70 protein-coding genes, 1 other RNA gene and 2 pseudogenes are annotated in these 96,550 nt (G+C 71.7%); 48 read left to right on the top strand and 25 right to left on the bottom strand.

The genetic code is table 11. The annotated features are described in order from the left end of the window. Nucleotides 1-101: 101 nt before the first annotated feature. The 5 genes from R2S09_RS28620 to R2S09_RS28600 are packed head-to-tail and all read right to left on the bottom strand — an operon-like array spanning nucleotide 102 to nucleotide 5,775. Nucleotides 102-1,412, bottom strand: a complete 1,311-nt coding sequence (locus R2S09_RS28620) for a DUF58 domain-containing protein (protein ID WP_316744164.1) — start codon at nucleotides 1,410-1,412, stop codon at nucleotides 102-104. Beyond that, nucleotides 1,412-2,401 (bottom strand): MoxR family ATPase, encoded by a 990-nt coding sequence (locus R2S09_RS28615; RefSeq protein WP_306189346.1) that lies wholly within the window; start codon nucleotides 2,399-2,401, stop codon nucleotides 1,412-1,414. The genes R2S09_RS28620 and R2S09_RS28615 overlap by 1 nt, the downstream gene beginning before the upstream one ends. Then, complete coding sequence (locus R2S09_RS28610) at nucleotides 2,401-3,609, bottom strand: DUF4350 domain-containing protein (RefSeq protein ID WP_316744163.1); 1,209 nt, start codon at nucleotides 3,607-3,609, stop codon at nucleotides 2,401-2,403. Before R2S09_RS28610 ends, R2S09_RS28615 begins: the two co-directional genes overlap by 1 nt. Next, nucleotides 3,606-4,388, bottom strand: coding sequence for a DUF4129 domain-containing protein (locus R2S09_RS28605; protein WP_316744161.1), 783 nt, complete (start codon nucleotides 4,386-4,388; stop codon nucleotides 3,606-3,608). Before R2S09_RS28605 ends, R2S09_RS28610 begins: the two co-directional genes overlap by 4 nt. A 4-nt stretch (nucleotides 4,389-4,392) precedes the next feature. After that, nucleotides 4,393-5,775 (bottom strand): glycerophosphoryl diester phosphodiesterase membrane domain-containing protein, encoded by a 1,383-nt coding sequence (locus tag R2S09_RS28600; RefSeq protein ID WP_316744159.1) that lies wholly within the window; start codon nucleotides 5,773-5,775, stop codon nucleotides 4,393-4,395. A gap of 140 nt (nucleotides 5,776-5,915) precedes the next feature. Here R2S09_RS28600 and mtnA point away from each other — a divergent pair, with 140 nt between their 5' ends. The 7 genes from mtnA to R2S09_RS28565 all read left to right on the top strand — a co-directional run bounded on the left by mtnA (nucleotide 5,916) and on the right by R2S09_RS28565 (nucleotide 14,907). Further along, nucleotides 5,916-7,058 (top strand): S-methyl-5-thioribose-1-phosphate isomerase, encoded by a 1,143-nt coding sequence (mtnA, locus tag R2S09_RS28595; RefSeq protein WP_306189350.1) that lies wholly within the window; start codon nucleotides 5,916-5,918, stop codon nucleotides 7,056-7,058. Between the two features lie 125 nt (nucleotides 7,059-7,183). Continuing rightward, entirely contained in the window at nucleotides 7,184-7,873 is a 690-nt protein-coding gene (mtrA, locus tag R2S09_RS28590; RefSeq protein ID WP_003975799.1) for a two-component system response regulator MtrA, read from the top strand. Nucleotide 7,874: 1 nt separating this feature from the next. Next, entirely contained in the window at nucleotides 7,875-9,998 is a 2,124-nt protein-coding gene (gene mtrB, locus R2S09_RS28585) for an MtrAB system histidine kinase MtrB (protein WP_316744155.1), read from the top strand. After that, complete coding sequence (locus tag R2S09_RS28580; RefSeq protein ID WP_316744154.1) at nucleotides 9,988-11,829, top strand: LpqB family beta-propeller domain-containing protein; 1,842 nt, start codon at nucleotides 9,988-9,990, stop codon at nucleotides 11,827-11,829. Before mtrB ends, R2S09_RS28580 begins: the two co-directional genes overlap by 11 nt. A gap of 192 nt (nucleotides 11,830-12,021) precedes the next feature. Then, nucleotides 12,022-12,918 carry a ComF family protein gene (locus R2S09_RS28575; RefSeq protein WP_316744151.1) on the top strand — a complete coding sequence of 299 codons (897 nt, stop codon included), beginning with the start codon at nucleotides 12,022-12,024 and terminating at the stop codon, nucleotides 12,916-12,918. Between the two features lie 338 nt (nucleotides 12,919-13,256). After that, nucleotides 13,257-13,949: a ribosome hibernation-promoting factor, HPF/YfiA family gene (hpf, locus tag R2S09_RS28570; RefSeq protein ID WP_306189354.1), complete on the top strand. Its 693-nt coding sequence runs from the start codon at nucleotides 13,257-13,259 to the stop codon at nucleotides 13,947-13,949. A gap of 211 nt (nucleotides 13,950-14,160) precedes the next feature. Continuing rightward, complete coding sequence (locus R2S09_RS28565) at nucleotides 14,161-14,907, top strand: response regulator transcription factor (protein ID WP_306189355.1); 747 nt, start codon at nucleotides 14,161-14,163, stop codon at nucleotides 14,905-14,907. 19 nt (nucleotides 14,908-14,926) lie between these two features. Here the strand turns inward: R2S09_RS28565 and R2S09_RS28560 are convergent, their stop codons facing one another. Together R2S09_RS28560 and R2S09_RS28555 are read right to left on the bottom strand one after the other, a co-directional pair. Beyond that, nucleotides 14,927-16,102, bottom strand: a complete 1,176-nt coding sequence (locus tag R2S09_RS28560; protein WP_316744148.1) for a DNA glycosylase AlkZ-like family protein — start codon at nucleotides 16,100-16,102, stop codon at nucleotides 14,927-14,929. A 45-nt stretch (nucleotides 16,103-16,147) separates the two neighbouring features. Then, the gene (locus R2S09_RS28555) at nucleotides 16,148-16,735 is read right to left on the bottom strand and encodes a GNAT family N-acetyltransferase (RefSeq protein ID WP_306189357.1); all 588 of its coding nucleotides are present in this window, start codon (nucleotides 16,733-16,735) and stop codon (nucleotides 16,148-16,150) included. 295 nt (nucleotides 16,736-17,030) lie between these two features. On the opposite strand from R2S09_RS28555, the gene secA reads away from it, so the two are divergent. Continuing rightward, nucleotides 17,031-19,847, top strand: a complete 2,817-nt coding sequence (gene secA, locus R2S09_RS28550) for a preprotein translocase subunit SecA (RefSeq protein WP_306189358.1) — start codon at nucleotides 17,031-17,033, stop codon at nucleotides 19,845-19,847. 137 nt (nucleotides 19,848-19,984) lie between these two features. On the opposite strand, the gene R2S09_RS28545 is transcribed toward secA, so the two are convergent. Next, a complete protein-coding gene (locus tag R2S09_RS28545) occupies nucleotides 19,985-20,641 on the bottom strand; it encodes an Rv3235 family protein (RefSeq protein WP_316744146.1) in 657 nt (218 codons plus the stop codon). Between the two features lie 313 nt (nucleotides 20,642-20,954). Between R2S09_RS28545 and R2S09_RS28540 the strand changes: the two genes are divergently transcribed. The 4 genes from R2S09_RS28540 (at nucleotide 20,955) to R2S09_RS28525 (ending at nucleotide 30,002) form a co-directional block, all read left to right on the top strand. Further along, nucleotides 20,955-21,476 carry a DUF6912 family protein gene (locus R2S09_RS28540; RefSeq protein WP_316744144.1) on the top strand — a complete coding sequence of 174 codons (522 nt, stop codon included), beginning with the start codon at nucleotides 20,955-20,957 and terminating at the stop codon, nucleotides 21,474-21,476. A gap of 30 nt (nucleotides 21,477-21,506) precedes the next feature. Then, nucleotides 21,507-22,175: an HAD family hydrolase gene (locus R2S09_RS28535; protein ID WP_316744143.1), complete on the top strand. Its 669-nt coding sequence runs from the start codon at nucleotides 21,507-21,509 to the stop codon at nucleotides 22,173-22,175. A gap of 1,171 nt (nucleotides 22,176-23,346) precedes the next feature. Then, nucleotides 23,347-28,278, top strand: coding sequence for an NAD-glutamate dehydrogenase (locus R2S09_RS28530; protein ID WP_316744141.1), 4,932 nt, complete (start codon nucleotides 23,347-23,349; stop codon nucleotides 28,276-28,278). Nucleotides 28,279-28,487: 209 nt separating this feature from the next. Then, nucleotides 28,488-30,002: a hypothetical protein gene (locus R2S09_RS28525; RefSeq protein ID WP_316744140.1), complete on the top strand. Its 1,515-nt coding sequence runs from the start codon at nucleotides 28,488-28,490 to the stop codon at nucleotides 30,000-30,002. Nucleotides 30,003-30,052: 50 nt separating this feature from the next. Here the strand turns inward: R2S09_RS28525 and R2S09_RS28520 are convergent, their stop codons facing one another. Both R2S09_RS28520 and R2S09_RS28515 read right to left on the bottom strand, forming a co-directional pair. Then, nucleotides 30,053-30,844, bottom strand: coding sequence for an ABC transporter ATP-binding protein (locus R2S09_RS28520; RefSeq protein ID WP_306189364.1), 792 nt, complete (start codon nucleotides 30,842-30,844; stop codon nucleotides 30,053-30,055). Beyond that, complete coding sequence (locus R2S09_RS28515) at nucleotides 30,837-31,751, bottom strand: ABC transporter permease (protein ID WP_306189365.1); 915 nt, start codon at nucleotides 31,749-31,751, stop codon at nucleotides 30,837-30,839. Before R2S09_RS28515 ends, R2S09_RS28520 begins: the two co-directional genes overlap by 8 nt. A 170-nt stretch (nucleotides 31,752-31,921) precedes the next feature. Here R2S09_RS28515 and R2S09_RS28510 point away from each other — a divergent pair, with 170 nt between their 5' ends. After that, nucleotides 31,922-32,560 carry a TetR/AcrR family transcriptional regulator gene (locus R2S09_RS28510; protein ID WP_316744138.1) on the top strand — a complete coding sequence of 213 codons (639 nt, stop codon included), beginning with the start codon at nucleotides 31,922-31,924 and terminating at the stop codon, nucleotides 32,558-32,560. 192 nt (nucleotides 32,561-32,752) lie between these two features. Here R2S09_RS28510 and galE read toward each other — a convergent pair whose 3' ends face one another. The 4 genes from galE to R2S09_RS28490 form a co-directional block, all read right to left on the bottom strand. Continuing rightward, entirely contained in the window at nucleotides 32,753-33,733 is a 981-nt protein-coding gene (galE, locus tag R2S09_RS28505; protein ID WP_316744135.1) for a UDP-glucose 4-epimerase GalE, read from the bottom strand. A 97-nt stretch (nucleotides 33,734-33,830) separates the two neighbouring features. Beyond that, nucleotides 33,831-35,456: a glycosyltransferase family 2 protein gene (locus R2S09_RS28500; RefSeq protein ID WP_316744169.1), complete on the bottom strand. Its 1,626-nt coding sequence runs from the start codon at nucleotides 35,454-35,456 to the stop codon at nucleotides 33,831-33,833. 45 nt (nucleotides 35,457-35,501) lie between these two features. Then, entirely contained in the window at nucleotides 35,502-36,788 is a 1,287-nt protein-coding gene (locus R2S09_RS28495; RefSeq protein ID WP_316744134.1) for a glycosyltransferase family 87 protein, read from the bottom strand. A 143-nt stretch (nucleotides 36,789-36,931) separates the two neighbouring features. Next, nucleotides 36,932-37,447, bottom strand: coding sequence for a MarR family transcriptional regulator (locus R2S09_RS28490; RefSeq protein WP_316744132.1), 516 nt, complete (start codon nucleotides 37,445-37,447; stop codon nucleotides 36,932-36,934). A 142-nt stretch (nucleotides 37,448-37,589) separates the two neighbouring features. Between R2S09_RS28490 and R2S09_RS28485 the strand changes: the two genes are divergently transcribed. Beyond that, nucleotides 37,590-38,003, top strand: a complete 414-nt coding sequence (locus R2S09_RS28485) for an organic hydroperoxide resistance protein (RefSeq protein WP_306189370.1) — start codon at nucleotides 37,590-37,592, stop codon at nucleotides 38,001-38,003. 40 nt (nucleotides 38,004-38,043) lie between these two features. Here R2S09_RS28485 and R2S09_RS28480 read toward each other — a convergent pair whose 3' ends face one another. Continuing rightward, a complete protein-coding gene (locus R2S09_RS28480) occupies nucleotides 38,044-39,603 on the bottom strand; it encodes a hypothetical protein (RefSeq protein WP_316744130.1) in 1,560 nt (519 codons plus the stop codon). Nucleotides 39,604-40,066: 463 nt separating this feature from the next. After that, a pseudogene (locus R2S09_RS28475) lies at nucleotides 40,067-41,011 on the bottom strand (glycosyltransferase family 2 protein); the annotation flags it as partial. 338 nt (nucleotides 41,012-41,349) lie between these two features. Between R2S09_RS28475 and R2S09_RS28470 the strand changes: the two are divergent. Further along, nucleotides 41,350-42,570 (top strand): RNA-guided endonuclease TnpB family protein, encoded by a 1,221-nt coding sequence (locus R2S09_RS28470; protein WP_316744128.1) that lies wholly within the window; start codon nucleotides 41,350-41,352, stop codon nucleotides 42,568-42,570. A gap of 57 nt (nucleotides 42,571-42,627) precedes the next feature. Here R2S09_RS28470 and R2S09_RS28465 read toward each other — a convergent pair whose 3' ends face one another. The 4 genes from R2S09_RS28465 to R2S09_RS28450 form a co-directional block, all read right to left on the bottom strand. After that, nucleotides 42,628-43,533 (bottom strand): carbohydrate ABC transporter permease, encoded by a 906-nt coding sequence (locus R2S09_RS28465; RefSeq protein ID WP_306189373.1) that lies wholly within the window; start codon nucleotides 43,531-43,533, stop codon nucleotides 42,628-42,630. Continuing rightward, nucleotides 43,530-44,882 (bottom strand): carbohydrate ABC transporter permease, encoded by a 1,353-nt coding sequence (locus tag R2S09_RS28460; RefSeq protein WP_306189374.1) that lies wholly within the window; start codon nucleotides 44,880-44,882, stop codon nucleotides 43,530-43,532. The genes R2S09_RS28465 and R2S09_RS28460 overlap by 4 nt, the downstream gene beginning before the upstream one ends. Nucleotides 44,883-44,924: 42 nt before the next feature. After that, the gene (locus R2S09_RS28455; RefSeq protein ID WP_316744126.1) at nucleotides 44,925-46,343 is read right to left on the bottom strand and encodes an ABC transporter substrate-binding protein; all 1,419 of its coding nucleotides are present in this window, start codon (nucleotides 46,341-46,343) and stop codon (nucleotides 44,925-44,927) included. A 163-nt stretch (nucleotides 46,344-46,506) separates the two neighbouring features. After that, nucleotides 46,507-50,061, bottom strand: coding sequence for an FHA domain-containing protein (locus R2S09_RS28450; protein ID WP_316744167.1), 3,555 nt, complete (start codon nucleotides 50,059-50,061; stop codon nucleotides 46,507-46,509). Nucleotides 50,062-50,487: 426 nt separating this feature from the next. On the opposite strand from R2S09_RS28450, the gene R2S09_RS28445 reads away from it, so the two are divergent. From R2S09_RS28445 to R2S09_RS28430, 4 genes are all read left to right on the top strand, one after another. Next, a complete protein-coding gene (locus R2S09_RS28445; protein WP_316744125.1) occupies nucleotides 50,488-52,182 on the top strand; it encodes a serine/threonine-protein kinase in 1,695 nt (564 codons plus the stop codon). 140 nt (nucleotides 52,183-52,322) lie between these two features. Continuing rightward, a complete protein-coding gene (locus R2S09_RS28440) occupies nucleotides 52,323-53,570 on the top strand; it encodes a serine/threonine-protein kinase (RefSeq protein ID WP_306189378.1) in 1,248 nt (415 codons plus the stop codon). Nucleotides 53,571-53,622: 52 nt separating this feature from the next. Continuing rightward, on the top strand, nucleotides 53,623-54,738 hold the full coding sequence (gene prfB / locus R2S09_RS28435; protein WP_306189379.1) for a peptide chain release factor 2: 1,116 nt from the start codon (nucleotides 53,623-53,625) through the stop codon (nucleotides 54,736-54,738). Between the two features lie 291 nt (nucleotides 54,739-55,029). Then, nucleotides 55,030-55,899, top strand: a complete 870-nt coding sequence (locus R2S09_RS28430) for a hypothetical protein (protein WP_316744124.1) — start codon at nucleotides 55,030-55,032, stop codon at nucleotides 55,897-55,899. A gap of 100 nt (nucleotides 55,900-55,999) precedes the next feature. Here R2S09_RS28430 and R2S09_RS28425 read toward each other — a convergent pair whose 3' ends face one another. Further along, complete coding sequence (locus tag R2S09_RS28425; protein ID WP_016438128.1) at nucleotides 56,000-56,191, bottom strand: hypothetical protein; 192 nt, start codon at nucleotides 56,189-56,191, stop codon at nucleotides 56,000-56,002. Nucleotides 56,192-56,440: 249 nt separating this feature from the next. Between R2S09_RS28425 and ftsE the strand changes: the two genes are divergently transcribed. The 5 genes from ftsE to ssrA all read left to right on the top strand — a co-directional run bounded on the left by ftsE (nucleotide 56,441) and on the right by ssrA (nucleotide 60,508). Then, entirely contained in the window at nucleotides 56,441-57,130 is a 690-nt protein-coding gene (gene ftsE, locus R2S09_RS28420) for a cell division ATP-binding protein FtsE (RefSeq protein ID WP_086726378.1), read from the top strand. 33 nt (nucleotides 57,131-57,163) lie between these two features. Next, entirely contained in the window at nucleotides 57,164-58,081 is a 918-nt protein-coding gene (gene ftsX, locus R2S09_RS28415) for a permease-like cell division protein FtsX (RefSeq protein ID WP_306189380.1), read from the top strand. Nucleotides 58,082-58,149: 68 nt separating this feature from the next. Further along, nucleotides 58,150-59,343, top strand: a complete 1,194-nt coding sequence (locus R2S09_RS28410) for a S41 family peptidase (RefSeq protein ID WP_316744121.1) — start codon at nucleotides 58,150-58,152, stop codon at nucleotides 59,341-59,343. Between the two features lie 96 nt (nucleotides 59,344-59,439). Beyond that, a complete protein-coding gene (smpB, locus tag R2S09_RS28405) occupies nucleotides 59,440-59,919 on the top strand; it encodes an SsrA-binding protein SmpB (protein ID WP_306189382.1) in 480 nt (159 codons plus the stop codon). A 189-nt stretch (nucleotides 59,920-60,108) separates the two neighbouring features. Next, nucleotides 60,109-60,508: a transfer-messenger RNA gene (ssrA, locus tag R2S09_RS28400) on the top strand. 124 nt (nucleotides 60,509-60,632) lie between these two features. On the opposite strand, the gene R2S09_RS28395 is transcribed toward ssrA, so the two are convergent. Next, nucleotides 60,633-61,895, bottom strand: a complete 1,263-nt coding sequence (locus tag R2S09_RS28395; RefSeq protein WP_316744119.1) for an MFS transporter — start codon at nucleotides 61,893-61,895, stop codon at nucleotides 60,633-60,635. An 84-nt stretch (nucleotides 61,896-61,979) separates the two neighbouring features. Between R2S09_RS28395 and R2S09_RS28390 the strand changes: the two genes are divergently transcribed. From R2S09_RS28390 to R2S09_RS28365, 6 genes are all read left to right on the top strand, one after another. Next, entirely contained in the window at nucleotides 61,980-62,987 is a 1,008-nt protein-coding gene (locus R2S09_RS28390; RefSeq protein ID WP_306189384.1) for a LysR family transcriptional regulator, read from the top strand. Nucleotides 62,988-63,124: 137 nt separating this feature from the next. Beyond that, a complete protein-coding gene (locus R2S09_RS28385; RefSeq protein ID WP_316744117.1) occupies nucleotides 63,125-64,198 on the top strand; it encodes a translation initiation factor IF-2 in 1,074 nt (357 codons plus the stop codon). Nucleotides 64,199-64,383: 185 nt separating this feature from the next. After that, the gene (locus R2S09_RS28380) at nucleotides 64,384-66,543 is read left to right on the top strand and encodes a glycosyltransferase (protein WP_316744166.1); all 2,160 of its coding nucleotides are present in this window, start codon (nucleotides 64,384-64,386) and stop codon (nucleotides 66,541-66,543) included. Next, nucleotides 66,540-67,748 (top strand): acyltransferase, encoded by a 1,209-nt coding sequence (locus tag R2S09_RS28375; protein WP_306189386.1) that lies wholly within the window; start codon nucleotides 66,540-66,542, stop codon nucleotides 67,746-67,748. The genes R2S09_RS28380 and R2S09_RS28375 overlap by 4 nt, the downstream gene beginning before the upstream one ends. 110 nt (nucleotides 67,749-67,858) lie before the next feature. After that, a complete protein-coding gene (locus R2S09_RS28370; RefSeq protein ID WP_316744115.1) occupies nucleotides 67,859-69,226 on the top strand; it encodes a nitrate/nitrite transporter in 1,368 nt (455 codons plus the stop codon). A gap of 92 nt (nucleotides 69,227-69,318) precedes the next feature. Continuing rightward, entirely contained in the window at nucleotides 69,319-70,479 is a 1,161-nt protein-coding gene (locus tag R2S09_RS28365; protein ID WP_316744113.1) for a uroporphyrinogen-III synthase, read from the top strand. Nucleotides 70,480-70,501: 22 nt separating this feature from the next. On the opposite strand, the gene R2S09_RS28360 is transcribed toward R2S09_RS28365, so the two are convergent. Continuing rightward, entirely contained in the window at nucleotides 70,502-70,996 is a 495-nt protein-coding gene (locus R2S09_RS28360; protein ID WP_316744112.1) for an ATP-binding protein, read from the bottom strand. Nucleotides 70,997-71,221: 225 nt separating this feature from the next. Between R2S09_RS28360 and R2S09_RS28355 the strand changes: the two genes are divergently transcribed. Genes R2S09_RS28355 through R2S09_RS28345 form a run of 3 tightly spaced genes read left to right on the top strand, consistent with a single transcriptional unit; the run spans nucleotide 71,222 to nucleotide 72,918 of the window. Then, nucleotides 71,222-72,082, top strand: coding sequence for a helix-turn-helix transcriptional regulator (locus R2S09_RS28355; RefSeq protein ID WP_316744111.1), 861 nt, complete (start codon nucleotides 71,222-71,224; stop codon nucleotides 72,080-72,082). Between the two features lie 2 nt (nucleotides 72,083-72,084). Continuing rightward, nucleotides 72,085-72,294: a DUF397 domain-containing protein gene (locus R2S09_RS28350; RefSeq protein WP_316744110.1), complete on the top strand. Its 210-nt coding sequence runs from the start codon at nucleotides 72,085-72,087 to the stop codon at nucleotides 72,292-72,294. A gap of 30 nt (nucleotides 72,295-72,324) precedes the next feature. Further along, the gene (locus R2S09_RS28345; protein WP_316744109.1) at nucleotides 72,325-72,918 is read left to right on the top strand and encodes an ABATE domain-containing protein; all 594 of its coding nucleotides are present in this window, start codon (nucleotides 72,325-72,327) and stop codon (nucleotides 72,916-72,918) included. A gap of 118 nt (nucleotides 72,919-73,036) precedes the next feature. On the opposite strand, the gene R2S09_RS28340 is transcribed toward R2S09_RS28345, so the two are convergent. Continuing rightward, nucleotides 73,037-73,309, bottom strand: a complete 273-nt coding sequence (locus R2S09_RS28340) for a hypothetical protein (protein ID WP_316744108.1) — start codon at nucleotides 73,307-73,309, stop codon at nucleotides 73,037-73,039. 294 nt (nucleotides 73,310-73,603) lie between these two features. Between R2S09_RS28340 and R2S09_RS28335 the strand changes: the two genes are divergently transcribed. The 5 genes from R2S09_RS28335 (at nucleotide 73,604) to R2S09_RS28315 (ending at nucleotide 80,083) form a co-directional block, all read left to right on the top strand. Continuing rightward, nucleotides 73,604-74,188: a sigma-70 family RNA polymerase sigma factor gene (locus R2S09_RS28335; RefSeq protein ID WP_030167252.1), complete on the top strand. Its 585-nt coding sequence runs from the start codon at nucleotides 73,604-73,606 to the stop codon at nucleotides 74,186-74,188. After that, nucleotides 74,188-75,006, top strand: coding sequence for a zf-HC2 domain-containing protein (locus R2S09_RS28330; protein ID WP_316744104.1), 819 nt, complete (start codon nucleotides 74,188-74,190; stop codon nucleotides 75,004-75,006). The genes R2S09_RS28335 and R2S09_RS28330 overlap by 1 nt, the downstream gene beginning before the upstream one ends. A 99-nt stretch (nucleotides 75,007-75,105) precedes the next feature. Beyond that, a complete protein-coding gene (locus R2S09_RS28325) occupies nucleotides 75,106-77,547 on the top strand; it encodes a UvrD-helicase domain-containing protein (protein ID WP_316744102.1) in 2,442 nt (813 codons plus the stop codon). A gap of 383 nt (nucleotides 77,548-77,930) precedes the next feature. Continuing rightward, nucleotides 77,931-79,373: an NAD-dependent malic enzyme gene (locus R2S09_RS28320; protein WP_306189394.1), complete on the top strand. Its 1,443-nt coding sequence runs from the start codon at nucleotides 77,931-77,933 to the stop codon at nucleotides 79,371-79,373. Nucleotides 79,374-79,801: 428 nt separating this feature from the next. Then, a complete protein-coding gene (locus R2S09_RS28315) occupies nucleotides 79,802-80,083 on the top strand; it encodes an HU family DNA-binding protein (protein WP_003990598.1) in 282 nt (93 codons plus the stop codon). 127 nt (nucleotides 80,084-80,210) lie between these two features. Here the strand turns inward: R2S09_RS28315 and murA are convergent, their stop codons facing one another. Beyond that, nucleotides 80,211-81,551 (bottom strand): UDP-N-acetylglucosamine 1-carboxyvinyltransferase, encoded by a 1,341-nt coding sequence (murA, locus tag R2S09_RS28310; RefSeq protein ID WP_306189396.1) that lies wholly within the window; start codon nucleotides 81,549-81,551, stop codon nucleotides 80,211-80,213. A 286-nt stretch (nucleotides 81,552-81,837) separates the two neighbouring features. Between murA and R2S09_RS28305 the strand changes: the two genes are divergently transcribed. The 10 genes and pseudogenes from R2S09_RS28305 (at nucleotide 81,838) to R2S09_RS28260 (ending at nucleotide 96,429) form a co-directional block, all read left to right on the top strand. Further along, a complete protein-coding gene (locus R2S09_RS28305) occupies nucleotides 81,838-82,410 on the top strand; it encodes a YqgE/AlgH family protein (RefSeq protein WP_306189397.1) in 573 nt (190 codons plus the stop codon). A 28-nt stretch (nucleotides 82,411-82,438) separates the two neighbouring features. Further along, nucleotides 82,439-82,729 (top strand): DUF3039 domain-containing protein, encoded by a 291-nt coding sequence (locus R2S09_RS28300; protein WP_306189398.1) that lies wholly within the window; start codon nucleotides 82,439-82,441, stop codon nucleotides 82,727-82,729. 73 nt (nucleotides 82,730-82,802) lie between these two features. After that, nucleotides 82,803-84,542 carry a beta-N-acetylhexosaminidase gene (locus R2S09_RS28295; RefSeq protein ID WP_316744078.1) on the top strand — a complete coding sequence of 580 codons (1,740 nt, stop codon included), beginning with the start codon at nucleotides 82,803-82,805 and terminating at the stop codon, nucleotides 84,540-84,542. 574 nt (nucleotides 84,543-85,116) lie between these two features. Beyond that, nucleotides 85,117-86,010 (top strand): FAD binding domain-containing protein, encoded by an 894-nt coding sequence (locus tag R2S09_RS28290; protein ID WP_316744076.1) that lies wholly within the window; start codon nucleotides 85,117-85,119, stop codon nucleotides 86,008-86,010. Next, the gene (locus R2S09_RS28285; RefSeq protein WP_316744074.1) at nucleotides 86,007-87,887 is read left to right on the top strand and encodes a 2Fe-2S iron-sulfur cluster-binding protein; all 1,881 of its coding nucleotides are present in this window, start codon (nucleotides 86,007-86,009) and stop codon (nucleotides 87,885-87,887) included. The genes R2S09_RS28290 and R2S09_RS28285 overlap by 4 nt, the downstream gene beginning before the upstream one ends. Next, complete coding sequence (locus R2S09_RS28280) at nucleotides 87,884-90,190, top strand: xanthine dehydrogenase family protein molybdopterin-binding subunit (RefSeq protein ID WP_306189402.1); 2,307 nt, start codon at nucleotides 87,884-87,886, stop codon at nucleotides 90,188-90,190. Before R2S09_RS28285 ends, R2S09_RS28280 begins: the two co-directional genes overlap by 4 nt. 179 nt (nucleotides 90,191-90,369) lie before the next feature. Next, nucleotides 90,370-90,846, top strand: a pseudogene (locus R2S09_RS28275) (SUKH-4 family immunity protein); the annotation flags it as partial. Nucleotides 90,847-91,159: 313 nt separating this feature from the next. Then, the gene (locus R2S09_RS28270; protein WP_316744071.1) at nucleotides 91,160-94,126 is read left to right on the top strand and encodes an ATP-dependent DNA helicase; all 2,967 of its coding nucleotides are present in this window, start codon (nucleotides 91,160-91,162) and stop codon (nucleotides 94,124-94,126) included. 319 nt (nucleotides 94,127-94,445) lie between these two features. After that, on the top strand, nucleotides 94,446-95,249 hold the full coding sequence (locus R2S09_RS28265) for a TRADD-N-associated membrane domain-containing protein (protein WP_316744070.1): 804 nt from the start codon (nucleotides 94,446-94,448) through the stop codon (nucleotides 95,247-95,249). Between the two features lie 121 nt (nucleotides 95,250-95,370). Continuing rightward, nucleotides 95,371-96,429, top strand: coding sequence for a hypothetical protein (locus R2S09_RS28260; protein ID WP_316744069.1), 1,059 nt, complete (start codon nucleotides 95,371-95,373; stop codon nucleotides 96,427-96,429). Nucleotides 96,430-96,550 lie beyond the last annotated feature (121 nt).

The following is a 96,550-nucleotide window of genomic DNA, read 5'->3' as shown; positions in this document are numbered from 1 at the left end:
TTCTTGAGAAAGCCCCCGTGCCGACTGGCACGGGGGCTTTCTGCGTTCAGGGGGAAAGGGAGTACGGGGGCTTATGCCCCCGAGTATCACTGACGGCTCGCTCACAAGCGGCCCGCCGCCTTCAGTGCCAGATATGCGTCCGCCAGCGCCGGCGGCAGATCCTCCGGTGTCGCGTCGACGACCGTGACGCCCTGACGGCGGAGCTGTTCCGCCGTGCGGTGACGCTCCGTCCGGGACTGGGCGGCTGCCGCGGCCGCGTAGACCGCCTCCGTGTTCCCTCGGGCCGCGGCCATGCGGGTGACATGCGGATCCGCCACCGAGGCCACCAGGACCGTGTGGCGCTGGGTGAGCTGTGGGAGCACCGGCAGCAGACCCTCCTCGACGGGCGCCGCGTCCAGACTGGTGAGCAGAACGAGCAACGAGCGGCGCGGAGCCGTACGGAGGGCCGTTGCGGCAAGGCCCCGGGCGTCCGTCTCGACCAGCTCCGGTTCCAGGGTGGCCATGGCATTGACCAGGGACGGCAGGAGATGGCCTGCGGTGCGGCCCTGGACGAGGGCGCGGACCCGGCGGTCGTAGGCGAGCAGGTCGACTCGGTCCCCGGCGCGGGAGGCGAGAGCCGACAGGAGCAGGGCCGCGTCCATGGCGGCGTCCAGACGCGGTGCGTCGCCCACGCGGCCCGCGGAGGTGCGGCCCGTGTCGAGGACGATCAGGATGTGCCGGTCGCGTTCGGGGCGCCAGGTGCGTACGGCGACCATGGACTGGCGGGCTGTGGCGCGCCAGTCGATGGACCGGGTGTCGTCGCCGGGGACGTACTCGCGCAGGCTGTCGAATTCCGTGCCCTCGCCGCGGGTGAGCACGCTGGTGCGGCCGTCGAGTTCACGTAGCCGGGCGAGCTTCGACGGAAGGTGCTTCCGGCTGGTGAACGGGGGCAGGACCCGCACCGTCCAGGGGACCTTGTGGCTGCCCTGGCGGGAGAACAGACCGAGCGGGCCGTAGGAGCGGATGGTGACGCGGTCGGCCTGACGGTCGCCGCGGCGGGTGGGCCGCTGGCGCGTCGTGACGCGGCGGCGTTCACCGGCCGGCACCGTCAGACGGTGGCGGGACGCCGTCGTCTCCGTGCCGGGCTGCCAGCTGCTGGGCGGCCAGGCATCGCGCAGCCGAGCGCGCAGCAGGCGCCGGGAGGGGTTGCTGACGGTGAGGGTGACGTCGGCGGTTTCGCCCAGGCGTACCGAGGTGTCGCCGGAGCGGGTCAGGCCGAGGCGGCGTACCGGTGCGGCGAGGGCGTAGTCGCAGGCGCAGGCGACGGCCAGAGGGGCGTTGACGGCGAGGAGGCCCGTCCAGCCGGCGTCCCAGACGCCGACAGGGAGGGAGCCGAGGGCCGCGAGGAGGGCGGCGCGTCCGGTGAGGGCCATCAGCGGGGGACCGGGACGTGGGTGAGGATCGCGTTGATCACCGAGTCGGCGGTCACGCCTTCCATCTCGGCCTCCGGACGCAGCTGCACACGGTGGCGCAGTGTGGGCAGGGCGAGGGCCTTGACGTCGTCGGGGATGACGTAGTCGCGGCCGGTGAGCCAGGCCCAGGCGCGGGAGGTCGACAGCAGGGCTGTCGCACCGCGCGGGGAGACACCGAGGGTGAGGGACGGCGATTCGCGGGTGGCGCGGCAGAGGTCGACGACGTAGGCGGCGATCTCGGGGGACACGGTGGTCTTGGCGATCGCGGCGCGGGCGGCGCCGAGGTCGGCGGAGCCGGCGACGGGGCGTACGCCGGCGGCGCGCAGGTCGCGTGGGTCGAAGCCGGCGGCGTGGCGGGTGAGGACGTCGATCTCGTCCTGGCGGGAGGGCAGGGGGATGGTCAGTTTGAGGAGGAAGCGGTCCAGTTGGGCCTCGGGGAGGGGGTAGGTGCCCTCGTACTCGACGGGGTTCTGGGTGGCGATGACCAGGAAGGGTTCGGGGAGCGGGCGCGGGGTGCCGTCGACGGTGACCTGGCGTTCCTCCATGGCCTCCAGCAGCGACGACTGGGTCTTGGGCGGGGTGCGGTTGATCTCGTCGGCGAGGAGGAGGTTGGTGAAGACCGGCCCGGGCTGGAAGGAGAACTGGGCGGTGCGGGTGTCGTAGACCAGGGAGCCGGTGACGTCGCTGGGCATGAGGTCGGGGGTGAACTGCACGCGTTTGGTGCCCAGGTCGAGGGCGGCGGCGAGGGTGCGGACCAGGAGGGTCTTGGCGACTCCGGGGACGCCTTCGAGCAGGACGTGGCCGCGGCAGAGCAGGGCGACGACGAGGCCGGTCACGGCGGGGTCCTGGCCGACCACGGCCTTGGCGATCTCGGCGCGCAGGGCTTCCAGGGAGGAGCGGGCGCCGGCCGCGTCCCCGGTGTGCCCGGCGTTGTCAGTGGTCGGGTCCATCATGGACGGCGTACCTCTCTTTCGAGGGCGTCGAGTCGGTCGGCGAGGGAGACGAGGGCCGCGTCGTCGCCGGGCGGCGGGCCGAAGAGGAGGTCGTGCAGGGCCTGTCCGTCGGTGTCGAGCCGGCCGGACAGGGCGGGGAGCAGGGTCTCGGGCGTGTGTGCCTGGGTGACGGGGATGCCTACCAGGGGGGCGAGGCGGGTGCGCGTGGTGGAGCGAAGAGCGGCGGCGGCGCGGTCGCGGGCGTTGACCTTGCGGTAGAGGCGGGCGCGGCCTTCGGTGGTTTCGGAGGCGCGGATCGCGACGGGGAGTTTCTCGGGCACCAGGGGGCCGAACCGGCGTGCCCGCCACAGGGCGGCCAGGGCGGCGGCGATGAAGAGTTGCAGGGTGCCCCACAGCCAGCCGGAGGGCAGCAGGTCGAAGAAGCCGCGTTCGCCGGTGTCCTGGGTGGAGTCGTCGGTCAGTGAGGGGAGGTACCAGACCAGATGGGGGCGGGAGCCGAGGAGTTGGAGGGCGAGCGAGGCGTTGCCCTGCTTGTCGAGGCGGTCGTTGTAGAGGATGCCGGGCGCGCCGAGGAGGACGGTGTCGCCGCCGTGTGCGGTGTGCGGGATGCGCAGCAGGGTGGGCAGGCCGTCGCTGGGGTAGCAGGAGTCGGCGTTCTGGATGGTGGTCGAGTACCGGACGCCGTCGCCGGTCTCCGCGGTGCCCGCGCGGCGGGCTGCGGGCAGGGAGCAGTCGGGGGCGAGGGTGGTGTCGAAGCCGGGTGCGGGGTCGGCGGTGACGCCGGGGGCGAGTTCGCCGACGGAGGGGGTGTCGGGACCGACGAGGACGGTGCGTCCGCCGGAGGCGGTGGTCGCGGTGCGAAGCTGGGACTGCTGGTGGTGCGTCAGCAGGTCGGGGACGGCGACGAGCAGCGTGGTGTCGGGGCCGGTCGCGGCGCGTGCCTGGTCGAGGGTGGTGACCACGCGGGTGGACACGCCGTGGTCGGCGAGGAGGGCGGCGACGGCGCGGCTGCCGTAGGGGTCGGCGGAGCGCGGGTCGAGACGTCCGTGCCGGTCGCCGGAGCGGAGCGCGGCGAGGGTGATGCCCGCGACGAGGAGGACCACGAGCGCGAGCAGGATGCCGCGCCCTCGGGTCCACACCTGGCGGGCGGTGGGGGAGACCGAGGTGGACGGGGGCGGGGCCGTGGTGGTGGCCTCGGGGGTCATCCGGCGGCTCCCTGGTGGGTGGTGGGGGCCGTGCTCTGGTCGCTGCTGGTGTGCTGCGGCCTGGTGCGTTCCAGGTCGCGGTCGAGTTCGGCGATGCGGTGGTACGACTGCTCGGTGGCCCGGCGGCCGCCGTATGTGACGTCGTCGAAGTCCCGTGCGGCGGCGCGGAGGCGGTCGGTGTGCGCCGGCAGGGTGCGGCCGGCCTCGGCGGCGGCCTCGTCGGCGGTGCGGCCGGGGCGTACGTCGAGCAGGGCGCGTTCCTCCAGGGAGCGAACGACGGCACGCATGCGTTCCTGTACGGCCTGGTTCCAGTGGCCCTGGGCGGCGTGTGCCTCGGCGGCCGCGCGGTGTTCGGCGGCGCTGCGGGGGCGGTCGTCGAACAGTGCGGGAGCGGAGGCGGGGGTGCGGTGCGGGGTGCCCAGCCGCCACCACAGGGCGCCGAGCACCGCGAGGACGGCCACGATGACGACGACGAGGCCGACGGTCCCGCCGGGGCTCGCGGCCGAGGCGGAGTCGAACAGTTTGCCGACCCAGTTCCAGAAGTGGTCGAGGGCGCGTTGCAGCACGCCGGGGTCGTTCTCGTGGTACATGCGTTTGGACAGCTCGCGGCGGGCCGCCTCCCGAGCGGGGTCGCGCGGGATGGTCACGGGTGGTTCGCCGGGGCCAGGCTGCGCTTGGGCGGCGGATCTGCCGCCCGTGTGCAGCAGCGTTCGTACGGCTGTGTGTGCCGCGCGTGGCAGCGCGGGCAGTGCTGTGAGAACTCCCCCCGGCAGACTCACTGCATCAGCTCCCCGAGGCCGGTGTACCGGAGCCGGGGCCCTGGATCCCGGCGGCGCGGGCCAGTTCGAGGTCGAGGGCTTCGCGGCGGATGCGCTGGTCGATGTAGAGGAGCACGGTGACACCGGCCGAGATCGGGAACTTGATAAGGGAGCCGATCACCGATCCGATCCCGCTGATGATGAGGTACGTCCAGCCGAGATCGGTGGAGCCGTCGAGCAGGCCGGAGAGGCCGCCGTCGCTGAAGGCCGCGGCGATGAGGCCGAAGGGGATCACGATGATCGCCGAGATGATGCCCACGATGAGTGCGGCCAGCAGCTGGATGCCGAAGACCCGCCACCAGGAGCCGCGGACCAGCTTGGCCGAGCGGGTCATGGCCTTCTTGATGCCCTGCTTCTCGAGCATGAGTGCGGGCGAGGCCAGGGAGAAGCGGACGGCCAGCCATACGGCGACCACTCCGCCGGCCAGGGCGCCGAGGACGGCGAGCGCGGTGCCGCCGACGGGCGATCCGGACGTGGCGACGAGGATGCCGGGCAGCATGCCCACGGCGAGGACGCCGATGCCGATGAGCAGCAGCAGGAGGATCAGTCCGGCCAGCCTCAGCACCTGGGGGCGGGCGTCGCGCCAGGCCTCGCGGACGGTGACCTGCCGGCCGAGCACCGCGCGGCTGGTGACCGTCGTGAGCAGAGCCGTGGCCAGGACGGTGCCGACCAGGGAGACGACGAAGAGGACGCCGGAGCCCAGCAGGGCGTTGCCCATGGCACGGAACAGTTCGCGGGGAGCGGCGTTCGGGTCGTCGAGTGCGTCGCTGTCGACGGTGTTCTGCAGCGCCAGGCGCTGCACCAGGATCGTCATGATCTCGGTGATGACCGCGACGACGAGGGAGATGCCCAGCACGGTGCGCCAGTGGGTGCGCATCATGGAGACCGCGCCGTCGAGGATCTCGCCCACGCCGAGCGGGCGCAGCGGGATCACGCCGGGCTTGGCGGCGGGCGGCGGGCCGCCCCATCCGCCACCCCAGGCGCCGTAGCCGCCGGGGCCGCCGTATCCGGGAGCGCCGTGTCCCGGGCCGCCCCATCCGCCGCCCCCTGGACCGCCGTAGCCGCCGGGCGGCGGCGCGGTGCCCCAGCCGGGGCCCGGCGGCGGTGGCGGTGGCGGGGCCTGGCCCGGGGCCGGTGCGCCGGTGGGCGCGGACCACTGGCCCGGTGGCGGCTGCTCCTTGGACCACTTCACGCCGGGGCTCTGCGGCTGGGTGCCCGGCTGGTCCGCGGGCTGTGCCGGCTGCGCGGGGTCGGGTCGGCCGGCGGCGTCGGCAGGGCCGGACGCGCCGGTCTCCTGCCCGTCGGACGGGGCGGATCCGGGCGAGGCCCAGCCCGGAGTGTCTTTCATCGTCGCTCCTTCACGGTGCCCGTCCGCGGTTGCGGCTGCAGGTTGGCAGCCATCGTGCCATGGGGTGGTGTTCGGGTGACCTGCCACAGTAGGGGCTGCGTGCCTTCCATTCTCCCCGCGATACGGGGAACACTGGCGGCATGGCTGATCAGTACGCGCAGACCCGTGGTGACAACCGGCCGGCGGGGATCCCGGTCATCCGCTGGGAGGAGCCGCCGGAGGGGCCGGTCGTGGTCCTCCTCGACCAGACGCGGCTGCCCGCCGAGGAGATGGAGCTGGTGTGCACGGACGCGCCCGCGCTGGTGGAGGCCATCCGGTCGCTGGCCGTGCGCGGGGCACCGCTGCTCGGCATCGCCGGGGCGTACGGCGTCGCGCTCGCCGCCGCACGCGGCTTCGACGTGGACGAGGCGTCGACCGCGCTGGCGGGGGCCCGGCCCACCGCGGTGAACCTGTCGGTCGGGGTGCAGCGGGCGCGGTCCGCCTACCGGGCCGCGCTCACCAGGACCGGTGATCCCCGGCAGGCCGCGTCGGCGGCGCTGGCCGCGGCGCGGCAGCTGCACCAGGAGGACGCCCGGGCCAGCGAGCGGATGGCCGAGCACGGGCTGGCGCTGCTGGACGAGCTGCTGCCCGGTGGCGGGCACCGGGTCCTGACCCACTGCAACAGCGGGTCGCTGGTGTCGGGCGGGGAGGGTACGGCGTTCGCGGTGGCGCTCGCCGCGCACCGGACGGGACGGCTGCGGCGGCTGTGGGTGGACGAGACGAGGCCGCTGTTCCAGGGGGCCCGGCTGACGGCGTACGAGGCGGCCCGCAACGACCTGGCGTACACCCTGCTCACCGACAACGCGGCGGGTTCGCTGTTCGCGGCGGGCGAGGTGGACGCGGTGCTGATCGGCGCGGACCGGATCGCGGCGGACGGATCGGTGGCGAACAAGGTGGGCAGCTATCCGCTCGCGGTGCTCGCCCGCTACCACCACGTGCCGTTCATCGTGGTGGCCCCGGTGACGACGGTGGACCTGGAGACCCCGGACGGGGCCGCCATCGAGGTCGAGCAGCGGCCGAGCTACGAGGTGACCGAGCTCGTCGCACCGCAGGTTCCGGTCATGGGAGCGGGCGGCGGCATCCCGGTCGCGCCTCTCGGCACCCCGGCCTACAACCCGGCGTTCGACGTGACCCCGCCCGAGCTGGTGACCGCGATCGTCACCGAGGAGGGCGCGGTGTCCCCGGTGACCGCCAAGGGCCTGGCCGAACTGTGCGCACGCTCGCGGCAGGCGACGGTCGGCTAGGGACTCGTTACCCTTCCCGTTCACTGTCCGAGGCGGCAGAGGCAGACAGTGACGGCTCGGTACGACTATCGTCACAGGCCAGTGAGCTGCCTCACCTGGATCTTCGCCACCGTTACGAGAATGGGATGATGTCGTTTATGAAGGGACGAGTCCTTGTCGTCGACGACGACACCGCACTGGCCGAGATGCTCGGGATCGTGCTGCGTGGCGAGGGTTTCGAGCCGTCTTTCGTGGCCGACGGCGACAAGGCGCTGGCGGCCTTCCGGGAGACCAAGCCCGACCTGGTGCTGCTGGACCTGATGCTGCCCGGGCGGGACGGCATCGAGGTGTGCCGGCTGATCCGGGCCGAGTCCGGGGTGCCGATCGTGATGCTGACGGCCAAGAGCGACACCGTCGACGTCGTCGTGGGCCTGGAGTCCGGCGCCGACGACTACATCGTGAAGCCGTTCAAGCCGAAGGAGCTCGTGGCCCGTATCCGGGCGCGGCTGCGCCGGTCGGAGGAGCCCGCGCCGGAGCAGCTGGCCATCGGTGACCTCGTCATCGACGTGGCCGGGCACTCCGTGAAACGGGACGGGCAGTCGATCGCGCTGACCCCGCTGGAGTTCGACCTGCTGGTCGCCCTCGCCCGCAAGCCCTGGCAGGTGTTCACCCGCGAGGTGCTGCTCGAGCAGGTGTGGGGCTACCGCCACGCGGCCGACACGCGTCTGGTGAACGTGCATGTGCAGCGGCTGCGCTCCAAGGTGGAGAAGGATCCGGAGAAGCCGGAGATCGTGGTGACCGTCCGAGGTGTCGGCTACAAGGCCGGGCCGAGCTGACGTGTCCGGGGACAGTGCCGCTTCGGCACCCGGACGGCCCGGGGCCCGCGCGGGGCGGCCTGTCGGCCGGAAGAGCGCGGGCTCTCGTTGGGGACGTTTTCTTGAGGGTGGACTGCTGAGCGGCGGAGTGCAGGGCAGCCCGGTGCTGCGCCTGCTGCTGCGCTGGGTGCGCCGGCCGCTGCTGCCCGTGATGCGGCTGTGGCGGCGCAACATCCAGCTGAAGGTCGTGGCTACCACGCTGCTGATGTCGCTGGGCGTGGTGCTGCTGCTGGGCTTCGTCGTCATCGGGCAGGTGCGCAACGGCCTGCTCGAGGCGAAGGTGAAGGCGTCGCAGAGCCAGGCCACCGGCGGTTTCGCCGTGGCCAAGCAGAAGGCCGACGAGGCGGCGACCGGCACCGGCGACGACGGCGGCAGCTCCGTGGACGGCCACTCCTCCCAGAACGTCATCTCGTGGATGAGCGAGCTGGTGCTGTCGCTCTCCAGCGGCGGCCAGGGCGCCTTCGACGTCGTCACGCTGCCCGCGGACGACAACGGCGGCGGCGGGCGGGGCCCGCGCGCCTCCGGTGGCGTGGACCCGACGGTGAGCATCCCCGAGGACCTGCGGGCGCGGATCAACAGCAGCATGACCGCCGCGCAGAGCTACACCCGCATCATCTACAAGGACACCGACAAGAAGCCCCAGCCCGCCCTCGTCATCGGCAAGCAGGTCAACGACCCCAACGGCGACCCGTACGAGCTGTACTACCTCTTCCCGCTGAGCCAGGAGGAGAAGTCGCTGAGCCTGGTCAAGGGCACCCTGGCGACGGCCGGTCTGTTCGTCGTCGTGCTGCTCGGGGCGATCGCCTGGCTGGTGGTGCGGCAGGTGGTCACGCCGGTGCGGATGGCCGCCGGGATCGCCGAGCGGCTGTCGGCCGGGCGGCTTCAGGAGCGGATGAAGGTCACCGGCGAGGACGACATCGCCCGCCTGGGCGAGGCCTTCAACAAGATGGCGCAGAACCTCCAGCTGAAGATCAACCAGCTGGAGGACCTGTCACGGATGCAGCGCCGCTTCGTCTCCGACGTCTCGCACGAGCTGCGCACCCCGCTGACGACCGTACGGATGGCCGCCGACGTCATCCACGAGGCCCGCGAGGACTTCGACCCGGTCACCGCGCGGTCGGCGGAACTGCTAGCCGACCAGCTGGACCGGTTCGAGTCGCTGCTGGCGGACCTGCTGGAGATCAGCCGGTTCGACGCGGGCGCGGCGGCCCTGGAGGCCGAGCCGATCGATCTGCGTGACGTCGTACGGCGCGTGGTCAGCGGTGCCGAGCCGCTCGCGGAGCGCAAGGGCACGCGGATTCGTGTCGTCGGTGACCAGCAGCCCGTGGTCGCCGAGGCCGACGCGCGGCGCGTGGAGCGTGTGCTGCGCAACCTCGTCGTCAACGCCGTCGAGCACGGCGAGGGCCGGGACGTCGTCGTCAGGCTCGCCGCGGCGGGCGGCGCGGTCGCCGTCGCCGTGCGTGACTACGGGGTCGGGCTCAAGCCGGGCGAGGCGACCCGCGTCTTCAGCCGTTTCTGGCGGGCCGATCCGGCACGCGCGCGTACCACCGGTGGTACGGGCCTGGGGCTGTCGATCGCCCTGGAGGACGCCCGGCTGCACGGCGGCTGGCTGCAGGCGTGGGGCGAGCCGGGCGGCGGGTCGCAGTTCCGGCTGACCCTGCCGAGGACCGCCGACGAGCCGCTGCGGGGCTCGCCGATACCCCTGGAACCCAAGGACTCGCGCCGCAACCGGGGACTCGACGACGCCGGCCTGCCGCGCGGCGGCGGCAAACTGGCCACCGTGCCCGCGCAGGCCGGGGACCGGACGGCGCTGCCGGGCCGCGACGGCCGGGACCCGATAGCCGCCCGGCAGACCACCGTGACCCCCACGGCCGACCCGACGGCGCTGCCCGGCAGCGGCGCACGCGTGGTGCCCCGGCCCGCCTCGGGCACGCGCCGGCCGGAGGCCACGTCCACGTCCGCACCCGCGCGGGCGAGCGCGCCCGCCGGGGATCCGGCGGGTGATGAGACCGCGAGCTCCGCGGCCCCGGAGGGAGTCGGGGCAGGGGAGCCGAAGCAGCAAGGGGAGGCATTTCGTGGGCGCTGACCGCGAGGGGGGCGCGCGGCGTCGGCGGTTGCGCGCGGTGGCGTACGCCGTCTGTGGGGTCGTCCTGCTGGCCGGCTGTGCCTCGATGCCCGACAGCGGCGATCTGCGGGACGTGGAGTCCACCCCACGGCAGGACACAGAGGTACGGGTGTTCGCCATGCCGCCCCGGGACAACGCCCCGCCGGCGGAGATCCTGCAGGGCTTCCTGGAGGCGCTGACCAGCGACGACCCGCAGTACGCGACGGCGCGCCAGTATCTGACCGGCGACGCCGCGCGGAACTGGAGGCCGGAGAACTCCACCACGGTGCTGGCCAACGGGCCGGACATCCAGGTCGACCGCACCTCGGGACACGACGACACCGACAGCTTCGCGTTCACGCTGACCGGCAGCAAGGTGGCGCGGGTGGACGGCCAGCAGTCGTACGCGCCCCTCGGCGGCCAGTACAGCCAGCCGGTGCATCTGACGCGGAACAAGAAGAACGGCCAGTGGCGCATCGACGTGGTGCCGCAGGGCGTCGTCATGGGGCAGTCCGACTTCCAGCGCAACTACGTGTCCGTCAACAAGTACTACTTCGCCTCCAACACCGGAGCCGAGACGGCGGGGACGCCGGTGGCGGCCGTCGCCGACCCCGTCTACGTGCGGCGGCGGGTGGACGCGATGACGCAGATGGTGCGCTCCGTCCTCAAGGGACCCACGCATTGGCTCGAGCAGGTGGTCAGGTCGAGCTTCCCGACCGGTACGGCGCTGCGCGACGGCGTCACCGCGCTGACCCCCGACGACCAGAACAAGCTGACGGTGCCGCTCAACGAGAAGGCGTCCCGGGCCGGACGGCACCAGTGCGGGGAGATGGCGACCCAGCTGCTGTTCACGGTGCGGAACCTCACGCCCACCGTGGACGCGGTGACGTTGCAGCGGGCCGACGGCAGCACGCTGTGCACGCTCGACGAGGAGGGGGCGGAGGACGTCGCCACGCGCGGCTCGATGAAGCGGCCCGAGTACCTGTACTTCCTCGACGACAGGCAGCGGCTGGTGCGGATCGCCGGAGGCAGCTCCGGCACGCAGGCGGACCCGGTGCCGGGCGCGCTGGGCGAGGGCCTGCAGAAGTTCAGGTCGGCCGCGGTGTCATGGGACGAGCACACCGCCGCCGCGGTCGGTTACGACCGGAGGTCGCTGTTCGTCAGCTCGCTGGTGTCCGGCGGCGCACTCGGCGACCCCGTGGTGCAGAGCCGGGGGAAGACCGAGAAGGACCGGCTGACGCCGCCCAGCTGGGACGCGCGCGGTGACCTCTGGGTCGCCGACCGCGACCCGGCCGGGCCGCGGCTGATGGTGCTGGAGCACGGCACGGGCGCGCCGCTCGAGGTGCGGGTCCCCGGGCTGGACGGGCGCATCGACGCGGTGCGGGTGGCCGCCGACGGGGTGCGGATCGCGCTGGTCGTGGAGCACAAGGACGGCAGGAAGTCGCTGCTCATCGGGCGGATCGAACGGGACGACAGGAGTGGGGACCGGCCGGTGGTGTCGGTGCTCGAACTACGTTCCGCAGCGCCCGAGCTGGAGGACGTGACGACCATGTCGTGGGCCGGCGACAGCCGGCTCGTGGTGGCCGGGCGTGAACAGGGGGGCGTGCAGACGATGCGGTACGTCCAGGTCGACGGATCCACGCCGGAGGGCCCCGCGCCCGCCGCGCTCACGGGCGTACAGTCGATCGCCGCGTCCGAGGACGAGCAGCTGCCGCTGGTGGCGTACTCGGAGGACGGGATCGTCCGGATGCCGGCCGGGGCCCAGTGGCAGAAGGTGGTCAAGGACGGGTCGGCGCCTGTCTATCCCGGGTGACGGCGTCACCCGGTGACCGGGTGACCGGGGGCCGGGTCGTGATCCCGGGGACGGGCGGACTCTGCGCTCCGGCGCCTTGTCTCACGCGTGTGAGCGAAGCGTCGGAGGCCGTGGGCCGAGTTGTCCACAGGCGGCCGCCCTGCGTTGTCCACAGGGGTGGCCAGGGCCGTGCGTCGCGGGCACAGTGGAGTCATGCGCGGGTGGTGGCAGGACCTTGCCGACCTGGTACTTCCGGCCGAGTGCGCAGGCTGTGGCAGGCCGCGCGCGGTGCTCTGTCCCGAGTGCCGTGCCGCCCTCGACGGATCCGCGCCGTGCCGGGTGCGACCGGTGCCGGAGCCGCCCGGCCTGCCTGTCGTGTACGCGGCGGCCGCATACGCGGACGCGGTGAGGGCGGCCCTTCTCGCCCACAAGGAACGGGGCGCCCTGACCCTCGCGGCCCCGCTGGGTGCGGCACTGGCGGGTGCGGTGCGGGCGGGGCTGAACAACAGCGCCTCCGGTGGGTACCCGGCCGGACCCGGAGGCCGTGGGCCCGTGTCGCGGGGCGGTCGGTCGGTCGGGGGCGATGAGCCCGGACGGTTCCGTGGGCCCGTGCTACTCGTGCCCGTGCCGTCCGCGCGCGGTGCGGTGCGGGCACGCGGGCACGATCCGGCCCGTCGGATCGCGCTCGCGGCAGCGGGTGCGCTGCGCCGGGCCGGGACGCCGGCCCGGGTGGTCGCCGTGCTGCGGCAGCGGCGCGCCGTGGCCGACCAGTCGGGGCTGGGATCCCGGCAGCGGCTGGAGAACCTCGCCGGCGCGCTGGAGGTGGTCGCCGGCGGCGCCCGGCTGCTGCGGGACGGCCCGGTGGCGCTGGTCGACGACCTGATGACGACGGGCGCCTCGCTGAGCGAGGCGGCGCGGGCGGTGACATCGGCTGTGTACGGGGCGCGGGCCCGGGAAGAGATGGGAGAACGGAACGCGGCATCACCACGGAAGGAGGGGAACCCGGTGTATGAGGCATCGGAATTGGCGGGTGTGTACGGCGCCGGTCACGTGCTCTGCGCGGCCGTCGTCGCGGCCTCACCGGAATCCTTCGAATTGCGCCGGAACTGACCTCTGACTTCCGTCGTTGCGGGTAATGAAAGAGTCAATTCACCTGAACGGAGGTACGCCGCGGTAGAGGGTGACGCCATCGAGCCGGGCGAGATATGTTCGGGTGTGAGGGAAAGGCGCAGGCCGTTCCCGTCATGGCCCAATGCCGTGCCGCGGGTTCGCGGTTTGCGGGTGCGCGGGTTTCCCGAGAATCACCCGACCGGCAGGGTGGAGATCTCGCCCACGGGGGAGGAGGAGGTGGACGTCACCGAGTCCGAGGTTCCGGGCGTCACCGGAACCGGGTGCGAAAGGGAGATGCTCCGCCGAGGCAGCGGAGCGATCCGGGAACGGAGTTCTGCGTGGACATCGTCGTCAAGGGCCGCAAGACCGAGGTGCCCGAGCGGTTCCGCAAGCACGTGGCCGAGAAGCTGAACCTGGAGAAGATCCAGAAGCTCGATGCCAAGGTGATCAGCCTCGACGTCGAGGTGTCCAAGGAGCCCAACCCCCGACAGGCCGACCGTTGCGACCGGGTGGAGATCACGCTCCGCTCCCGCGGTCCGGTGATCCGGGCGGAGGCAGCGGCCAGCGATCCGTACGCGGCGCTCGACCTGGCGGCGGAGAAGCTGGGGACCCGACTGCGCAAGCAGCACGACAAGCGTTTCTCGCGCCGTGGCGCGCGCCGGATCCCGGCGGCGGAGGTCGCCGAGCACGTCCCGGGCGCGGCGGTGCTGAACGGCAGCGGACTGACCGCCGCGGCGGAGGAAGCGGGCCAGGTGCCCACCAAGAAGGTCGGCTCGCTGGAGGTGCAGGGGGAGGGACCCCTCATCGTCCGGGAGAAGACCCACGTCGCCGCTCCTATGACCCTCGACCAGGCGCTCTACGAGATGGAGCTGGTCGGACACGACTTCTATCTGTTCGTCGACTCCGAGACCAAGGAACCCAGCGTCGTCTACCGGCGGCACGCCTACGACTACGGCGTGATCCACCTCAGGACGGACACGATGATCGCTCAGGAGAACTCTCCCGAGGCGGGCGGCACACTCGGCGGCTGACCCACCCGGCCGACAGCTGAGCCGGTGCCCCTGGAGCGCGCGCGGGTGCGCCCCCAGGGGCACCGGCGTGCGACCCCTTCACGCACCGCTTGGTCACCGCAGTGTCGGCCGGACATGGAATCATGGCCGCAACGGCTCAACCGATGGGCCGTTGCCTTGGGTTGGCCACGGCACCGCACACCAGGCCACAGCCTCAGGGGGAGGAACAACGATGACGGACAGCTTCGGACCGATCCGGGACGAGGATGGCGACGGCGGTGTCGTCGGCATGCGCCCGGAGGTGGGCGCGTCCCGCAAGGAGCCGATCAGAGTCCTTGTCGTGGACGATCACGCCCTCTTCCGCCGCGGCCTGGAGATCGTGCTCGCCGCCGAGGAGGACATCCAGGTCGTCGGTGAGGCGGGCGACGGCGCCGAGGCCGTCGACAAGGCGGCCGACCTGCTGCCCGACATCGTGCTGATGGACGTGCGGATGCCCAAGCGGGGCGGGATCGAGGCGTGCACCTCCATCAAGGAGGTGGCCCCCAGCGCGAAGATCATCATGCTGACGATCAGCGACGAGGAGGCGGACCTCTACGAAGCCATCAAGGCGGGCGCGACCGGCTACCTCCTCAAGGAGATCTCCACGGACGAGGTGGCCACCGCCATCCGCGCGGTGGCCGACGGCCAGTCGCAGATCAGCCCGTCCATGGCCTCCAAGCTGCTCACCGAGTTCAAGTCGATGATCCAGCGCACCGACGAGCGCCGCCTGGTGCCCGCGCCCCGGCTGACCGACCGGGAGCTGGAGGTCCTCAAGCTGGTGGCCACCGGGATGAACAACCGGGACATCGCCAAGGAGCTGTTCATCTCCGAGAACACCGTGAAGAACCACGTCCGCAACATCCTGGAGAAGCTCCAGCTGCACTCCAGGATGGAGGCGGTGGTGTACGCGATGCGGGAGAAGATCCTGGAGATCCGCTGACGCTTCGGGCCAGGGCCACTCAGGCCAGGGCGCGGGCCAGTTCCCGGGCGAGGGGCTCGCGCAGCTCGGGAGCGTCCACCCGTTCGACCCGTACGTCGGTGCAGTCCACCCAGCTCGCCGCCTCGACGAGCGCCTGGGCGACAGCGGGCACGGACCTGGCGTCCTCCAGGGTGACCTGTCTGGCCACGAGGGTGCAGCCCTCACGGGCGGGATCCACCCGGCCGACGAGCCGGCCCCCGGCGAGCACCGGCATCGCGAAGTAGCCGTGCACCCGCTTGTGCCTGGGGACGTACGCCTCCAGGCGGTGGCTGAAGCCGAAGATCCGCTCCGTGCGCGCCCGCTCCCAGATCAGGGAGTCGAAGGGGGACAGCAGCGTGGTGCGATGGCGGCCGCGCGGCGGTGCCGCGAGCGCCGCCGGGTCCGCCCAGGCCGGCTTGCCCCAGCCCTCCACCGTGACCGGGACCAGGCCCGACTCCGCTATCACCGCCTCGACCTGCTCGCCCTTGAGACGGTGGTAGTCGGCGATGTCCGCGCGCGTGCCCACGCCCAGGGACTTCCCCGCCAGCCCGACCAGGCGGCGCAGACACTCGGTGTCGTCGAGCTCGTCGTGGAGCAGGTCCGCGGGGACGGCGCGCTCGGCGAGGTCGTACACCCGCTTCCAGCCGCGGCGCTCGACACAGACCACCTCGCCGTACATCAGGGCGCGCTCGACGGCGACCTTGGAACCGGACCAGTCCCACCACTCGCTGGTCCGCTTGGCCCCGCCCAGCTCGGTGGCCGTCAGCGGCCCCTCGGTGGTCAGCTGCTTGATGACCTGGTCGTAGGCGCCGTCGGGCAGCTCGTGGTTCCAGTGCGGGCGGTTGCGGTAGGCGCGGCGGCGGAAGGCGAAGTGGGGCCATTCCTCGATGGGGAGGAGGCACGCGGCGTGCGACCAGTACTCGAAGGCCCGGGTGCCCTTCCAGTAGGCGTTCTCGACCGTCTTGCGGCCTGTGGCGCCGAGGCGGGCGTAGGGGATGAGTTCGTGGGAGCGGGCGAGCACGGAGATGGTGTCCAGCTGGACTGCGCCCAGCCGGCGCAGCACGCCGCGGACCCCGGCTCTGCGGTCGGGGGCGCCGAGGAGGCCTTGGGCGCGCAGGGCGATGCGGCGGGCTTCGTCCGCGGAGAGGTCGAGGGCGGGACGCGGGGCGGTCGTCATGGTCGGCACGATAGAACCCGCCACTGACAGTGGGCGCCGGCCTGCTCATTCACCGTGCGGCCGGCGGGCGGGAAGGTAGGGCGCGGTCGAGGCCAGCCCCAGGTCCGACGGCAGCAGGGAACCCACCCAGCAGTCCCGCCGCACTCCCTTGTTGTTGATCGCCGAGCGCAGGACCCCTTCCACGGTGAAACCCGCCCGCTCGGCCACCGCGCGGGAGGCGTGGTTGCCGACCTCGGCACGCCACTCCAGCCGGTCCACGGCGATCTCGGTGAAGGCCCAGCGGGCGGCGGCGCGGACGGCCTCGGTGACGTAGCCGCGGCCGCGGTGCTCCTTGGTGCCCCAGTAGCCGATCTCTGCCTCGCCCAGCGAGCGCCTGGTGATGCCGAGCATGCCGGCCAGGTCCCCGCCGGGGCCGGGGAGGAAGAGGCCGAAGGTGAACATCGAGCCGTCGGCCCAGCCGTCGGGGACCATCTGCTCGGTGAAGCCCTGTGCGTGCTCGGGAAGGTAGGGGGAGGGGATCGTGGTCCAGCGCTGGATGTCGGTATCCTGCGCGGCGGCGTACACGGCGTCGGTGTCCCGGCGGCCGACGGTGCGCAGGACGAGGCGGTCCGTGGTGAGCGTGACGGGTTCCATCGGCCGATTCTGCTCGGGGGCGCGGGGGGACGCCATTGTTTTCCCGGCGCGTGAGCGGCCGATCACGATTCGCGCCATTCGTGGCGGCGAATCGGCACCATCCGCGCCTCCTGGCCGTTGTCCCCTGTGAAGGCGATTCTGAACACGAGCGTGGAGCCGAAGCGAAGCAGCGGACGGGTGCCCTCGCGGCAGGCCCTCCCGGCTTGGCGGGGTCCTCGCATACGATGGCCGTTGCTCAGTCAAGTCAAATGGAAACCGACCGTCCCAGGCCCGACCGGCAAGGAGACCAACCCCCGTGTCCGTCCTCTCGAAGATCATGCGTGCAGGCGAAGGCAAGATCCTGCGCAGGCTGCACCGCATCGCGGACCAGGTCAACTCCATCGAAGAGGACTTCGTCGACCTCTCCGACGCCGAGCTGCGGGCCCTCACCGATGAGTACAAGCAGCGCTACGCCGACGGCGAGACCCTGGACGACCTGCTGCCCGAGGCGTTCGCCACGGTGCGCGAGGCCGCCAAGCGCGTCCTCGGCCAGCGTCACTACGACGTGCAGATGATGGGCGGCGCCGCCCTGCACATGGGCTATGTCGCCGAGATGAAGACCGGTGAGGGCAAGACGCTCGTCGGCACCCTGCCCGCTTACCTGAACGCACTCTCCGGAGACGGTGTCCACATCGTCACGGTCAACGACTACCTGGCCGAGCGCGACTCCGAGATGATGGGCCGCGTCCACAAGTTCCTGGGCCTCACGGTCGGCTGCATCCTCGCCAACATGACGCCGGCCCAGCGCCGCGAGCAGTACGGGTGCGACATCACCTACGGCACGAACAACGAGTTCGGCTTCGACTACCTGCGCGACAACATGGCGTGGTCGAAGGACGAGCTCGTCCAGCGCGGTCACAACTTCGCGATCGTCGACGAGGTCGACTCCATCCTGGTCGACGAGGCCCGTACGCCGCTGATCATCTCCGGCCCGGCCGACCAGGCCACCAAGTGGTACGGAGACTTCGCCAAGCTGGTCCTGCGCCTGAAGAAGGGCGAGGCGGGCAACCCCCTCAAGGGCGTCGAGGAGACCGGCGACTACGACGTCGACGAGAAGAAGCGCACGGTCGCCATCCACGAGTCCGGCGTCACCAAGGTCGAGGACTGGCTGGGCATCGACAACCTCTACGAGTCGGTGAACACCCCGCTGGTGGGCTACCTGAACAACGCCATCAAGGCCAAGGAGCTCTTCAAGCGCGACAAGGACTACGTCGTCATCGACGGCGAGGTCATGATCGTCGACGAGCACACCGGCCGTATCCTCGCCGGCCGCCGCTACAACGAGGGCATGCACCAGGCGATCGAGGCGAAGGAAGGGGTGGACATCAAGGACGAGAACCAGACGCTCGCCACGATCACCCTGCAGAACTTCTTCCGCCTCTACAACAAGCTCTCCGGCATGACCGGTACGGCGATGACCGAGGCCGCCGAGTTCCACCAGATCTACAAGCTCGGCGTGGTCCCGATCCCGACCAACAAGCCGATGATCCGCAAGGACCAGTCGGACCTGATCTACCGCACCGAGGTCGCCAAGTTCGAGGCGGTCGTCGACGACATCGCCGAGAAGCACGAGAAGGGCCAGCCGATCCTCGTCGGCACGACCTCCGTCGAGAAGTCGGAGTACCTGTCGCAGCAGCTGAGCAAGCGCGGCATCCAGCACGAGGTGCTCAACGCCAAGCACCACGAGCGCGAGGCCCAGATCGTCGCCCAGGCCGGCCGCAAGGGCGCCGTGACGGTCGCGACCAACATGGCCGGCCGTGGTACGGACATCAAGCTCGGCGGCAACCCCGAGGACCTCGCCGAGGCGGAGCTGCGCCAGCGCGGCCTCGACCCCGAGGAGCACATCGAGGAGTGGGCCGCGGCCCTGCCCGCCGCCCTGGAGAAGGCCGAGCAGGCGGTCAAGGCGGAGTTCGAGGAGGTCAAGGACCTCGGCGGGCTCTACGTCCTCGGCACCGAGCGGCACGAGTCGCGCCGGATCGACAACCAGCTGCGCGGCCGCTCCGGCCGTCAGGGCGACCCGGGCGAGTCCCGCTTCTACCTCTCCCTCGGCGACGACCTGATGCGCCTGTTCAAGGCGCAGATGGTCGAGCGCGTGATGTCGATGGCGAACGTCCCGGACGACGTGCCGATCGAGAACAAGATGGTCACGCGCGCGATCGCCTCCGCCCAGTCGCAGGTCGAGCAGCAGAACTTCGAGACCCGCAAGAACGTCCTGAAGTACGACGAGGTCCTCAACCGCCAGCGCGAGGTCATCTACGGCGAGCGGCGCCGCGTCCTGGAGGGCGAGGACCTGCACGAGCAGGTGCAGCACTTCATGGACGACACCATCGACGCCTACGTCCAGGCGGAGACCGCCGAGGGCTTCCCGGAGGACTGGGACCTGGACCGGCTCTGGGGCGCCTTCAAGCAGCTGTACCCGGTGAAGGTCACCGTCGAGGAGCTGGAGGAGGCGGCCGGCGACCGGGCCGGTCTGACGGCCGAGTTCATCTCCGAGTCCATCAAGGACGACATCCACGAGCAGTACGAGACGCGTGAGACCCAGCTCGGCTCCGAGATCATGCGTGAGCTGGAGCGCCGGGTCGTGCTGTCGGTCCTGGACCGCAAGTGGCGCGAGCACCTCTACGAGATGGACTACCTCCAGGAGGGCATCGGCCTGCGCGCGATGGCGCAGAAGGACCCGCTGGTCGAGTACCAGCGCGAGGGCTTCGACATGTTCTCCGCGATGATGGACGGCATCAAGGAGGAGTCCGTCGGCTACCTGTTCAACCTGGAGGTCCAGGTCGAGCAGCAGGTCGAGGAGGTCCCGGTCGAGGACGCCGTGCCGTCGCTGGAGAAGGAGCCCCAGGACGTGGTGCCGGCGCAGGCGGGCGCGCGTCCGGAGATCCGGGCCAAGGGTCTGGACGCGCCGCAGCGGCGTGACCTGCACTTCTCCGCGCCGACGGTGGACGGAGAGGGCGGCATCGTGGAGGGCGAGTTCGCCAGCGACGACGAGCCGGTCCGCTCCGAGGCCGACGGCCTCACGCGCGCGGAGCGCCGCAAGCAGGCCAAGGGCGGCCGCCGCCGCAAGAAGTGACGGCCGCTGCCGTTGCCGTGCTGAGCGGCGGCGCAGCCGAGGCCGTGAGCGGCGAACCGAGGCCGTGAGCGGCGGACCGAGGACCGAGCAGTGACAGGGGAAGGGCCGGGCATCCCGAGGGTGCCCGGCCCTTCGCGTCATCCGGCGGCCGTGCGCGGAACGCCGCGACGGCCCAGCTCCACCGCCGTGCAGCGCCAGCGGCGGTCGCGGCCTCGTTCCAGGCGGAAGGCCATCGCGCGCAGCTGCTCGCCGGCGCCGATCCGGGCGAAGGCCTCGACGGCGCCCGGACGGGGCTCGTAGTAGCCGATGTCCCGCACCACCGGGCGGGTGCCGCGGGCACGCAGGGGGCCGTGCTCGGCGAGCCGGGCCAGGTCGTCGTAGGCACGGCCCGCGGTGTGCCGGAGCATCCAGTGCACGGGCCGCTGCCCGCTGAGAACGGCGAGGAGCCGGTCGGCGAAGACGTCGGCGGCGAGAGGGACGGCGGCGGAAGCGGTGGGGACGATGGGGGCCGCCGGGATGCTCGACGTACTCGACGTACTCGACGTACTCGACGTACTCGAGGTGTTTGAGGTGTTTGAGGTGACGGCGGGGGCGGTCGGCGGGCGGTTGTCGGCGGGAGCGGTGCGAACGCGGCTCGTGCCGCGCGGCGATCCCGGTGGGCGTCCTCCGTTCGTCGTGCGGGCCGGGCTGCCGCCCGGGGTGCGGGGCGGGGCGCCGCCCGGGCGGCGTGCGTCGTGACGGCCCGGCGGGCGGGTACCGGGGCGGCGCTGCGCCCTGGTCATGACCTTGTTCATGAGTCCCCGTTTCTGTGATGCGGTGCGCTGTTCTACCAAGCGGTAACTTCCTGTAGGGGATCTTGTACGGGACCCGGTTCGGCACGGGCAAGGACCGCGAAGCCCGTGGCGGCCGGCCGGCAGATTCACTCATCCGAGTGGTGGAGGGCACCGGAACACCCGGGAGAACGGGGGCGTGCCGGGTGAGACGCGGGGCATGGGGTGGACGCGTCGGAGGGTGCGGCCGTGGGCACGAAAGAGGGGCCCCGCACGTATCCTGAAGGCCGTCTCCCGGAGCCCTGCGGAGCCCTCCGACACGAGAAAGCGGCCAGCCATGCGCGTCTACGTCCCCCTGACCCTCCCCGGCCTCGCCGAGGCGTACAAGACGGGGGAGCTGGGGGCCGGGCCGCTCGTCGCCTACGCCGTCACGCCCGCACTGCGCGAGTGGTACCTCTCCGACGACATGGAGGAGCTGGAGTACGCCGCGCTGAGCCAGGCCGCGCTGGCCTCCCTGCGGCTGCTGGCCGCGGACCCGGACACGCCGCGCCGCCGGGTCGTGGTCGCCGTGGACGTACCCGGCGGCACCGCGGCCGCCGACCCCGACCGGGGGCTCGACCCCGCGGCGGTCGGCGAGGTGCGGGTGACGGGGACGGTGCGGCTGGCCAAGGCCGCCGCCGTGCACGTCGACCTGGACGACGCCGAGGCGGACGTGAGCGCCGCGGCCGAGGCGCTGCCGGCGGCGGACGCCGGGGACGACGACGCGCAGTTCGTCGTGGACGGGGCCGAGGACCACGAGCTGCTCTGGTACGCCACGCAGGAGATCCCGAACCTGGTCGGGTTCGGCGAGGGGTCCTGAGTGTCAGTGGCGGCGGGTACGTTTTCCGGCATGGGGATGCAGTCAGGGGCGCACATCGTCTGGGACTGGAACGGCACGTTGTTCCACGACAACGACGCGATCATCGGCGCGACGAACGCGGCGTTCGCCGAACTCGGCCTGGAGCCGATCACGCTGGAGCAGTACCGGGCGCTGTACTGCGTGCCGGTGCCGAAGTTCTACGAGCGGCTGCTGGGCCGGCTGCCCACCGGTGCCGAGTGGGAGCTCATGGACGAGGTCTTCCACCGGTACTACGCCGAGCACCGGAGCCGCTGCCGGCTGACCGAGGGGGCGGTGGAGCTGCTCGCGGGGTGGACGTCGGCCGGGCACAGCCAGTCGATCCTGAGCATGTACGGGCACGAGGAGCTGGTCCCGCTGGTGCGGGGCTTCGGGATCGAGACGCACTTCATACGGGTCGACGGGCGGACCGGACCGTCCGGCGGCAGCAAGGCGGAGCACATGGTGCGGCACCTGGGCGCGCTGGGCGCGAAGGTGAACCCCGCGCGCACGGTGGTGATCGGGGACGCCGCCGACGACGCGGTGGCGGCACGGCACGCGGGGGCACGGGCGGTGCTGTACACGGGCGGCTCGCACAGCCGCGCCAGCCTCGAGGAGGCCGGCGTGCCGGTGGTGGACACCCTCCGGGAGGCGGTCACCGAGGCCCAACGCCTCGCGGCGTAACCCGCCGGCCCGTGTCCTGAGGCGACTTGGGGCCGCTGGTGCGTGGGTGGTGCCATGAGGGCCGCGGCTCACCAGACCCGTGGTTCCCGGGCCGGTGCGGCTCACCAAGCCCGTGCGGCCCCATGCGGGCGGCGTCCTGAGTGTGCCGGGCCTCCGCCCGAACTCCGGCGCGGGCCGCGTCCGGCTCGGTGCGAACCGTGCCCTGGCTGCCCTGGCTGCGCCCGGACCCTCTTCCGGCCTGCGTCCGGGTCGTGCCCGAGCCGCGCCTGGCTCCCCTCCGAGGTCCGTGCCGGCCGCGTCACAGCCGTTCCCTGGCTCCTTGCGGGCCCGTGCCGTCCGCGTTCGGGCCGTTCCCGCCGGGCCTGGACCCGACCCCTCCGGCCCCGAAGGGTCCGTATCCGGGACCCGTCAGGGCGCGCGCGGGCGGGCGTCCGGCCCCCGCCCCCGCACCGGTGCAGACCATGCCCCGGCCTGCGCCCCGGCTCCGTGCCGGCCGTGTCCGGACCGCTCGGGGCCCGGGCCCGGGCGCGAACCCCGGGCCCGGGCGCGAACCCCGAGCCCGAGCGCGAACCGTGTCCGGCCACGGTCCGGCACCCCCTGCGGGCCGTCCGGCTCCGTGCGGTGGCCCCGTGCGGACCGTTCCCGGCTGTGCGCGGGCCCCTTCCGAGCCGCTGCGCCCCGCTTGGCCTGGCCGCCACCGGGCGTCGGTCAGGGCGGGCGTACGTCGTTTTTGTCACCGGCACCCCTGTGCAGAACGTCAAAGTTCCACCCCGGGTTTTGTACACATACGGCTCATGACGGGTTACCCGTGAAGAGCGATAGCCTTGTGGCGTGATCAGCGCGATAGGTCGCGGGGGCACCCCAGTCTCCGCTCTGCGCCCGGTGTGCACGGACGACAGCCGTGACCGGGCGGCGGTCGCTGGTCCTCGCGGGCGGGACGGGGCCTCGACGGCCCCCAGGACGCCGCGTCAACCCCGACCGGCGGCGCCGCCGAGAGCAGCGTCACATCCGTCGGGCGCGTCGAAGATGGCCGATAACCCCCCGCTCATCTCACCCCGCGGCATAGCGTCGGAAGGGACCGGACACCCCGGACCGGGACGTTACGCCCAAGGGGAAGAGACCGTACTTCCTTCAACGTCACGCAACGGCGCGCGACAGGAGCCAGAGGACAATGCAGACCAAGCTGGACGAAGCCAAGGCCGAGTTGCTCGAGAGGGCCGCTCGGGTAGCTGAGAACAGTCCGGCCGGGGGGCACCTCCCGACCGGGACGACGGACGAGGGTGCCCCGGACCGGGACTCCGTACTCTCGTTCCTCCAGCGCTACTACCTGCACACCGCCCCCGAGGACCTCGCCGACCGCGACCCGGTCGACGTCTTCGGAGCCGCTTTCTCCCACTACCGTCTGGCCGAGGCCCGCCCGCAGGGCACGGCCAACGTGCGGGTGCACACTCCGACCGTCGAGGAGAACGGCTGGACCTGCAGCCACTCCGTGGTGGAGGTCGTCACCGACGACATGCCCTTCCTCGTCGACTCGGTCACCAACGAGCTGACCCGGCAGGGACGCGGCATCCACGTCGTCGTCCACCCGCAGTTCGTCGTCCGCCGCGACCTGACCGGCAAGCTCCTCGAGGTGCTGCCCAGCGCGCCCGCCGGCGAGCCGCTGCCGCACGACGCGCACTTCGAGTCCTGGATCCACGTCGAGATCGACCGCGAGACCGACCGCTCCGACCTCAAGCAGATCACCGCCGATCTGCTGCGCGTGCTCTCCGACGTCCGCGAGGCCGTCGAGGACTGGGAGAAGATGCGCGACGCGGCGACCCGGATCGCCGAGGGGCTGCCCGACGAGACCCTGCCCACCGACCTGCCCGGGCAGCAGGTCGAGGAGGCCCGCGAGCTGCTGCACTGGCTGGCCGCCGACCACTTCACCTTCCTCGGCTACCGCGAGTACCAGCTGCGCGAGGACGACTCCCTGGCCGCCGTGCCCGGCACCGGGCTGGGGATACTGCGTTCGGACCCGCACCACGCCGGTGAGGACAAGCACCCGGTCAGCCCGTCCTTCGAGCGGCTGCCCGCCGACGCCCGCGCCAAGGCCCGCGAGCACAACCTGCTCGTGCTCACCAAGGCCAACAGCCGGGCCACCGTGCACCGGCCGTCCTACCTGGACTACATCGGCGTCAAGAAGTTCGACGACAAGGGCGAGGTGATCGGCGAGCGCCGCTTCCTCGGACTGTTCTCCTCCGCCGCGTACACCGAGTCGGTGCGCCGGGTCCCGGTCATCCGCCGCAAGGTCGAGGAGGTCCTGGGCCTCGCCGGGTTCTCGCCCAACAGCCACGACGGGCGCGACCTGCTCCAGATCATGGAGACCTACCCGCGCGACGAGCTGTTCCAGACCCCGGCCGCCGAGCTGGAGCCGATCGTCACCTCCGTCCTCTACCTGCAGGAGCGCCGCCGGCTGCGGCTGTACCTGCGCCAGGACGAGTACGGGCGCTACTACTCCGCCCTCGTCTACCTCCCGCGCGACCGCTACACCACGGGCGTGCGCCTGCGGATCATCGACATCCTCAAGGAGGAGCTCGGCGGCACCAGCGTCGACTTCACCGCCTGGAACACCGAGTCGATCCTGTCCCGGCTGCACTTCGTCGTCCGCATCCCGCAGGGCACCGAGCTGCCGCAGCTGTCCGACAGCGACAAGGAGCGCATCGAGGCCCGTCTGGTGGAGGCCGCCCGCTCCTGGGCCGACGCCTTCGCCGAGGCGCTGACCGCCGAACTCGGCGAGGAGCGCGCCGCCGAGCTGCTGCGCCGCTACAACCACGCCTTCCCCGAGGGCTACAAGGCCGACCACACCCCGCGCGCCGCGGTGGCCGACCTGGTCAACCTGGAGCAGCTCAGTGAGGACAAGACGTTCGCGCTGAGCCTGTACGAGCCGGTGGGCGCCGCCCCCGAGGAGCGCCGCTTCAAGATCTACCAGAAGGGCGGCTCGGTCTCCCTCTCGCAGGTCCTGCCGGTGCTCAGCCAGCTCGGCGTGGAGGTCACCGACGAGCGGCCGTACGAGCTGCGTTGCGTAGACCGTACGACGGCGTGGATCTACGACTTCGGTCTGCGCGTTCCCCAGGCGGCCACCGGCGGCGACTACCTCGCCGACGACGCCCGTGAGCGCTTCCAGGACGCCTTCGCCGCCGCCTGGACCGGCAAGGCGGAGAACGACGGGTTCAACGCGCTGGTGCTGAGCGCCGGGCTGAGCTGGCGCCAGGCGATGGTGCTGCGCGCCTACGCCAAGTACCTGCGCCAGGCGGGCTCCACCTTCAGCCAGGACTACATGGAGGACACCCTCCGCAACAACGTCCACACCACCCGTCTGCTCGTCTCCCTGTTCGAGGCGCGGATGGCGCCCGAGCGGCAGCGCGCCGGCCACGAGCTGGTCGACGCCCTGCTCGAAGAGGTCGACGCGGCCCTGGACCAGGTGGCCTCCCTCGACGAGGACCGGATCCTCAGGTCCTTCCTGACGGTCATCAAGGCGACCCTGCGGACCAACTTCTTCCAGAAGAACGGCTCGGGCGCGCCGCACGACTACGTCTCCATGAAGTTCGACCCGCAGGCCATCCCGGACCTCCCGGCGCCGCGGCCGGCGTACGAGATCTGGGTGTACTCGCCGCGGGTGGAGGGCGTGCACCTGCGCTTCGGCAAGGTCGCCCGCGGTGGTCTGCGCTGGTCCGACCGGCGCGAGGACTTCCGCACCGAGATCCTGGGCCTGGTCAAGGCGCAGATGGTGAAGAACACCGTCATCGTGCCGGTGGGCGCCAAGGGCGGCTTCGTCGCCAAGCAGCTGCCCGACCCGAGCGTGGACCGGGACGCCTGGCTGGCCGAGGGCATCGCCAGCTACAAGACGTTCATCTCGGCGCTGCTCGACATCACCGACAACATGGTCGCGGGCGTGGTGGTGCCGCCGAAGGACGTGGTCCGGCACGACGGCGACGACACCTACCTGGTGGTCGCGGCCGACAAGGGCACGGCGACGTTCTCGGACATCGCCAACGAGGTGGCCGAGTCCTACGACTTCTGGCTCGGCGACGCCTTCGCCTCCGGCGGCTCCGCGGGCTACGACCACAAGGGCATGGGCATCACCGCCCGCGGCGCCTGGGAGTCGGTCAAGCGGCACTTCCGGGAGCTGGGCGTGGACACCCAGTCCCAGGACTTCACGGTCGTCGGCATCGGCGACATGTCCGGTGACGTGTTCGGCAACGGCATGCTGCTGAGCGAGCACATCCGCCTGGTCGCCGCCTTCGACCACCGGCACATCTTCCTCGACCCGAACCCGGACGCGGCCACCGGCTACGCCGAGCGCCGCCGCCTGTTCGACCTGCCGCGCTCCAGCTGGGCCGACTACAACACCGACCTGCTGTCGGCCGGCGGCGGGATCTTCCCGCGCAGCGCCAAGTCGATCCCGGTCAACGCGCACATCCGCGAGGCCCTCGGCATCGAGGACAAGGTCGCCAAGATGACCCCGGCCGACCTCATGCGGGCGATCCTCAAGGCCCCGGTGGACCTGCTGTGGAACGGCGGCATCGGTACGTACGTCAAGGCGGCGGCCGAGTCCAACGCCGATGTCGGCGACAAGGCCAACGACGCCATCCGCGTCGACGGCAGGGACCTCAGGGTCCGCGTCGTCGGCGAGGGCGGCAACCTGGGCTGCACCCAGCTGGGCCGGATCGAGTTCGCGCAGACCGGCGGCAAGGTCAACACCGACGCCATCGACAACAGCGCGGGCGTGGACACCTCCGACCACGAGGTGAACATCAAGATCCTGCTCAACGGCCTGGTCACGGACGGCGACATGACCGTCAAGCAGCGCAACAAGCTGCTCGCCCAGATGACCGACGAGGTCGGCTCCCTGGTGCTGCGCAACAACTACGCGCAGAACACGGCGATCGCCAACGCGCTCGCCCAGTCCAAGGACATGCTCCACGCCCAGCAGCGCTTCATGAAGCACCTGGTGCGCGAGGGCCATCTGAACCGGGCACTGGAGTTCCTGCCCACCGACCGCCAGATCCGTGAGCGGCTGACCGCCGGACACGGTCTGACCGGCCCGGAGACGGCCGTGCTGCTGGCGTACACGAAGATCACGGTGTGCGAGGAGCTGCTGCACACCTCGCTGCCGGACGACCCCTACCTGCGCGGCCTGCTGCACACCTACTTCCCGACCCAGCTGCGTGAGCAGTTCGCCGAGCAGATCGACAACCACCCGCTGCACCGCGAGATCACCACGACCGTGCTGGTCAATGACACGGTGAACACCGGCGGTACGACGTATCTGCACCGGCTGCGCGAGGAGACCGGCGCGTCGCTGGAGGAGATCGTCCGGGCGCAGACCGCGGCCCGCGCGATCTTCCGCTCGGCGCCGGTGTGGGACGCGGTGGAGGCGCTGGACAACAAGGTCGAGGCCGACGTCCAGACCCGGATCCGGCTCCACTCGCGCCGTCTGGTCGAGCGCGGCACGCGCTGGCTGCTGAACAACCGGCCGCAGCCGCTCCAGCTGACCGAGACGGTGGAGTTCTTCTCCGACCGGGTGGAGCAGGTGTGGGCCGAGCTGCCCAAGCTGCTGCGCGGCGCGGACCTGGACTGGTACCAGCAGGTCTACGACGAGCTGTCCGGCGCCGGTGTCCCGGACGAGCTGGCCACCCGGGTGGCCGGGTTCTCCTCCGCCTTCCCGGCGCTGGACATCGTCTCGGTGGCCGACCGCATGGGCAAGGATCCGATGGACGTCGCCGAGGTGTACTACGACGTCGCCGACCGGCTCAGCATCACCCAGCTGATGGACCGCATCATCGAGCTGCCGCGCGCCGACCGCTGGCAGTCCATGGCCCGCGCGGCGATCCGCGAGGACCTGTACGCGGCGCAGGCGGCCCTGACGGCGGACGTGCTGGCCGTCGGCAACGGCACCTCGACGCCGGAGCAGCGGTTCAAGGTGTGGGAGCAGAAGAACGCGCCGATCCTGTCGCGGGCCCGCACCACGCTGGAGGAGATCCACGGCTCGGACGCGTTCGACCTGGCCAACCTGTCGGTGGCGATGAGGACGATGCGCACGCTGCTGCGGACGCACTCGTAGCGCATACGGCACCGACCGAGGGCGCCCCGGGCCGCGACGGCCCGGGGCGCCCTCATGCCCTCTTCTTTCCGCTCTCTTTCCGCCGTCTGGCACACGACGCACGGTAAATTTACCTTTTCCTGTTAAACGGGATAATTCGGATAAAGTGGCGCGCGTGATGCGCATGACAGTGAACCTCAGGGAGAGCCGTCCGGCCGCTCAGGCCCCCGATGCGCGCCGCGCCGCCTGAGGCGCGCCCCGCCGGCAGAGCCGCGCGGCGGCCGCCGGCCGCCGCGAGATGTTCCCTCGCCCCCCGCGCCGCCGCCGCGCTCCTGCTCGCACTGCTGCTCCCGGTGATCGTCCGGCTGCCGTGGGCCGGTGACCTCGGCATGCACGCGGCCACCATCGAACGCCTGCGCCACAGCCTGCTGCACCCCGGCAACCCGCTCGTCGCCGCCGACTCCCCGAGCCCGTACTACTCCCCGTGGATGCTGCTGCTCGGCTGCCTCGCACGGGTGAGCGACTGGTCGGTCTTCGTGGTTCTGCGGCTGGCCGCGCTCACCGGGCTGGCGCTGCTGGTGACGGGCGTGTGGCGGTATGCGCGGGCTCTGAGCGCGCACCGGGCCGCGCCCGCCCTGGCCGTCCTGAGCCTGGTCCTGCTGTGGGGCACCGTCCTGATCAACTGGAGCGGCTTCATCGCCCTGAACTCCCTCGCGCTGACGGTGTCGTACCCCAGCGTGTTCGCCCTCGGTCTCGCCTTCCACCAGTGGGCGTGGCTCACCCGGGCGCTGCGCGCGCCGAGCGGATGGGGGGTGTGGCTCGGGCTCGGGGCGCTGTGGGCGGTGATCCTGCTCTGCCACCAGTTCACCGGGGTCGTCGCGACGCTGGGCGCCCTCGCCACGGTGATCGCCGCCCGGCCCTCACGCAGGCTGTGGCCCCGGCTCGCCGCCGGCGCGGCACTGGGCCTGCTGGTGCTGTGGCTGTGGCCGTACTACGACTTCTTCGCCCTGTTCTCGGCCGGCGGGGACCTGGAGAAGGTGCACCGCGCGCTCTACGAGCACTTCGCGGGCCGCTACTGGCTGGTGCTGCTCGGTGTGGCCGCGCTGGCCGCGCGGTGGCGCCGCGACCACCGGGACCCGCTGGTGGTCTTCTTCCTGCTGGGCGCGCTGGTGTGCGCGGCGGGCTTCGTCAGCGGCCACTACGCCTGGGGACGAGCGCTGCCCGCCGCGCTGATCCCCGCCCAGCTGGCCGCCGCGCTGGCCGTGGTCCAGGGAGGCCGGCGCGCGGTGCGGATCCGCTGGGCCTGGGCGCTGGCCGCCGCGTTCGCCGTGGGCGCCTGGACCCAGGCCGGAATGCTCGGATACGTCATCGGCCGCGCCGCGCTGCCCGAGGCGCTGGCAGCCCGCTACACACAGCCATGGGCCGGGTACCATTGGATCACCCCGTACGTGAGGTACGGCGACGTCGTCATGGCCCGCGACTTCGCAGCCCAGCTGATCCCCGCCTACGGCGCCTACACCGTCGCCCCCGGCTACCCGGAGTTCTTCCTGCCGGACGCCGCCCGGCGCGAAGAGGCCGTCCAGCGCTACTACACCCGCACCACACCGCCCTCCGTCCGCGGGGACATCCTGCGCACGTACGACGTGCGCTGGGTGCTGGACGGCAGCAGGCCGATGCGGTCCCGGGGGCTGCGTCCGGTGGCCCACGGTCCGGGCGGCGAGGTGCTGTACGCGGTGGCCCCCTGACTCGGGAGCCGGGCCGCCGGACCCGGGGCCCGGCCGCCGGACCGGCTCTCCTAGGACTTGCCGCCGGTGAAGGCCTCGTAGGCCGCCAGGACCTCCTCGGTCGGGCCGTCCATGCGCAGCACACCGCGCTCCAGCCACAGCACGCGCTCGCAGGTGTCGCGGATGGAGTTGTTGTTGTGGCTGACCAGGAACACCGTGCCGGCCTGCTTGCGCAGCTCGCGGATGCGTTCCTCCGAGCGCTTCTGGAAGGCGCGGTCGCCGGTGGCCAGGGCCTCGTCGATGAGGAGGACGTCGTGGTCCTTGGCGGCGGCGATGGAGAACCGCAGCCGGGCCGCCATGCCGGAGGAGTACGTCCGCATCGGCAGGGTGATGAAGTCGCCCTTGTCGTTGATGCCGGAGAAGTCGACGATCTCCTGGTAGCGCTCCCTGATCTGCTCCCGGGACATGCCCATGGCCAGCCCGCCCAGGTGGACGTTGCGCTCGCCGGTCAGGTCGTTCATCAGCGCCGCGTTGACGCCGAGGAGCGAGGGCTGGCCGTCGGTGTAGATCTTGCCGTTCTCCACCGGCAGCAGGCCCGCGACCGCCTTGAGCAGCGTGGACTTGCCGGAGCCGTTGGTACCGATCAGGCCGATGGCCTCGCCCTTGTAGGCGACGAACGACACCTTCTTCACCGCGTGCACCCGGCGCACGCCCGCCGCCTTCTCGGCCTTGCCCGGACGCAGGATGCGGTTGAGGGCGGCGGTCGCGGAGCCGCGTCCGGCGCCGGTGCCGTGCACCCGGTAGACGATGTCGACCTTGTCGGCGATGACGGTGGGGATCTTCCCGGTGCTGCGCTCAGCCACGGCCGTACCTCTCCTCAGCCTTCCAGAAGTAGACGAAGCCGCCGACCCCGGCGACCAGCGCCCAGCCCAGCGCGAAGGCCCACACATGGTGCGGGAGCTGATGGGCGTGGAAGCTGTCGATCAGCGCGAAGCGCATCAGGTCGATGTAGACGGCGGCCGGGTTGGCCTCCAGCAGCACCTTCACCACATGCGGCAGGTTGCTCTTGCTCAGCGTGGCGTCGATGCTGAACATCACGCCCGAGACGTACATCCAGGTGCGCAGGATGAACGGCATCAGCTGTGCGATGTCCGGCGTCTTGGCGCCCATCCGGGCCATGATCATCGAGACGCCGGCGTTGAAGACGAACTGCAGGAACAGCACCGGGACGGTCAGCACCCAGGAGATGCCGACCGGGATGCCGAAGCAGAACAGGATCACCACCAGCGCGGCCATGGAGAACAGCAGCTGCTGGAGCTGCTGCAGCGCGAAGGAGATGGGCAGCGCGGCGCGCGGGAAGTGCAGGGCCCGCACCAGGCCGAGGTTGCCGGAGATGGCCCGGGTGCCCGCCATGATCGAGCTCTGCGTGAACGTCCAGACGAACACGCCCGTGACCAGGAACGGGATGTAGTCCTTCACGCCGTGCTTGGTGCCGAGCAGCACGCCGAAGATGAAGTAGTAGACCGCCGCGTTCAGCAGCGGGGTGGCCACCTGCCAGACCTGGCCGAGCTTCGCCTGGCTGTACTGGGCGGTCAGCTTGGCGGTGGCGAAGGCGGTGATGAAGTGGCGCCGCGCCCACAGCTGGCGGACGTAGGCCGGCAGGGAGGGGCGGGCGCCGCTGACGGACAGGCCGTGGCGGGCGGCGAGCGCCGCGAGGTCGTCCTCGGCCTCGGCCGGGCGCGGGGGCGGTGTGTGGAGGACCTGGCTCACATCCGCTGCTTTCGTCGGGGGGAGGGGCTGCGGACGTCCGGTTCCGCGTCGGCCGTTCGTTTCCTTACGGTTCTCTTCACGTTCACTTACGTCGAGACGGGACCGTATCGTCGCAACGCGAGCGTACGGCCAAGTGACGTCGGGACGCAACCGTTTCGTCGTAACGCCCTATGCTGGACGGCATGACGACGAACGCCGGCGAATCCCAGACGCGTCCGCGCCGCCGTGCCCCCGCGGGGGCGGCCGTACTCCGTGCGGACGTGACGGAGGCGATCCGGGCCGCCGCCTTCGCGGAACTGGCGTCCGTCGGCTACGCGCGGATGTCCATCGAGGGCATCGCGCGGCGCGCGGGGGTCGGCAAGACGGCCGTGTACCGCCGCTGGCGCTCCAAGCTGCACCTGGTGCTCGACGTCGTCTCCGCGCTCGCGGTCCAGGGCCTGCCCGCACCCGACACCGGCTCCCTGGAGTCCGATCTCCGGCTGCTCTACGAGGTGACCTCGCGCGCCCTGCGCCACCCCGTGGCCTCGCAGGTCATCCCCGACCTCCAGGCCGAGGCGGCCCGCAACCCCGACATCGCCGAGGCCATGCAGAAGGCCCTGCGCGACGGCCAGGAGAGCGTCGCCAGCAGCATCCTCGCCGCGGCCGGACAGCGCGGCGAGATCCGCCCCGGGCTCGACCGCGACCTCGCCCTCGACCTGATCTCGGGCCCCCTGTACTGGCGCGCGGTCGTCATCCGCTCCCCGAAGCTCCCCAAGGGCTACCTGGACGCCCTGGCCCGGGGCACCGCGGAGGCGCTCAAGGCGCTGTGAGCCGCACGACCGCCTTCCGGAACCCTTCCGGAACCCTCCCGGAACCCTCCCGGAACGCGACCGGGCCCGCCGAAGCGGGCCCGGGGAGGGCATGAGCGGGTGACCGGGAAGGCCTGAGACCGGTGACCGGGAAGACGTGAGGCGGCTGAGCCGGCTGAGCCGGCTCAGCCGGCCGGACCGAGACGCGTCCGGTCAGTCGCGGGCCGCCTGCGGGTGGTGGCGGAGCCAGCCCTGCCAGGCCGAGGCGATCATGTCGTGGATGTCGTGGCGGGCCTTCCAGCCGAGCTCGGTGGCGATGCGGTCGGCGGAGGCGACGACGCGAGCCGGGTCGCCGGGACGGCGGGGGGTGACCGTCGGGGCGCGGTGGTGGCCGGTGACGGCGCTGATGGTGTCGATCATCTCGCGCACCGACACGCCCTCGCCGCGGCCGATGTTCAGGGTCAGGTCCAGGCCGGGGGAGGACTGGAGCGCGCGGGCCGTGGCCACATGCGCCTCCGCGAGGTCCACCACGTGGATGTAGTCGCGGATGCAGGTGCCGTCGGGCGTGGGGTAGCCGTCGCCGAAGATGCGCGGGGCCGCGTTCTCCGTCAGCTTCTCGAAGACCATCGGGACGAGGTTGAACACGCCGGTGTCCGCCAGCTCCGGGCTCGCCGCGCCCGCCACGTTGAAGTAGCGCAGGGACGCCGTGGACAGGCCCGTGGCCCGGCCGGTCGCGCGGACCAGCCACTCGCCCACCAGCTTCGTCTCGCCGTACGGGCTCATGGGCACGCACGGCGTCTCCTCCGTGACCAGGGCCACGTCCGGCATCCCGTACACGGCGGCCGAGGACGAGAAGACGAACGCCGAGACATCCGCCGCCGTCACCGCCTCCAGCAGCACACGCAGGCCTTCGACGTTCTCCCGGTAGTAGCGCAGCGGCTGGTCCACGGACTCGCCCACCTGTTTCTTCGCCGCCAGGTGGACGACACCGGTGACGTCGTGCTCGGCGAGGACCCGCGCCAGGCGGTCACCGTCCAGCGTGGAGCCCACCACGAGCGGGATCCCGTCCGGGACGCGGGCGGCGTCGCCGGTGGACAGGTCGTCGTACACCACGGCCCGCTCGCCCGCTCGGGTCATCGCGCGGACGACGTGCGCTCCGATGTAGCCGGCGCCGCCGGTGATCAGCCAGGTCATGTCGGGCGTCTCCTCGTCAGTCGGAGTCAGTGGTGCGAGTCGGGATCGGCCGGAGCCGGCCGGGCCGGGGCGTGTGCGGTGAAGAACGGCCGGCGGCTCAGGGCAGCAGGCGGCGCAGTCTGCCGCGGAGCACCGTTGCGGCGCCGCGCGGCCCGGTCGCCACGCGCACGGCGAGCGCGCCGGAGTGCGTGGCGTAGGGCTGGGCCAGCAGGATGCCGAACCTCAGGCTCGGCACGACGCTGCGGCGCAGCAGCCCGGTGCCCGAGACGGCGTGCGCCGTCATCTGCCGGGAGGTGCCGTCGGCGAAGCGCAGCCGCAGGCGCAGGTCCCATGTTCCGGCGCCGAGCGCCGCCAGGTCCACGGTCGTCTCGGCGGACCAGCCGTCACCGGAGGAGTGTGTGAGGGGGACGGTGGTGCGCCGGGCGGGCCGGTCCGTCTCCCGGTGCCGCCACTCCACCTCCAGCTCACGGGGCCCCGCGGCGGCCACCCGGCCGTACATCTCGTGCAGGCGCAGCCGCAGCACGGAGGCACGCGCGCGGGGGCGCAGTGCCGCGTCCACGCAGAGCGGGAGGAGGTGCGCCGGCCGGGTCTGGCACGGCTCCAGGGTGACCTGGGGCAGATCGTCCGACCAGACGGGCGTGGAGTGCTGGTCCCGCGCGTACGGCGGGCACAGCCGGGCCGGGCGGGCGGCGAGCTCCTTCAGCCGGGTCAGGTCGCGCGGCTCGGGCGAGGCCAGAATCACCCGTGCGAGGAGCCGTCCGGGCGCCGACGGGTTGACGGTCCAGTCGGCAGCGTCGTACTCCGCCAGGTACTCCCGCGTGTTCCTCCACCACGCGCGCCGGTACTCCGCGTCGCGCAGGTGCAGCTCACGGGCGTACATGCGCAGCTCGTGGTCGAGGAACTTGGTGCGTGCCGCCCGCGCGAGCTCCTTGCGCCCGGCGCCCAGCAGGATCTCGTACGCCTGCCGGCTGGCCTCGATGCGCGCCCGCCAGTTGTCGACGTGCGCGCGGTCCAGCGAGATGGACAGCCGGTCGGCGGAGCGCCGCACGTGCCACAGGTAGACCCGGTCGGGAACGAGGGCCATCCGCGGCCCGGCGGCCAGCAGCCGCGCGGTGAACACGAAGTCCTCGTAGGGAAAGCGGCCGTCGGGGAAGCGGATGCCGTGCCCGCGCAGGAAGTCGGTGCGGTACAGCTTGTTGACGCAGAGGGTGTCGTGGACCAGGGCGGGCAGCCGCTCGGGGCGCGTCAGCACGGCGCTCCGCTCGTACAGCGCCGCCTGCCAGGGCACCTCGCGCCCCGAGGGAAGCTCCCGGCGCACGCACAGGCCGGCCGCGACGTCCGCGCGCTCCTGTTCGGCGGCCGTCAGCAGCGCCTGGACCGCGCCCGCCGGCAGCTCGTCGTCGCTGTCCAGGAACATCACGTACGGCGAGGTCACGGCCTCGATGCCGGTGTTGCGCGGGCTGCCGCAGCCGCCGCTGTTGGTCTCCCGCCGGATCACCCGCAGTCTCGGCTCGGTGGCGGCGAGGCCGGTCAGAAGCTCGTGACTGCCGTCCGTCGAGCAGTCGTCGACGGCGACGACCTCGCGGACGGCGGGGCCCTGCGCGAGCGCCGAGCGCACCGCGTGGGCGATGTGGGCGGCGTCGTTGTATCCGATGACGACGACGCCGACGTGGGGTGTCGGATGCGGAGTCTGGTCGGGGCTCTGGCTCTGGTGGGGGTGCATGGAGTCCACGGGCAGGGAATCGTAGGTACGGACGGTAATCTCCCGTTAAGAGCGACTTGGCGTCCGGTGCGGAAGACGGTATGTGTCCGGCTCGGGTTGCCTTGCGGGTACCACCGGTTTTGTCGAGCGCCACAGCCGGACGAACGAGATTATCGCCGCCGAGGCGAGCAGACCGTTGCGTACGAGCATCAGGGCGCACCCCGTCCAGGTGCAGCCCGCCACCTGGGAATAGAACATCGGGTAGGCGATCACGCTGACCAGGCTCGCCGCAGCGATGAGCGCCGCCGCCGGGCGCTGCGCGGTATGCCGTGACGTCAGACACACCGCGGCCAGCCCGAGCAGCCAGACCATGTACTGCGGGCTGATCACCCTGCTGGTCACGGTGAACAGCAGTACGGCGCTCAGCGCCGCGTCGTACGGCGTCGCCGGAGTCCGGTGCCGGGACCGGACCCGCCACAGCAGCAGCAGCGCGAAGGCCACCGCGGACAGCGCCAGCGCCAGGCGCGCCACGGCGGTCACGTGCGGCCCGGTGAACTCAAGCGCCCCGTACCGGTACCGCACCGTCCCCGGCCAGCCGGCGTGCGTCGCGAGGGCCAGCGCCGTCCCGCCGAACGACTCGATCTGCACGCCCCGGTCGCCCTGCTGGCGCGCGAAGGCCAGCGGGTTGCGGAACGCACCGGCGAGCAGCAGGCCGACGACGGCCCCGGTGGCGGCCGCCCACGTCCACGCCGAGCGGGTCGTACGGCCCGGGGGCGTGCCCAGCAGCACCAGCGCCGGCCACACCTTCACCAGGGCGCCCAGCGCGGCGAAGGCGCCGCACGCGCGCGGGGAGCGCCCCAGCGCCAGCAGGGCGAGCACGGCGATGGCGGTGACCTGGACGTCGTAGCGGGCCAGCGGGACGTGCATCAGCAGCGGCAGGCCCAGCGTCCAGCAGCCGGCCCCGCGCAGGCTGCGGCCGGGGCGGGTGCCCGCACGGGCCAGCGCCAGCGTGATCAGGGCGTCGGCGGCCAGGGTGAGTGCCACGAACGCCTGGAAGTACGTCAGGCCCGGCAGCAGCGCGGGCGACAGCAGCACCACCCCGGCGCCCGGCGGGTACTGCCACAGCGTGTCGTGCGCCGGGAAGGCGCCGTGGGAGAGGACGGCGTACCAGTGCCGGTACAGATGCCACACCTCGTGTGCCACCGCGCCCCGGCCCAGCAGGGGCAGCGAGTCGTGCACGAGCAGCCACAGCATCAGGGCCCGGGTGAGCAGCCAGGTGGCCGTCAGGGCGAGGAGGCGGCGTCTGGCCGCCGTACGCGTGAGAGCACGCGGCACGCTCCGGAAGGCACTCATCACGGCGGATCGTAGACCGTGTGAATGTCGCGTTCGCGCCGATACGCCGTCAACCACATGAAGAGAGGGTCAACGGCACCACACCGGCCACGCGTCACGCCGGTCGCGCGTCGCGCCGGCCGTGCATCACGCCGGTCACGCGGTCACCCGCAGTCCGCTGCCTCCTCCAGCGCCGCCGCGTCGAGCGCGCCGGTGAGCCGGTCGAGCCGGGAGCGCAGGTCGGCGATCTCCTCGAGGGTGAAGCCGGTCGCCGCCATCGTCCGGCGCGGCACCAGCTTGGCGCGCTCGCGCAGCGCCACGCCCTGGCCGGTCGGCAGCACCTCGACCGACCGCTCGTCCCGCGTGCTGCGCTCCCGGCGCACCAGGCCGGCCGCCTCCAGCCGCTTGAGCAGCGGGGAGAGGGTTCCGGAGTCGAGGCGCAGATGCTCGCCGAGCGTCTTCACGGGCGTCCGGCCGTGCTCCCACAGCACCAGCATCACCAGGTACTGGGGATAGGTGAGCCCGAGCTCCTTCAGGAGCACGCGGTAGACGCCGGTGAAGGCGCGCGAGGCGGCGTGCAGCGAGAAGCAGATCTGGTGCTCCAGGCGCAGCCAGTCCTCCTCCGGCACGGCGTCGGGTGCGGTGTCCGGCGGGGCACTGGGCGGAACCTCGGTCGTCATGCTTTCAGGATAGCCGGGCGTCATTAAGTTGTGCACAACTGAATTGCGTGCTCTACTTGTCTCCGGACGCGAGGACACCCGGTCCACGAACGTCCGCAGACGTCCGCAGACGTCCGCACACTTTTCGAGAGGGATGGTTTCCATGGACGCGCTCTACACCGCCGTCGCCACCGCCACCCACGGCCGCGACGGCCGCGCCTACACCTCCGACGGCAAGCTGGACGTGCAGCTGGCCCCGCCGGTGGAGCTCGGCGGCAACGGGCAGGGCACCAACCCCGAGCAGCTGTTCGCCGCCGGCTACGCCGCCTGCTTCGCCAGCGCCCTCGCCCTCGTCGGCCGCCAGGCCAAGGTGGACGTGAGCGACGCCGCGGTCACCGGCGAGGTCGGCCTCGGCAAGCAGGGCGAGGGCTTCGCGCTCGCCGTCACCCTGCGCGTCGAGCTGCCCGAAACCGTGGACCAGGCCACCGGACGCAAGCTGGTCGAGCAGGCCCACCAGGTCTGCCCGTACTCCAACGCCACCCGCGGCAACATCCCGGTCGAACTCGTCGTCGAGTAGCCCCTGGGCTGCACGGGCGCTCCCCGCCCCAGGGCCCCGCTCACCCCCCGACCCGCGCCAGCGCCTCCCCGGTCCGCCGGCTCCACGCCACCACCACCGCCTCCCGCGGCGCCGCACGCCACCGCGGCAGCAGCAGCCAGCGCACGTGGTAGCGGCGGACGACGGCGGCACGGCCGGCGCGGGTCGTCGCCGGGTCGAGGTAGGCGCGGACGGCGGCGGCCCGCCGCTGCCGCTCCCGTTCGTCGAGCGCGATGTCCGGCCAGAGGGGCGCGACCAGGTTCACGCCGTACCCGGCGACGGCGTGCCGGGCGTAGTAGCCGTCGGCGAGCACCACGTCGCCGCGCCGCATCCACCGCGCCGCCCAGTCGTAGGACGGCCAGCGCGGCGGCTGGCCGAAGCCGACCGGATCCAGGGAGCGCGGCACCACCGCCCCCGCCTGCACGCTCAGGAACCCCACGCAGGCGCCGGCGGCGGCGAGCATGCCCAGCAGACGGCGCCAGGGCGCCCAGGGCCGGGGCGCCGAGAGCTCCACGGCGAGCGCGAGCTGCGGCCCCAGCAGCGCCGGGCCGAGGATCCGGCCGTAGGTGAAGTGGCCGCTGAACCACCCGTACGCCACGACGAGGCAGTCCAGCAGGAACATCAGTACCAGCGGGTCCCGCCCCCGCGACCGGCGCGCCCGCAGCCACAGCGCCGGCACACCGAGCAGGGCCAGCCAGAAGCGGCCGCCGAGGTCGTCGTAGAGCACTCGGTGCAGCCCGTCCAGCCGGTCGTCCCCGACCAGCGCGAACACGTCGAAGTACGGCCAGCTCCCGGCGAGTGCGAGGGACACGGCCGCCGCCAGGAGCCAGCGGCCCGCCACCCGGACCCGCCACCCGCGCTGCCAGGCCGCCACGCACGCCAGGGCCCCCACCGAGGCGGCCACGGACGTGATCGGATGCACCAGCAGGACCAGCCCGTACAGCGCGCCCAGCCCCGCGTACCCGCCGAGGCCGCGCAGCCCGCTCGGCCCCACGAACCGCACCCGCTCCGCATCCCGCGCCCGTGTCGCCGTCAGAGCCCACGCCCACAGCGTCAGGCCGAGCGCGAACGCCGACGGATAGCCGAGGTTCCCCGTCATCGACATCAGCCCGAGATAGCCGCTCCACGAGGCCGGCTCAGTGCCCCACAGCAGGGTCACCGCGCCCAGCGCGAGCACCGGCGCCCAGGGCCGCGGGGTCAGCGCCCGCGCGAACCGCCCGAGCCCGGTCAGCAGCACCAGCAGGTTCAGCGGCCCGGCGAGCCGCAGCACGTCCCAGCCGGACAGCCCGGTCCACCGGGCGAACACGCCCTCCGCGAGGGCGTACGGCGAGTAGTACGGGCTGCCCGCGCCCGGCACGTCCGCCATCGGGTGGCGGGGATGCAGCAGATCCGCCCTGAGGCGTTCGATCACCGCCGCGTGCTGGCCGGCGTCGCAGCACAGCGGCAGGCGCCAGTACGCCAGCGTCATCACCAGCCAGAACAGGGCGCCGCACACCTGGTACGGGCTCGGGCGCCGGGAGCGGCCGCCCCGCGCGGCCGCCCCGCGCGCGGAGCGCCGTCGGACGAGGACTCCGCCGCTCACCGGACCGGGGCGGGAGAGGGGGTCGCCACCTGGACAGGGGCGGAGACCGCTACCAGGACCGGAGCAGGGACGGACGGGGATCTACGGGGCATTAGCCGTATATTCCCAATATCTTCCGCTGGGTCGGCGACTCCGTCCCGGGTCACCTCATCGGGTGAGCGGGTTCCCCATGACGGCGGCCTGCTGTCTCCCGCTCGCCCTCGCCGCGCAGGCTCATGACGGTGCGGGCCGGTCGTGGCCGCAGGACTGGGCGGGCAGCTGCGCGGTGACCGCCCGAGCACCACGTGCCGCACCACCCGCTCGGCGGCGCGCCCGGCGCCGTACGGGCAGAAGCGCTCGCCGAACACGGCCCGCGGCCGGGCGGAACGGCAGCCGCGCACATGCCCGCCGGTGAGGATGGGGCGGGCCGGCGCCGGCCGGCGGGCGGGGTGTCCGGGGCCGGCCGGCGGCACCGTGGGGTGGTGTGTGCGGAGAACACCGTGCGGTCCGCGCGCGGCGGCAGGGACAGCTGGATCCGGTGGTGCGCCTGGAGCAGGACGGCCCGCAGCGCCCGCAGCGACTTCAGGACGACCTTGGCCGTACGGCGGCGCAGGGCCATCGCCATCCGCAGCGCCCGGAAGGCGTGGTGCAGGCCGAGGCGGACCAGGGCGGGCCGCGGCCGGGGACGCAGCGGGAGCCGGAGGCCCGGGGTGCGGTGGCGGCGGTAGTACGTGCGGGCCCGGCGCAGGAACTTCGCGCGGCAGCCGTGCGGCAGCCGGCCCGGGCGGGAGAACACCCGGTCGTGCCGCTCGAGGACGTCGAGGTCCCGGCGACCGGTGGTGCCCGGGACGCCTTCCTGCCGGCGCTGCCGGTGGTGCACGCACACCCGGTCCAGGGTGGCGATCGACGTCGCGGCCGGCAGCACCGGGTACGTCCACGGGGCGTCCTCGTGGCAGCCGGCCGGGAAGGTGAGGCCCTCACGCTCACGCTCCACGAAGTCCCGACGGCAGGTCCTCAGGGGCGCGGTGACGTCGCCGTGGAGCGCCCTGCCGGTCCAGTCCGTGTGCGCGAAGCCGTAGACCAGGACGTCCGGTTCGGCGGTCTCCTTCAGCCGCGTCTCGATCGACCAGAGCGCGTCCGGGGTGAGCGTGTCGCCACCGACCAGAAGGACCAGGTAGTCGCCCGCGGCCTGGTCCAGTCCCGCGTCGCGGGCCCGGGCCGGTCCCTGGTGCTCCGCCAGGTGTACGGCCCTGACGCGCGGGTCGCGCGCCGCGAACTCGTCGACGATCGCACCGCACGCGTCCGGCGAGCAGTCGTCGACGGCGATCAGCTCCAGGTCCATGAACGACTGGGACAGCACCGATTCCAGGCACTCGTGCAGATGCGCCTGGACCTGGTACACGGGGACGATCACACTGAACCGGGGCACGGAGGACATCCAAGGGTCGGCGCGGGCGGTCGGCCCGTCGTGCCGCTTCCGTCACTACCGGGCTGTGCCCGGGAACGGCCGATGGAGTGAATCGGTCACGTTCCGCTACGGCAACCGGGGGACGGTGGTGAACGCGAAGGGGCGGGCCGTTCCATCGGCCCGCCCCTGATGCGTCTGCTCTCGCCGCTACGGGGATTCATTCGCAGTGCACCGGCGTTCACGCCGGTGGTCAAGCGAATCCGGTGGTTGCGACGCGGAACGTCGTCGGATCCTTACGGCGGGGCCGGATTCGGCTGATCCGCCCCGGAGTGTCGGTGACTGCTGCTAGCGTCCGGATCATGCAGCTTCGTTATGCCTTCCGTCTCTACCCGACGCCCGGTCAGCGCATCGCGCTGGCCCGGGCGTTCGGGTGTGCGCGGGTGGTGTACAACGACGCGATCGCGGTGCGGGAGCGGGCCCGGTCGGCGGGGGAGGCGTTCCCCACTGCGGCCGTGCTGTCCAGGACGCTGGTCACCGAGGCGAAGAAGACCCGCGAGCGGCACTGGCTGGGCGAGGTGTCGGCGGTGGTGCTGCAGCAGGCGCTGCGGGACGCGGAGAGCGCCTACCGGAATTTCTTCGCCTCCCTCAAGGGCGAGCGCAGAGGCCCGACGTCGGGGGCGCCGCGGTTCAAGTCGCGCAAGGACCGCCGGCAGGCGGTCCGGTTCACCGCGAACGCCCGCTGGAAGATCACCGAGGCCGGCCGGCTGAGCCTGCCGAAGATCGGCGAGGTGCGGGTCAGATGGTCACGCCCTCTGCCGTCCGTGCCGTCCAGTGTCACCGTGGTCAAGGACGCGGCGGGCCGGTACTTCGCCTCCTTCGTTATCGACACCGACCCGGCCGCCGACGCAGCCCGCATGCCCGACACCGACCAGGCCGTGGGCATCGACCTGGGGCTGACCCACTTCGCGGTGCTGTCCGACGGCACGAAGATCGACTCCCCGCGGTTTCTGCGCCGCGCGGAGAAGAAGCTCAAACGGGCCCAGCGGGAGCTGTCCCGCAAGCAGAAGGGTTCCAGGAACCGGGAGAAGGCCCGGCTGAAGGTCGCCCGCGCGCACGCGCGGGTGGCCGACGCGCGCCGCGAGTTCCATCACCAGCTCTCCACACAGCTGATCCGTGAAAACCAAACGGTCGCAGTGGAGGATCTGGCGGTAGGCGGGCTGGCGCGCACCCGGCTGGCCAAGAGCGTGCACGATGCGGGCTGGTCCCAGTTCGTGGGCATGCTCGTCTATAAGGCCGCCCGGTACGGGCGCACCCTCGTCAAGGTCGGGAGGTTCGAGCCCACCAGCCAGGTGTGCTCGGCCTGCGGCCATCCAGGCGGTCCCAAACCGCTGCAGGTGCGGGAGTGGACCTGCCCGGCCTGCGGCACGGTCCACGACCGGGACCACAATGCCGCGAAGAACATCAAGGCCGCCGGACTGGCGGTGACAGCCTGTGGAGCGCAGGTAAGACCGGGACCTGTTCCGGCACAGCGCGGTGAAGCAGGAAGCCACGGAATCCGAACCGGAGCCCGTGCCGCGTAGCGGCACAGGCTCCGGAGTGGAAGACCAGAATCCTCGGGCTTCAGCCCGGGGAGCAAGTCATTTGACCGCGCCCGCCATCACACCGGACACGAACTGCCGCTGGAACGCGAAGAACACGGCCAGCGGGATCACCATCGAGATGAACGCGCCGGGCGCCAGGACGTCGATGTTGTTGCCGAACTGGCGTACCTGTGTCTGCAGGGCGACCGTGATCGGCTGCGTACCGGACTTGGTGAACACCAGCGCGACCAGCATGTCGTTCCACACCCACAGGAACTGGAAGATGCCGAGACTGGCGATCGCCGGCCCCCCGAGCGGCATCACGACCCGGGCGAACAGGCGCAGTTCACCGGCGCCGTCGAGCCGGGCCGCCTCCAGCAGCTCGCGGGGGATCTCCGCGAAGAAGTTCCGCAGCAGGAACACCGCGAACGGCAGGCCGTACCCGGTGTGGAACAGCACCACTCCGAAGATCGTGCCGAACAGGCCGATCTTGCCGAAGAGTTCGGCGATCGGGATCAGCGCCACCTGCACGGGCACGACGAGCAGACCGACCACGGCCAGGAACCACCAGTCGCGGCCCGGGAACTCCATCCACGCGAACGCGTACCCCGCCAGCGAGCCGACCACGACCACCAGGACCGTCGCCGGAACGGTGATCAGGACGGTGTTGAGGAGGGAGTTGGTGATGTCGCTGTTCTCCAGCAGCTTCTGGTAGCTGTCGAACGTCAGCTGCGAGGGCTCGGTGAAGACGGTCCACCAGCCGCTGGCGCTCATGTCCTCCGGGGAGCGCAGCGACGACAGCAGCAGACCGATCGTCGGGACCAGCCAGAACAGGCCCACCACGATCAGCACCACGCGGACCGCACCACCGCTGACGGCTTCGGCGAGCCGGGAGCCGACCGACCGCTTGGCTCTGACGGGCTGGGCAGCGGGGACCGCCTTCGTGACGGCATCGGTCGTCATCGCCGCACCTCCCGCCGCAAGCGCCGCATGTTGAACAGCATCACCGGGATCACCAGCACCAGCAGGAACACCGCGATCGCGCTGGCGACGCCCGGCCGGCCCTCCGAGAAGCCCTTGCGGTACAGCTCCAGAGCCAGCACGTTGGCGTCGTCCTGGGAGGAACCGGGGGCGATGATGAAGACCAGGTCGAAGATCTTCAGCACATTGATCATCAGGGTGACGGCGACGACCGCGAGCACCGGCGCCAGCAGCGGCACGGTGACCCGGCGGAACACCTGCCACTCGTTCGCGCCGTCCACCCGGGCGGCCTCCAGCAGTTCACGCGGCACGCCCGCGAGCCCGGCCGCGATCAGCACCATCGCGAACCCGGCCCACATCCACACGTACGCCCCGATGATGGCCGGTGTGACCAGGGACGGGCCCAGCCAGTCCACCCCGTTGTACGGCTCCTTGAAGTTGCCCGCCGGAAGCCTCAGCAGGGCGCCGTCGGCCTTCGCGGGCAGCGTGAAGGTGCCGTCTGCGGCGGCCTTCGCCGTCGCCACCACCTTGCCGTCCTTGACGGCCTCGATCCGCATGCCCGAGTAGCCCAGTTCGGACGGGTCGACCGCGCCGAGCTTCCCGACCCCCTTGCCGCGGGTGAAGTCCTGCCACGTGGTGCCGGTGATCTTCCCCGGCTCGACGGCGGCCTGTACGGCCTTCTTCGCGCTGTCGGGCATCTGCTCGGGGGCGACGCCCACCAGCGGCAGGGCGACCGACTGGCCCGTGTGCACCGGGCTGGTGGTGAGGAAGCCGCCGTGGTCGGGTTTCAGCGGCGAGTTGCGGCCCGGGTGCGCCTTCGGGAACGCCGACGACTGCGCGAAGGTGTCGTGGACCCCCACCCACACCGCGTTGGCGACACCCTTGTCCGGGTCCTGGTCGTACACCAGCCGGAAGATGATCCCGGCCGCCAGCATCGAGATCGCCATCGGCATGAAGACGACCAGCTTGAACGCCGTTCCCCAGCGCACCCGTTCGGTCAGCACCGCGAAGATCAGGCCGAGCGCGGTGGCGACCGCCGGGGCGAACACCACCCAGATGATGTTGTTCTTCAGCGCGGTGCGGATGCCGTCGTCGGTGAACAGGGCCCGGTAGTTGTCGATTCCGGCGAAGTGGTCGCCGGAGGAGTCGTAGAAGCTGCGGACGATCGAGTACCCGATCGGGTAGACCACGAGCGCGCCGAGCAGCACCAGGGCGGGCAGCAGGAAGAGGGCCGCCACGGTCCTCCGGGTGCCGGTCACGCTCTTGCGACCACGGGGGGCGGAGGGCGTCGCCGACGTCTTGGCGACGCCCTCCCCGGCTGCCGACGTCATCGCCGGCCCCGTCCTCGGTGGGTGCGAGCGGTCATCGGCCCATCAGCTCCCGCTGCCGTACGCCGCCGCCGCGTCCTTCTCCAGCTTCGCCTGGGTGCCCGCGACGTCCGAGGGGTTCATCAGGAAGTCCTGGAGGTCCTTCCACTCGCCCTTGCCGGGAGTGCCGCCGAACGCCTGCGGGGCCTGGTCCGACATGTCGAAGCGGAAGTCGTCGCCGGACGCGATCAGCGCCTGGGCGATCTTGCGCTGCACCTCGTTCGGGTACGCGGAGTTCGGCACGTTCTTGTTCGGGGACAGGTAACCGCCGAGCTTCGCCTGGATCGTGGCCGCGTCGGACGAGGCCAGGAACGTCACCAGCGCCTGCGCCGCCTTGGAGTCCTTCAGGATCACCGCCGCGTCACCGCCGGAGACGACGGGCGCGCTGGAACCCACCGCCGGGAACGGGAACACCTTGGCGTCCGTGCCCACCTTCGCCTTGGTCTCACCGATGTTGACCTGTGCGAAGTCGCCCTCGAAGACCATGCCGGCCTTCGGCTGGTCGCCGTCGGTGAAGGTCTGGGTGACGGAGACCGGGAACTCCGTCTGGAGCGCGCCCTTCGCGCCGCCCGCGATGTAGTCCTTCTTGGACCAGATCTGCGCGAGGGTGGTCAGGGCCTGCTTGACCGACGGATCCGTCCACTTGATCTTGTGCTGGGCCAGCTGGTCGTACTTCTCCGGGCCCGCCTGGGAGAGGTAGACGTTCTCGAACCAGTCGGTGAGGGTCCAGCCGTCGGCGCCGCCCACGGAGAAGGGGGTGACACCGGAGTCGTAGACCGTCTGCGCGGTGGTCAGCAGGTCCTTCCAGGTCTTGGGCTCGCTCGCGCCCGCGTTCTCGAAGACCTTGGCGTTGTACCAGATCAACGACTTGTTGGCGGCCTTGTAGTAGGCGCCGTACTGCTTCCCGCCGACCTTGCCGATGTCCTGCCAGCCCTGCGAGTAGTTCTTGGCGATCTGCGCCTGCGCCTCCGGGCCGAGCGGCTTGGCCCAGCCCTTGTCCACGGCCTGCTTGATGGCGCCCGGCTGCGGCAGCAGCGCCACGTCCGGCGGCTGCCCGCCCGCGATCTTCGAACCGAGGAAGTTGATGATCGGGTCCTGGGCGGGGACGAAGGTGACCTTGGCGCCCGTGCGCTTGGTGAACTCCGCGAGCACCTTCTTGAAGTTCTTCTGCTCCCCGCCGGTCCAGACGGCGGCGACCTCCAGGGTCTGGCCGTCCAGCTTCGGGAGGGTGACGGCGGTGCCGCCGCCCGTGCCGCCGGTGGCGCCGCCGCTGTGGTCGTCGCCGCTCTTCTTGTCGTTGTCCGAGCCGCCGCACGCGGCGAGGGAGAGAGCCAGTGCTCCCGCGGCGAGAGCCGCCGCGACCCTGGTCGCCCTGGTGGTACCGGCGGCTCCGTGTGTCCGGATGGTGCTGCTCGTGCTGCGCATCACTGCCCCGTTCTTCGTCCTCGTCGAACGTCCCAGCGCTGTCCTGTCCCGTGCGCTCTGGTCTACGCCGGGGCCCGGGAGTCGGCAAGAGCGCCCACAGTGTCAAGCGGAAGATCGTGACCTCGTCGTGACGGTAAGTCAGGCGGTACGGCAGGGGCGTGGGTCAGAGCAGGGACGGGACCTCGGCGGCCGACACCTCCCGCGCGGCCCGCTCCAGCGCGCTGGCCAGCAGGGCCAGGTCCGTCGGCCCGTTGCCCAGCTCCCGGACCGAGCGGCGGGTGGGCGGATCGCCCATGCGCTGCCACTCCAGGGGGACGACCGTGGGCCGCTGGGTCGCCGTCCGGGGGATACGGCCCGTGACCCGGCCGCCCTGGAACGGGGTCACCCGGCCGTCCGCACCCGTCAACCGGCCGCGCCCCGGCGCCGGTTCGTCCGGGCCCGAGGCCGGGGCGTCCAGCGTGACCCGCAGCGCGGCCCGGCGGGCCGGCTCCGTCTGTGCCGTACGGCCGCCGGGCGCGGTCGCCGCCACCAGGTGCACGCCGAGCCGCTCGCCCTCCCGCGCCACCGCCTCCAGCGCGCGGATCACGGACCCGGCCGCGGGCCGCCCGGGCGACCCCAGCGCGGGGGAGACCAGGGCGTCCAGGTCGTCGACGACCACGACCAGCCGGGGCAGCGGCGGCGGCGCCGTCTCGCCGCGCGCCCGTGCCGCCGCGGGCCGCAGTCGCAGGGTGGAGCTGGGCGGGGTGTCCAGATCGGCGGCCCCCGTGCCGGTCGTCCCCGTGCCGGTCGCCGCCGGGTCGGCCGCCGCGGTGCGGCCCGGCCCCGTGCGCTGGGCGACGATCCGGCCGGACACCTCGCGCCTGGTGTGCCACTCGGTGAAGTCGGCCAGCCCCAGCAGCTCGGCCCGCCGCTTCAGCTCCGCGCTCAGCGACTGGGCGAACTCCCGCATGCGCACGGGATCGCTGGCGGTCAGGTGGGTGGTGACATGCGGCACGTCCGTACAGACCCGCAGACCCTCGCCGTGCCCGTGGCTCGCGCCGGCGTCGTCCCGGCCGTCCAGCAGGACGATGCCGAGGCGGTCCGGGCGCTCGGCGGCGGCCAGCGAGGCCACGGCGGACCGCAGCAGCTCCGTACGGCCGCTGCCCGCCGGTCCCTCGACCAGCAGATGCGGCCCGTCGGTGACGAGGTCCGCGCAGACCGGGCCGCGCGGACCTGCGCCGAGTATCACCCAGGCCCGCCCGCCGAGGGACTTGGCGTCGTCGGCCGCGTCCGCCCAGCGCGCCTGGAGCGACGCCGGGGTGGCCCGGGCCAGCCCCAGCTCGTCCAGCAGCCGCGCCGACAGCGGCAACGGCACCGACAGCCGCGCCGGCCGGTCGCCAGCGGCGCCGTCCGCCGCCGTCCTCAGCGGCGCCAGCGCCCGCGCGAACCGCTCGGCCCACGGCAGGGACACCGCGTCGACCCCGGCGACGGTGCCTGGACCCACGGGCCCCTGCCCGCCGGAGCGCGCGACACGCATCAGCCGCAGCGCCGTCGCCACGTCGCCGCTGAGCAGCGCCACGGCCCCGCACTCGCCGAACACCGGCGAGACCGCACGGGCCGCCTCGTACGTCTCCGTCACCGGCGACGCGGGCGAGGCGGGCGCCGTCTCGGCGAGGCACACGACGTGGATCCCCGCCCGGGAACCCTCGTGCGCCAGCCGCGCCACCGCCTCCCGCACCGCGGCACCGCCCGGGTCGCCGTCCACGACGACCACGGTGTACGGCCCCGGAAAGCCGCGCCCGTCCGGCCCGTCGTCGTCCCGGGCCCAGGAGGGCCGCCGGCCGGCACCGCGCGCGGGTGCGGCCGGGACCGGGCCCGAAGCCGGGTCCGAAGGGGGCGGGGCTCCCGTGGTTCCCGGGGCTCCTGCGGTTCCCGGGGCATATGTGGGCCCCGCTGTGGATCCGGTGGGTTCCCGGCTCTCGGTGAGGTGGTCCTCCAGGCGGCGCAGGAGCTCGTCCGTGCGGGCCGTGGCCTGGTCGCGGTCGTAGGCCAGGAGCAGTCGGCAGTCCTGGCCGTGGCCCGGCCGCACATGGGGGAGCCAGCCGAGCCAGGACCACTCCGCGGTGCGCTCCTGGAGCGGGCGGGCGCGGTCCGTGCTGATCAGGACGATCTCGAGGGTGTCGGGGGAGTGCAGCGCGGCCAGCTGGGCCAGTACCGCGCGGGCCAGCCCGGACAGGCGCTCGCGCGGTCCGGCCAGCCCCAGCGCCCCCACCTCGCGCAGGCCGGCCGTCACCGGCACCGCGGACAGCAGCCGGCCCGAGTCGTCGGGGTCGGGGCGGTCGGCGGTGCCGAGCCGGACCGTGAGCGCCTCCGGGTGCCCCGGTCCGCGCTCCCACAGCCGTGGGCCCGGCCCCAGGGCCGTCAGCAGCAGCGCCGCCGGGTCCGGCCAGGTCTCCGGCAGACGCGGTGCGTACGCCGCGGGCGTGTGCCGCGCGGACGCGTGGGCCGCCGTGCCCTCGTCGTACGCCCCGCCGCGGGCCGCCGCCGTCTCGCCGCGTCCACCGGCCAGGCGCCGCGCCCACGCGCCGATCCCGCCGCGCCTGCGGACGCCCTGCGGTACGTCGGTGCCCCGCACGGGGGTCCCTTTGCGGCCGCCCCGCTCGAAGGCGCCGTAGAGGTCCGCGGCGAACCCTTCCGCGTGGGTCGGCCCGCCGCCGTGGCTCTCGATCCGCGGGGTGCGACCCTGCGCGGGGACGAGGGGCTCGACCGGCTCGTGCTCGCGTGCCTCCTGGGCCTCCGGGTCCGCGCCGACGCCCACACCCGAGGCCGTACCGGTGCCGTAGGCGGTGTCCGCACCCGCGCCTGTGCCGTAGGCCGTGCCCGTACCGAAGCCCGTTGCCGTTGCCGTGGGCGTGCCCGTACCGGTTCCGGCGTCGGGCACGCGCGCGTGCCCCGCAGTACCACCCTCGCCCGCCTCAGCCGGCGCGCCGCCCTCGGCGCCGGGAACCCGCACATGCCCTTCGCCGTCCGGTGTCGTCGCCACGCGCGCGGACGGGCCGGCGGCCGGGGTCAGGCGCAGGGCCGATTCGCCGATGCGCAGCAGGGCGCCCGGGGTGAAGCGGACCGGGCGGGAGCCCACGGGCCTGCCGTCCAGCACCGTGCCGTTGGTGGAGGCCAGGTCGGCGACCGAGACGCGGCCGTCGGCGGAGACCGACACCGCGCAGTGCAGCCGGGAGACGTCGGGGTCGTCGAGCGGGACGTCGGCGTCGGCGGAGCGGCCGACGACGATCTGCCCGCCGTGCAGCAGATGGACGCCGCCCGCGTCCGGCCCCGCGACCACGTGCAGCTGGGTCGGGGCCTCGTCGAGCTCGGGGTGCGGCTCCGGCTCGGCGGGGGCGCCCAGGGAGAGCAGCGCGCCGTCGAGCAGCGGCGGCTCGCCGAGCGTGCAGCGCTGGGTGTCGAGCCGCTCCACTCCGGCGTAGAGCACCACGGGCCCGGTACCGGGCTCCCGGCCGGACCGCTCCGGCCCGCCACGGTCGCGCCCGGCCGCACCGCGCTCCGGGCCGGACCGCTCGGACGCCGCCCCGCCGTCCCCGGCGACCGCGGCGGCCAGTGCCGACGCCACCGCGGCCAGGGCGGTCCCGGCGGGCGCCGTGACCAGCACGTCGCGGCTCGCGGCGCGGCCCCCGGCCGCCGCGGGCGGGCCCAGCGGGTCTACGACGGTCAGCCGGATCTGCATCGGCGTCAGCGGTCCCTTCTGCGCGGGCGCGGACTCCCCCCACCCCGCACGAGCACGTCGGCCAGTCACTGGAGGCATCCTCGCACCTGCCACCGGCAACACGCCCGCCGTCCCACGGCAAGTGATCTTGATTGGTCGGCTCTGCCCCCAAAAGTGCCTGGCCGGTGCCCTGTGAATGACCGCTTCGGGCCCGCTTGAGATCGGTCACGTCCGTGCGCGGGCAACCAACCGACCCGAGTCGAGCGTCTTACCGTCGAACATGTACGGCACCCCCTGCGTATGTCGCCGCGTACGTCGCTCGGGAACAGCCGGGAGGAAGGCGAGGAGCGGCACTAGAGTGGGTCGGAACACCCGCGACGGGCCCTGGGCCCTGTCGTCCCAGAGGGCGCGGGGGACCAGGCAAGCAAGCAGCAGGGAGCGCATGACGTGCGGCCGGTAGGCAGCAAGTACCTCCTGGAGGAGCCGCTCGGACGCGGTGCCACCGGGACCGTCTGGCGAGCCCGCCAGCGTGAGGCCGCGGGCGCCGAGGCGGCCGTGCCCGGTCAGCCCGGCGAGACCGTGGCGATCAAGGTCCTCAAGGAAGAGCTCGCCAACGACGCCGACGTCGTCATGCGCTTCCTGCGGGAGCGCTCCGTGCTGCTCCGGCTCACCCACCCGAACATCGTCCGGGTCCGCGACCTGGTGGTCGAGGGCGATCTGCTGGCGCTGGTCATGGACCTCGTCGACGGTCCCGACCTGCACCGCTACCTGCGCGAGAACGGCCCCTTCACCCCGGTCGCCGCCGCGCTGCTCACCGCCCAGATCGCCGACGCGCTCGCCGCCAGCCACGCCGACGGGGTGGTCCACCGCGACCTGAAGCCGGCGAACGTCCTGCTCAAGCAGGACGGCGGCGAGATGCACCCGATGCTCACCGACTTCGGCATCGCCCGACTGGCGGACTCGCCCGGGCTGACCCGCACCCATGAGTTCGTCGGCACCCCCGCCTACGTGGCGCCCGAATCCGCCGAGGGCCGCCCGCAGACCTCCGCCGTGGACGTCTACGGCGCCGGCATCCTGCTGTACGAGCTGGTGACGGGCCGCCCGCCGTTCGCCGGCGGCTCCGCGCTGGAGGTCCTGCACCAGCACCTGAGCGCCGAGCCGCGCCGCCCGTCCACGGTCCCCGACCCGCTGTGGACGGTCATAGAACGCTGCCTGCGCAAGAACCCCGACGAGCGGCCCAGCGCCGTGAACCTCGCCCACGGCCTGCGGGTCGTCGCCGAGGGCGTGGGCGTGCACGCGAACGTCGCGCAGATCGCCGCCGCCGAGGGCGTCGGTGCCCTGCTGGCCCCCGACCCGGCGCCCGCGACCGTGCCCGCCGCGGACACCCCCGGTGTGCCCGGCGCGGCCGACCCGACCCAGGTGCTGCCGCACGGTGCGCAGGGCATGCCGGGCGTGCCGGCGTACGACCCGAACGGCGCCACCAGCGTCCTGCCGCACACCGGCGGCCCGGCCGGCGCCGCCGACCCCACCCGCGTGATGCCGCCGATGCCGCAGGGGCAGCAGGCGCAACAAGGACAGCAGGGGCAGCAGGGGCAGCAGCCCGGGCAGCCGCACCCCTGGCAGTCCCAGCTGCGCGCGGCCCGCGACCGCAACGAGCAGACGCAGATCCAGTACCTCGACCCGGGCGAGGACCCGCTGCGCCGCCGCCCCCAGCGGCAGGTCGCCCGGCCGCAGCAGCAGCCGCGCCCCCAGCCGCAGCCCCAGCCCGGCTACGGCCATCCGCAGCAGCAGCCCCGCTACGCCCAGCCGCAGCCCCAGCAGTACGCCCCGGCGCCGCAGCGCCGGCAGGCCCAGCAGCCCCAGCGGTACGCGCCGCCGCCCGCCCCGGAGCCCCAGCGCCCGGCGCGCGAGCCGCGCGCCCCGCGGCAGCGCAGCGCGAACCCCATGAAGATCCCCGGGCTCGGCTGCCTCAAGGGGTGCCTGTTCACGATCCTCATCCTGTTCGTCGCGAGCTGGCTGGTCTGGGAGCTGAGCCCGTTGCAGGAGTGGATCGGCACCGGCAAGGGCTACTGGGACCAGCTGAGCTCCTGGGTCGGCGAGGCGGCCGGCTGGATCAAGGACCTGGGCGGCAGCGGCAGCTGACCGGCGAGCCTCCGGATCGACGCTCTGGCGCATGAGTCTGGAGATTTGTCGACACCTGGCGGGTGATTTCCGTCTCCGCGGTGAAGGTTGGCTCCACGGACGCGTAGTTTTGGCGGCAACACGCGTCTGTAGGAGCAGTCTTGGCACGGAAGATCGGCAGCCGGTACACCGCGAACCAGATCCTGGGGCGGGGCAGCGCCGGCACGGTGTGGCTCGGCGAGGGGCCGGACGGGCCCGTCGCGATCAAGCTGCTGCGCGAGGATCTGGCGTCCGACCAGGAGCTCGTGGGCCGCTTCGTGCAGGAGCGGACCGCGCTGCTGGGCCTGGAGCACCCGAACGTCGTCTCCGTACGGGACCTGGTCGTCGACGGCAACGACCTCGCCCTGGTCATGGACCTGGTCCGCGGCACGGACCTGCGCACCCGCCTGGAGCGGGAGCGGCGGCTGGCGCCCGAGGCGGCGGTGGCCATCGTGGCCGACGTGGCGGACGGGCTGGCCGCGGCACACGCGGCCGGGGTCGTGCACCGGGACGTCAAGCCGGAGAACGTACTGCTGGACATGCAGGGCCCGCTCGGCCCCGGCGGGTCCCACCCGGCGCTGCTGACGGACTTCGGTGTGGCCAAACTCATCGACTCGCCGAAGCGGAGCCGCGCCACGAAGATCATCGGCACCCCGGACTATCTGGCCCCGGAGATCGTGGAGGGCCTGCCCCCGCGGGCGGCGGTGGACATCTACGCCCTGGCCACCGTGCTGTACGAGCTGCTGGCCGGGTTCACCCCGTTCGGCGGCGGGCACCCCGGCGCGGTGCTGCGCCGGCATGTCACGGAGACGGTGGTCCCGCTGCCCGGCATCCCCGACGAGCTGTGGCAGCTGATCGTGCAGTGCCTGGCCAAGGCACCGGCGTCCCGGCTGCGGGCCTCCGAGCTGGCGGCGCGGCTGAGGGAGCTGCTTCCGATGCTCACCGGCATCCCGCCCCTGGACGTGGACGAACCGGACGACGCCGACCCGGCCCAGGAGCCGCGGGAGGAGGTGCCCGAGCGAACCCCGGCGCCCGGCGGGGACGGCGCGCCACGCCGGGGAGCGGTCCCCCTGGTGCCCGGCGCCAGGCCGGACTCCAACCGGGACACGCACACCTCGATGCGGGTCCCCGCCCCGGACGAGCTGGCCGGCGGCGCGCACGGCACGGCCCGCGCCCCTCGCACACCCGGCGCGCCCCGCCCCGGCTCCGCCCGCAACCGCTCCGCGGCCCGCCGGCGGCGGATCACACTGAGCGTGGCGGGTCTGGTGCTCGTCGCGGCCGTCGGCGCCGGTGCCTGGTGGGCCACGTCCGGCGACGTCCCGGCGAGCGGGCCTCAGGACACGCGGCACTCGGCGCCCTCCACGCCGTGACGGCGGTCACCGCCCGGCCATCCACGCTTGGCGGAGCCGTTACGCTGGATGCGTGGCAGTCGTCGATGTATCCGAAGAGCTCAAGTCCCTCTCCTCGACCATGGAGTCGATCGAGGCCGTTCTGGACCTCGACAAGATGAGGGCAGACATCGCCGTGCTCGAGGAGCAGGCGGCCGCGCCGTCCCTGTGGGACAACCCGGACGAGGCGCAGAAGATCACCAGCAAGCTCTCCCACCTCCAGGCCGAGGTCAGGAAGGCGGAGGCGCTGCGCGGACGGATCGATGATCTCGCCGTGCTGTTCGAGCTGGCCGAGGCCGAGGACGACCCGGACACCCGTGCCGAGGCCGAGACCGAGCTGACCGAGGTCAGGAAGGCGCTGGACGAGATGGAGGTCCGCACCCTCCTCTCCGGCGAGTACGACGCGCGCGAGGCCCTGGTCAACATCCGCGCCGAGGCCGGTGGCGTGGACGCCGCCGACTTCGCCGAGCGGCTGCAGCGCATGTACCTGCGCTGGGCCGAGCAGCACGGCTACAAGACCGAGGTCTACGAGACGTCGTACGCGGAGGAGGCCGGCATCAAGTCGACCACCTTCGCCGTGCAGGTGCCCTATGCCTACGGCACCCTCTCCGTCGAGCAGGGCACCCACCGGCTCGTCCGCATCTCCCCCTTCGACAACCAGGGGCGGCGGCAGACCTCCTTCGCCGGTGTGGAGATCCTCCCGGTCGTCGAGAAGTCCGACCACGTCGAGATCGACGAGTCCGAGCTGCGCATCGACGTCTACCGGTCCTCGGGCCCCGGCGGCCAGGGCGTGAACACGACCGACTCCGCGGTCCGCATCACCCACCTTCCGACCGGCATCGTCGTCTCCTGTCAGAACGAGCGCTCCCAGATCCAGAACAAGGCCACGGCGATGAACGTCCTCCAGGCCAAGCTGCTGGAGCGGCGCCGGCAGGAGGAGCAGGCCAAGATGGACGCCCTCAAGGGAGACGGCGGAAACTCCTGGGGCAACCAGATGCGCTCCTACGTCCTGCACCCGTACCAGATGGTCAAGGACCTGCGCACCGAGTTCGAGGTCGGCAACCCGGAGGCCGTGTTCAACGGCGAGATCGACGGGTTCCTGGAGGCCGGAATTCGCTGGCGCAAGCAGCAGGAGCAGGCTGCGAAGTAACTTTGTCGACAAGGCAACTGCCGCCTCCGGGGCGGCAGTTGCCTTTTTCGTTGCCGGAAGTCCGGGTTTTGCATCACGCTCACATCGCTCTACGTCCCGCAAAGAGCGCGTACCAGGGCATCTCGTACGCAACGGCCTTGACGTTGCTTTGAATTATGGGAAGGGTGAAGCGTGGCATGCGCATCTCTGGGGCGCATGTGAACCGGGGGGCTTCATCGTTCAGCGACCTCCGTCGATCACTGCCCCGAGCGCGGCCTCACAGACGATTCGGTTACTGGGGGTAGCAACCATATGACGAAGAAGACGCGGATCCGGGTCGCGCGGATAGCCGCCGGCGCCGTGATCGCGGCCGGCGCCTCGCTGACCGCCGCGGGCGTGGCGTCCGCTGCGGGGGGTATCGAGCTCGGGGTGAACACGGACGACGGCACCGTCTCCGCCAAGGTCAACCTCGACGGCGACGACCCCACCTGCGGCATCGCCACCAACCCGGAATGCCCGACCGACCCGGGCGACGGTGACCCGGGCAACCCCGGTGACCCTGGTGACCCCGGTGACCCGGGCAACCCCGGTGACCCGGGCAACCCGGGTGACCCGGGCGACCCGGGTGACCCGGGCAACCCTGGCGATCCTGGTGACCCGGGGAACCCCGGTGACCCCGGTGACCCGGGCGATCCTGGTGACCCGGGGAACCCCGGTGACCCGGGCAACCCGGGTGACCCGGGCGATCCTGGTGACCCGGGCAACCCTGGCGACCCCGGGAACCCGGGCAACCCCGGTGATCCGGGTGATGGTGGCAGCACCCCCAGTAACCCGGGCGGCAACGGCGGTTCCGGCGACAACGGCGGCTCGGACAACAACGGTGGCGGTTCCGGCGACAACGGCGGCCCGGACGACAACGGTGGCGGTTCCGGCGGCGACACCGGCACCACCCCCGACGGCAACACCCCCGCCCCGCAGGACCAGGGCTCCTCGGCCCTGACCGACACCGGTTCCACCACCCCGGCCAACACCGCGCCGCAGGGCAACGGCAAGGAGCTCGCCGAGACGGGTGCCGGGCAGACCGCGTTCCTGCTGATCGGCGCCGCGACGATGATCGCCGGAGGCGTCGGCTTCCGCGTCCTGCCGCGCCTGGTGTCGGGCCGCGGCGGAACCGCCGCCTGAGCGTAGCCGCACCCCCACGGGGCGTACCCGGCATATGACGCCGAAGGGCCCGGAGCGTCGCTCCGGGCCCTTCGCGTGGTCCGATACGCCTCGCGGCCGGCTAAGCCGTCTGGTGCGCCAGCAGCGCCACCGCGGCGATCAGCACCGCCAGCAGCGCGATCAGCGCCATCGGGTTCAGCCCCGCGAAGAAGTTCTCCTGCTGCAGCCGCTCGCGGTTCGCTCGGCACACGGGGCACCGGCCCTCGCTCACGGGCGCCGCGCAGTTCGCGCACACCAGCCGGTCGTACGTCATGCGCTCGCCCTCCTTGCACCGGTTACCTCTACAACGCCCGCGGACACGCGAACGTTCCCCTCCCCACAATGCCAGGTTCCCCGGATTTCAGCTCGGGCTCCCCTCAGGTCCTCCTGAAGCGCCGCTCCTGCCCCGCCGAAGCACAGACAAAACGCACAACTGACCCGCAACCCAGACCGGTGACTGCGCTCGCACACCCGACTCGCGTATGGTCACGCTCATCTACCCCCGGCGACCCGTGGTGCATCCGTGATCCGATTCGACAATGTCTCCAAGGTCTACCCCAAGCAGACCCGCCCCGCCCTCAGGGATGTCTCCCTGGAGGTCGAGAAGGGCGAGTTCGTGTTCCTCGTGGGGTCCTCCGGCTCCGGAAAGTCCACCTTTCTGCGGCTGATCCTCCGCGAGGAGCGGTGCAGTCACGGCCAGGTGCACGTCCTCGGCAAGGACCTCGCGCGCGTCTCCAACTGGAAGGTGCCGCAGATCCGCCGCCAGTTGGGCACGGTGTTCCAGGACTTCCGCCTGCTGCCGAACAAGACGGTCGCCGAGAACGTGGCCTTCGCGCAGGAGGTGATCGGCAAGTCGCGCGGTGAGATCCGCAAGTCGGTGCCGCAGGTGCTCGACCTCGTCGGGCTCGGCGGCAAGGAGGACCGTAGGCCGGGCGAGCTCTCCGGTGGTGAGCAGCAGCGCGTGGCCATCGCGCGGGCCTTCGTCAACCGGCCCAAGCTGCTCATCTGCGACGAGCCCACCGGCAACCTCGACCCGCAGACCTCCGTCGGCATCATGAAGCTGCTCGACCGCATCAACCGGACGGGCACGACCGTGGTGATGGCGACCCACGACCAGAACATCGTGGACCAGATGCGCAAGCGCGTCATCGAGCTGGAGAAGGGCCGCCTCGTCCGCGACCAGGCGCGCGGCGTCTACGGCTACCAGCACTGAAGAGTCCACGTCGGAAAGGCTTGACCAGACGCCATGCGCGCCCAGTTCGTCCTGTCGGAGATCGGTGTCGGTCTCCGCCGCAACCTGACGATGACCTTCGCGGTCGTCGTCTCCGTCGCCCTGTCGCTCGCCCTGTTCGGCGGGTCGCTCCTGATGAGCGACCAGGTCACCAAGATGAAGGGCTACTGGTACGACAAGGTCAACGTCTCGATCTTCCTCTGCAACAAGAGCGACGCCGAGAACGACCCCAACTGCGCCAAGGGCGCCGTCACCGAGGACCAGAAGAAGGCGATCCTCGCCGACCTGAAGAAGATGTCGGTGGTCGAGACGGTCACCTACGAGTCCCAGGACGAGGCGTACAAGCACTACAAGGAGCAGTTCGGCGACTCCCCGCTGGCCAGCTCCCTCACGCCGGACCAGATGCAGGAGTCGTACCGGATCAAGCTGAAGAACCCCGAGCAGTACAAGGTCATCGCCAGCGCCTTCAACGGACGCGACGGCGTCCAGTCGGTCCAGGACCAGAAGGGCATCCTGGACAACCTCTTCGGGCTGCTGAACGGCATGAACTGGGCCGCGCGCGCGGTGATGGCGATGATGCTGGTGGTGGCCCTGATGCTGATCGTGAACACGGTGCGGGTCTCGGCGTTCAGCCGGCGCCGGGAGACCGGGATCATGCGGCTCGTGGGCGCCTCCGGCTTCTACATCCAGGCGCCGTTCATCATGGAGGCCGCCGTCGCCGGACTGATCGGCGGCACGGTGGCGTGCGGATTCCTGGTGACCGCGCGGTACTTCATCATCGACCACGGTCTCGACCTGGCGCACAAGCTCACGCTGATCAACTTCATCGGCTGGGACGCCGTGCTGACCAAGCTGCCGCTCATCCTCGCGACGAGCCTGCTGATGCCCGCGCTCGCCGCGTTCTTCGCGCTGCGCAAGTATCTGAAGGTGTGACACACGCCAAAAGGGCCGTACGGCCAAGCGGACGTACGGCTGTGAGGCGTTGTCCTAGACTCACCGCCATGTCAGGTCGTGACCCGTTCTGTCAGCCCCGCCGCAACCGCGCCGGGGCCACCCTGACACTGGTCTTCGCGGGTGTGCTCGTGGCCGGCGCGGCGACCGGCTCCCTGCCCGGCTCGGTGCCGGACGGCGCCGGACGGAAGTCCTCCGCGCAGGCGGCCGGTTCGACCGAGCTCGAGCCCGCCGGCCACCACGAACAGGTGACGAAGGCGGCCGAGGAGGCCATGGCCGCCGGAAAGTCCCCCATGCAGGCCGCCGAACGGGCCGTCAGCCGCAGCGGCGACCGCTGGGGCGCCGTCTACTCCCAGGGCGACTACGAGGAGTTCCAGGAGGCCCTGGACGGCCAGTACACCGGCGTCGGCCTGTGGGCGCGGCGCGAACGGGACGGCCGTATCGACGTCTCCAAGGTGCAGGCCGGCTCGCCCGCGGCCGAAGCCGGGATCCACCAGGGCGACCGGCTGCGCAGCGTGGACGGCGAGAAGGTGGACGGGCTGCCCGTCACGCAGGTCGTCTCCTTACTGCGCGGCGACGCCGACGACGCGCCCGCGGGCACGGCCGTCACCCTCGGCCTCCAGCGCGGCACGCGCGCGTGGACGCAGACCGTCCGCCGCGCCCGCCTGTCGACGGACCCGGTCACCGAGCGGCGCCTGGCCGACGGGGTGACCGTCATCAAGATCACCGCGTTCGCGAAGGGTGTGGGCGAGAAGGTCCGTACGGCGGTACGCCGGTCGCCCTCGGGCACCGGGATCATCCTGGACCTGCGGGGCAACTCCGGCGGCCTGGTCACCGAGGCCGTCGCTGCCGCCTCCGCCTTCCTCGACGGCGGCCTGGTCGCCACCTACGACGTCGACGGCACGCAGCACGCCCTGCACGCCGGCCTCGGCGGCGACACCGGAAGACCCCTGGTCGCGCTCGTCGACGGCGGCACGATGAGCGCGGCGGAGCTGCTCACCGGCGCCCTTCAGGACCGCGGCCGCGCGGTCGTGGTGGGCTCCCGCACCTTCGGCAAGGGCTCCGTGCAGATGCCGAGCCGGCTGCCCGACGGCTCCGTCGCAGAACTCACGGTCGGGCACTACCGCACGCCTTCGGGCCGCAGCGTGGACGGCCACGGCATCACCCCGGACCTGGACGCGGCCGGCGACGCGCTGGGACGGGCGCGTACGGTCCTCGCGGGCCTGGGCGACGACCCCTCGTGACCGCGCGGACGCCGACCGTATGCGCGGTGCCGGCTGACGCACGCCCCCGATAATCTTTCCCCGCGACCCCTCCGTAGTGCGAAAATGGTGAGCACTATGGCTAAGGAAAAAGGGCGCAAGCTGATCGCGCAGAACAAGAAGGCGCGGCACGACTACCACATCCTCGACACCTACGAGGCCGGCCTGGTCCTCACCGGTACCGAGGTGAAGTCGCTGCGCCAGGGGCGGGCCTCGCTGGTCGACGGCTTCGTGCAACTGGACGCCCACGAAGCGTGGCTGCACAACGTGCACGTGCCCGAGTACAGCCAGGGCACCTGGACCAACCACAGCGCCCGCCGCAAGCGGAAGCTGCTGCTGCACCGGGTGGAGATCGAGAAGCTGGAGTCGAAGTCCCAGGAGACGGGTCACACGATCGTGCCCCTCGCCCTGTACTTCAAGGACGGCCGCGCCAAGATCGAGATCGCGCTGGCTAGAGGCAAGAAGGAGTACGACAAGCGCCAGACCCTGCGCGAGAAGCAGGACCGGCGCGAGGCCGACCGCGCGATGGCGGCGGTGCGCCGCAGGCAGCGCGGCTGAGCCGGGACCGAGCCGGGATCCGGATCGGGCGCCGGGTCGGGAATGTTCCGCTGCCGGGTCGCGTTGTACGTGGTACGAACGCCGTACGACGGCCGGGTGACCGGCGGGAATACGGTGGCGTCGGCGGGCGTTGTTCCGTACGATGGCACCCGCACCTCACGGCAGGTGCGCGCCTTGAAAAATCAACATGGGGATGATCGGTTTCGACAGCGGCTGTCGAAGCAGGGGAAGCGTGTCGAGGAAGCGGCCATGATCTCGTAAACCACAGGCCGAAAAAAATAATCGCCAACACCAAGCGCGATTCCTCCCAGCAGGCCTTCGCCCTCGCTGCCTGATCTCAGGTAGCAGAGCGAGCCTCCTACTAAGGGAGTGTCAGCCCGGGGCTGTTCCCGACCCGGATCCTGGCATCAGCTAGGGGACTAAACCTTGATCCCGGTCACGGGGTGAAGAGGGAAACCACACAGTGACTGAGCCCGTCGGAGACTTGTCCGCGTGATCTCCGGGGCCGAGAAAAGCGAAGCGGACTGCACACGGAGAAGCCCTGGTTCCGCACCGTTGGACGCGGGTTCGATTCCCGCCATCTCCACCAGCTGGAGCTGGGGGCCCGGCCCCCAGACCCCGCACCCCATGTGGGCAAGGCCCCGTCGCTTCCGAGCGACGGGGCCTTCGTCATGCCCACGACGGAGGTGCGGGCGACCGCGTGACCGCCGGGGTCACCCGGTCCGTCGGGTGAGGGAGATCAGCAACGCCACCGCCGCCGCGGCCACCGGCACCCCGTAAGCCGCCGTCGGGGACAGGTGCTCCACCGCCCAGCCGCCGGTCGCGCTGCCGCAGCCGATGCCGCCGAGGAGGCCCGTCACCGCCAGGGTCATGCCCTCGTTGAGGTGGCCCTCGGGGGTGCGCTGCTGGACCAGGGTCATGTTGGTGACCATGGTGGGCGCCGTCGCCGTACCGGCGACGAGCAGGGCACCCGACAGCAGCAGGAGGGAGCCGGTCAGGGCGGCGGCCAGCAGGGGCAGCGTCATGAGAGCCGTCATCGCCGCCACACACCACCGCAGCCGCCGCCCGGCCGGTCCCGCCGGCCGCAGCAGCCCGTACACCAGACCCGCCACGCACGACCCGGCCGCCTGGAGCCCGAGCGCCACGCCCGCCACCGACCGGTGCCCCTGGGCGTCCGCGAACGCCACCGTGACCACCTCCATGGCCCCGAACACCGCCCCCATGGCGAGACACACCGCGAGCTGCGCCGGCATGCCCGGGGCGCGCAGGGGTGCCTTCGCCCGGGACGACAGCGGCCGGGGCGGCGGCTCCGTCGAGCGCTGGGCGGCGAACAGCAGCACGCCGGTGAGCAGCAGCGCCGCGCCGGTCAGCGTCCCGGCCTCCGGGAAGACCGTGCCGCACAGGAAGGCCGCGAGGACCGGTCCGAGCATGAAGCACAGCTCGTCGGCCGCCTGCTCGAAGGAGTTCGCGGTGTGCAGGGCCTCGGGGTCGCCCTTGAGCAGGTGGGCCCAGCGGGCGCGGGACATCCCGCCGGTGTTGGGGGTGGTCGCGGTGGCGGCGTAGGCGGCGAAGAGGGTCCAGTCCGGGGCGTCGTAGTGCACGCACAGCACCAGGGCCAGGCTGCCCAGCACCGCGCAGACGGTGGCGGGCACGGCGGTGCGTGCCTGGCCGTGGCGGTCGACCAGCCGCGCGATCCAGGGCGCGGTCACCGCGGTCGCCGCCAGGCCGGTGGCGGTCACGGCACCGGCGAGGGCGTACGAGCCGCGGGCCCCGGCGATCATGACGACCGCGCTCACGCCGAACATGCCCGAGGGCAGCCGGGCTATGAGGTTCCCGGCGGTGAAGGCGCGGGCGCCGGGGAGGGCGAAGAGACGGCGGTAGGGATTGCCCGACGCCGGAGCGGTCGCGGCGGGCACGGCTCGTTCGGTCGTTCCGGTGGGCGGCCCGGGGGTCGCTTCGGTGTTCGTCGCTGGCATGTCCCCCACCGTCGCGCGCGGTGGATCACCTGGTCCAACACCTTGTCGGTGCCGATTCACGCACTCACGTTGTAAGTTCACCGCATGCCCGACCTGCCCGGCCGCCGCCCCCTGGATCTCCGCCTGCTGCGCGCCTTCCTCGCCGTCGCCGAGGAGCTGCACTTCACCCGCGCCGCCGCCCGGCTGTACGTGGCCCAGCAGGCACTCAGCCGCGATGTACGGCGGCTGGAGCGGGAGTTGGGTGCCGAGCTGTTCGTGCGGACGACCCGGCTGGTGACCCTGACCGCCGACGGCGAGCGGCTGCTGCCGTACGCGCGCCGGGTGCTGGACGCCCAGGACGAGTTGCTGGCCGCCTTCGGGCAGGCCCGCCCGCTGCTCGTCGACCTGAACTCGCCGGGCCTGGCCACCGGCCGCCGCGTGCTCCAGCGGGCCCGTGAACTCGCCCCGGAGCACGAGATCATGGCCCGTTTCGAGAGCGGCCTGACGGGCGCGGCGGCCGAGCTGCTGGCGGGCCGCCTGGACGCCTCCTTCGGCCGGTACGCGGGCCTGGACCCGGCGCTGCGGTCCCTGCTGGACCATCAGTTCGTGCGGTACGAGCCGATGGCGGTCGTCCTGCCCGAGGACCACCCGCTGGCCCCGCTGCCCCAGGTGCCGCTGGCCGCGCTGGAGGGCGAGACCGTGTACGCGGGCGCCGGGAACCCGCGCACCCCGGAGTGGACCGATCTCGCGCACCGCCTGTTCGACGGCCGGGGCATCGCGGTCGCGCCGCCGGCTCCGCTGGCCGTCGGGGTCGAGGAGTTCGAGCGGCTGATGGCCAAGACCGGCCACCCGGTGCTCGCGGTGGTCGGCTTCCCGCCCCTGCCCCGGACCGTCGTACGGCCGCTCGTCGACCCGGTTCCGCTGTCACCGGTGTCACTCGTGTGGCGCAGGGGACTGGTGCATCCCGCGTTCGACGCCCTGCGACGCGCGGCGGCGGAACTGGCGGCACGTGAAGGATGGTTCCGGCGACCCGAAACAGGATGGATTCCAGCCATTGACGAATCAGCGGCGAATCGGTCAATTCCGTTCACCATTGATCTTCACGATTCCTGACGACCTCCGCGGGCGTACGTTCGTGACCGCCGAGCACGGTGGGACAACGGGGGCGCTCGGGCAGGTGGGGGCCTGTTCCGGCGACGTGGGGCTCGGAGTCGAACGCGCACCCGGAAGACTCCCGTGGGGGAAGCTACGTGCGCGTGAACAAGGGGCCGGAAGAGGCCCAACCCGAATGGCCCGCGGCCGCGTCCGCGACCGGAGCGGTGCCCGCCGCCGAAGACGACGGCGGCGGTGACGCCGGTGAGGACGCCCAGACGTTCCCGGAGACCGGCACCGGCCGTGCGCTGCGGGTCGAGGACCCGTGGGAGGAGCCCGGACACGACGGCTCCGACCCGGGCGAGCTGACCGTCCGCCTCGACCGTGTCGAGGGCAGTCCGGACGACACGGGCACCTCCCGCGACCCGGACGGCCGCGAGGGCGGCGGCTCCGAGGGACCCGTCTTCGTCGACGCGTCGGGCCGCCGCAGCCGGCGGTTCCGCCGGTTCGGCATGGCGGTGGGGCTCGCCTGCGCGGTCTACGCCGTCGTCATCGTCGTCACCCTCCTCTCGGGCAACTCCGACGCCCCCTGGTTGCCGGTGCCCGGACAGGCCGACGACCGGCCGGCCGGCAAGGTCGACACCTCCCCGGTGCCCTCGGAACCGGTACGACCGCCCGGCACGGGAGGCGGCGTCGCCGTACCAGGAGTGCCGGGCGTATCGGGGGTGCCGAACGTGCCGGGGATCTCCGCGTCGGCCTCCGGCTCCGGCAAGCCGTCCGCGGGCCCCGGTGCCACGGCGCCCCAGTCCTCCGCCGGTCCGCTCCGGCCGGGAGCCTCGGCCTCTCCCGGGCCGAGCGGCACGGCGAGCGGCGGGCCCAAGCCGCCCGGTGCCGGCGGTTCGACCGGACCCGTCGTCGGTCCGACCCCGCCGTCGGCCTCCACCTCACCCGACCCGACACCCAGCGGCAGCGGTGGCGCGTCCTCGTCCGACCCGTCGCCGTCCTCCGGCGGAGGCGGCGGCGGGAGCACGAGCGGCTCCGGACCTGGTTCCGGAACGGTCGCGGAGGGGCCGGGCTCCCCGGTGCCCGTGACGAGCGAGCCGGCACCGGGAACCAGCGGGGGACCGGGCCCGACGACGGCACCCGGACCCACCTCCGCGCCGGGTCCCGCCGGGACCTCCGGCGCCTCCGGCGATGCGTCGGCCCCGGCGTCCACGGGGAACCTCGCCTGATGGCGGCCCGCATCCGTCGCGGCGACGCACGCCGCCCCGCCGACCACCGCCCCGCCGACCGCCCCGCCGACCGCCGGGCCGCTGCCGGGCGCCGTCCTGCCGCCCGCCGTCCCGCGGCGCGCAACCGTCCTGCCGCGCGCCTGCCCCTGCGCCACCTGCTGCCCACGCTCGTGCTGGCCGCGCTGATGGCGATGCTGATGCTGCGCGGCTATGTGCACAGCGAGATCCTGGCCGACCACCGCATCCGCCCCGAGGCCGCCACCGACAAGGTGCCGGAGAAGATCCTCGACGGCGGCCCGGTCATCGACACCCGCGGCGGACGGGCGACCAGCCTGCGCGTGCCCGACCACCGCCTGGTCCTCACCTTCGACGACGGCCCCGACCCGGCCTGGACGCCGAAGGTGCTGGACGTGCTCAAGAAGCACCACGCCCACGCGGTCTTCTTCGTCACCGGCACCATGACCTCCCGCTACCCGGACCTGGTCAGGCGCATGGTGGCCGAGGGCCACGAGGTGGGCCTGCACACCTTCAACCACCCCGACCTCTCCTACCAGTCCTACAAGCGCATCGACTGGGAGCTGTCGCAGAACCAGCTGGCCATCACCGGCGCGGCCGGCGTGCGGACCTCGCTGTTCCGGCCGCCGTACTCCTCCTTCGCCGACGCCATGGACAACCGGTCCTGGCCGGTGACCGAGTACATCGGCAGCCGCGGCTACATCACCGTGGTCAACACCGTCGACAGCGAGGACTGGCAGAAGCCGGGCGTCGACGAGATCATCCGGCGGGCCGCCCCGAAGGGCGGCAAGGGCGCGATCGTGCTGATGCACGACTCCGGTGGCGACCGCCACCAGACCGTGCAGGCACTGGACCGCTACCTGCCCGAACTCCAGGCGCGCGGCTACCGGTTCGACAACCTCACCGAGGCACTCGGCGCGCCCAGCGCGCTCACCCCGGTCACCGGACCCGACCTGTGGAAGGGCAAGGCCTGGATCTTCCTGGTCCAGGCCGCCGACGGCATCACCGGCGGCCTGGGCATCTGCCTGGCGCTGGTCGGCGGGCTGGTCATCGCACGCTTCGCCCTGATGCTTCTGCTCTCCGGCGCGCACGCCCGCCGGGTGCGCCGCCCCGGCTTCCGCTGGGGAGAGCCGGTGACCGAACCGGTGTCGGTGCTGGTGCCGGCGTACAACGAGGCCAAGTGCATCGAGAACACGGTCCGTTCCCTGATGGCGAGCGAGCACCCGGTCGAGGTCGTGGTGGTGGACGACGGCTCGGTCGACGGCACCGCGGACATCGTCGAGGCCATGAACCTGCCCGGCGTACGGGTCGTGCGCCAGCCCAACGCGGGCAAGCCGGCCGCCCTCAACCGCGGTATCGCGCACGCCTCGCACGACCTGATCGTGATGATGGACGGCGACACCGTCTTCGAACCGTCCACCGTCCGCGAGCTCGTCCAGCCCTTCGGCGACCCACGGGTCGGCGCGGTGGCCGGCAACGCCAAGGTCGGCAACCGGAACTCGCTGATCGGCGCCTGGCAGCACATCGAGTACGTGATGGGCTTCAACCTCGACCGCCGCATGTACGACACCCTGCGCTGCATGCCGACGATCCCGGGCGCGGTCGGGGCGTTCCGGCGGTCCGCCCTGAAGCAGGTCGGCGGCATGAGCGACGACACGCTCGCCGAGGACACCGACATCACCATGGCGCTGCACCGCGCCGGCTGGCGGGTGGTGTACGCCGAGAACGCCCGCGCCTGGACCGAGGCACCCGAGTCGGTCCAGCAGCTGTGGTCCCAGCGCTACCGCTGGTCCTACGGCACCATGCAGGCGATCTGGAAACACCGCCGCGCCCTGCTGGACCGCGGGCCGTCCGGCCGCTTCGGCCGCGTGGGCCTGCCGCTGGTGTCCGTGTTCATGGTGGTGGCCCCGCTGCTCGCACCCCTGATCGACATCTTCCTGCTGTACGGCGTGGTCTTCGGCCCGACGCAGAAGACGATCCTGGCCTGGCTGGGCGTCCTGACCATCCAGGCGACCTGCGCGGCGTACGCCTTCCGCCTGGACCGCGAACGCATGACCCACCTGATCTCCCTGCCGCTCCAGCAGATCCTCTACCGCCAGCTGATGTACGTCGTCCTGCTCCAGTCCTGGATCACCGCACTGACCGGCGGCCGGCTGCGCTGGCAGAAGCTGCGCCGCACGGGCGTGGTGGAGGCACCCGGCGGACCGGCATCGCGCGAGCGCGTGAGGGCGACCACCGAGCTGTCCGAGGCGACCCGCACCTTCGAGGCGACGGAGACCTTCGAGACGACCGGGACCTTCGAGACGACCGATCGGAGGCCGGTGGCATGACGCAGGCCCTCGCCCCGGAGAACGCGGCCGGCCGCAAACCGGCCGGCGGCCGGGACCGCTACCTGGACCTCCTGCGCGCCCTCGCCCTGCTCCGGGTGGTCCTCTACCACGTCTTCGGCTGGGCCTGGCTGACGGTGCTGTTCCCGTCGATGGGCGTGATGTTCGCGCTGGCGGGCTCCCTGATGGCACGCTCGCTGGACCGCCCGGCGGCAAGCGTGATCAAGGGCAGGCTCAGAAGGCTCCTGCCGCCGCTGTGGGCGTTCGGCGCGATCCTCCTGCCCCTGATGCTGGCGGCCGGCTGGAACCCGGTGAAGGACCCCGACATCGGCGGCGCGGCCGGCCTGGTGAAGCTCCTGACCTACGTCGTCCCGGTGGGCGCCCCGCCGTACCCCGAGCACCTGGGCTCCGACTCCGGCCTGCTGGACGCGACCTGGGCGGACGACGCGGCGGGTCCGCTGTGGTACCTGCGGGCGTATCTGTGGTTCGTCGTGGCGTCACCCCTGCTGCTGCGGGCGTTCCGCCGCGCCCCGTGGCCGACCCTGCTCGCCCCGCTCGCCCTGACCGCGGTGGTCGGCACCGGCCTGGTGACGATCCCCGGCGAGACGGGTGACGCGGTGACGGACTTCGCGGTCTACGGCGGCTGCTGGATCCTGGGCATCGCCCACCACGAGGGACTGCTGCGGAGGATCCCCCGCTATGCGGCGGTCTCGTTCTCATCCGTGCTGATGGCCTTCGCGCTGTGGTGGGCGTCCGGCCACCAGGGCCCCGACGGCTGGGACCTGAACGACATCCCGCTCGCCCAGGCGACCTGGTCCTTCGCGGTCGTCGTGATCCTGCTCCAGTACTCCCCGTCCTGGCAGCGGTTCCCCGCCCGGCTGCGCCGCTGGGAGCCGCTGATCACCCTCGCCAACAACCGTGCGGTCACGATCTACCTCTGGCACAACCTGCTCATCGCCCTCACCGTCCCCCTCCTCGACCAGGCCTACAATCTGCCCTTCCTGCGGGGCGACCGCGCGTCGGCGTTCCTGGACTCGACCTACGGCCTGTGGATGTTCGTCCTGGTGTGGCCGCTGATCGCCGCCGCGATCCTCGCCTTCGGCTGGATCGAGGACCTGGCGGCGAAACGGAGGCCACGGCTGTGGCCGAGCGGGAGGGGGGCCGCCCGTCCCCGGCACCACCTCTCATCCCCGCCCGCCCCGCGGTGAGAGCAACGTTCCCTGTCGGTCACCCACAGCCACAGCGCGGAAACGCCGTCTTCCTACCTTCGGGAGGCAGCCACTGAACGCATCCCAGCGCACCGCACCGTGGAGGACTCATGACAGCCAGCCGCAGTCCCAGCCGCAGCCGTTGGATCGAGGCCTGGGATCCGGAGGACGAGGTCTTCTGGGAGGAGAAGGGCGCCGGGATCGCCAACCGGAACCTGTTCTTCTCCGTGCTCTCCGAGCACATCGGGTTCTCGGTGTGGACGCTGTGGTCCGTGCTGGTGCTGTTCATGGGGCCCGAGTACGGGCTGAGCCCCGCCGACAAGTTCCTGCTCACCTCCATGGTGACGCTGGTGGGGGCCGTGGTCCGGGTGCCGTACACCTTCGCGGTGGCCGTCTTCGGCGGACGGAACTGGACGATCATCTCGGCCGGTCTGCTGCTCGTGCCGACCGTGGCAGCCTTCACGGTCATGGAGCCCGGCACCTCCTTCTCCACCTTCCTCTGGGTGGGGCTGCTCGCCGGCATCGGCGGGGGCAACTTCGCCTCCTCCATGACCAACATCAACGCCTTCTTCCCGATGCGCAGGAAAGGGTGGGCGCTCGGGCTGAACGCCGGGGGCGGCAACGTAGGCGTGGCGACGATCCAGCTGGTGGCCCTGGCCGTCATCGGGGCGAGCGGCGGGCCGCGTGTGCTGCTCGGGATCTACATTCCGCTGATCGTCGTCGCCGCCGTGCTCGCCGCGCTGTTCATGGACAACCTCGCCACCGTGAAGAACGACACCGGTGCCGCCGTGGACGCCGCCAAGGACGCCCACACCTGGATCATGTCGTTCCTCTACATCGGGACGTTCGGGTCCTTCATCGGCTACAGCTTCGCCTTCGGGCAGGTGCTGACGAACCAGTTCGGGCGCACGCCGCTGCAGGCCACGTACCTCACCTTCATCGGGCCGCTGCTCGGCTCCCTGATCCGGCCCGTCGGCGGCCGGCTCGCCGACCGCTACGGCGGGGCGAGGATCACCCTGTGGAACTACGTCGTCATGGCCGCCGCCACCATGGTCCTCGTCGTCGCGAGCATGCAGAAGTCGCTGTCGCTGTTCGTCGCCGCGTTCGTCGTGCTGTTCTCGCTCACCGGGATCGGCAACGGGTCGACCTACAAGATGATCCCCGGGATCTTCCAGACCAAGGCCCTGGCCGAGGGGCTGGAGGGTGAGGCGGCCGTGGCGTACGGGCGGCGGCTGTCCGGGGCCTCCATGGGCCTCATCGGAGCCATGGGAGCGCTCGGCGGCGTCGGCATCAACCTCGCCTTCCGGCAGTCGTTCCTCTCCTACGGCTCCGGAACCGGCGCCTTCGTCGCCTTCCTCGTCTTCTACGGTGTGGCCTTCGCCGTCACCTGGGCCGTATACCTTCGCCGCCCGGCGGGGCAGGCTGTGTCTACGGTGGCAGCGGAGACGAAGCCGCAGCTCAGCTACGCCGAGGTGTGACGTAACACCGGTGCAATGAAGCCGAACCGAGCCCGTCATGCGCCGTTGACAGGCTCGGTGGCGGCGTGCCGGTCAGCTAGGAGAGCGAGCACATGTACGACGAAGAGCACCAGGCCGAACGGTCCGAGCACGGGCCGCTCGCCGGATTCACCGTGGGCGTGACCGCCGCGCGCCGGGCCGACGAGCTGGGCGCCCTCCTCCAGCGGCGCGGTGCCACCGTCCTGCACGCGCCCGCCCTGCGCATCGTTCCGCTCGCCGACGACGGGGAGCTCCTCGCCGCCACCAAGGAGATCATCGACCAGGTGCCCGGCGTGGTGGTCGCCACCACCGCGATCGGCTTCCGCGGCTGGGTGGAGGCGGCCGAGGGGTGGGGACTCGGCGAGGCGTTGCTGGCCCGGCTGCGCCAGACCGAGCTGCTGGCACGCGGGCCCAAGGTGAAGGGCGCGATCCGGGCGGCCGGGCTGAGCGAGGAGTGGTCGCCCTCCTCGGAGTCCATGGCCGAGGTGCTCGACCGGCTGCTGGAGCAGGGTGTGGACGGGCGCCGGGTGGCCGTGCAGCTGCACGGCGAACCACTGCCGGGGTTCGTGGAGGCGCTGCGCGCCGGGGGAGCGGAGGTGGTCCCGGTACCGGTGTACCGCTGGCTGCCCCCGGAGGACCCCGGTCCGCTGGACCGCCTGCTGGACGCCGCCGTCTCCCGTGGCCTGGACGCGCTCACCTTCACCAGCGCACCGGCCGCCGCGTCCCTGCTGGCGCGGGCCGAGGTGCGGGGGCTGCTGCCCGAGCTGCTGACCGCGCTCGGCCACGACGTGCTGCCGGCGTGCGTCGGCCCCGTCACCGCGGTGCCGTTGCAGGCGCACGGCATCGACACCGTGCAGCCGGAACGGTTCCGGCTGGGGCCGCTGGTGCAGTTGTTGTGCCACGAACTGCCGGGACGGGCACGGGCGTTGCCGATCGCCGGGCACCGGGTGGAGATCCGGGGCCACGCGGTGCTGGTGGACGAGGACCTGAAGCCGGTGCCGCCGGCCGGCATGGCGCTGCTGCGGGCGCTCGCCCGGCGGCCGGGCTGGGTCGTCTCCCGAGCCGACCTCCTGCGCGCGCTGCCGGGTACGGGCCGGGACGAGCACGCGGTGGAGACCGCGATGGCCCGCCTGCGCACGGCGCTCGGCACCCCGAAACTGATCCAGACGGTGGTCAAGCGCGGCTACCGGCTGGCCCTGGACCCGGCGACCGAGGAGAAGTACGCACAGGCGTAGGGGCTCAGCCGCGGGCTCCCGCTCATGGGTACGTCCCCTGGTGGCACGCCACGGACAACGGCGTGGCGTCCCGGCGCCCGCCCACCTCGAACCACAGCAGCTTCCCGGCGCCCCGGTCCAGCGGGCTGTCGCGGAGCGACCAGCTGCCCCAGGAGTCGGCGTACTCCTGCACCAGACCCAGCCCCCGCCCGCCTTCGGCTTCCGCCGGGGCGGGCGTGACCCGATCCCAGGGCGGCTCCCCGAAGGGCGCGGGGATACGCGGATGGCTGTCCCACACCCCGACCCGCAACCGGCCGTCCGCGAGGGCGGTCAGCCGCAGGGAGGCGGGGCCCTTCGTGTGCCGATAGGCGTTGGTGACCAGCTCGGAGGCCAACAGCTCCACGGGGTCGAGGAGTTCTTGTCTGCCGTGGCTGCTGAGAGCCGCCCGTACGGTCATACGTGCGACGCGTGCCGCGCGGGGATCATGCGGCAGGCGAAGGGCGTACACCCAGGTGTCGGACGGGGATACGGTGCCCATGGAAACCTCCAGCGAGAGAAGGGACTCGGGCTCGCTCAACCACTCCGCCCGGCGGTGGCTCTGCCTGGGGAGGTGCGCTTCCGGCTTACAGGTTCGTGGAGTTGAGCGGGACGCGATTACCGTAGGGCAGCTGGTTAGATGCATCTAACGGAATGCGTAGGATCCGTCCATTCTTCACTCGTGTGAGGGAGCGTTGCGCCGCGTCGCGGCCAGGAAGGAGACGCCGTGCCGCCCACCAACAGCCCGACGCTTCGGCAGCGACGGCTGGGCACAGAGCTGCGCAAGCTCCGGGAACGAGCGGGGCTCACCGCCACCAGCGCCGCCGAGCTGCTGGGCGTCAACCAGGCGCGCGTCAGCATGATCGAGACCGGCCGCACGCCCATCAGCGCCGATCGGGTGCGCTCCATGGCGCACCTCTACGACTGCTCGGACGGGGCGCTCATCGACGCCCTTGCCGCGATGACGGGAAAACGCACCCGCGGCTGGTGGGAGGAGTACCGCGAGCACGTGCCGGTCGCACTGATCGATCTCGCCGAGCTGGAGCATCACGCCTCCGCGCTGCGAGTGGCACTGATGATCCACATCCCGGCGCTGCTGCAGACCACCGACCATGCCCGTGCCATCTTCCGGTCGGCAGCGCCGCCGATGCGGCAGTACGAGATCGAGTACCGTCTCACGCATCGCATGAAGCGGCAGGGCGTTCTGCACAGGTCGGATCCGCCCCCGTACGCGGCGATCATCCACGAAGCGGCGCTCCGCATGAACTTCGGCGGCTCCGCCGTAGCGCGCGGCCAGCTCAAGCACCTGCTGGGCATGAGTGAATTGCCGCACGTCACCGTGCGCGTGATCCCTTTCGGTGCGGACCATTTCCCGACCACCGGCCAACCCTTCGACTACGTCGAGGGCCCTGTCCCGCAGCTCGACACCATCCAGTTGGACTCACACCACGGCGCCTGCGAATTCATCGACGCCGAAGCCCAGTTGAACAAGTACCGGGCGGTGCTGAACCGTATGGAGGCTTGCGCGCTCAACCCCGCCGTGACGCGCGACTTCATCCACCAACGCATCCAGGACCTGAAGGAGTAACCATGCCGACCCTCTGCTGGCAGAAGTCCACCTACAGCCCCGACGGCTCGAACTGCGTCGAGATAGCCACCACGCCCACCACCATCCACATCCGAGACTCCAAGACCCCCACCGCGCCCCACCTCACCGTCACCCCCTCCGCATGGGCGGACTTCCTCTCGCCGGTACGGGGGGTTCCGGACGCGGGAGCGGGCAGGCACTGTGGGAGGTGAAGGTTCCCTGTCCTAGGCGGTGGCAGGCACATGACACTGGGTACGGCCACGGTCCCGTACGAGCTGCGCTTCGACGCCGGGCGGATCTGCCTGGATCTCCTCGCCACCACCCATCCCGGCGAACGCCTGGACTCCCCGCCCGCGCTGTGTGCCTGGATCACCGGCTCGGGACTGGTGCCGCCGGGTACGGCGCTGACGCACACCGACGCCTCCTGGGCACCCCGCTTCCACGGACTGAGGGACGACGTGGGGAAGTTGGTGCGCGCGCACCTCGCGGGGGACGCCCGTCCCCACGATCTCGCGCTCGCCCGCCTCAACGACCTCGCCCGCCCCGCACCGCCCGCTCCCCGCGCCGTACGCGACACGGACGGGACGCTGGTGCGCGCGCTGGCCGGCCCGCCCGAGTGCGCCGCGCTGCTCGCGGCCGTCGCCAGGGACGCCCTGGACCTGCTCACGGACCCCGTGGCCCGGGCGGCCCTGCGCCAGTGCGCGGGCGACAACTGCCCGATCGTGTACCTGGACACCTCTCGTGGCCGCAGGAGGCGCTGGTGCTCCAGCGAGGTCTGCGGCAACCGCGAACGAGTGGCCCGCCACCGCCGCCGCGCGGCCCTCGCCCGCGCCTGAGAGGCCCTCCGCGCCCCAGAGACGCGCCGGCCGCGCTGGTTGCGTGCGCTGTGCGTCGCCGCCGTGGGGCGAGGGCCGACCCATCGCAGTCCGGCTTCCGCGACGCCGGCCCGGCCTGCTAGGGAGCCACCGCCACGCTCGGTCCTGGGCAAGCCGGAAGTTCCGGCTTGCCCAGGTGATCCCGGCCGGTGACCTCGCCGCCGTCACCGGCGTCGAACTCCGCGAGCCGTCGCGGCCCGGTGGTCCGCTCGCGGCCGAGATGGCGGGGCTGCTGTGGAAGTGCCGGCGTCTGACCGCGGCTCAGGTGGGGCGTGTGGGCGACGAAGCCGAATCGATGCTCGTAGCCGTGCCCGACGATGCCCCCGTCGAAGACTGGAATCGCGTCCGTCACCGCCGCGGGAGATGGTGGGGTGCGCCGAGGCGGTGAGGGGCAGCCCGCCTCGGTGGTCGTGCCCAGCCGCGTGTGATTTGGGCAACACATCGTTTGGGTGCCGGGGTGAGCGGGCAGCACGGCTCGCCTCATCGGTGTGGCGGAAACGTAAAGGACGGGTGGGGGGAATGTGCCCTCATGTCCTCCCTCGTCAGGTCGCCCGGAAGAAAACCGTGGGCTCGCTTTGAACGCGGGGCGTTCCGTATCCGTACCCGTGCACGAGCGACCGACTGGGGGAACCCCCGGACACCGGAGGTGGGCGTGCGCAAGGATGCGGCCGTGGCCAATGAACGTGGATCGAGGGCCCGACATCGCATGTCCTCACAGCCCTCGGAACCTGACGAGGAGCTGATGCGCGCGCTGTACCGCGAGCACGCCGGACCCTTGCTCGCGTACGTCCTCAGGCTGGTCGCCGGAGACCGGCAGCGTGCCGAGGACGTGGTGCAGGAGACGCTCATCCGTGCCTGGAAGAACGCCGGCCAGCTCAATCGAGCGACCGGTTCGGTACGCCCCTGGCTGGTGACGGTCGCCCGGCGCATCGTCATCGACGGCCACCGCAGCCGGCAGGCCCGGCCGCAGGAGGTCGATCCGTCGCCGCTGGAGGTCATCCCCGCGGAGGACGAGATCGACAAGGCGCTGTGGCTCATGACGCTGTCGGACGCGCTCGACGACCTGACGCCGGCCCACCGGGAGGTCCTCGTCGAGACGTACTTCAAAGGGCGTACCGTCAACGAGGCGGCCGAGACGCTGGGCATCCCCAGCGGCACCGTCCGCTCCCGGGTGTTCTACGCCCTGCGTTCGATGAAGCTGGCTCTGGAGGAGCGGGGGGTGACGGCGTGATGAGCATCTACGGGGGAAACCAGGGATTCGGCCCGGGTGGTTCGGGTATGTCAGGGTCCATGCAGGGATCACCGGCCCCGAACGAGCACGAGACCGTCGGCGCCTACGCCCTCGGAATCCTCGGCGACGCCGAGGCAACCGCTTTTGAGGCACACCTCGCCACCTGCGAGTGGTGCGCCCAGCAGCTCGACGAGCTGGCCGGGATGGAGCCGATGCTGGCCGCGCTCGCGGACCTGCCGGGCGCCGGCAGCCCCGCGATCGGCGAGTCCCTGTCGGCGAAGCCCAGTCCGCGGCTGGTGGAGAAACTGGTCGACGAGGTCTCCGAGCACCGCGCCCGGAAGCGCCGCAAGGGCTTCTACCTGGTCGCGGCGGCCGCGGCACTGATCATCGGCGGCCCGCTGACGGTGTACGCGGTCAGCGGTTCGGACGGCGGCTCCACGCCCACGGTCGCCGCGAGCCCCGTGAAGGCCGCCTTCGACACCATGTCCGACAAGGTGACGGCCACCGATCCGGCCACGCACGTCACCGCGACCGTTGCCCTGGAGAAGAAGGACTGGGGGACCAACGCGGTCCTGCAGCTGAAGAACGTGACCGGCCCCGAGCGCTGCTCGCTCATCGCCGTCGGCAAGAACGGCGAGCGGGAGACCATCACGTCCTGGTCCGTTCCCGGCTGGGGCTACGGCGTTCCGAACGCCAAGACCGAGGAGGCCAAGAACCCCCTCTACATCCGCGGTGGCGCGGCCTTCCAGCCGAACCAGATCGATCACTTCGAGGTCATGACCTTCGACGGCAAGCGACTGGTCCAGGTGGACGCCTAGCGAACAGCCCAAGAGGTGCCCGGGCCGCCGCCCGGCTTCCGCCGACGGGTCCCCTTCGCGTACGGTTGACGGCTGCCCAGCACGTCAGAAGGGGGCCCGGTGGCCGCTCAGGCTCAACAGGATTCCGCGGTCGAATCGGTTCACGGCGCAGCGCGGGACGCCGCGCGGGACGCCGCGCACGACTCCATGCGCGAGCGGGAGATCCGCGGCGAACAGGAACACCTGGACCGGGTGTACCGCCGGCTCGAGGAGAAGATCCACGAGGCGGAGTTCCTCATGCACGACGCGGCCAAGCGCGGCCAGGTCGGCACCCCCGGCGCGCTCGCCGAGCGTGACGCGCAGGTCTTCCGCGCGGGCATCCACCTCAACCGGCTGAACAACGAGTTCGAGGACTTCCTCTTCGGCCGTATCGACCTGCTCCCCGGCAAGGACGGCAAGAAGGGGCCCGACGGCGCGTACACCGCCGTGGAGCCCGCCGAGGGCGCGGTGCGCGAGGACAACACCGCCGACATCGCCGAGACGCTGCACATCGGCCGGATCGGCGTCCTCGACGAGGACTACTCCCCGCTCGTCATCGACTGGCGGGCGCCGGCCGCCGCCCCCTTCTACCGCTCCACCCCGGTCGACCCCGGCCGGGTCGTGCGCCGCCGAGTGATCCGCTCCAAGGGGCGGCGCGTGCTCGGCGTCGAGGACGACCTGATGCGGCCCGAGCTGACGGCCTTCCTGGACAGCCGCGAGCTGCCCGTGATCGGCGACGGCGCGCTGATGGCCGCGCTCGGCCGCGCCCGCACCCACACCATGCGGGACATCGTCGCCTCCATCCAGGCGGAGCAGGACCTGGTCATCCGCGCGCCCGCCGCCTCGGTGACGTACGTCGAGGGCGGCCCGGGCACGGGCAAGACGGCGGTCGCCCTGCACCGGGCGGCCTACCTGCTCTACCAGGACCGGCGCCGGTACGCGGGCGGCATCCTGATCGTCTCGCCGACCCCGCTCCTCGTGGCGTACACCGAGGGCGTGCTGCCCTCCCTCGGCGAGGAGGGCCAGGTCGCCATCCGTGCGATCGGCTCGCTGGTCGAGGGCGCCGAGGCCACGCTGTACGACTCGCCGTCCGTGGCGCGGGCCAAGGGCTCGTACCGGATGCTGAAGGTGCTGCGGAAGGCGGCGCGCGGCGCGCTGGAGCTGGGCCCCGGATCGGGCGCGGCGGCCGGTCCGGTGGCGGCCGCGGCCGCCCCGGCGGGGCAGCTCGCCCTCGGTGACGACACGGACGGCGCTGCCGCCCCGCAGACCCCCGCCGGACCGCCCACCCGGCTGCGGGTGGTGGCCTTCGGGCGCCGGCTGGAGCTGGAGGGCGAGGAGCTGGACCGCATCCGGCGCACCGCCCTCGGCGGCACCGCGCCGGTCAACCTGCTGCGCCCGCGCGCCCGCAAGCTGCTGCTGGACGCCCTGTGGGAGCGGTCCGGCGCCGGCGCCCGGCACACCGATCCCGAGCTGGCCGCCGAGCTGCGCTCCTCCTTCGACGAGGACGTGACGAGCGAGGACTCCTTCACCGCCTTCCTCGACGCCTGGTGGCCCGAGCTGACCCCACGCGCCGTGCTCGCCGCCATGGCCGACGAGCGGCGGCTGGGCCGCTGGGCGCGCCGGGTCCTCAACCCCGGCGAGGTCCGCAGGGTCGCCCGTGCGCTGAAGCGGGACGGGCATTCGGTGCACGACATCGCGATGCTCGACGAGCTCCGGGCGATCCTGGGCACCCCGGCCCGCCCGAGGAAGAAGCGCGAGCTGGACCCGCTGGACCAGCTCACCGGCCTGGAGGAGCTCATGCCGGTGCGCCAGGAGTCGCAGCGCGAGCGGGCCGAGCGCCTCGCGCAGGAGCGCACCGAGTACGCGCACGTCATCGTGGACGAGGCGCAGGACCTCACGCCCATGCAGTGGCGCATGGTCGGCCGCCGCGGCCGGCACGCCACCTGGACGGTGGTGGGCGACCCGGCCCAGTCCTCCTGGTCCGACCCGGACGAGGCGGCCGAGGCCCGCGACGAGGCCCTGGGCACCCGACCGCGCCGCCGCTTCGAGCTCACGGTGAACTACCGCAACCCGGCCGAGATCGCCGAGCTGGCCGCGAAGGTGCTCGCCCTGGCGATGCCCGGCTCCCGGGCCCCGTCGGCGGTGCGCTCCACGGGTGTGCGGCCGCGTTTCGCGGTCGTACGGGGCTCGGTGGCGAGCACCGTACGGGAGGAGGCCGAGCGGCTGCTGGACCGGGTGGACGGCACGGTCGGCGTGGTCGTCGCGATGAACCGGCGGGAGGAGGCCAGGCGCTGGCTGGCCGGCCTCGGGGACCGGGTGGTGGCCCTGGGCAGCCTGGAGGCGAAGGGCCTGGAGTACGACGCGACGCTGGTCGTCTCGCCCGCGGAGATCGCCGACGAGTCGCCGGCCGGCCTGCGGGTGCTCTACGTCGCCCTGACCCGGGCCACCCAGCAGCTGACGGTGGTCTCGGGGGAGCGGGACGAACCGGACGCGGCCGGGGTGCCGGACCTGCTCAGGGACTGAACCGCGAACCTGCTCAGGGACTGATTCCGCCAGAAGCGGGAGCTACGGGAATGGCCCCGCGGCATCTGTTTGTTAGCCTTGACCGTGACACCGGCTCGATCCAAGCCCCCGGGCCCAACCTTCGTCCCTTCGAGGGACCACTTGCCGCGAGGCGAGCATGGCGGGTCGGTGTCATGAACGTGTGAGAGGCCCACGTCACCGAGTGACGTGGGCCTCTTTCTTTGTGCGATCGTTTCTCGTATGGTGGAAGTTGTTTTCCGAAAGTGCGCGCTCCGCTGTGAACAAAACGTCCGCAATCCGGGGCGACTACCACGTACTCAGGGGTAGGTGCGACGATCGGACGGCTACAACTCGCGACACGGTGAAAGCAGAGGAAGTCGGCCATGGCAACGGCGCCCAGCGTCTCCTACTCGATGACCATCCGGCTGGAGGTGCCCGCGAGCGGAACCGCCGTCTCGCAGCTCACCACCGTCGTGGAGTCCTCCGGAGGCTCGGTCACCGGCCTCGACGTCACCGCGTCCGGCCACGAGAAGCTCCGTATCGACGTCACCATCGCGGCCACCTCCACCGCGCACGCCGACGAGATCGTCGGGAAGCTGCGCGGCATCGAGGGCGTCACGCTCGGCAAGGTCTCCGACCGTACGTTCCTGATGCACCTCGGCGGCAAGATCGAGATGGCGTCCAAGCACCCCATCCGCAACCGTGACGACCTGTCCATGGTCTACACGCCGGGTGTGGCCCGCGTCTGCATGGCGATCGCCGAGAACCCCGAGGACGCCCGCCGCCTGACCATCAAGCGCAACTCCGTTGCGGTCGTGACGGACGGCTCCGCCGTGCTGGGCCTCGGCAACATCGGCCCCAAGGCCGCGCTGCCGGTCATGGAGGGCAAGGCGGCCCTCTTCAAGCGGTTCGCCGGCATCGACGCCTGGCCGATCTGCCTGGACACCCAGGACACCGACGCGATCGTGGAGATCGTCAAGGCGATCGCCCCCGGGTTCGCCGGCATCAACCTCGAGGACATCTCCGCGCCCCGCTGCTTCGAGATCGAGGCCCGGCTGCGCGAGGCCCTGGACATCCCCGTCTTCCACGACGACCAGCATGGCACCGCGATCGTCGTGCTCGCCGCCCTCACCAACGCGCTGCGCGTGGTGGACAAGCCGATCGAGAACGTCCGGGTCGTGATGTCCGGCGCCGGAGCCGCCGGTACGGCCATCCTCAAGCTGCTGCTCGCGGCCGGTGTGAAGAACGCCGTCGTCGCCGACATCCACGGCGTGGTGCACACCGGCCGTCACGATCTGGTCGACGCCGCCCCCGAGTCGGCGCTGCGCTGGATCGCCGACAACACCAACCCCGAGAACCTCACCGGCACCCTGAAGGAGGCCGTGCGCGGCGCCGACGTCTTCATCGGCGTCTCGGCCCCGAACGTGCTCGACGGCGAGGACGTGTCCGCCATGGCTGACGGTGCGATCGTGTTCGCGCTCGCGAATCCCGACCCCGAGGTGGACCCGGCAATCGCCCGGCAGACGGCCGCAGTTGTGGCCACCGGCCGCTCCGACTTCCCCAACCAGATCAACAACGTGCTGGTCTTCCCGGGCGTCTTCCGCGGCCTGCTGGACGCCCAGTCCCGCACCGTCAACACCGAGATGATGCTGGCCGCCGCGCAGGCCCTGGCCGACGTGGTCACCGAGGACGAGCTGAACCCGAACTACATCATCCCGTCCGTCTTCAACGACAAGGTCGCCGGCGCCGTCGCCGGAGCGGTACGCGAGGCCGCCAAGGCGGCCGGGGCCGCACCGGTGAGCCCCAGCCCGACCAGCGTCGTCTGACACCCGCTCCGAGCGTCTCCGCCGAGTACCTCCTCTGGGCATCTGCTCCGAGCATCACTTGACAAACGGGTCATACTGACTGAAAACAGGCGTCCGGGGGCGGCGGCTCCCGGACGTGACGATGGCCACGGTGGGCCTGAAACCGGCGCGTCGCCGAACGCGTTGTCAGTGGCGCGCCTTATCGTGGCCGCCAGGCGCAGGCCCTCTTTTCGTGTGACTCCCAAGGGTGTTCTCACGACTCCTACGGGTGCCGGATTGGCTTTCCCGCCGCAGGTGGGGGCAGGATGCCTCCCTGGGCGCGAGGGTCTGACGAGGGACCCGGGTCCGGGGACCCACCGAGGACCCTGGCAGCATCGGCTTCGCTGGCCCAACATGCGGCTTCGCCGCGTGGTACGCCTCAACGGCAAGAAGAACACGGGAGTAACAACATGAACCGCAGTGAGCTGGTGGCCGCGCTGGCCGACCGCGCCGAGGTGACCCGCAAGGACGCCGACGCCGTGCTGGCCGCGTTCGCCGACGTCGTCGGCGACATCGTCTCCAAGGGGGACGAGAAGGTCACCATCCCTGGCTTCCTCACCTTCGAGCGCACCCACCGTGCCGCTCGCACCGCCCGCAACCCGCAGACCGGCGAGCCGATCCAGATCCCGGCCGGCTACAGCGTCAAGGTCTCCGCGGGCAGCAAGCTCAAGGAAGCCGCCAAGGGCAAGTGACCTTGCCGTTGGTACGCCTCGGGACGGCGTACGCGGCCCGCTAGGTCCGGCACCGACGTCAATGGGGCGGCCCCCCTTCACCGGGGGCCGCCCCATCGTCGTACGCGCCTGCAGCCGCGGGTGACCGCTACCCGAGCGCCTGGCCGGGCAGCTCCACCTTCGCGCCCAGTTCCATGAGCTTCTCCATGAAGTTCTCGTAGCCGCGGTTGATCAGGTCGATGCCGTGGACCCGGGAGGTGCCCTGGGCGGCCAAGGCGGCGATCAGGTAGGAGAAGCCGCCGCGCAGGTCCGGGATGACCAGGTCAGCGCCCTGGAGCCGGGTCGGGCCGGAGACGACGGCCGAGTGCAGGAAGTTGCGCTGGCCGAAGCGGCAGTCGGAGCCGCCCAGGCACTCGCGGTACAGCTGGATGTGCGCGCCCATCTGGTTCAGCGCGGAGGTGAAGCCCAGACGGGACTCGTACACCGTCTCGTGGATGATCGACAGGCCGGTCGCCTGGGTGAGGGCGACCACCAGCGGCTGCTGCCAGTCGGTCTGGAAGCCGGGGTGCACGTCCGTCTCCAGCGCGATGGACTTCAACTGCCCGCCGGGGTGCCAGAAGCGGATGCCCTCGTCGTCGATCTCGAAGGCCCCGCCCACCTTCCGGTAGGTGTTCAGGAAGGTCATCATGGAGCGCTGCTGGGCCCCGCGGACGTAGATGTTGCCCTCGGTCGCCAGCGCCGCCGACGCCCAGGAGGCGGCCTCCAGACGGTCCGGCAGCGCGCGGTGGGTGTAGCCGCCGAGCTTGTCCACACCGGTGATGCGGATGGTGCGGTCGGTGTCCATCGCGATGATCGCGCCCATCTTCTGCAGGACGCAGATCAGGTCCTCGATCTCCGGCTCGACGGCCGCGTTGGACAACTCCGTGACGCCCTCGGCGAGTACGGCCGTCAGCAGCACCTGCTCGGTCGCGCCGACGGACGGGTACGGCAGCCGGATCTTCGTGCCGCGCAGCCCCTTGGGCGCCTCCAGGTACTGCCCGTCGGCCCGCTTCTCGATCACCGCGCCGAAGTGGCGCAGCACGTCGAAGTGGAAGTCGATGGGCCGGCCGCCGATGTCGCAGCCGCCGAGGCCGGGGATGAACGCGTGGCCCAGCCGGTGCAGCAGCGGGCCGCAGAACAGGATCGGGATGCGGCTGGAGCCCGCGTGGGCATCGATGTCAGCCACGTTCGCGCTCTCCACCCGGGTCGGGTCGAGCACCAGCTCGCCCGGCTCCTCACCCGGACGGACCGTCACCCCGTGCAGTTGCAGCAGACCGCGTACGACCCGCACGTCACGGATGTCCGGAACGTTGCGCAGCCGACTTGGCTCACTGCCCAGCAGAGCGGCGACCATGGCCTTGGGCACGAGGTTCTTCGCACCGCGGACACGGATCTCGCCCTCCAGCGGGGTACCGCCATGGACAAGCAGGACATCGTCGTTGACGCTCATGTATCTCGCGTTCCGATGAGGTGGGCAGGGGGGTGGCCGGGCGCGGCCGATCACTTCGGTCAGGGCCGGGGAAGACAGAGTAATCGCCGTGCACCCCCCTGAAGTAAGCCCGAGTACCACCCAGCCACGTCATGGCTGTGTCACAACACGAACCGTTCCAGACCGGGCACATGGGGTCACCGCTCGGGCCGTGCGCCCTCGGCGCTCCCGTGCCCCGTGAGCAGCCCTCACTCCCGTAGCCGGATTGGCTCCCCACACCCGGGCAAGATGCGGGATCATGTCTGGCATGACCGAGGTGTCCTCGCTCACAGGGCGGCTGCTCGTGGCAACGCCCGCCCTGGCGGACCCGAACTTCGACCGTGCGGTGGTGCTCCTTCTCGACCACGACGAGGAGGGCTCCCTCGGTGTCGTCCTCAACCGTCCCACGCCCGTCGACGTGGCCGACATCCTTGAGGGCTGGGCCGACCTCGCCGGGGAGCCCGGTGTCGTCTTCCAGGGCGGCCCCGTGTCGCTGGACTCCGCGCTCGGCGTCGCCGTCATCCCTGGCGGCGCCTCCGGCGAGGGCGCCCCCCTGGGCTGGCGCCGGGTGCACGGCGCGATCGGACTCGTCGACCTGGAGGCCCCGCCGGAGCTGCTGGCCTCCGCCCTCGGATCGCTGCGGATCTTCGCCGGGTACGCCGGCTGGGGCCCCGGCCAGCTGGAGGACGAGCTGGTGGAAGGGGCGTGGTACGTCGTCGAGTCGGAGCCCGGCGACGTGTCCTCCCCGTCCCCTGAGCGGCTCTGGCGCGAGGTGCTGCGCCGGCAGCGCAACGAACTGGCGATGGTCGCCACATATCCGGACGACCCATCGCTCAACTGAACTCCGGACGCTTCAGTACCCTTGCCGTATGAGCACTCTCGAGCCCGAGCGCGGGACTGGTACGGGAACCCTCGTAGAGCCGACGCCGCAGGTGTCCCATGGTGACGGCGACCACGAGCGCTTCGCCCACTACGTCCAGAAGGACAAGATCATGGCGAGCGCCCTGGACGGGACGCCCGTCGTGGCGCTGTGCGGCAAGGTCTGGGTGCCCGGCCGCGACCCGAAGAAGTACCCGGTGTGCCCCCTGTGCAAGGAGATCTACGAGTCCATGAGCAGCGGCGGCGGCGACGACAAGGGCGGCAAGGGCGGCGGCAAGTAGTCGCCGGGAGTGGTTCAGACCTCACTGGTCCAGACCTCTTGTGGGTGCCCGCGGTAGTCCCTAGGCTCCGTCCGTGGCGCAGGACGAGATCAAGAACGATGTGATACCGGCGGCGCGCGCCGCCGCCGGCCCGGTGCGGGGCGCGTTCCTGTTCGACCAGGACACGACTCTGCGGGCCGCCCCCGGCACGGGCACCGCCGAGCGCTGGCTGCGCGCCACGCTCGGCGCGGCCCTCGGTCTGCCGCTGCCGGCCGTCAGGCCGGGCGGGCCGCCGGCCGCCGCGCCGGCCGCTGTGCCGGCCACCCCGTCGGCCACCCCGTCGGCCGTCGGTCCGGAGCAGGCGGCGAACTCGGTGCGGCTGCTCCTGGACGACACCCTGGAGCCCGAGGCCTACCGGCTCTGTGTGACCGACCGGAGCGTGGAGATCCGGGGCGGCGCCCCGGCCGGGGTCTTCTGGGGCGCGCAGACGCTGCGCCAGCTGCTCGGCCCGGACGCCTTCCGCCGCGCCCTCGTGCGACCGGGCGCCGCCCACGCCATCCCGGCCCAGGTCATCGAGGACGCGCCCCGCTTCCGCTGGCGCGGGCTGATGCTGGACGTGGCCCGGCACTTCATGCCGAAGGACGGCGTCCTGCGCTACCTGGACCTGATGGCCGCGCACAAACTCAACGTGCTCCACCTCCACTTGACGGACGACCAGGGCTGGCGGGTGGAGATCAAGCGGTACCCGAAACTGACCGAAACCGGCTCCTGGCGCTCCCGCACCAAGGTCGGTCACCGGGCCTCCCCGCTGTGGGAGGACAAACCGCACGGCGGCCACTACACCCAGGACGACATCCGCGAGATCGTCGCCTACGCCGCCGAGCGGCATATCAGCGTCGTACCGGAGATAGACGTACCCGGGCACTCGCAGGCCGCCATCGCCGCGTATCCGGAACTCGGCAACACCGACGTCATCGACACCACCGCCCTCACCGTCTGGGACAACTGGGGGATCAACCCGAACGTACTCGCCCCCACTGACAACACCCTGCGCTTCTACGAGGGCGTCTTCGAGGAACTGCTCGACCTGTTCCCGGCGAACGCCACGGGCGCCACGGGATTTTCGGAGTTCTTCCACATAGGCGGCGACGAGTGTCCCAAGGACCAGTGGCGTGCCTCACCTGCGGCGCAGGCCCGCATCCGGGAACTCGGGCTGGCCGACGAGGAGGAGTTGCAGGCGTGGTTCGTCGGCCACTTCGACAAGTGGCTTGCCGCGCGCGGGCGTCGGCTCATCGGCTGGGACGAGATCCTGGAGGGCGGGCTGGCGGACGGTGCCGCCGTGTCGTCCTGGCGCGGATACGCGGGCGGGATCGCCGCCGCGCGGGCCGGCCACGACGTCGTCATGTGCCCCGAGCAGCAGGTGTACTTGGACCACCGGCAGGACGCGGGCGCCGACGAGCCGGTGCCCATCGGTTACGTACGGACCCTGGAGGACGTCTACCGGTTCGAGCCGGTGCCGCCGGGACTCGACGCGGAGCACGCCCGCCATGTGCTGGGCACCCAGGCCAACGTCTGGACCGAGGTGATGGAGGACTCCGCGCGCGTGGACTACCAGACCTTCCCCAGACTGGCCGCCTTCGCCGAGGTCGCCTGGAGCGCTCTGCCCGCGCCCTCGCGACGGGACTTCGCCGACTTCGAACGCCGGATGACCACCCACTACCGACGCCTGGACGCCCTGGGCGTCGCCTACCGGCCTCCCACCGGCCCTCACCCCTGGCAACGCCGCCCCGGCGTCCTGGGCCGCCCGATCGACGGCCCGCCACCGGCCAGGTGACGGGTGGAGACGGGCCCGCGGCTGATGGGCGCGTCCTGACTGTTGGCGCGCCCTGACTTGTGGGCGAGCCCTGACTTGTGGGCGGTCCCCTGCCGGTGGGGCGGCTTCGGCGGGTGGGGCGGGTCCTGGTCGGTGGGCGGTGTCTCTGCCGGTGGGTTGGTCCCGGCCGGGGGGCCTTCGGCCGGTGGGCGAGTTTCCGGCCGGTGTTGGGGCGGTCCCCGTCGGGTTGGGTGGCCCCCCGGCGGGTCGGGCGGCCTCGGCGGGTCGGGTCGGCGGCCCTCCCCGGATTCCGGGTCTCCGGCATTCCGCTTCCCGGCCCCCGCCGCGCCGCGCGCTTCTCGAACTGACAGCGGAAAAAATCCGCAAGAGTCAGCGAAGGGTGGGAATTCGCCCGCAGCGGTGATGCCGTTTCAAAACGGACGATGTCCCCGATGAGGTGGGCGAATGCCTCCTGGCGGACCCGTGTCCTCGCCCCCTGCGAAGATGTGCCAGAGTTGCCACGTCCGCCCTGTCAGGTCGTACCGTACGGCAACACGGGTGGGACCAGTGGGGCAGCGGGAAGGGGCAAGCCGGTTTGACCACGCACGCACCGCAGGTGGCGCAGGCCGTCACGCTGCCCACGACACTGGACGAGGCCGTGGCGGCACTCACCGCCATGCCCGCCGCCGTGCCCGTGGCCGGTGGCACCGACCTCATGGCCGCCGTCAACTCCGGGCAGCTCAGGCCCGCGGCGCTGGTCGGCCTCGGCCGCATCAGCGAGATCCGCGGCTGGCAGTACCAGGACGGCCACGCGCTGCTCGGCGCCGGCCTCACGCACGCGCGCATGGGGCGCCCCGACTTCGCCGCCCTGATCCCCGCGCTCGCCGCCGCCGCACGCGCCGCCGGCCCCCCGCACATCCGCAACGCCGGCACCCTGGGCGGCAATATCGCCTCCGCCGCCCCCACCGGGGACGCGCTGCCGGTGCTGGCCGCCCTGGAGGCGACCCTGATCATCGCGGGTCAGGGCGGAGCCCGCCGGGAGATCCCGGTGTCGCACCTGCTCGCCGGGGTGGAGATGCTCCGCGCGGGCGAGCTCATCGGCTACGTGCGCGTACCGCTGCTGCACGCTCCACAGGTCTTCGTGAAGGCGACCGGCCGCACCGGCCCCGGCCGCGCCGTCGCGTCCGTGGCGCTGGTCCTGGACCCGGCCCGGCGCGGTGTGCGCTGCGCGGTCGGTGCCATAGCGCCGATGCCGCTCAGGCCCCTGGACGCCGAGCAGTGGGTGGCCCACCTCATCGACTGGGACAACGACCGCGCGATCGTGCCCGAGGCGCTCAACGCCTTCGGCGAGTACGTCGCCGCGGCCTGCATCCCCGACCCGGTCCCGGCCCCGGACGGGTCCGTGCCGCAGCTTCCACCCGCCGTACTCCACCTGCGGCGCACCGTCGCCGCGCTGGCCCGACGAGCACTGGGGAGGGCGCTGTCGTGACCGACGACCAGCACGCGGAGGGCACGCCCGGCAGCGGCGGCCGCTGGAACCCGCTGCCCCAGGGCGACTACGACGACGGCGCCACCGCGTTCGTGAAGCTCCCCGAGGGCGGCATCGACGCCCTCCTGGCCGCCGACAGCCCGCTGGCCGCGCCCGGCCACGGCTATGTGCCACCGCAGATAACGGTCACCCCCGCCTCGCCCGCGGCCACCGACCCGGCGGCCACCGGCGGCTGGGCCGTACCCGCCGCGCCCGCCGAGGGCGCCCAGTGGCCCGACCCGAACGCGGTGCCGCAGGACGGCACCGGGGACGCGGGCGCGGACGACCGGTTCGCGTACCACCCCGAGGCCACCCAGCAGTGGACCTTCCAGGACGACCATTCCCAGGCGCAGGGGCAGGCGCAGGCGCATTCCGAGGCGCACTCCCAGGCGCAGGTCCCGTCCCCGGCGCCCGGGCACGACGTCACGGGGGAGTGGTCGATCCCGGTCGCCGGCGGCGACCTCCCGGACGAGTCAGGCGAGTTCACCACGTCGTCCCTGGTCCAGCAGTGGGGCGGCACCCCTCCGCCCACCCTCCCGGGCGGCGCACCCGCCCCCTGGGCGACGGAGGCGATCGGTCAGCCGTGGGCGCGCCCGCCGCAGGACCCCGCCGACGGTGCGTACGACGGCGGCGCCTACGACGGCGAGCCCGACGCCCACCCGTATCCGGCCGAGCCCGCGACGACCGCCCCGCACCCCGAGGCACCGGCGGCGCGCGCCGAGCACCCGGAGGGCCGCCGGCACCCCGAGTCGGGGCCCGAGTCGGTGTCCGGTGGCCCCGCCGCGATCCCGGCGGCCGCACCGCGGCAGGCACGACCCGTCGCCGGGCGGGACAGCGCCGCACGGGACGCCGAGGCCGTGCAGCCCACCGCCGAACCTTCCGGGGTTTCCGGCGCTACCGGGGCCGAGGAGTCCCCCGAGGGCGTACGCGAGGGCGTCCAGGCGCCCGAGGAGGCCGCCACGGGCGCCGCTGGGCGCCCCGCCGCCCAGGACCCGGCCGAGGAGTCCGCCGACCCGCGCCGGGCCGCCGAAGAGCCCGTCACGGCCTCCGGCCCCACGGCCCCGGACGCCGACCCGGCCGACCCGGCCGACGCGCACCAGGAGGCCGCCGCCCCGGAGGGCCCGCCGCCCGCGCCGCCGCAGGACGAGCACCCGCTCGCCTCCTACGTGCTGCGCGTCAACGGCGTGGACCGGCCCGTCACCGACGCCTGGATCGGCGAGTCGCTGCTGTACGTGCTGCGCGAGCGGCTCGGTCTCGCGGGCGCCAAGGACGGCTGCTCGCAGGGCGAGTGCGGCGCCTGCAACGTGCAGGTGGACGGCCGTCTCGTCGCCTCCTGCCTGGTGCCCGCGGTCACCGCGGCCGGCAGCGAGGTCCGTACGGTGGAGGGCCTGGCCGTCGACGGACAGCCGTCGGACGTGCAGCGGGCGCTGGCGCGCTGCGGCGCGGTGCAGTGCGGCTTCTGCGTGCCCGGCATGGCGATGACCGTGCACAACCTGCTGGAGGGCAACCCGGCCCCCACTGAACTGGAGACGCGCCAGGCCCTGTGCGGCAACCTGTGCCGCTGCTCGGGCTACAAGGGTGTCCTGCGGGCGGTCGAGGAGGTCGTCGCCGAGCGCGAGGCGCACGCCGCCGCGGAGCACGCCCCGGCCGACGGCGGTGAGACGGACGCCGGCGAGCCGCGTATCCCGCACCAGGCGGGCCCCGGTTCCGGCGGCATCCACCCCTCTGCGTTCGGTGCACCGGCCCCGCACGGGCACCCCGATCCGCACGGGCACCAGGCCCCCCACGGACATCACGACCCGCATGACCCCTACGGCCACGACGGAGGCCAGGCGTGAGCAACGAAGCCGCCACCGCTGCCGCCACGGAGACCGCCCCCGCGCCGGAGCCGCTGCCGCACGGAATCGGCTCCTCGCTGCCGCCCGCCGACGTCCGCGCCAAGACGGAGGGCACCTTCCCGTACGCGGCCGACCTGTGGGCCGAGGGCCTGCTGTGGGCGGCGGTGCTGCGCTCACCGCACGCGCACGCGCGCATCGTGTCCATCGACACCACCCACGCGCGCGAGATGCCCGGCGTACGGGCCGTCGTCACCCACGAGGACGTCCCCGGCCGCCCGCTGTACGGCCGTGGCACGGTCGACCGCCCCGTCTTCGCCTCCGACGTCGTACGCCACCACGGCGAGCCCATCGCCGCCGTCGCCGCCGACCATCCGGACACCGCGCGGATGGCCGCCGCCGCCGTCATCGTCGAGTACGAAGTACTCGACGCGGTGACCGACCCCGAGCAGGCCTTCGAGGCCGAGCCGCTGCACCCCGACGGCAACCTGGTCCGGCACATCCCGCTGCGCCACGGCGACCCGGAGGCGGCCGGTGAGACCGTCGTCGAGGGCCTGTACCGCATCGGCCGGCAGGACCCCGCCCCGATCGGCGCCGAGGCCGGCCTCGCCGTGCCCCGCCCGGACGGCGGCGTCGAGCTGTACCTGGGCTCCACCGACCCGCACGCCGACCGCGACGCGCTCGCCGCCTGCTACGGCCTGGAGCCCGAGCGCGTGAAGATCGTCGTCACCGGCGTCCCCGGCGCCACCGCCGACCGCGAGGACCAGGGCTTCCAGCTCCCGCTGGGCCTGCTGGCGCTGAAGACCGGCTGCCCGGTGAAGCTGACGGCGACCCGCGAGGAGTCCTTCCTCGGGCACGCCCACCGCCACCCCACCCTCCTGCGCTACCGCCACCACGCCGACGCCGAGGGCAAACTGGTCAAGGTCGAGGCCCAGATCCTGCTGGACGCGGGCGCCTACGCCGACACCTCCGGCGACGCCCTGGCCGCCGCCGTCTCCTTCGCCTGCGGACCGTATGTCGTCCCGAACGCCTTCATCGAGGGCTGGGCCGTGCGCACCAACAACCCGCCCTCGGGCCACGTCCGCGGCGAGGGCGCCATGCAGGTGTGCGCCGCCTACGAGGCGCAGATGGACAAGCTGGCCAAGAAGCTCGGCGTCGACCCGGCGGAGCTGCGGCTGCGCAACGTGATGGCCACCGGCGACGTCCTGCCCACCGGCCAGACGGTGACCTGCCCGGCCCCGGTCGCCGAACTGCTCCAGGCCGTACGGGACCACCCGCTGCCCCCGCTGCCCAAGGACACCCCCGAGGACGAGTGGCTGCTGCCCGGCGGCCCCGAGGGTGCGGGCGAGCCGGGCGCGGTGCGCCGGGGCGTGGGCTACGGCCTGGGCATGGTGCACATGCTCGGCGCGGAGGGCGCGGACGAGGTCTCCACGGCCACGGTGAAGGTCCAGAACGGCGTCGGTACGGTGCTGTGCGCGGCCGTCGAGACCGGCCAGGGCTTCACGACGCTCGCCCGGCAGATCGTCCAGGAGACGCTGGGCATCGACGAGGTGCACGTGGCCCCCGTCGACACCGACCAGCCCCCGGCCGGGGCGGGCTGCCGGGGCCGTCACACGTGGGTGTCCGGCGGCGCGGTGGAGCGCGCGGCGAAGATGGTCCGCACCCAGCTCCTCCAGCCCCTCGCGCACAAGTTCGGCATGTCGACCGAGCTGCTCCAGATCACCGACGGCAAGATCACGTCGTACGACGGCGTGCTGTCGACCACGGTCACCGAGGCCATGGACGGCAAGGAGCTGTGGGCGACGGCCCAGTGCCGCCCGCACCCCACGGAGCCGCTGGACGAGGCCGGCCAGGGCGACGCCTTCGTGGGCCTGGCCTTCTGCGCGATCCGCGCGGTGGTGGACGTGGACATCGAGATGGGCTCGGTCCGCGTGGTGGAGCTCGCGGTGGCCCAGGACGTCGGCCGGGTCCTCAACCCCGCACAGCTGGCCTCCCGCATCGAGGCGGGCGTCACCCAGGGCGTGGGCATCGCGCTCACGGAGAACCTGCGCACCCCGCGCGGCCTGGTCCGCCACCCCGACCTGACGGGGTACGCCCTGCCGACGGCCCTGGACGCGCCCGACATCCAGATCGTGAAACTGGTCGAGGAGCGGGACGTCGTGGCCCCCTTCGGGGCGAAGGCGGTCAGCGCGGTCCCGGTGGTCACCTCCCCGGCGGCCGTCGCCTCCGCGGTCCGGGCCGCCACCGGCCGCCCGGTCAACCGCCTGCCGATCCGCCCGCAGGCGGCGGTCGTCACGGGCCAGTGAGCGGCTGAAACCAGCCGTTTCCGCAGGTCGGGGGCGTTGTCAGTGGCGCGTCGTAGTGTTTTCGGCAGTCGGGCAGTCGGTACGACGGCTTCGGAGAACACGGGGGAACGATGAGCACGACCTGCACCGCGGTGACCGCCCGGGCCGAGGGGGCCGGGGAGGCCGGGGACCTGAACCCGGGCCTGACGCTGCGCCTGCCCGTCCGCCTCCTGGACGAGGAGTTCGGCCGGGGCCGCGTCGTCCGCTTCGAGGACGTCGACTTCCCGGCCACACTCACCCACGAGCCGACCCGCCGCTTCCTGCGGGAGAGGGGCCTGCCCGAGGACGGAATCCTCTTCGGGCTGGACACCGACATCCCCCTGCGCACCCTCGCCGAGTACTACGCCGACGAGCACCCGGGCGATTACCGGCCCGGCGGACTTCCCTCCCACGCCGACCGCTTGATACGCCTCGGCCACTTCGCCGAGGGCAACAGCCTGGTGGTCGACGGAGCCACGGGCGAGGTGTGGAACTGGAGCGCGTCCGAGGCCACGCTCCACCCGTTCGACGAGGACGTCTCCACCCTCGCCTTCAGCCTCTGGCTGCTGCACCGCACGCTGGGAGGCCGTGGCGGGAATCGAACCCGCGTACCTCGCTTTGCAGGTCTGTCCGCGCTCGTCAGGGCATGATGCGGACGCGTTCACCGACGTTCAACCTCGAACGGATGCAGCGTCCTCTGATGCGGCGTGTACGGCTCTGGACGGCCGTGTACGGGGACGAATGAGACGGAAACTGAGACGGCGCCAGCGACCAGAAGACGGCCGCCTCGGCGCCTTCCAATCGGGCGCAGAAGTGAGAACGGCACGGCGGCAGCCGGAGGCCAAGATACTCCGGAACGGCCCATCATCTGCGGTGATTTGGTGATCTCGGCCGATTGTCAGACCCCCCTGGCATCCTTCGTGGCGTCAGTTAGCCCTCAAAGAAGAGAGCATGGACATGGATGTTGAGCAGGCGCTCCAAGGGTGGCTCACGCCGGAGCAGTTCTCAGCCGCCGTCGCGCCGGAGGATGAGGTTCTCGCGCTCGCGGGTGCCGGGTCCGGCAAGTCGCGGACCCTGGCCGGACGGGTTGCCCATAAGGTCGCCAACGGAGCAGGCCCGGAGTCGATCGTCGCGTTCACCTTCACCGAGAAGGCCGGAGAGCAGATCAAGACGCGCGTGGCCCAAGCCCTGAAGGTGTGCGGGGTGGACCCGCTCATGGTCGGCGGCATGTACATCGGGACGATCCACGCCTGGTGCCATCGCGTTCTCGGTGAGATGGACGCTCGCTACCGTCAGTTCGATGTCCTGGACGAGATGCAGTTCCTCGTCTACCTGATCTCCCGATATCCCAAGCTCAACATCAATCCTCTGCGAGATGCGCACCTCACGGCGAAGGGGAAGCGACGGGGGTACTTCGAGACGCTCAAGGAGCTGAGTCGTGCCTGGCACATGATGAATGACGAGCTGCTCGACCCCGCGCAGGTCGCTGCCGAAGACCCCGCTCTGGGAGACGCCCTGGAGCGGCTCCGTCTCCACATGGAGCAGGACAACTTCATCGACTTCTCCCTCATGCAGCGCCTCGTGGTCGAGGCCCTCGAAGCTGAGGAGCCCGGTGCCATCCAGGCCCTCGCGCCGCTCCGCCACGTCCTCGTGGACGAGTACCAGGACGTCAACGTCGTACAGGAGCGGCTCATCGGCCTGATGCACCGGAACTCCGAGACGCTGTTCGTCGTCGGTGACGACGACCAGGCGATCTACGGGTGGCGCGGCGCCGACGTCACGAACATCCTGGAGTTCAACCGTCGATACCCCAAGGCTGCAGTCCACAAGCTGCTGACGAACTTCCGCTCCACCTCGGCGATCGTCGAGGCCGCTGGCAAGTTCGCAGCCGAGACGCTGGGTCCCGCAAGGCTGCCGAAGCAACTGCAGGCGGCTGCAAACCGTGATCCGCGCGAGTTCGCGGTACTGAACTTCCCCGTGCGCGCCATGGAAGCGGCGTTCGTTGCCGAGCGCATCGATGAGCTGCTCGGTACTGCCTACACGGAGTCGGACGGCACTGTCCGGGGACTGACTCCTGCCGACTTTGCCATCCTCATGCGTTCAACGGGACAGCCAGAGTCGGACGGCACCAAGCGCCATACGGCTTACATTCGGGCACTTGAAGCCCGCGCCATTCCGTACGACCTGAACGCCGGCGGACAGCTCTTCGACCGCGCGCAGCCCGCAGCGGTTCGGAGCGCCTTCGAGCTTTTGCGCGAGGCGACACCCGACCGCACTCAGGTGGAGCAGATTTTCCAAAAGGAACTGAAGCCCGCCTTCCCGCAAGCCGATCTCGGCCGCGTCATCCGTGTCTTCGCCGACTGGGGCCCTCGTATCCACGCCCCTGCCGGACCGGGACTCTCGCGCCAGCGGCTCTTCCCTCAGCAGCTCTTGCACGACCTCCTCGAAGCCCTCGCTGTCGCTCACAGCGGGTTCGACGACGGTGTGATGGCGGACCTGGGCACCTTCAGCCGCATCCTGCAGGACGTCGAGACCGTCTACCTCTCCATCGACGGCAAGTCGCGATTCGGTGAGCTTCTGAACTTCCTGCAGAACGTAGCTGGCGACGGCTATGACACCGACAACCAGATGATGGCCCGGCCCGATGCCGTCACCGTTTCTACGGTCCACAAGGCCAAAGGCCTGGAGTTCCCCGTCGTTTTCGTCGTGGATGTAGAGCACGGCCGCTTCCCCGGACGACGTCGAGGGTATGACGGTTGGATGCCGGAGGTGTTGATTCAGCAGGCCATCGACAACGGCTCCTACCAGACAGGCGACCACGATCAGGCACGCCTCTTCTATACGGCGATCACCCGAGCCGAGCGATATCTCTACGTCACAGGATCCGCACTCCTTCCCGGAGGCAAGCGGCTGACAAAGGAATCTCACTACGCTGCTCGGCTGGACCATTCGGAGATCAGGCGAGATCTCTTGGACCCGACCGCTCCGCCGCGTGTCGCGCCGCTGGCGGCAGCGCAGCGCCGGCGCGGTGACGAGTCGGTCCTTCCGACGACGTACTCTCAGATCCATACCTTCATGCGGTGCCCCCAGGCTTACAAGCTGAGCGTCGTCAACGGCTTCTCACCGGCCATCCCGGAGCTCTTCGGCTTCGGCCGCGCTGTGCACGCGGCCGTGGGGAAGCTCCACCAGGCGTACAGGGACAAGGCCCCCACACCCGACGAAGCCCGGGCGATCGCCGAGAACATGTTCCACCTGAAGCACGTGGCCCCCAGCTCCGACCCGATCAATCGTCCAGGCGCTTACGAACGAGCCAAGCAGAAGTCGTCGGACATCGTCTCCGACTACGCGGACAAGTACGGCACCGACTTCGAGCTCAAGCGGCAGGTCGAGCTTCCCTTCGAGATTCCCGTGGAGGGAGCTGTCATCTCGGGGGCCATCGACCTGCTTCTGAGTATGGACAGCTCGGACAAGATCCATGAGGCCAAGGTCATCGACTTCAAGACCATGGCAGGGGGGCCGGAACCGACCAACAACCCTGACCTGAACTGGGAGGATCTGTCTCTCCAGGTGCAACTCTACGGCCGGGGCGCCGATGTGGTTCACGGCATGAATGCACGGACGGGCGCTGTGCACCTGCTCAAGGACGGCCAGCGTGTTCAGGTTCCCGTTGACGCCGACGCGGTAGACGCCGCGGTCGCCAACGTGGAATGGGCGGTGAGTCGTATCACCGAAGGTGACTTTCCGCAGCGCGGCTCACGTACCAAGTGTGCCGAGTGCGACTTCGCGCAGATCTGCGCCAAGAAGCTGGAGCCCTTCGCCACGGAGGGCGAGCCGCCGGCCCTGCACCTGCCGGATGGCAACGGCGGGAAGCGCTTCCTCAAGGTGAGCGCCTTCTCTCGCACTGGCCCGAACGAGTAGTCCACCGAGACTCTAGGTTGGTGGTTCCCCGTTTCTGAAGACGAGGAGCCGCCAACCTTGCCGTCCCAGCGTGTCTACGCTTTGCAGGTTTGTCTGTGCAGGGCCAGTGCATGATCAAGCAGGTTCGTCAGCGTCCTTGGCGTACGAGCGATGAGCCCATCGGCGCGCGGTGAACTGCATCGGACTGCCGCGCACGGGGTTGGATGAGACGGGAACTGAGACGGCCGACTCCGTCTGCCGCTCAGCCTCTTGTGCTGCTACGCCCCATGGTTGGACGGCGAGTAGCATCGGCTTCGTCAACCAGACGGGGGAGGCTGGCATGGACTTCGCAGGGCTTGTGTCCACGGCGACGGGGATGGTGATCTCTGGAGCCAGTCTCGCCTTCGCTGTCTACGGATTCGTACGGCGGCAGCGCGTAGAGTTTGAGGACGGGCTTGCTGAAGAGCGAAAGCGAATCAACGCGACGCTTGAGAGATCTCACGCCCGCGGGTGGGTCGAGGCCGCCGGGGAAAATTCTGTCGTTGCAGCGGGCGAGGGTTCAGTAGTCACTGGAGAGCACGCAGTCATAACTGAGGCCCCTACTGAGCGTTCTAAAGTGCACATCTTTACCGAGCAGGTTGATCCACAGTCAGCGGCGCGGCGGCATATTGAAGATGAACGCTTCGCCGAGTTGCTTGGAGAGTATTACGCGTACGGGCTCGCTCAAGCAAAAAGTAGCTTTGTGGCCAGTCAGCGTTTCGCTGGCCTGGGAACATCAATTCTGCTACTCGGAATTGCCCTAGCAGTTTGGCGCACAGAAACGACCGGAGATCTGTATCTGGGTATAGTGACCAGCTCTGTGGGCGTCGTGACAACCCTGATCGGCCAGTTGTTCCATAGGCGTGCAGACATCGCCTTGAGGCATATGGCAGATCAGACTGGGTCGCTTCGCGAGGACATGCGCCGAGAAAGGGCAACCGATCAGGCTCTATTGTTGCTGTCTCATATGGACGACAAGGAGACTAAGGCTCGTCTTCAAGCCGGATTGATAATGAAGCTAGCTGATTCGAGTATGCCGTCCCTCTCTGACGGCACGATGGTGATTTCCGAAACGTATACAGACACCGATGGTGCACATTCGTGACGCAGCTCCGCATAACGGGCTCTCCGCGTGAACCAAGACCTGAGTTTTCTTGGTTTCGGATCGGCGTAGCTTGGCGCCGCCGTACCCCTGTCGTCTGTCTCTCGTACGCTCCGGAGTCTCCATGGTCACCCCGACAAGTCCGCTCACGCCTCAGACTGTTCAACGGCTCGCCTTCATCCGGTTTCTTCACGAACAGGGTGTGGCGCAGTCCAGGCAGCCGCAACCTCTCGCGGCGACGTCTGTACTGTCCTTCCATGATGCTGTTGAACTGTTTCTTGTCTTGGCGGGCGAACACCTTCAAGTCAGCCTTCCCACTCAGATTCAGTTCGCCCAGTACTGGGACAAGCTCGCTCCCAACTTGCCTCCGAACACACAGCTGCCGAGCAAGAAGGCTATGGAGCGGATGAACAAGCTCCGGGTCAGCCTCAAGCACCACGGCGCTGTGCCGTCTCCGACGGACATCGAACAGGTTCGTGCGGACGTGCTTACCTTCTTCACCGACGCGACACCGCTGGTCTTCGGAGGTGACTTCAGCCGCATCGACATGCTCGACCTGGTGAACCGCCAACAGACCGTGAGGTTCCTGCAGTATGCGCAAACTTGCGTGGACAGCGGCGACCTACTACAGGCAATGGCGGGGCTCGCGATCGCGTTCACCGAACTCATCGAGCACTACACCGAGTCCCGGCAGTTGTCCTACCGTCCGCCCTTCCGGTTCGGAGGGAAGTTTCGCGATTATCGAGACGAGGGCTCCAAGATATCCGGAGACCGAGATGTCAGGAAGGCCAACCTTTCGCGTTTCGCAGGGTTGGTTAAGGACATGTCGAAGCAGGTCGCCACACTAACTAAGGCCACAAAGGACATGCGCCGGGCCATGCAAGTGATGGCCCTCGGGATCGATTACACCCGCTATGTGCAGTTCGAAACCGTGACACCGGCAATCCTGCGTTACATCGGTGAGCGTACGGATTTCATCATCGAGGAGGGGCACAAGGCCCTCACCGTCGATGATTACCATTTCGGCCGTCTCTTCGTGATCGAGTCCGCTTTGCAGGCGGCGAAGGTTGACGAAGTGCTGCAGAGGAGGCGCGCAATCCACGAGGCCAGTAACCCTACTCCTGGAGTTTGGCACAGGGGCGAGCAACGCCGGTGGCAAGGTCCTGACCCTTCTGGCGAGTAATCGCACTTATCCTGCTGGCCGACGGTGGTGGAACCGCCGGTTTGCAGGTTTGTCCGGGCTGGTCAGAGCATGATCCAGACGAGTTGGTGCGCGTTCAATGCCGTACGGATGCCGTGGCTAA

Source organism: Streptomyces sp. MK7 (assembly GCF_032658145.1).
Classification (GTDB): domain Bacteria; phylum Actinomycetota; class Actinomycetes; order Streptomycetales; family Streptomycetaceae; genus Streptomyces; species Streptomyces spiralis.
Note: the sequence above shows the minus strand (reverse complement) of the source record. Positions and strands in the feature narration are given on the sequence as shown.

Coding starts and splice junctions, on each gene's coding strand:
- R2S09_RS28620 (WP_316744164.1), bottom strand. CDS start 1,412: ATGGCCCTCACCGGACGCGCCGCCCTCCTCGCGGCCCTCGGCTCCCTC.
- R2S09_RS28615 (WP_306189346.1), bottom strand. CDS start 2,401: ATGGACCCGACCACTGACAACGCCGGGCACACCGGGGACGCGGCCGGC.
- R2S09_RS28610 (WP_316744163.1), bottom strand. CDS start 3,609: ATGACCCCCGAGGCCACCACCACGGCCCCGCCCCCGTCCACCTCGGTC.
- R2S09_RS28600 (WP_316744159.1), bottom strand. CDS start 5,775: ATGAAAGACACTCCGGGCTGGGCCTCGCCCGGATCCGCCCCGTCCGAC.
- mtnA (WP_306189350.1), top strand. CDS start 5,916: ATGGCTGATCAGTACGCGCAGACCCGTGGTGACAACCGGCCGGCGGGG.
- mtrA (WP_003975799.1), top strand. CDS start 7,184: ATGATGTCGTTTATGAAGGGACGAGTCCTTGTCGTCGACGACGACACC.
- R2S09_RS28575 (WP_316744151.1), top strand. CDS start 12,022: ATGCGCGGGTGGTGGCAGGACCTTGCCGACCTGGTACTTCCGGCCGAG.
- R2S09_RS28565 (WP_306189355.1), top strand. CDS start 14,161: ATGACGGACAGCTTCGGACCGATCCGGGACGAGGATGGCGACGGCGGT.
- R2S09_RS28560 (WP_316744148.1), bottom strand. CDS start 16,102: ATGACGACCGCCCCGCGTCCCGCCCTCGACCTCTCCGCGGACGAAGCC.
- R2S09_RS28555 (WP_306189357.1), bottom strand. CDS start 16,735: ATGGAACCCGTCACGCTCACCACGGACCGCCTCGTCCTGCGCACCGTC.
- R2S09_RS28545 (WP_316744146.1), bottom strand. CDS start 20,641: ATGAACAAGGTCATGACCAGGGCGCAGCGCCGCCCCGGTACCCGCCCG.
- R2S09_RS28540 (WP_316744144.1), top strand. CDS start 20,955: ATGCGCGTCTACGTCCCCCTGACCCTCCCCGGCCTCGCCGAGGCGTAC.
- R2S09_RS28535 (WP_316744143.1), top strand. CDS start 21,507: ATGGGGATGCAGTCAGGGGCGCACATCGTCTGGGACTGGAACGGCACG.
- R2S09_RS28530 (WP_316744141.1), top strand. CDS start 23,347: ATGCAGACCAAGCTGGACGAAGCCAAGGCCGAGTTGCTCGAGAGGGCC.
- R2S09_RS28525 (WP_316744140.1), top strand. CDS start 28,488: ATGCGCGCCGCGCCGCCTGAGGCGCGCCCCGCCGGCAGAGCCGCGCGG.
- R2S09_RS28510 (WP_316744138.1), top strand. CDS start 31,922: ATGCTGGACGGCATGACGACGAACGCCGGCGAATCCCAGACGCGTCCG.
- galE (WP_316744135.1), bottom strand. CDS start 33,733: ATGACCTGGCTGATCACCGGCGGCGCCGGCTACATCGGAGCGCACGTC.
- R2S09_RS28500 (WP_316744169.1), bottom strand. CDS start 35,456: ATGCACCCCCACCAGAGCCAGAGCCCCGACCAGACTCCGCATCCGACA.
- R2S09_RS28495 (WP_316744134.1), bottom strand. CDS start 36,788: ATGAGTGCCTTCCGGAGCGTGCCGCGTGCTCTCACGCGTACGGCGGCC.
- R2S09_RS28490 (WP_316744132.1), bottom strand. CDS start 37,447: ATGACGACCGAGGTTCCGCCCAGTGCCCCGCCGGACACCGCACCCGAC.
- R2S09_RS28485 (WP_306189370.1), top strand. CDS start 37,590: ATGGACGCGCTCTACACCGCCGTCGCCACCGCCACCCACGGCCGCGAC.
- R2S09_RS28470 (WP_316744128.1), top strand. CDS start 41,350: ATGCAGCTTCGTTATGCCTTCCGTCTCTACCCGACGCCCGGTCAGCGC.
- R2S09_RS28465 (WP_306189373.1), bottom strand. CDS start 43,533: ATGACGACCGATGCCGTCACGAAGGCGGTCCCCGCTGCCCAGCCCGTC.
- R2S09_RS28460 (WP_306189374.1), bottom strand. CDS start 44,882: ATGACGTCGGCAGCCGGGGAGGGCGTCGCCAAGACGTCGGCGACGCCC.
- R2S09_RS28455 (WP_316744126.1), bottom strand. CDS start 46,343: ATGCGCAGCACGAGCAGCACCATCCGGACACACGGAGCCGCCGGTACC.
- R2S09_RS28450 (WP_316744167.1), bottom strand. CDS start 50,061: ATGCAGATCCGGCTGACCGTCGTAGACCCGCTGGGCCCGCCCGCGGCG.
- R2S09_RS28430 (WP_316744124.1), top strand. CDS start 55,030: ATGACGAAGAAGACGCGGATCCGGGTCGCGCGGATAGCCGCCGGCGCC.
- R2S09_RS28425 (WP_016438128.1), bottom strand. CDS start 56,191: ATGACGTACGACCGGCTGGTGTGCGCGAACTGCGCGGCGCCCGTGAGC.
- ftsX (WP_306189380.1), top strand. CDS start 57,164: ATGCGCGCCCAGTTCGTCCTGTCGGAGATCGGTGTCGGTCTCCGCCGC.
- R2S09_RS28410 (WP_316744121.1), top strand. CDS start 58,150: ATGTCAGGTCGTGACCCGTTCTGTCAGCCCCGCCGCAACCGCGCCGGG.
- smpB (WP_306189382.1), top strand. CDS start 59,440: ATGGCTAAGGAAAAAGGGCGCAAGCTGATCGCGCAGAACAAGAAGGCG.
- R2S09_RS28395 (WP_316744119.1), bottom strand. CDS start 61,895: ATGCCAGCGACGAACACCGAAGCGACCCCCGGGCCGCCCACCGGAACG.
- R2S09_RS28390 (WP_306189384.1), top strand. CDS start 61,980: ATGCCCGACCTGCCCGGCCGCCGCCCCCTGGATCTCCGCCTGCTGCGC.
- R2S09_RS28380 (WP_316744166.1), top strand. CDS start 64,384: ATGGCGATGCTGATGCTGCGCGGCTATGTGCACAGCGAGATCCTGGCC.
- R2S09_RS28375 (WP_306189386.1), top strand. CDS start 66,540: ATGACGCAGGCCCTCGCCCCGGAGAACGCGGCCGGCCGCAAACCGGCC.
- R2S09_RS28370 (WP_316744115.1), top strand. CDS start 67,859: ATGACAGCCAGCCGCAGTCCCAGCCGCAGCCGTTGGATCGAGGCCTGG.
- R2S09_RS28365 (WP_316744113.1), top strand. CDS start 69,319: ATGTACGACGAAGAGCACCAGGCCGAACGGTCCGAGCACGGGCCGCTC.
- R2S09_RS28360 (WP_316744112.1), bottom strand. CDS start 70,996: ATGGGCACCGTATCCCCGTCCGACACCTGGGTGTACGCCCTTCGCCTG.
- R2S09_RS28350 (WP_316744110.1), top strand. CDS start 72,085: ATGCCGACCCTCTGCTGGCAGAAGTCCACCTACAGCCCCGACGGCTCG.
- R2S09_RS28345 (WP_316744109.1), top strand. CDS start 72,325: ATGACACTGGGTACGGCCACGGTCCCGTACGAGCTGCGCTTCGACGCC.
- R2S09_RS28330 (WP_316744104.1), top strand. CDS start 74,188: ATGAGCATCTACGGGGGAAACCAGGGATTCGGCCCGGGTGGTTCGGGT.
- R2S09_RS28320 (WP_306189394.1), top strand. CDS start 77,931: ATGGCAACGGCGCCCAGCGTCTCCTACTCGATGACCATCCGGCTGGAG.
- R2S09_RS28315 (WP_003990598.1), top strand. CDS start 79,802: ATGAACCGCAGTGAGCTGGTGGCCGCGCTGGCCGACCGCGCCGAGGTG.
- murA (WP_306189396.1), bottom strand. CDS start 81,551: ATGAGCGTCAACGACGATGTCCTGCTTGTCCATGGCGGTACCCCGCTG.
- R2S09_RS28305 (WP_306189397.1), top strand. CDS start 81,838: ATGACCGAGGTGTCCTCGCTCACAGGGCGGCTGCTCGTGGCAACGCCC.
- R2S09_RS28300 (WP_306189398.1), top strand. CDS start 82,439: ATGAGCACTCTCGAGCCCGAGCGCGGGACTGGTACGGGAACCCTCGTA.
- R2S09_RS28270 (WP_316744071.1), top strand. CDS start 91,160: ATGGACATGGATGTTGAGCAGGCGCTCCAAGGGTGGCTCACGCCGGAG.
- R2S09_RS28265 (WP_316744070.1), top strand. CDS start 94,446: ATGGACTTCGCAGGGCTTGTGTCCACGGCGACGGGGATGGTGATCTCT.
- R2S09_RS28260 (WP_316744069.1), top strand. CDS start 95,371: ATGGTCACCCCGACAAGTCCGCTCACGCCTCAGACTGTTCAACGGCTC.